This window comes from Shewanella litorisediminis, from assembly GCF_016834455.1.
GTDB classification, from domain to species: Bacteria; Pseudomonadota; Gammaproteobacteria; order Enterobacterales; family Shewanellaceae; genus Shewanella; species Shewanella litorisediminis.
Window position 1 is genome coordinate 486,918 of record NZ_CP069213.1, and the last position, 115,343, is coordinate 602,260.

A 115,343-nucleotide genomic window follows, 5' to 3' on the forward strand; every position below is an offset into this window, starting at 1 on the left:
AAAGAGGCGCTGGATGATATTTCTGTGCAGCTGACCGCGGGCAGGCCTCTGTCATCGGCGATGAATCATCATCCCGAGGTATTCGATGCCCTGTTTGTATCCATGGTCCATGTGGGGGAAAACACGGGTAAGCTGGAAGATGTTTTTTTGCAGCTGTCGGGCTATCTGGAGCGTGAACAGGAAACCCGCCGCCGCATCAAGTCAGCCGTCCGATACCCCACCTTTGTGCTGATTGCCATCTCCCTCGCCATGGTGATTTTAAACATCATGGTGATCCCCAAATTTGCCGACATGTTTTCCCGATTTGGTGCCGAGCTGCCATGGGCGACGCGGATACTGATTGCAACCTCCAATTTTTTCGTCAACTACTGGTGGTTGTTGGCGCTGTTGGTGGCAGGGCTTATTGGCGGCCTCGCCTATTGGCATAAAACTGAACAGGGTGAAAAAAAATGGGATCAGTGGAAGCTGCATATGCCAGCGGTGGGCTCCATCATTGAGCGCTCGACCCTGTCTCGCTACTGCCGCAGCTTCGCCATGATGATGGGTGCCGGCGTGCCCATGACCCAGGCGCTGAGTCTGGTGGCGGATGCGGTGGATAATGCCTACATGCACGACAAGATTGTTGCCATGCGCCGTGGGATTGAGTCCGGCGAGTCCATGCTGAGGGTCTCCAACCACAGCAAACTCTTTACGCCGCTGGTACTGCAGATGGTGGCGGTGGGGGAAGAGACCGGTCAGCTGGAACAGCTCCTCAACGACGCCGCCGATTTTTACGAGGGTGAAGTGGACTACGACCTGAAAAACCTCACCGCCAAGCTTGAGCCCATTCTCATCGGAATCGTGGCCGGCATAGTGCTCATTTTGGCGCTGGGTATTTACCTGCCCATGTGGGACATGCTCAACGTGGTTAAGGGAGGCTGAATCTTGTTGCCACAGCGGGAAGCCGAAGGAGAGTTGATTGGTATCTATCGCCGAATGCTGGCGGTGATAGTGATGCTGTTGCTGCTGGCTGTGGTGGGGTTCAGGTACTTTTCCGGTTTGGAGTCGGTCGCATCCCACAGCATGGTGATGGAGCAGGGGCGCTTGCAAAATTTGATATCCATGGCGCGCTCCAAATGGTTGGGGCAGGGGCGGGGTGAGATACTCAAGTTGGAGTGGGAGCTGTTGGATAGAGACAAACCTGCAGCCCCTGTGCTGATCCATATGAGTGCCGCCGGCTGGCCGCAGCCGCCTCAAACAGATGCCATTGGTTGCCGGGCATTGTGGCAGCAGCTCTTGGGATACGGCACCGACGATTTAATTGATGTGTCTTTTGATACTGGCAGCGGCAGTTGCCAGTATTTGGGCGAAGCAGACAGTCTTATCAGCTACCATTTGGACACCGGAAAAGTGACCTTGGTCAACCATACTAATTAGCTGTTATATATGAGACTTTTCAAGACGAATTTAGCTGCTACAATGGGAAAATGGACGATTGGGGGCACCTATGAAAGCTAAACAGCAGGGATTTTCACTTATTGAGCTGGTGATAGTCATAGTTATCCTTGGGCTACTGGCGGCCACCGCCATTCCCAGATTTCTGAATATTACCGACGAAGCAGAAGCGGCCAGTGTGGATGCGGTGAGTGGTGGCTTGGTTACGGCGGTGAGTTTCGTGCGTGCCCAGTGGGAAATCGACGGTCGCAACAACGACTATGTGTTGCTGGATGGCGCTCAAATCGGCCTCGATAAGCGCTTTGGTTATCCGACAGGCGACAATAATGTGTCAGCCACTGACATGACAGACGCCACCTGCCAGCAGGTATTTAACCTGATTTTACAAAGCACGCCCCGTAATGTGCTTTACACCCAGGATGCCCGTAAGCAACGTTATACCGTGAGGGCTCTTGGCGGCGCGGGTGGCAGCAGCAACGACCTCAATGGTCAAACGGTCAATGGTCTGGATTTATGTGTGTACCATCAGGTGTCATCACTGACACTTGATCCCAACAGCGGCATTGCCAACCCGGTACCGGATTTGACGACACCCGGTGCCTCCGGCATTACTTATAATCCGGGTACCGGCAAGGTGCTCAGCTTCACCAACCCCTGAACATCAGGCAAGTTAATTTCACAGAAAGGTAAGAAAGCATGAAAAAACAGCAAGGTTTTACCCTGATTGAGTTGGTGGTGGTGATCATCATCCTGGGCATTCTGGCAGTAACGGCAGCGCCTAAGTTTATCAATCTGCAGTCTGATGCGAGAGTTAGTGCTCTTAGTGGCGCAAAGGCCGCTATTCAGGGAGCAAACTCTTTGGTGTATTCGCGTGCAGCCTTGGCTGGTGTTGAAAGAAGTGCCAGCAATGCAACACCTGCACCGTCCGTGGATATTGGAACTGGTACTCCAGCGGTAACTCATTTCGGTTACCTTCAGGCTACTGAGGCTGAACTGGAAAACGCTCTGGAGTTTGACTTCGATGCTGGTACCAGCGCCACAGATCCTACAGTTGCCAATGAGACTGCAGCCGAGTGGGTGATCTTTTCTGCTGCTGGGGTGGCAACGATTTGGCAGAAAGGTTCGCCTGCAACATGTCGATTTACCTATACCCAAGCAACTAGCCAAACGGTGGGGCCGGTCTTCAGTGCCATGCCGGATGCCGACGACTGCTGATAAGAAAGGCCTGCTTCGCAGGCCTTTTAGTTTAAGGTAAATAGTCAAGGTCTGAAATTTGCCTTATGGCACAAGTTGTTGGAAACTTGGATGACCTAGTATTGCAGGTGAGCGCTGGATGCAGTCACGTCATTCTCTATCTCGGGGATTCACCCTGGTCGAGCTTGTTACCACCATCATCCTGATAGGGGTTCTGGCGGTAGTGGCTATTCCGCGTTTGTTATCTGCCTCTTCCTACAGTGCCTACTCCCTTCGTAATGAATTTATGGCTGAGCTGCGTAAGGCGCAGCTCTTTGCCATGAACAATACCGATCTTTGCATCCGCGTAGCCGTATCCCGTGACCAGGGGTATCGCATCGAGCGTTATCAAGGCCGCACCGCAAATCAATGTTCCGGAGCTCAGGATTCGGCGCACGAGCAGCCCTGGCAGAGTTTTCACGGGGGCAGTGAGCTTGCGCTGCTTGCCGGTGGAGCCCGCAGTTTCAATCTGGACTTCGACTCCCTCGGGCGACTGCCGGCAACGGGCTGCAGCGGCGATTGTATCCTGGCAGTTGCCGACGAAACTTTGGTGCTGGCGATAGAATCCGAGGGCTATATTCATGCCCGCTAACGTCAATAAGGGTCCTAAGGCTTTGAAGCGCACTGGCGGGTTTACCCTGGTGGAGCTGGTGGTTGGCATGTTGGTGCTGGCCATTGCACTGGTCCTGCTGTCAAGCATGCTCTTTCCCCAGGCCGACCGGGCCGCCATGACGTTGCAGCGGGTAAAAAGTGCCGAGCTGGCACAATCTGTACTCAATGAAATTTGGGGTAAAAGGTACGACGAGCACAGTAATATCAATGGTGGTGTGCCGGCCTGCGGCTCTCCCTCGGGCCAGACCTGCAGCACTCAGATGGGGCCGGAGGGGGAAGGTCGCAACGACTTTGATGATGTGGATGACTACCACGCACTGGATGAAACCCAGTTGATGCTGAACTCCAGCCAGCGCTATCTCGACCGCTACCCCGGCTTTAAACTGGCGGTGGAGGTCAGCAGCGCGGCGCCTGAGGTGAATAAACTTATCGCCATCCATGTCACCACACCTCAAGGAGAAGTGATCACTTACCATGCCGTAAGGAGCAACTACTGATGCGGCGCGCTGCGATTGGGTCAAGAGCCCGGGGGTTCACCCTGGTGGAATTGGTCACAGTGATCCTGGTGCTGGGGGTATTGGCCGTGGGTGTGAGCAGCTTCATCATCTTCGGCACCCGCATTTTTATCGAGTCGTCGGCCGTCGAGCAGGTCACAGGTGAGAGCCGATATGCCATAGAACGTCTCACCCGGGATATTCGCCGCGCACTGCCCGGTAGCCTGCGACTCGGCGCTGGCAATAACGGGAGCGATAGCTGGCAATGCCTCGAAATGGTGCCTATCGCGGCGAGCAGCAGCTACCTGACATTGGCCATATCGCCGGATGCCGCGGCGCAGCAGGCCAAAGTCATGGGCGATGGAGCCAGCACCGGCATTACCGCGGGGCAAATGGCCCATGTTTACCCTCTGATTGCGGCAGATGTTTACCCGCTGCCGGCCGGGGATACCGGCAAGCGCTTTGCCGTGCAGTCTGTGGTAGAAGGGGCCGATTCGCTGGAAGTCAGCTTTGATAAGCCGGTACGCTTCAGTCAGGGCTCGCCCAGCCGCCGTATCTACTTCAGTCAGGACGTGGTGAGTTATTGTTTCATCGAGCAGCTCACCAACCGCAACATCAGTTTGTGGCGCTTCAGTGGCTATGGACTCAGTGCTGTGCAGCCCGGTGTGCCGGCCATGAGAGCTGCAGGGCGCTCGGCGCTGATGGCCAACGCCGTGACTACACCTGCTCCCATAACGCTCTTGGCATCCACCCTGATAAACAATGCCATGGTACAACTGGACGTGGGCTTTGCCGTTAACGGTGAAACCTTTCACTATCAACATCAGGTGCATACAGCCAATGTTCCCTAATTTATCCAGGCGTTCCAGGCAACGCGGCAGTGTGCTCATCATAGGGATCTTTGTGATCACAGTGATGTTTTTGCTCGCGGCGGCGCTGATCCGGATGGTCAGTGATGCCGATGAAGCCCTGACGCTGGAAGTGTGGGGCACCCGCGCGCTGGCTTCGGCCAACAGTGGCGCCGATGCCGCCATGGCGAAGTTATTCCCCATAAATGGGGGCGCCCCTGTGTGCAACAATACCGACAGCTGGACACCGCCAGCCGTGGTGGGATTTCACAGCTGTGTGGTCAATCTGTCCTGTCGCAGTTTCAGTGCCGAGGGGGTGACCCAGTATCTCGTCGTCAGTCGTGCACACTGCGAAAGTGGTGATCTGAGAGTGAGCCGAAGTGTGGAGGTCAGTGCCCGTGCCATACCTTAGACTCCTGTTAATAGCACTGCTTTGTTGGTTACCCCAGGCAATGGCGGTGCCACTTTGCTCCGATATTTTTACCAAACCACCTACGGGTCCCAATAATCCCGGTATGCAGCCGCCGCCCAACTTGCCTTCCAAGGCAGGAAACTTTACCTGCTATACCCAGGGGAATAATCGCCATTGCTCAAGAAGCGACGCTTTTGGCCCCGGTGACTTCAACTTTGCCAATGGTGATTTTGAAAAAGGCTTTTACCTGGCAACCAATGGTGCCACGACCCGGCTTTACTTTGACAATCTCACCCTGAAAAATACGAGCATCCATCAGGGTTATAATCCTTCACATCTCATCGTCTATGTGCGGGGAAATCTACACATAGAGGGGCACAACTTTTTCAAAGGCATCCTGTACGTGGAAGGCAACATTATCATGTCGGGCAATGCCACTATCAGTGGCGCATTGGCCGTTCACGGGAATGTTCCCTCGGGAGGGAACTTCACACCGATTATCGACCTTGGTGTCATTGATGATGCCGACTTCGGCGGTATGTGTGACAAACAACAAGCGGTGCAGATTGACCATTTTTTGCTGAAATATTCCGAAAGCCCTCTGACCTGTAAAGCCGAGACTGTCACCGTCCTGGCCTGTAAAAATGGCAGTTGCAGTGAGTTGGTCACAGACCCGGTCAGCGCCACCTTAACCGCCGCCAACGCCGTAACGGGTTGGGAAGGCGGCAACAATATCAGCTTGGTGAATGGCAGCGGCCAAAAGCGGCTTTGGCATACTGTGGTGGCGCCGCCCGTCACCATAGGTGTGGGCAGCTCTTCACCGGTGGCAGTGAACCCGACTCTGTGTCAGCGGGGAAGCAGCACGCCCAGCGTGGCCGCCTGTACCTTAGCCTTTGCCGACAGCGGGCTCTTGTTTGATGTGCCGGATAAGCTGGCTGGCAAGGCCGCCAGCGTTACCCTGAGCGCAGTACGTAAAGACGAACAGTCACAGCGCTGTGTTCCTACCTTCCAAAACACTACCAGGCAGCTGGCATTCTGGAGCGACTACCTCAGTCCTGATGCAGTAGCCTTGGTGGGTAGTCCGAAAATGACAGTTGAGAGCAGCGCTATCGGCACCAGCGTCCAGAATGCGACTTCTATCCCCCTGAGTTTTAACAGCCAGGGTGAGGCCACCTTGAGTGTGAATTATCCGGACGCCGGCCAGCTTGCCCTCAATGCCAGATATCTGGGTGGCGGCAGTGAAGGGAATTTGCAGCTGGATGGCAGCGACAGCTTCGTAAGCTTTCCTGTGGGGTTGTGTGTCAAAGCCAAAGACCCGCTGGCGAGCTGCCCGGCAGGGGATGCCACTTGCGCCGCCTATCGCAAAACCGGCGACAGCTTTGATTTGCTCATCTCGGCCCATGCCTGGAGCTCAGATACTGACAGTGAATATTGCGATAATTCAACAACCCCCAATTTTGAGATACAGAACATCACCCTCGGCAGCACTCTGGTGGCGCCAGTGGGTGGCAGCGAGGGGGTGACAGGCACTGACAGCTATTCCCATAAGGCCCAGGCAAGCGCCAACGAAGTCAGCCAAAGTATTAATGAGGTGGGTGTATTCCGCTTCAGCGCCCAGGCGCCGAATACCTACCTTGGCAGCCTGTTTTATCGCATTCCGCTGGCTCTGTCCGGCAATATTGGCCGCTTTGTACCAGCGAGCTTTGCACTGAAGAATGTCAGCCTCATCCCAGCCTGCGGCCTGCTTAACTCGCCCAGTTTCAGTTATATGGGGCAACCCACCCCGCTGTCGATGCAGCTCGAAGCACATAATCATCAGAATCAGGTGACAATGAATTACCGGGATGATTTTGCCAAAGGCAATGCGGTATTGGCGGCGGAAAACAACAATGATGGCAGTGATTTGTCTGCCCGGTTGAGCGTTTTGGCAGGCTCTTGGTTAGCGGGTGTCATGGAGTTTGACAGCACGTCGACATTCGTTTTCGAACGCACCAGTGCCCCCGGCATGGATGGCCCCTTTGAGCAGTTGGATATTGGCCTCTGGGTAGATGATATGGACGGTGAGCTCTCCAGGCTGGCGCCGCTGGATATGAAGCCCGGCAGCATCGGTGACTGCAGTGTGATGCCCGGTGGCTGCAGCGCCCAGCGACTGGGCACTGTGCCCATGCGCCACGGCCGGGCAGTGCTGGAGAACACCTACGGCCCTGAAACCGATATATTGCGTATGCCTGCCTATGCCCAATACTGGAATGGCAGCGCCTGGACCCTGTCCACCGAGGACAGCTGCAGCATAGCCTCAGTACCTTTAAGTGTTCAGGTGGATAACCCAGCTCTGGGATATTTGTATCAGCCCGGATTGGTTGCAGGGCAAAGTATCGATCGCAGCGCCACATCGGCAAGCTTCAGCCAGGGGCAGTTGCCACTCTTTTGGCAGGCTCTGGGTAGCCCTGGCTACCGCGGGCAGGTGACAGCCCCGCTGGATGTGCCGGATTGGCTGCATTGGTACTGGAATTGGAGCGGCAGCGAGCCGCAAAATCTCAGCGATCCTCGGGCCAGCGCCTATTTTGGCCGTTACCGTGGCGACGATCGCATTATTTTCTGGCGCGAGATCAATTGACGATTGCGGGGAATTTGACGCTCGAACAGGGCTAAATCCAGTCCGCTTTGGCGTGAAAAACTGCCGCATTTTTCATCACCTTACTTTAGGTTCAAAAAAAATCACTTCATTAGCGATTGTTAACCTCCCCAGTCTTGTGGAATCAGGGTGGCATTGATAAAGTTAGCTGATTTTTCTTTTCTCTGGCTCCTCTCAGAAAAACAGGCTGGTTACATGTTCAAAAAGCTGCGTGGCATTTTTTCCAATGATCTTTCGATCGACCTGGGTACCGCCAACACCCTTATCTATGTGCGTGAAGAAGGCATTGTCCTCAATGAACCTTCGGTGGTGGCAATTCGTAACGAACGCAACAGCTCAGGGCAAAAGTCCGTGGCTGCTGTGGGTACCGAAGCCAAGCTGATGCTCGGACGTACCCCTGGCAACATTCAGGCGATCCGCCCGATGAAAGACGGTGTAATCGCCGACTTTTACGTGACTGAGAAGATGCTGCAGCACTTCATTAAGCAAGTTCACAACAACAGTTTCTTTCGCCCAAGTCCCCGGGTGCTGGTGTGTGTGCCAGTAGGAGCCACCCAGGTGGAGCGCCGGGCCATCCGTGAATCAGCCATGGGCGCCGGTGCCCGCGAAGTGTATCTGATTGAAGAGCCAATGGCGGCCGCCATCGGTGCCGGCTTGCCGGTATCTGAAGCCACAGGTTCCATGGTGGTGGACATTGGTGGTGGTACCACCGAAGTGGCCATCATCTCCCTGAACGGCGTGGTGTACTCTTCTTCTGTTCGTATTGGTGGTGACAAGTTTGACGATGCCATCATCAATTATGTGCGCCGCAACTACGGCAGCCTGATTGGCGAGGCCACCGCCGAGCGTATCAAGCACACCATAGGTACTGCTTACCCAGGCGATGAAGTACTGGAAATCGAAGTACGCGGCCGTAACCTGGCCGAAGGTGTGCCAAGAAGCTTTACCCTCAACAGCAACGAAATTCTCGAAGCCCTGCAAGAACCGCTGTCTGGTATCGTCAGTGCCGTGATGGTGGCGCTGGAACAGTCTCCACCGGAGCTGGCTTCCGATATCTCCGAGCGCGGCATGGTGCTGACCGGTGGTGGCGCGCTGTTGCGCGACCTCGATCGCCTGCTGATGCAGGAAACCGGCATCCCTGTGATGGTGGCCGAAGACCCGCTGACCTGCGTGGCACGAGGCGGTGGCAAGGCCCTTGAAATGATCGACATGCACGGTGGCGATCTCTTCTCTGAAGAAAATTAACACCACAGGTGAAAGAGGCGGTAAGGCTACCGCCTCCTTTGTTTTATGAAGCCTATTTTTGTTCGCGGCGTCTCCAATCAATTCCGGCTGACACTGGCAATTATTTTGTCGGTGTTGCTTATCGTGGCCAACGATCGCCTCACCCCAGTGCGTCACTCCATGGCAACCCTGCTCAGTCCACTGCAATATCTGGCCAATGTCCCCGGCGACATGCTGGATGGCTTTGCCGAAATGCTGGCCACCCGCACCATGCTGGAGCGCCAGAATGCCGAGATGCTGCGTCAGCAGCTGATGATGAGCGAGCGCTTGCAGCGCTTTGAGCATCTGCGCCAGGAAAACGAACGCCTGCGCACCCTTTTGGGTTCGCCGCTGCATATGGATGCCCGCAAGATGGTGGCCGAGGTGATGGAAGTGGCCAGCGATCCTTTTCATCAGCAAATCGTTATTAACCGCGGTACCCAGAATGGCGTCTATGTGGGCCAGCCTGTGCTCGATGCCCAGGGTATTGTGGGGCAGGTGGTTGAGGTCAGTGCCATTACGGCACGGGTGCTCTTGATGTCAGACACCAGCCACGCCATCCCCGTGCGTATTACCCGCAACGATGTGCGCATGATAGTGAATGGGACGGGCGAGCTGGACGAAGTTGAACTCAGGCACGTGGCCAAGAGCACCGATGTGAAAGTGGGTGATCTGCTGGTGACTTCGGGCCTTGGGCGCCGTTTCCCTGAAGGTTACCCCGTCGCCCGGGTTACCGTGGTCGAGCGTGACGATGCCCAGTCCTATGCCAAGGTGATGGCGCAGCCGCTGGCGGCACTGGACCGTATTCGTTATTTGCTGCTGATTTGGCCCGATGCCGGAAATAACCCTGTGAATACCGAAGCCGTTGAGGGTACAGCCGCCGACGCGGCCGACGCGCAAACGCAGGATGAGCCTGTCACAGAGGCCGCCCCAACCGCCGCTGAGGAGGCCCAATGAGACTGCAGGCCCCGAATCGCCGCATTGTGGTGTGGCTGACCCTGTTTGTGGGGGTATTGTTTCAAATCATGCCGCTGCCGGATCTGGTTGCCCCATGGCGCCCGGACTGGCTGCTGCTGGTGCTCATCTATTGGACCATGGCCTTGCCCCACAGATATAACATTCTGACCGCCTGGATTTTGGGGGTGGTATTGGATGTCTTGCTGGGCGCAACACTCGGGGTCAGGGCGCTCGCCTTTTCGCTGGTGATTTACGTGGTGGCGCTGCATTTCCAGCGGATGCGTAACTTCACCATCTGGCAGCAATCTTTGTTGGTTGCATCCCTGGTTGGGGTGTTTCATCTGGTGGTGTACTGGCTGCAGTACGTGCTGACCAAGGCCACTTACTCCCACGCCATCTTTTGGCCTGTGTTGTCCAGCCTCGTTATCTGGCCCTGGGTGTTCTGGTTCCTGCGTCGGGTGCGCCGCCGTTATAAAGTGAGATAAATTTCATGACTCTGGTGCTGGCTTCCCAGTCACCCCGTCGCCGTGAGCTACTGGCTCAGGCGGGCTTGGGTGTTGAGGGATTTTCCTTTGAGCGCGTTAATCCCGATATCGATGAAACGCCTTTGGCCGGTGAGCCGCCGGCGAACTATGTGGCGCGTCTTGCGGTCGAAAAAGCAAAGGCCGGGTTGGCACTTTGTGGGCACATCAATGGGCCCGTGGTGCTGGGTTCAGACACCATAGTGGTGCTCGATGGATTGCTCCTTGGCAAACCCGGCGACAAGGCCGAAGCCGTTGCCATGCTGAGCGCACTCTCCGGCCGTGAACATCAGGTCATGACTGCGGTGGCCCTCACTGACGGTGACCGTACGTTATGCGACACTGTGACAACCAAGGTGCGCTTTGCCACCTTGTCTTTGCAGGATATTCAGGCCTATGTGGACACGGGTGAGCCCATGGATAAAGCCGGTGCCTATGGTATTCAGGGGCTGGGTGGTGTCTTTGTGGAAGCCATCGACGGCAGTTACAGCGCCGTAGTTGGGCTACCTTTGGTGGAGAGTCGCCGTTTACTGGCTGCATTTTCGCTGATTTAAGCTACATCGGCCCCAATCGATTAACTGACTTTCCCTGAGGGGGAACCGTGAACACTGTGAGTAACTCCAGTCAGAAAAATCCGCGCAAGATTGGCTCTGAGCTTTTGATTAACGTCACCCCCAATGAGGCCAGGGTCGCGCTGGTGGAACACGGGGTGTTACAGGAAGTTCATATCGAGCGCCGGATGAAGCGCGGTCTGGTGGGCAACATCTACAAGGGCAAAATCAGCCGGGTCCTCCCGGGGATGCAAGCGGCCTTTGTGGACATAGGCCTGGATAAGGCCGCGTTTTTACATGCCTCCGACATCATGCCCCACACCGAATGCGTGGCCGATGTGGAAAAGGGCAACTTTGTGGTGCGTGACATTGCCGAGCTGGTGCGTCAGGGCCAGGATATCATGGTGCAGGTGGTGAAAGACCCCCTCGGCACCAAGGGTGCGCGCCTGACCACAGACATCACGCTGCCTTCCCGTTATCTGGTATTCATGCCCGGCTCTGCCCATGTGGGCGTGTCCCAGCGTATTGAATCTGAAGATGAACGAACCCGCCTGAAAGACGCCACGCTGCCCTTTGTTGACGAGGACGGCGGCTTTATCATCCGCACCGCGGCCGAAGGTGCCGGTGCCGAAGAGCTGGCACAGGATGCTGCTTTCCTGCGGCGGGTCTGGGCCAAGGTGACAGAGCGGCGCAAGCGTAAAGGCAGCTCACTGCTGTATCAGGATCTCGCCTTGCCGGTGCGTATCGTGCGCGACTTTGTCGGCACGGATCTGGACCGTATTCAGGTGGACTCCCGCAGCACCTTCGAAGAGCTCAAACATTTCGCGCAGGAATTTATGCCGGAGTTTGAAGAAAAAATTGAGCTCTACAGCGGCAGCGTGCCCATATTCGATCTCTACGATGTGGAAAATGAAATCCAGCGAGCCCTGGGGCGCAAGGTGGAACTCAAGTCCGGTGGCTACCTGATTATCGACCAGACCGAGGCCATGACCACTGTGGACATCAACACAGGTGCCTTTGTTGGTCATCGTAATCTCGAAGAAACCATCTTCAACACCAACCTCGAGGCAACCCAGGCCATTGCCCGGCAGCTGCGGCTGCGTAACCTCGGCGGCATCATTATCATCGACTTTATCGATATGCTCAGCGAAGACCACCGTCAGCGCGTGCTGTCGAGCCTGACGTCGGCCCTGGCCCACGACAGGGTAAAAACCAATGTCAGTGGATTCTCCGGACTGGGACTGGTGGAAATGACCCGCAAGCGTACCCGTGAGAGTCTCGAACATGTGCTCTGCGGCGAGTGCCCCGCCTGTAAGGGCAGCGGTTATATGAAAACGGTGGAAACCGTCACCTACGAAATTTTCAGGGAAATCATTCGCCTCAATAAGGCCTATGATGCCGATGAATTTTTGGTGTACTGCGCACCGGCGGTGCACACTTGCCTGAGCGGCGACGAGCACCACCATGTGGCCGAGTTGGAAGTCTACATTGGCAAACGGATCCGGGTGCAAATGGAACCCCTGTATGCCCAGAACAAGTACGATGTGGTAATGGTCTAGTGGCAGCATTCTGGCGTCCGGCCGCTCTGGGCCGGATTTGTGGATTAACGCTGGCAACCTTACTGGTGCTGTTTGCACTGGGGGTCAGTCTCATCCGCAGCCTGCTGCCGCAACTGGAACAAGCCCGTGACAAGGTCACAGACTACCTGTGGGAAAACTACCGCATCGAAGTCAAGGTCAGCCGTCTGGCGGCCGAGTGGCAGGCCTTTGGGCCTTCGCTGACCGTTGAAAACCTGATATTGCCTCCCCAGGAAGGGCTGCCGCTCACCCTGATTATCAAGCGCACCGACATCAAACTGGATTTTTGGCAAACCCTGCTGAGCCGTGAAGCCACGGTGGAGCATGTGGCCTTTGAAGGGGTTCAGATTGCATTGGATCTGGATGCCATGGGCAATGAGGGCGCCGCTGAAACCGCCCCGGCCAGCAAAGACAGCACCAGAGTAATAGATTGGCTGTCGCCTTTGCTGCTGGAACAGTTACAGCAATTCGCCCTGACCGACGCAACAGTGCAGCTCAAGAGCAAACATCATGATTTTCGGCCCATTTATGTGGGGGATTTGCGCTGGTTGAATCTCGATGGCCGCCACAGGGCAGAAGGTTATGTGTACCTGGACGACATCGCATCGGTATCCGAGCGTTTGTCGCTGCAAATCGATTTAAAATGGGACGGTGCAAAGCCCGAAAGCATTCATGGGCAGCTGTATCTGGCAGCACGGGCGCTGGACTTGGGTGAGTGGGCAGCCCGTCAGCCCAACCCGTTCAACGAAGCCGAACCCTTACCCTTGAGCGGTGTGGTTAATTTCGAAGCCTGGGCCGATGTGGCCAACCTCAGTTTGATGTCGGCACAGGTGCAATTTGCCCCTTCTTTCCTGCAGTGGCCAGGCCCTGAGCAGCAGCAGGTATTTGCCATCGACGGTGGCAGCCTGGTGTTGCAGCGCCATGGTCGTGGCTGGTTGTTTGGCAGCGACAAGCTGGCACTCGTGAGCAACGATAAGCCCTGGCCCGAGGCCAGCATAGAGGCTAGTTACGATGGCGCCCAATTGCGGGCGAAGTTGGACGCCTTGGATCTGGCGGCCTTGTCTCCCCTGTTCCCACTCGTTCCGGGTCTCACCAGCGATGGCTTGAAAACGATGCTTGCCATGGCCCCCCAAGGGCAATTGCAGGACATGCGCCTGCACTACACTTCACGGCAAGATGTAGCACACCCACTGGCTGTCAGTGCCCGGGTAAGCGGGCTCGGATGGCAGCAGACGGGGTCGATTCCCGGGCTTAAGCAACTCGATGCCCGGTTGTTTTTTGATGGTGAACTGCTGCGCGCTTCACTGCCGGCCCAAACGCTCGAAGCCGGCTTTGGCTCCGAGGCCTTTAAAGCGCCGCTGGCATTTCATACCCCGGGGATGGAGCTTGGGTTTGATGTGACCGAAAACGCGCTGCTTGCCCCCTCGGTGCAGCTTGAGAATCCTGATTTGGCAGTGGATGCCGCCATGAAAATGGTGTTCAGCCAACCGGCTCATCTGGCGCTCAGCGCCGGTGTTGAGGTGCGTGACGCTGCCCGTGCCGGTTACTATTTTCCCCGCGCCGCCATGGGCAACGACCTGGCCGACTATCTGGAAGGGGCGATTATCACTGGCCGCACCCGGGATGCAGCCGTGGTGTGGAATGGTGCCCTTCAGGATTTCCCCTATCGGGACAACAGCGGCATTTTTCAGGCGGGCTTTGTGATGGACCAGGCCAGTTACGCCTTCCAGCCCGACTGGCCAGCCGTGACGGATTTGTCGTTGCGTGCTCTGTTTGAAAACCTGCGCATGGATATCTGGGTGGATGAAGGCAAGCTCAAGGCTGTCGATGCCGCCGGGGCCCATGTGTATATTCCCGAAATGAGCGATAAAACCGTACTGCATGTGGAGGCGGCGCTTGCCACCTCGGGACCTGATGCTACCGCCGTGCTGAAGGCATCCCCGCTGAAGCATTCGGTGGGCGCCGTGTTGGATGTGGTTAAGGTGCAGGGCGCGGTGAAAGGGGATCTGGACCTTGTCATTCCTCTCTATGCAGGCGGTAAGGCTGATATTCAGGGGCTGGTGCTCTTTGATGATACCCCCGTTTACATCGACACCCCGGGCGTGCAGCTCAACCGGCTCAGGGGTGAGCTCAGGTTTGCCAATGACAGGATTGAGGCCGAGGGCCTCAGCGCTCGTCTTTTCGGTCAGCCATTGAGTCTGGATGTGTTTGGCGCAGATGGCGCCAATGGTTACAGGGTCGATACCAAACTCAAGAGCGGCTGGGATCTTGCCTCCCTGCCGTCGTCACTGGACAACCCCCTCAGTGATTTTTATGCCGGCGTTCTGGCATGGCAGGGCACCCTGGGGCTGACTCTGCCCAGGAACGGTGGTTTTGATATAAAGGCCCAGGCCGAATCGAGCCTGCGCAACGCCGAGCTTACATTGCCGCCACCCTTTGCCAAAAGCGCTGGCGTGCCCATGCCGCTGAAACTGGACCTGCAGGGGAACGGTGACGGCCTGACGCTGGATGTGTATCTGGACAACAAGGGGCATTTTTCCGGCCATATTCTGCCATCGAGCGGTACCATGGATAGCTTCCTGCTGACACTGGCCGATAGCCTCGGCGCTCCCGAAAGCGTCGGCGTGTCCGAAAAAGCCCGCGATTCTGAAAACTCCACGGCTCCTGAAAACACAAGTGCTTCAGAAGGCGCGGGCGACGGCACCATCACCGCGGCAAACGCCAACCTGATTCAGACGGCTGCTGAGGCCACTCCGGCCGGGAAGGCGACACAGGACACGGAGCCCGATGCCGCACAGTCAGCCTCAGAATCGCCAGTGACCGCCCTTGCACAGAGTGCCCGTTCTGCTGCCGGCGGTCGCCTCGATGTTACACTGCGCGAGGCGAGCTTTAATGACTGGCTGCCAATCATCATCGGATTTGTGGACTCAGGCACAGAGGCGGTGCCAGCTACCACTCCCGCTAATCAAGGCCCGGCGTCAGACTCAAGATCACCCCTCGATGCCGATGTGCAGGCCGAGGGCTTCTTTCCAAGGCTCCGGGGCATTTATGCCGACATTGGCGAGCTGACTCTCTTTGGCCAACCTCTGGCCAATGCACGGATTTTTGCCAGACCGGAAGACGGCCTCTGGCGCATCAGTACCGACGCCAATGAGTTCAGCGGCGATATCGACCTTTTCCCCGATTGGCACAGCGGCGGCATTAAACTCAGGGCCAGCAAGTTGTATTTATCGCCCGAGTTTGCCGAGGCCGAAGCCAATGCCCTCGGGGATGAGCAGCTCAGCAGTAACTTGCCACCCATCGCGGTGGATGTGGATGACTTTCGTCTCTACGACAGGGCCCTGGGGCACCTGGTGCTGCAGGGGCAGCCGGAATCTGGTCGCTACAATTTTCAGACCCTGTCGCTCTCATCCGGCGCTGCGACCCTGAAGGGGCAGGGCGACTGGTTGATGGACGTCAATCAAACCCGCATGGAGTTCAGCCTTAAGGCAGATAAGTTTGATGCTTTGGCACAGCAGCTGGGCATTACCCCGGGTATCAAGGATTCGCCTCTGGATATCAGCGCCGAGCTATACTGGCTGGGAGCCCCCCACGAGTTTGATCTTGGCACTCTCAGCGGTGGGGTTAAGTTTGCGCTCGGGAAAGGCAGCCTGACCGAGATCAGTGACAAGGGCGCGCGTATCTTCTCCCTTTTCAGCCTTAACTCGCTGCTACGTAAGTTGTCTTTGGACTTCACGGACGTATTTGGCAAGGGCATGTTCTACAACAGCTTTGCCGGAACACTGGAGCTGGACAATGGTGTGGTTAAAACCCGTGACACCGAGATGGATGCCATCGCAGGCAACATGAAGGTACGCGGTTTTACCGACCTGACCACCCAGAGCCTGAATTACGACATTCGCTTTGTGCCCCAGCTGGCGTCCAGTGTGCCAACCGTGGTGCTGCTAAGCACCAGTGCCTGGACCATGGGGCTTGGTGCCTTTGCCCTCACCAAGGTATTGGAGCCCGTGATTGAAGTTATTTCGGAGATTCGTTTCCGCCTCTCAGGCACCATGACGGACCCTGTGCTCGAAGAGTTGGAGCGTAAGAGCAAGGAAATCGAAATTCCCGAGTCGGTACTGCCAAGACCAAAAGAAGGTGCTGCAACACCGTCTTCAGCTGACAGTGCTGCGCCTGTGGAGCAAGCCGGGCCAGAGCAGGCAGTGCCTGAACAGGCAACCTCCGAATCCTCACCTGAGCCAGCGCCGGAGCAAAAGCCTGAGCCCGAGCCCGAGCCAAAGCCGGTACCAGAGCAGAGCGAAGAGAAAGAGACTCAAACCTCGGCCGTGCCTGTAACCGCCGAGCCAGAACCCTCGTTGCAGTTGTCCGGCGCGTCCAAGCCGTTACAATTTAGCCAATACCTACGCAGTGGAGAAAAGCATGCAGGTCAGTTTGCTGCAATGCCAAAGCAGTCGGGATGTTCAGGCCAATCTGGCCTTTATCGAATCGCAGCTTGAGCGACTGCCAAGAGTGGCCGGCGAGCCCCAATTGGTGGTGCTGCCCGAGTGCTGCTTGCTGTTTGGCGGCCATGAGAGTGAGCAGCTCGCCTGGTCCGGTGAAGATGAGCCGCTGAAACAGGCACTGGCGGCATTGGCGGCCCACTTTGGGGTGTATCTGGTGGCGGGCACCGTTCCCGCCCGCAGTGGCGATGGTCGGGTTTATAGCCGATGCTATGTATTTGATGACGCAGGCACTGTGCTGGGGCACTACGAAAAAATCCATCTGTTCGATGTGGATGTGGCCGATGGCACCAAAACCTATCGCGAGAGCGACACCTTCTGCCCCGGTGATAATCTGGTGGTGGTAGACACCCCCTTCGGTAAACTGGGTCTCGCTATTTGCTACGATGTGCGCTTCCCCGACATGTTCCGCGCATTGAGACTGGCGGGCGCCGAGATAATCGCACTGCCTGCGGCCTTTACCAGGGTGACAGGTGAAGCGCACTGGGAAATACTGCTCAAGGCACGTGCCATCGAGAGCCAGTGCTTTGTGCTTGGCGCCGCCCAGTGGGGCGCCCACAACACCGGCAGCCGTGAAACCTGGGGCCAGAGCATGATAATTGACCCCTGGGGGCGCACTGTGGCCGAGCTTGCCCAAGGCACAGGTTGGGTGCAGGCGAGGCTCGACAGGGATGAACTGGCCAGGGTACGTACCGCCATGCCGGTGGCCAGCCATGACCGTTTTAAGGCCCCCGAGCTGCTGCCTGCGAAAGCCGGTAAATAACTACAGAATTTTATTAGGGAAAAGAGAAACCAGATGCCGTTTTTAACCCAAGTTGAACAGAGCCTGCTCGCCAACAACCTGAGCCTGGATAACCTGGCTGAGTACCTTAAACTCATCCACAGCCATAAGGTGGACTTTTCTGATCTCTATTTTCAGGGTAGCAGGCACGAAACCTGGGTATTGGAAGATGGCATCATCAAGGAAGGCTCCTTCCATATCGAGCGTGGTGTGGGCGTGCGCGCCATCAGTGGCGAGAAAACCGGATTCGCCTATGCCGACGAAATCACCCCGGCCGCCCTCGAAGCGGCAGCGCTGGCGGCACGCGGCATAGCGCAGGTGGGCAGCGATTATCAGGTTAAAGCCTGGAAGCGCCAGGGTGCCAACACCCTGTACGACAGTGCCGACCCTATAGCGGCCATGGAAGAAGCCACCAAAATCGCCATGCTGCGTCAGGCAGATGCCTATATCCGCAGCCTCGATTCCCGCATCATTCAGGTGGTGGTGAGTCTCTCTGCCGTGCATGAAGAAATTCTGGTGGCGGCAAGTGATGGCACCCTTGCCGCCGATATTCGTCCGCTGGTGCGCTTCAACTGCTCGGTCATTATGGAAGAAAACGGCAAGCGCGAGCGCGGCGGCGCCGGTGGCGGTGGTCGCCACGATTTTGCCCCGCTCTTTGCCAATGACGACAGCGGCATGCCGGTGTGCTTTGCCTTCGCCCGTGAAGCCGTGCGTCAGGCCCAGGTGAATCTCACCGCCGTGGATGCTCCCGCAGGTGAAATGTCTGTGGTGCTCGGCCCGGGTTGGCCGGGTGTGCTGCTGCACGAAGCTGTGGGTCATGGTCTGGAAGGCGACTTTAACCGCAAAGGCTCCAGTGCCTTCAGTGGCAAGGTGGGTCAGCAGGTGGCATCCAAGCTGGTGACCGTGGTGGACGATGGCACCCTGCCCGGCCGCCGAGGCTCTCTCACCATAGATGATGAAGGTGTGCCAAGCCACCGTACCGTGCTCATTGAAAACGGTATCCTGAAAGGCTACATGCAGGACAAGCTGAACGCCCGCCTGATGGGCGTCGCGCCCACAGGGAACGGTCGCCGAGAGTCCTACGCCCATCTGCCCATGCCACGCATGACCAACACCTACATGACAGCCGGTCAGGACAACCCCGCCGATATCATCAAGTCGGTGGAAAAGGGCATTTACGCACCCAACTTCGGCGGCGGACAGGTGGACATCACCTCGGGCAAATTCGTGTTCTCGGCCTCCGAAGCCTACCTGATTGAAAAGGGCGAAATTACCCGTGCCATCAAGGGGGCGACCCTGATTGGCAACGGCCCCGAGGCCATGAGCCAAATTTCCATGGTGGGTAGCGATCTCGAGCTCGACAAGGGCGTGGGTGTGTGCGGCAAAGACGGCCAGAGCGTGCCCGTGGGTGTGGGCCAGCCGACACTGCGTCTCGACCGCCTGACCGTGGGTGGCACCGCCTGAGGCCTTGCCACTCGTTCAGGCTATATTGATTTAGCAGGGCGGTACTGATTTCTAAAGGCGATCTGGGGATCGCCTTTTTTATTGGCCGCATCCTGTCAATCAGTCTCGCGGCAGATATGCTGTGCGCACCATGTGACTTCAGGGCATCATTTTGGCACTCGCATGCTCATTCTCGGATCCCGGTAACTGACCCAGGTCAATTACCTCAGGGGAAAACTGCTCTAAGGTTGGCTCGCATCTCCAATCGGAGAAACCTGAGCTTGCAGGAAATCCGGGCCAGGAAAACCAAAGCGAGGACATCAAAATGAGTTGTTGTGGTGCATGTGGCGGACAGGCTGAGCAGAGTAAACCGGCAAATAAACCGGATGCCAAGGCAAATAGCGGTGAGACAGCCAAGGGCGAGCCTGTGGATGCAGGGCAGGTGGCCCTGAGTGAGATGCCGGAAGCTCAAAGCCCAGTGCAGGCCTATCGCCCCTGAACGAATGCGGGCATCAGCCATATATAAAAAAGCCTGTCCATTGGACAGGCTTTTTCATCGATGATTGTTCCTGAATACTCAGCTCTTAAAGCTTGTCGCTGGACTCCTTCGCTGCGGTCTTGGGGCTGAGCTCTCGAGTCAGGCAAGCATTTAGAGAGGCTGATTTACCTGGATAACCAGCTTGCCAAAGTTTTTGCCCTCCAGGAGGCCAATCAGTTGCTCGGGGGCGTTTTCCAGACCCTGCTCAATTTGCTCGCGGTACTGGATTTTACCCTCGGCCAGCCACTGGCTCATATCCTGCTCAAACTCTCCGTAGCGGTGACCATAATCATCAAAAATGATAAAGCCCTGCACCTTGATGCGCTTGGTTAAAATCAGCCCCATCAGCAGCGACAGTCTGTCTGGTCCGGCGGGCAGCTCGGTGGCGTTATACTGGGAAATCAGGCCGCACACCGGAATGCGGGCGCTGGTGTTCAAAAGGGGGATTACGGTATCGAACACGGCGCCGCCGACGTTTTCGAAGTACACGTCGATGCCATCGGGGCAGGCGGCGGCCAGCTCGGCGGCAAAGTCGGCTGACTTGTGGTCGATACAGGCATCAAAGCCAAGTACTTCAACGGCATGGCGACACTTGTCGGCGCCGCCGGCAATACCCACTACCCGCGCGCCCTTGAGCTTGCCAATCTGGCCCACGGTAGCGCCAACAGGCCCAGTGGCAGCGGCCACCACTATGGTTTCACCGGCTTTGGGCGCGCCAATGTCGAGCAGGCCCATGTAGGCGGTAAAGCCCGGCATGCCCATTACACCGAGGGCGTAAGAAGGGTGGCTTGGATTGGCCCCCAGCTTAAGCAGGCCTTCGGCGCCGGACACGGCATAGCTTTGCCAGCCAACGTTGTAGGCGAGTACCCACTCACCCACGGCAAAGTCAGGATGGTTGGACACTTCTACCTGGCAGACGGTGCCGCCAATCATCACTTCGCCCAGGGCAACGGGCTCGGCGTACGACTTGGCATCGCTCATACGGCCGCGCATATAGGGGTCGAGTGACAGGTAGATGGTGCGCAGCAGCACTTCACCCTGCTTGGGTTCGGGTTTGGCCAGGGTTTCCAGGCGGAAGTTGTCGCTGGTGGGGGCGCCTACGGGGCGTGAGGCCAACACGATGCGGCGGTTAATGGAATCAGTCATAACTCTGTCCTCTGTTTAAATTAGACCAGTCGTCTAGTGTTCGTTTCAAAAAATCCGCTATCGAAATAGCGGCTTGGATTTGGGGCTATTCCTGTGTTTGACTGCCGGCTCAGGCCGTGGGCTGCAACACCTGTCTGGTGGTCAGCAGCGCCTGCTGCAGGCTGGCATCGTCCAAACGTATCTTGTTCAGCAAGCTGGCGCCGATCCACAGGTTATAAAGCTGCTCGGCAATTTGGTGGCTGTCGCCGATGTTAAGCTCGCCCGCCACTCGCCCCTGTTCGATGCAATCGGCAATTCGCCCTATGATGCGATTGGTGCCATAAAGGAGTGCCAAACGCATGGGTTCCGACAGGTCCGACACCTCACCGGCAAGCTTTACCACCAGGCATTTTCCGGCCTGACCCTGACAGCTGTTCTGCTCGCTCCAGCGCTGCCAGTAGTGCATCAGCTTGTCAAAGTGATTACCCGGGGCATCTTCAAGCAGCTGGTTCAGCTGGCTTAAGTAGTCGCTGAAGTAGGCCTGGATCAGGGCTTCGCCAAACTGCTCCTTGGACTTGAAGTAGTGATAGAAAGAGCCCTTGGGCACCTCGGCGTTTTTCAGCAGTTCCGACAGGCCCACACCGGCAAAGCCTTTGTTGACAACCAGTTGGTAGCCAATGTCGAGTATGTGTTGTCGGGTGTCTTGGGTTTTGGTGTTCATGGCGGCGATAATATCGACAATTAGACCAGTCGTCTAGTTTTTTTGTGCCTGATGATCGTACGGTCACGTTGAAAGTGTACTTTTCAGTTGGTTCTTTGGGAGTCGGTTGGGTGGTCTGCTTGGGCAAGTGGTGCTTGCTTTGCTTGTGCACCCCGAGCTGTGCTGTGCTGCGTTCATCAGCCTGCCGTGACTGAAAGTTGATTGCGGCTTTGCAGATTAGTCGCTCTGCAAGCGACAGAAGGTTGTGGGTTAAATGCTTCCTTAAGCAATCGCCAGTTCGCTATCAGTTAGTTTTTGCGGAGCTATACTGATGCAAGCATTTGTCATCACTGGTATTGGTTCCAGCATGGAGTCATACACCAAGGTTTAAAAATTCACCAAAAAAGATTAGGATCCGGGGACTTACCAGGGCTGATTGGCGGCGTATTCCGCCTCGCGACTGAGTCATTGCGTCGCAGGGTATTGGGCGTCAAAGCACGGATGCTGATCTGAGATGGCAAACGTGATGCAGATGTCACGGTGCTCAAGTGCCCGTTGGTGAGTCAGAGAATGGAATGCTATCATCCACCACTGGAATTAGAGTTAATGCTCTAGAGGTGTCAATGAAACCTATCACCACACTGGTTTATCTGTCAAAAATGGTGTGTTCGTCCCATCAGCTGGCAAAGCGTGCCCCCGGTGCGCAAAAGGGCCGCGTCGTTAAATCGGCTTTGTTTGCGGCCGTGCTGGCGTCTTGCGCCGGCATGTCTTTGACAGCCACAGGTGCCCAAGCCCAGAGTTTCGATGAGGCCTGGCAGCAGTTGCAACAGGTAAGCGATAAGCTGGCGGCCTCCAGTGCCAAGGTCGACCGGGCCCGCGCCGAGCGTGATGCCGGTGAAGACATGAGCCTGCCGGAGCTGTCGCTCAATGGCAGCTATACCCGCCTCGAAAAACCGCTGGAGCTGGACCTTCGGGATCTCAATCCCTTGGCGTCACTCGATCCCGCGAGTCTGCCGCCAGCACTGGGGGCGGCCCTTGGCAGCATTCCTGGCGAACTCTTTATAACCCCTTTCACCGAGCAGGATGTTTTCCGTGCCAGCCTGTCTGCCATGTGGCCCATCTATACGGGTGGGCGAATCAGTGCGGCCCAGGGCATACACGAGGCCCTGCTTGCCGAAGAAGAGCAGCAGCGTGAGTTGACCCGTCGTGAGCTGTTTACCACCCTGGTGGACAGGTACTACGGGGTGATGGTGGCGGCAGAGCTGGCCCGTACCCAGGACAAGTTGGTAGCATCCCTTGAGAAGCACGTCGACCATGCCCGCAAGCTCGAGGCCCAGGGGCAAATCGCCAAAGTTGAGCGCCTCAACGCCGAAGTGGCACTGGACAACGCCAGGGTGCAGGCATCCAGCAGTCGCCGCCAGTACGAGATGACCAATATCGCCCTGAAAAGCCTGCTGAAAAAAGCCGACACCCCCTCATCAGGGCTTTTTATTGCGCCAAGCGAACCTTCGCTGCCGCGACTTGCCGAGCTGACCCAAAAGTCGCATCCGGCGCTTAAGTTATTGGATGCCAAGGAAACCCAGGCAAATGGCCTGATTGAGGTTGAGCGCGGCGCCTACAAGCCCACGGTATTCCTCTACGGCAACTACACCCTGTACGAGGACGACAGCTTGTTCTCGAAAATGGAGCCGGACTGGATGCTGGGGGTAGGCTTTAAGATGCCACTGCTCTCCCGCGATGGCCGCAGTGGCAAGGTCGAAGCCGCCCACAGCGCACTCCTGCAGGCCCGTCACACCAAGGCGCAAACCCGGGAAGACTTGAGTCTGTTGCTGGAGCAAAGCTTTCGACAGCTTGAGCAGGCCGAAGAAGAATATCGTGCCCTCGACAGCTCGCGGGCGCTGGCGATGGAAAACCTGCGGCTTCGCGAGCTTGCCTTTAATCAGGGCATGTCCACCTCCATCGAGCGGGTGGACGCTGAGCTTAAGCTCACCGCCGTGGATACCCAGCAGCTGGGTGCCAAGTATCGTTATGTGCAGGCCTATGCGCGCCTGATGGCCATCTCGGGCCAGTTGGATGAATTTATCGGTCAGGCCCAGCGAGTGTCTGCCACCATGGGAGAACAACAATGACAGTCAACCGTTTGCTGGCAACGTCTGCACTGGTAGCGCTGGTGATTGCCCTCGGCTGGGGGCTGATGCTGGCCCACACACCTACCAAGGCGCCCTTGCAGGGCCAGATTGAAGCCCGTGAATACCATGTCTCTTCCAAGGTGCCCGGCCGCATCGAGCAGGTGATGGTACGCACCGGCGATACCGTTGCCGCAGGGGATTTGCTCTATGTGATTGACAGCCCAGAGCTTAATGCCAAGCTGATGCAGGCAGAAGGGGGCCGTGATGCCGCCCTTGCCATGCAGCTTGAAGCCGACACAGGTGCCCGCAAGCAGCAGATTGCCGCCCAGAAAGAACAGTGGCTCAAGGCGAAAGCCGGGCTGGAACTTGCCAAAACCACTTTCGACCGGGTGGATAACCTCTTTAAGGAAGGCGTGGTCCCAAGGCAAAAACGCGACGAAGCCTATACCCAGTGGCAGGCGGCCAGATACACAGAGCAGGCGGCACTGGCGGTGTACCAGATGACCGAAGAAGGTGCCCGGGAAGAAACCAAGGCGGCGGCCGCCGGCAATGCCCGCATGGCCGAGGGCGCGGTAAAAGAAGTGAGTGCCATTCTGGCCGACAGCCAGATGCGGGCGCCCCGGGGCGGTGAGGTGTCGGAGGTGTTGCTGCAATCCGGCGAATTGGCACCGTCCGGCTTCCCTGTGGTGAGTCTGGTGGACATGAACGACGCCTGGGCCGTGTTCCAACTGCGGGAAGACATGCTCAAGGATGTGAAAAAAGGCGAGCTGAAACAGCTCTATATCCCGGCGCTGGATACCCGCGCCGAGTTCAAGGTGAGCCACATTGCGGTAATGGGTGACTTTGCCACCTGGCGCTCCACCGAGAGTGGCCATGACTTTGACCTGCGTACCTTTAAGGTGGAGCTGGTGCCCCAGCACCCCATCGAAGGGCTGCGGGTTGGCATGTCTGCCATCTGGGAATAGGTCATGAAAACCCTGCTGCGCCGTGAGCTTGGCGCGCTGTGGCAAAACCCCTGGCAACTGGCGCTGGTCAGCTATCTGCCCATTCTTGCCATGCTGGCACTCTGGTGGCTATTCAGTGCCGCTTTGCCGAGGCAATTGCCGGTGGCTATGGTGGATCTGGATAACAGCAGCCTGAGCCGTGAGCTGGGCCGCCATATGGCCGCAAGCCCTGTCGTCAGTCCCATATCTTTTGCGTCTTTGCCACAGGCCCAGGACGCCATGAACCGCGCCGAGGTCTATGCTCTGGTGGTGGTGCCCCATGGATTTTCCCGCGAATTGAAAACTGCCGCTCAGCCAACTGTGGACGTGCGTTACAACGGTCAGTTTTTATTGGTGGGCAAGCTGCTTGCCGCCAATTTGCAGCAAGCCATTGCCGACGCCATGAAGCCGCTGGCCTACAGCAAGCAGCTGGCACAGGGCGCCAATCCCCATCAGGCGCACATCAATATCGCCCCCATCGCCACCCAAACCACGGCGCTCTTTAACCGTAACAATAACTATGTGGGCTTTTTGGTGCCGCCGGTGCTGATTGCCCTGTGGCAACTCACGGCCATGTTGGTGTTTGCCAACGCCCTCAACCGCGAGTTGGAATCCCCGGCGCGGCAAGAAGCCATTGGCTTGCTGCCAGTGCTGGGCGCCAAGTTACTCTGCTATGCACCGCTTTTGATGCTGCAGGGGCTCTTCATCCATGGCCTGCTGTTTGGCTATTTGAAACTGCCGGTGGCGGCCTCGCCGCTGTGGCTCATCCCCGCCATGCTGGCCCTGTTGCTGGCGGTATTTTTGATAGTGGCGGTGATATTTTTGTTGATGCAGGAGTCTGCCCGTGTGGTGAGTTTCTGCACCGCGCTGTTTGCCCCGGCCTTTGCCTTTATGGGGGTGACCTTTCCGGTACACGATATGCCGGCAGCGGCGCAGTACTGGCGGCTGCTGATGCCATCGAGCCACTATATCGACTCCCATATCGCCCTGGTGAGTTATGGCGTAAGCGGCATGGAACTGCTGAGCAAGAGTTTGTCTTTTATGCCGTTTCTACTGCTTCTGTTGCCGATTGGGCTGTTGGCACGCCAGGGGCTTAAGGAGGTGCAGTCATGACCCTGCTGCGGCTTATCCTTGAGGAGCTCAAAGCCATAGTCGCCGACAAGGCCATTGCCGTGACCCTGTTTGGCGGGGTGTTGTTTTATGCCTTGCTTTACCCCTTGCCCTATTTGAACCAGGTGCCCACCGAGCAGGCGCTGGTGGTGGTTGACCTGGATAACACCAGTCTGAGCCGGGAGCTTATTCGCCATGCCGATGCCAGCCCGAAAATCCGGGTGGCACGGGGGGCAGGCAGTGTGACCGAGGCACAGCACTATATTGCCAGCGGCGACTTCCATGGCTTGTTGGTTATCCCTGCGGGCTTTAAACGCGATCTCCTGCTGGGCAAGGGGGCAACCCTTAGCTATGGCGGCGACGCCAGTTACTTTTTGGTGTATTCGGCGCTGGTGGAGGGGCTGGTGACCGCCGGTATGGATGCCGCAAAGTCGGTACAGCTGCTTGGCATGTTAAGCCGGGGCGAGTCTTTTGCCGGTGCCAGCCTCAGTCTGGCACCCATGCACCTGAATGCGGTGCCTGCCTATAACCCGGGTTTGGGTTACACCCCCTATGTGGTGCCCGGCCTGTTCCTGCTGATTTTGCATCAGACGTTGCTGATTGGCACCGGTATTTTGGGGGCTGGGCAATGGCGTAAATCCGGCTATTGGCAGCAGGTGTCGGCCCTTGAACTCTTAATGGGACGCATTGCGGCCTTCGGCCTTATCTATGCCGCCCTTGGCGCTTTTTACCTTGGCTGGTGCTATCACTGGTATGGGGTCAGTGTGCAGGCGGGGCTTGGGGATATCGCAGCCTTTATCGTGCCTTTTTATGTGGCTACGGCGGCGGCCGGGGTGGCGACGAGTTGCCTGTTCATTCGCCGCGACATGCCCACTCAGGTGATGCTGCTTGCCTCCATGCCGATTCTGTTTGTCAGTGGTTTTGTGTGGCCGCTTTCCCTCATTCCTGAGCCTCTGGTGATGGCAGCCCAGGCCATTCCGGCGGTGCCTGCCATCTTTGGTATGCTCAAACTCAATCAGCTGGGGGCGGGATTCGACGCCGTCTTCTCTGAATGGTTAATGCTTTGGGTGTTGGCACTGGTGTATCTGGCGCTGGCGTGGTGGGGCCTGGTGGTCAGACGGCGGGAAGTGAATAGCCCGATTACCCCCAAACAGGCATAAAAAAACGCCCCGCATTGCGGGGCGTTAATCTATCTGGAGGCGTGGCAGTGATCAAGACTCGGGGGTATTGTCCCTAAGGTACTTGAGCAGCTCTTTAGCCGCCTTGGACTCCAGACCTTTTTCTGCATCCTTGCTCACTTCCTTGGCGGTCGCACGCACCATCTGACGCAGCTTCTGGCGGTCAAATGCGGGATGTTCCTCTACCAGGGCCTGGATCTCGCTGTCGCCTTCGGCAAGCAAACGATCGCGGATTTTTTCAAGCACATGCTGACGGGCAGCCTGGTTGTTGTTTTTGTTGGCCAGTTTGTCCAGCGAAGCGACTATGGCCTCGGTGTCCAGGTTACGCATCAGTTTGCCAATAAACTGGATCTGACGGCGCAGGGCCTCACTGTTGGGTTTAATTTTTTTGGCTGCAGCCAGGGCATCCAGCAAGTCTTCTTCCAGATCCAGCTTTTCCAACTGGCTCTTGCTCAGACCAAGCAGACGCTTACCCAGGTCCTGGGCAGCATGGGATTCCCGCTTGATAGATGACTTACTGACATAGTTTTCGTCATCATCATAGGGCTGTTTGAAATTCTCTGGATCGCCAACGACGTTCATTCGCTAAAAACCTCTCTACACGCAATCCGGCAATATTACCATTAAGCAGGGGAAACTGCTGCCTCGGGCGCAGATTTTGTCTGCAAAGGGAGCACATTTGTGGATGTGATTTGCCACAGGGCTTTGTTATGCTTAGCCCCATCAGGCAGTGAACAAGAGCAAGACAGTGTCATCTAACAAAATTGAATTGGAATTGAACGCCCTCAAGGATGCCGTGGCCATGGCGCTGGACTACGCCAAAACCCTGGGAACAGGCGCCGCCGAAGTGGCCATCAGCAAGCAACAGGGATTGTCGGTTTCTACCCGGCTCAAGGAAGTGGAAACCGTTGAATTCAATAAAGACGGTGCACTGGGGATCACGGTATTCCGGGATGGCTGCAAAGGCAGTTCGTCCACCTCTGATTTAAGCCCCGAGGCAATCCGTCAGGCGGTAAAGGCCGCCGATGATATTGCCCGCTATACCTCTGCCGACCCCTGTAATGGATTGGCAGAGGCCAGTTTAATGGCCAAAACCGTGGCAGATCTCGATCTCTATCATCCCGAAAGCCTGACTCCGGAAGAGCTCACCGAACTCGCCATTCGCGCCGAGGCTGCTGCCCTCGACGCCGATCCGCGCATTAAAAATTCTGATGGGGCCAGCGCCAACGCCCATACCGGCATCAAGGTGTACGGCAACAGCCATGGTTTCCTCAATGGCTACTGCTCTTCCCGTTACTCCCTAAGCTGCGTGGTGATAGGCGAAGAAGACGACGGCAATATGCAGCGGGACTACGATTACAGCATTTCCCGCAAGTATGCCGAGCTGCTGTCTCCCGAGCTGGTGGGGCAAAAGGCTGCTGCCAAGACATTAAGCCGCCTCGGTGGCCGCAAAATTGCCACAGGTACCATGCCGGTGCTCTTTGCCCATGACGTGGCCACGGGGCTCATTGGTCATCTTATCAGCGCCATCAGTGGCTCCAGCCTGTACCGCAAATCAAGCTTCCTGTTGGATGCGCTGAACACCCAGGTGTTCCCCGAGTGGCTGAATATCCGTGAAGAACCGCATTTGCTGGCGGGTCTTGCCAGCGCCCCCTACGACAGTGAAGGGGTGGCGACTGTAAACAGAGATATCATTAAGGATGGGCTGCTCGCCACCTACCTGCTGACCTCGTATTCTGCCCGTAAATTGGGCATGACCAATACAGGCCATGCCGGTGGTATCTACAACTGGACCCTGAATGACTCCGGAGTGGATTTCGATGCCCTGGTGCGTCAGATGGACAAGGGGCTTATCGTGACCGAAGTCATGGGGCAGGGCGTGAACATGGTGACGGGTGACTATTCCCGCGGCGCCGCCGGTTTCTATGTGGAGAACGGTGAAATTCAGTTCCCGGTGGAAGAAATCACCATCGCCGGTAATCTCAAAGACATGTATCGCAGCATTCAGGCGGTGAGTCAGGACAGAGACCTGCGCTCTTCCATTCGCACCGGTGGTATTTTGCTCGATAGCATGAAGGTTGCAGGTAACTGACAAGCCCAATGGCGTTAGATAACCAGCCATAAAAAGCCCCGCATCGATGGGGCTTTTTTGTACCTGATATCAGCCAGAACCCGCTGGTGTCATCAATCGATAAGAAGACAGGCTAAGGCTTCGGCTGGTCTTGTTTGGACGCCGCTTCTGCAGCGGCTGCCGAGGCTTCTGGGGCAGGTGTTTTGGTGGCGAGAGCTTTTGTGGCTGGGACCACTGTAGACGGAATGTCTGTTGACAGGCTTTCCGGCGTGAACACAACAGGAGTCTGCAATTCCGGGTGTAACTCGGCCTCCCGGTAGGCCGTTATGGTGCCATCGTGCATCATCTCCGTGAGCGCCTGTACCAGCCGCGCGGCAACGCTGTCCGGTGCCGGTTTAACGGGCTGATTGGCCGCGGATACCGGCTTGTCCGCTATAAAATCGGGGTTGGCTATCTCTTGAAAATGTGGGCTTTTACGGGAAAAACCAAAGAACATTGTGCGGGGTTTTTCACAGCAGCCGGGATGCCGCTTCAACCCATTGCCGCCATCCTGATGGAGGTAGTACTCCAGGGTAAACTCATCATAGATAAAGAAGTCGCCCTTATTGGCTCTGAGCATGGCGAAGGCCTTGGGAATATCCATGTCCTGTGGGCGGCGCTGAGCGAGTCCCTTGGGCAGACCGCCCAGGTCATAGCTGCCGGGTGCCATCAAAAGCACCATGTTATGGGTGACAAGCTCATTGAGCTGTTTGATATCCGGTGCTTTTTCACGGCTTATCCCGGTGTAACGCTCGGGCAGGCCGTTTGGAAAAAACCAGGCGCGTTTTGCCCGCGCCGGGGTAAAGCTCAGGCTGGGATAGAAATCGATATTGCCCTGTTCCAATTCGCGGATGATGCGTTGTTTGGGGGCGCGGATAACGGTTAAGCGGCAGCCGATACGCTTGGCAGCCTCGTCAAAGAGGGTCACAAAAAGCCCATTGTCTGAGGGCTCGGCGTGAATATAGGGCAGGCGTTCACTGGTGCGGTAACCCATGGTCAGCTCGCACCCGATACCGGGCACACTCACGAGCAAGAGTAGCAGTAACGGCGACAGTATAGACGGCCTCACTTAATACATCTCCTTGATTGTTCTGCCCTTTAGCTTCGTGCCTGCTTAAAAGTTACACAAAAAAACTGTGGGGTAAAACAGAACTTCTTCCTTATTCACGTAAATTTGATCTGGATCCCGGCGGACATTGGTCTTATGCTTGGCCGGTTTTTAACCAAAGGAGCACCAAGGTGAGCAATCATCACGATCACGGCCGCGGCGACATCCGCGACAATGCCATTAAGGCACTGGTGACCTCAGATCTGTTCAGATCGAAGGTCGAAAAACCGAAAAAAGGCAAAGGGTCTTATCAACGTAAGGCACGCAACCAGAAGGGGCATCAGCACAAGGGCGATGCCCCTTTTGATTTATCGCGGCACAAACAAAAAACGGGCACAAGGCCCGTTTTTTAATACGCCGAATCTCAGTCTTCCAGTGCCACTAATTCGGCCCAGAGATCGTGCTCATCTGAGGCAACGATGCGGGCACGCACCATATCACCGGGAGTCAGTTCAGTTTCGCCGTTGATAAACACCATGCCATCGATTTCAGGGGCATCGGCGTAAGAGCGGCCGATGGCACCTTCTTCGTCCACATCGTCAATCAGAATATCCAGCTCACGGCCAACCAGACGGGCCAGACGCTCGGCGCTGATCTCGGCCTGTACCGCCATAAAGCGCTCGTATCTGTCTTCCTTCACTTCTTCGCTGATAAGCTCGGCCAGGGTATTGGCCACGGCGCCATCCACCTCGGAATACTTGAAACAGCCAACGCGATCGAGGCGTGCTTCACGCAGGAAGTCCAGCAGCATTTCGAAGTCTTCTTCGGTCTCACCGGGGAAGCCAACGATAAAGGTGGAGCGGATCACCAGGTCAGGACAGATCTCACGCCATTTTTTGATGGCATCCAGCTGGCGATCAACACGGCCGGGGCGCTTCATCATCTTGAGGACGCGTGGGCTGGCGTGCTGCAGTGGCAGGTCCAGGTAAGGCAGAATGAGACCTTCGGCCATCAGCGGGATCAAGTCGTCGACCCAGGGGTAAGGGTAAACGTAGTGCAGGCGCACCCATGCGCCCATCTTGCCCAGCTGGCGTGCCAGACTGGTGATGTCCTGCTTGACCGGCATACCGTTCCAGAAGTCGGTGCGGCCATCTTTGTCTTTGCCGTAGGCGGACGTGTCCTGGCTCACCACCAGAATTTCCTGCACGCCGCTTTCAACCAGACGCTTGGCTTCGTCGAGCACACTGCCTACGCCGCGGCTGTCCAGATCGCCACGCAGGGCAGGGATGATGCAGAAGGTGCAGCGGTTGTCACAGCCTTCAGAAATCTTCAGGTAGGCGTAGTGCTTGGGTGTCAGCTTTACACCTGTCTGAGGGATCAGCGAGGTGAAAGGATTGTGCTCTGGCTTTGGCACATACTTGTGTACGTGATTCAGCACAGCCTCATAACTGTGGGGGCCGGTAATTTCCAGCACGTCCGGATGCACTTCGCGAATTTGGTTTTCTTTGGCACCCAAACAGCCGGTCACAATCACCTTGCCATTTTCTTCCAGGGCTTCACGCACGGCGTCCAGCGACTCTTCCACGGCGGCATCGATAAAGCCACAGGTGTTTACAATCACCAGATCGGCATTGTCATAGCTGTTGGTTACTTCGTAACCGTCGATACGCAGCTGGGTCAGAATACGCTCTGAGTCCACCAGATTCTTGGGGCAACCCAGGCTGACAAAGCCGATGCGGTTGCCCTGAATGGTGCCATCGCTGGCCTTGGCTTCTGCCGCCAGTGTCTTGGCTGGGGTCTCGAGCGTGGTAGTCTGCTTGGGATCAAAAGTTTCGACTGTCTTGTTCAAAGTGCGCGTTCCGAAATTGCGTGACGGGTTTGATTTACTGCGCAGGCCCGGCTTTAACGCTGCATTGGCGGTGGGCAGTAAAAAAGTGCGCGCGATTATACCGCAAGTGCCCGAAAGGTACAGGGTGTGTGGTGAAATTTTGTTCAGCAAGTTGGCGGAAAATTTTTTTGAAAAATTTAACCCCTTTTGAATTTTATGCCGTTTGTAACGTCAGACAGATTTGAAAACCAAGGAGAATCCCATGAAAAAAACTCTGACAGCCCTCGGTGTGAGCGCCCTGTTTGCCGTGTCTGCCCTGACTTCATTTGCTCAGGCAAACGAGTTCCCCACGCTGGATACCACCGGAGTCGCCGAGCTGAAAGTGGCGCCCGACACCGCCGTTATCTCGGTGGAAGTGGTGTCAAAAGGTAAGGATCCCCGTTATGTGAAGGGGGCTTCTGACAAGGCCGTGGCCGGTTTTATCAAGCGTTTGGAGGCCGCCGGTGTGAAGCGCGAGCAGATTGAGAGTGCCAATCTCATCATCAACCCCGAGTACAAGTACCACAAGGATGCCGAGCCTCAGCTTGTAGGTTATGGCGCAAATCGCCGGGTTACTGTGCGCATCACAGATGTGTCCCGAGTGAACGAGATAGTGGACTCGGCGCTGACCGAAGGCATTAACCGGGTGGGCAATATCAGCTTTGAGCTCAGTGACGACAGGGCGGCCCGCGAAAGGGTTCGGGAGCTTGCCATTGCCGACGCCAAGTCCAAGGCCGAGTCGCTGGCCAAAGGTTTTGGCGCCAAAATTCAGGGCGTGTGGCATATACGCTATTACGATCAGGGGCCGATTCGCCCTGTGATGTATAAAGCGGCCATGATGGAGGCCGACAATGGGGTAGGGCAAAGCTATGAGTCCGGCGACATTACCCTGTCGGACAGAGTCGAAGTGACCTATCGACTGAAAGACTGAACTGAATTTCGTTTGGCCTGACTGGCTGGCGAACAACAAAGAGAGCCGATACAGGCTCTCTTTATTTTTTGAAGCAGAGGATTATTTGCTGAGCTTCAGCTGATAAAAGGCCAGATCCAGCCAGCGATCAAACTTGTAGCCCACTTCTTTCAAGGTGCCGGCATGTTCAAAACCGAGCTTGCGGTGCAATGCTATGCTGGCATTGTTGCTGGCATCTATGCCGCCCACCATCATGTGCAATCCGGCATCCTTCGCCGCTTGAATAAGCGCCTCCATCAGCTGCAGGGCGACCCCTTTTCCCCTGTGATCCGGGTGAACATACACAGAGTGCTCCACCGAGTAGAGGTTTGCCGGAAAGCCCCGGAATGGTCCATAGCTGGCAAAGCCCATCAAGTCACCCTTCTCATCAAAGGCACCCAGCACAGGGTATAAACCTTCCTTTTGTGCAAACCAGGCAGCAATTCTCGCCATATCCCTGGGCTCATATTCATAGAGCGCTGTGGTGTTGGCGATGGCGTGGTTAAAGATGTGCTGAATGATGGCGCCATGTCGTTCGAATTGGCAGGAAGCTATGTACATAGTGGTAAGGAGTCAGTAAGAAGACGACCAGTATGCCAAGGGTGCAGCGCCCTTGCCAGCGTCTCGCCGGGTTGCTGTTGTGCTGATGACTGCCCTGATGTTGGGAGCACTGGTCTTATCATTGTGTTTAACAATGCTGGATCATTTGATTAACACGGAGTGATTCGCTAGCTTTAGGGTTACATCATGTAGTTTGTGCCGTTTCAGGCTGCGTCGTTGGTGTCTGTGTCGCACGGTTCGCCGTGATTTGACTAACAAGATAAAAACAAGGAGCCCATTGTGAGCTTTATTGCAAAGACCTCTACCCTGATAATGGCACTGGGTTTGGCTACAGTGCCTGCGATTGGCAATGCCAAAAACGACAATGCCTTCGACAATGCCAATCCCAATGCATCCTTCCTGCGCTGTGGTACCAAGCAGCCCAGCATCCAGGAAGCCGAATTACGTGAGAAACATTTTCAAACCCTGAAGGCCGCTAAAGGTAAGCCCGGTGGCGGAGGCGGTGGCGGCGGCAGCACTTACCAGCCTCGTGCCAATGGCAGCGTGGTGGTGGATGTGTATATGCACGTAATCACTGATAACGGCGGCAATGGTGATTTGTCTGCAGGTGCAATAAATTCCCAAATCAACGTGCTGAACGATGCTTATGCCAATACGCCCTTTACCTTTAAAGTGGCAGGTATCACCCGTACCGCCAACAACAGCTGGTACACGGCTACCCATGGTTCAACCGCTGAGAAGGAAATGAAGGCGGCGCTGCGCCAGGGCGATGCCTCAGACCTCAACTTCTACACCAACAACATGGGCGGCGGCCTCCTTGGCTGGGCAACCTTCCCAAGCAGCTATGCATCCGATCCGGTGAATGACGGTGTGGTTGTGCTCTACTCAAGCCTGCCCGGCGGCAGTGCCGCACCCTATAACGAAGGCGATACAGGCACCCATGAAGTGGGCCACTGGCTGGGGCTATATCACACCTTCCAGGGTGGCTGCAGTGGCAACGGTGACTATGTGGCTGATACCCCAGCCGAGCGCAGCCCGGCTTATGGTTGTCCGGTGAACCGCGATTCCTGCGCCGGTAGCCGTTATCCCGGTCTGGACCCCATCACCAACTTCATGGATTACACCGACGACTCCTGCATGTATGAGTTCTCGGAAGGTCAGGCCCATCGCGCCGATGAACTGAGCTTCACCTACCGTAATCTCTAATCTTTGGAATGGTCAAAAGGCACCCTCGGGTGCCTTTTTTGTTGGAGAAGTCGCCTTACCTGACCACCAATACGGGACAGTGGGCTTTGTTCACCACCTGCGCTGCTACATTGGGATGTAGCCAGTGGGTGAAAGGGGCATGATGGTGGCAGCCAATGACGACCATGGCAACATCCTCCCTTGCCGCCTCGGCGAGGATCTGGCTGGTGGCATTTCCCTTGTCTATTTGGATTTCAACTTCCTGATCTGGAGGCAAGTCTGCCAGCAAGGCGCGGATCCTTTCTGTTGCATAGGCGGCTAAATGGGCCTGCTGCTCTTTGGCGTTGGCTACCACTATGCCGAAGTTGTCTTCGTGGTGCGGCGCTGTGGTGATGTCATCGCCGTAAGGACGGCTTATCACATGCAAGAGGCGCAGTTTTTGATGGCTCATTTTGGCGAGATCAAGTGCCTGCTGCAAGGCGTGGGTTGAGCTTTCTGAGAAGTCTGTTGGATAGAGAATATATTGCTTGTCCATACTTCCCTCCTTTGGCTGAATGTAGGGGAAGGGCACTTTAAATTATAGTGTTTTTTCCCTCGGCCAAAGGTTTGCCGGAGTGGCTGATACAAGGGATAACGCAATTTTAAGGTAACAAAAACCCCGGCAGTGGCCGGGGTTTCTTGTATGGGCTTACACTCGACGTTTTAACGCTCTTTTTACCTTAATCCAGCAAGGCGTAGCGCGCATTCGCTACCCTAATCTTTAATAGCAGGCGTGTACGAGGCAGTAGAAAAGGCACCCATGGGGTGCCTTTTGTTGGTATATCGAAAATAAGCGCTTGTGGAGGTTGGTTTTAAATAATCTGAGAGCCTTTGGTTTGCACCTTTTTAAACAGCGCCGAGTCCATATCCTTGGTCACGATAAAACTGGTCCAATCGGCGGGGAATTGCCCAAAGCATTGCTCCAGTACCTCGTCTTTACCGGTCCAGCCGCCCACCTTGATGGCAAGCACCACCACAGGGCTGTCACGGAAGTACTGGACCGATTTTTGGCACAGCCACACATCCTCGACCCTGCCTATCGCAATCAGCCGCGCGGCGAGTGCATCTATGGCTTCTTTAGGCAGGGTTGGTGCCATCAAGGGGTCTTTCGCGCCTACCGTGATGCGCTCCTGTCTGGCGCGCTCGGCTATCTCACCGTGGGCCACCAGCTTATCCAGCCACTCGTTGGCCTGATTGCCATCGCCCAGATGCAGGTAGTAGCCATAGGCGCCCATGCAGGCGTCGTTAACCAGCTCATCCTTGGCAAGACAGGCCCGGAATAGCGGCAGACAACGCGGATTACCTGCTTTGGCATAGAGCTGCGCCAAACGCAGACCCGTGTCGAGATCATGGGGTTTGGATGCCATGATGCCATCGTAGAGTGCCACGACCCGTTCCGGGTCTCGCTGGAACTTATCCAAAAGGAACGCCAGTTCCTCCTTTTGATCCAGCGATAGCTGATTGGGATCCATTTGATCAAGCAGCTTGAGTCTAGCCAATTGTTCCAGCGCAAGCTGGTACTGGAATTGCCACTCCTGGCCGTTATACATCAGCCAATTATCGTTGAATTCTTTAATGATTTTATGGGCCGACTTGCCGAGCAATTGCCAGGCATTGTTTTCCCTGAGCTTAAGCACTTCGGCGTTGAATGTACCGAGAGCTTCTACCCTGTCTTTGGTACAGGGGTGGGTATTGTGGGGTGAGGTTCGTTCGGCCATGACCTTTGCAAGACGCAGTGGCAGGTCACCAAATTCACCGGCATCCATAAACTGCTTGAAGGCAGTGTAGGGCAGGATATCGGGGGCGGGTTGCTCATAGGCGCGGCGGTAATATTGCGGCCAGAAATCCTCGTCTGTGATTTCGGCCAGCAGTGAAGTTTTTACCAATGCTGATTGAAAAGTGGCTGCCGAGGTGTGCTTGGCGGCAGACAAATCGGCTTCATACTCGTTGAGTCTCGCCAGTGCGAATGAGTAGGCCGAAAAGCGCGGCGCATACCAGCTGAAAAACTTGCGCATGGGATAGGTAACCATGGAGCCGGAGCTTTCGAAGCTGTGCATCATCTGCTCCCACATGGCGCGGGCCCGGTAAATCTTGCCGTTGAATTTGGCGTGGTCGCCGCTCAGGTGCCCAAGTTCGTGGGCCAATACCGCCTTGAGCTCTTCTTTGGACAGCGACATGAGCAGCTCAAGCCCTATGATAAGCGTGTTCTCCGTGGGGCCGCCCACAAACCAGCGGGGCGTTTGCGCCATGGCGGCGTTAAATTCCGGTGTGATAATGATGTTGTGCACTCTGGGGGTATTGAGGCTTTTGGTCAGCTCATTCACCAAACCAAACAGCAGAGGAGCCTCGGTGCGTCTGAGGCGATATCCCTCGGGTTTACTTGTCCCGAGAAAGAGCACTTTTCCCAGCATCCAGCCGATAATCAGCAGCGGAATAATCAGCTTTTTCTTGAGTAATAACACCAGGAATACCGAGCTTGTGAACGCCAGTCCCACAGTGCCTGCCACCAGGCCGACAAAGAGCAGCAGCAATAACAGGATGACGCCGTATGCCATCAACACATAGAGGTTGAGTTTACGTTTGTAGCTTTGCTGGTCGCTGGTGAGGTCCTGTTGGGCCTTTAACATCAGCTCGTCGAGTGTTCCCTGATTGAATTCCATGGCTATGCCTTCATCTTGATCTTCCTCTTCCTAATGCCACTATGATTATAAGTGGCTGCTTTGGCAATACTTTTATGCGGTAAGCTTGGAAGTGATACCGCTTGTACAGTGGAGGATGGCTCGGCTTTAGTCTCGGTGGCTTGGGCAGGCTGAAGGTCGTCAGCTAAACAAAAACCCCGGCATTGGCCGGGGTTTCTTGTAAGGCATAAAGCGCTTTGTTTCAGAGCGCGTAAGCCTTAATCCACCAAAGCGTACTGCGCTTTGAGGATGGCGATGATTTCTGCCTTGGGATTGTCGGAGAGTTCAATCTTGCGGCCTGTTACCTTCTCTGCGATGCCTGTGTAGGTGCGGGATACATTCATCATGGCATCCAGTGGCAGGGCGTTGTCGCGGGCCAGGGCTTCACGTTCGCTCATCCGGTCTTTGTTGAGCAGGATGTCCGGGTCAGGGAAGTGATTGAGCAGGAACTGGCGGAAACCTTCTTTTGAGTTTTCCACAATCTTGCCATCGCGGTAGGCGGCGCCGTCCCAAATACGGGAAGAATCCGGTGTGCCCACTTCATCCATATAAATCAGCTTGGAATTGCCGTTGCGGTCGGTGACGTAACCAAATTCAAACTTGGTATCCACAAACACCTGATCGAGTTTGGCCAGCGCCTCGGAGATTACGCCAAAACCTTCTTTGAGCAGCTTTTCGTACAGGTCGATATCTTCTTTCTTTTCAAAACCAAAGGCTTCGAAGTTGGCTTCGATATCGGCGCGGCTGATGTTCACATCGTCCTGTTCAGGCACGCCGGGGATACCGGTGAGAATGCCCTTGGTAGACGGGGTGATCAAAAGCTCTGGCAACTTTTGATCTTTTTCCAGACCCTCTGGCAGCGTGATGCCACAAAATACCCGTTCGCCCTTTTGGTAAGCGCGCCACATGGAGCCTGTGATGTACTGGCGGATGATGGCCTCTACCTTGATGGGCCGGGCCTTTTGCACTATCCACACGAAGGGGTGTGGGATCTCAAGGATATGGCTGTCGGCGAGGCCGTTTTCTTTGAACAAGCCAAACCAGTGATTGGAGATGGCGTTGAGGGCCGCGCCCTTGCCGGGAATACCACGCAAATCGCCTTCACCGTGGAAGATGCAATCGAAGGCGGAGATACGGTCAGAGATCACCATGATAGCCAAGGGCGTGTCGGCGGGCACATCGTAGCCGCGCTCCCGGATAAGGCGGGCGCTGTCGGCTTCGGTCAGCCAGTAAACGCTGCGAACCTTGCCGCTGTGCACAGGTTTGTCGGTACGGATGGGCAGGTCGTTGTTCACGGCCAGTACGGAATCAGCAAGACTCATGACGAGTATTCCTCTGAATGTGTGGGGTAAGTGTTAAGTCGGGCAGGCTTATTATGTTTTGTACCTGTTTCCCGGGATATCGGGGATTGCAGCGCATGATACAAGAGCGCATTAAGAGAAATGCGTTTGGTATCCAGACTGTGATTGGGATGGCTCACTGACTATCTGCCCACTGCAAAAGATGGGGTATTTTACAACGATTGGGAAAATTTGCCATGGCGGCGGTAGCCCATACAGCTAAAAGACTGTTCGCTGGGTTAGATTCAAAAAGGCCCGCCAAAGGGGCGGGCTGGGATGGTTCAGGTGGCTTGTTTGAGCTTTTCCCGGGTAACCTCAAAGGCTTCCTGGGTAGTCTTACAGGGTTCCCGCCCCACATAGCTCACAAGCACTATGGTGGTGGCGCTGACAATAAATCCGGGCACAATTTCATAAATGAGGCTGGACAGGGGCTGACCATTTTCAAGCAGTGGCAACTGACTCCAGACAAGTACCGTGCCCGCACCACTGATGATGCCTGCTACTGCGCCGCCGTGGGTCATTCTGGGCCAGAACAAACTCAGCAGCACAAGGGGGCCGAAGGCGGCGCCAAAGCCTGCCCAGGCATTGCCGACCAGAGACAGAATGCTGGCGTTATTGTCCAGTGCCAGCAGGGTTGCCACAGCCGCCACCGCAAGCACGCCGATGCGACCTGCGGTCACAGTGGCTTTCTGATCCATCTCTTTGTGAAACAGGGCGCGATATACATCCTCAGACAGCGAACTGGATGACACCAAAAGCTGTGAGGAAATGGTGCTCATGATGGCGGCCAAGATCGCCGCCAGCAGGAAGCCACTGATGAGCGGATGAAACAGGATCTCGGAAAACAGGATGAAGATAGTCTCGCCGTCATCCAATCCCGGCTTGAATTTATTCACATAGGCCACACCGATAAGTCCGGTTGCCAGCGCGCCTATGATGGTGACCAACATCCAGCTCATACCGATATTCCTGGCTGCTGCAATGTCCTTTACCGAACGAATTGCCATAAAGCGCACAATGATATGGGGCTGACCAAAGTAACCCAGACCCCAGGCGAGGCTTGAGATGATGGCCAATAATCCCATCTGCTCAAAAGAGTCGGCCAATGGCGTAATGCTGCGCCCGGCCTGATCAAGCATTTCGCTGCTGCTGTTGAATTCCTGCAACGCGACCAGCGGCACCAACACCAATGCGATAAACATGATACAACCTTGCACAAAGTCAGTCAGACTGACCGCGAGGAAGCCGCCAAGCAGGGTGTAGGCTACCACCACAGACACAGTGATCAGTAAGCCGGCTTGATAATCCAATCCAAATGCGGATTCAAAAAACTTACCGCCGGCGACCAATCCCGCCGACGTGTACAGGGTGAAGAACAGGATGATGACTGCCGCCGAAATCATCCGTACCGAGCCGTTCTGCTTATTGAAACGCTTGCTGAAAAAGTCTGGCAGTGTGAGGGCGTCATCGGCTTCTTCGGTAAACACTCTGAGCCTGGGCGCGACCAGCAGATAATTCATCAGTGCGCCCAACAGCAAGCCAGCCGCAATCCACAGGGCGTCGTAGCCCATGGTAAACATGGCGCCGGGCAGGCCCATCAGCATCCAGCCGCTCATGTCGGATGCACCGGCGGAAAGCGCCGTGACTTGGGGGCTGACCTGACGTCCTCCGAGCATATAGCCAGCGAGGTCATCGGTAGAATTACGATAGGCAAACAGCCCTATTGCCAACATGGCAATAAAGTAGAGTGTCAGCGAAATATAGCTGGTGTGTTCCATTAAAAAATTACCTGTTTCTCGATGGGATAATATTTTTGATGTTGGCTGATAGCCACGGAAATATATAGCTTGAGAGAATTAGCCAAAAGCAGGCTAATTGAACTGAGTAAGTGAGCTTATTTTTAATAGCAGTAGTATCCAGTAACGTTTTCGTGTCTGGATCCTGTGAGTTAGAGGATGGCATGATGATTTCCTTGTCTGTTAACTGATTGATGTTAATTGAGGAAAAAATCATTTGAAAGCCAACTAAGCCAACGATTTTTATGTTGTCTTTTTTAGCATTCGAATGAATTTGACCCGGCTATTATGTGAATTTTTGTCTGAATTTTCAAGGCTGGAATAGGTTCTTGTCTATTTTCGCTTTAATTTTATCGTTGCCGGATCTTTAATATTTTCCCATAGGGCAGTAACTTACGGCCGAATAATTTTTCTGAATTTTTTATGTGAGATTTAAATAACTACTACTGATATTTGGCAGTCTGTATGAGTTATTTAACACATCTGATGTATGAATGTTGGTCAGTGCCAATACAGGTGCACCTGCTCGCTGTAGATGGGCCGGGCATGACATAAAAGTGTAATTTACACATATGAAATTTCATATATGATGGTGGCCATATGTAATCCTGGAGGCGGCGATGGATGTCGTGAACTTTTTTAAGGCACTGGCCGATGACACCCGGCTCAGAATCCTTATGCTGATTGTGGTGGAAACCGAGCTTTGCGTCTGTGAGCTGACGGAGGCGCTTAATCTGAGTCAGCCCAAAATTTCCCGCCATTTACGGCTGTTAAAAGACGCAGGTTTACTGATGGACAGGCGTCAGGGCCAGTGGGTGTACTACCGCCAGGCAGACGACTTGCCATTGTGGTGTGCCGGTCAGCTGGCCCATTTGGCGCAGAAAGGACCAGACTGGCTGGTGGATGAAAAACAACGTTTGGCGACCATGGGGTGCAGACCCGGGCGCTGCTGTTAATGCGTGTCTCATTGGGAGAAGAGGGCAAGATGAGCAAGATTAAAGTAGGTATCAACGGTTTTGGCCGCATGGGGCGCCTCACGCTGCGCTCTGCATGGAACAGTGACGCGTTTGAGTTTGTACATATCAATGACCCGGCGGGGGATGCCACTGCGCTGGCACACCTGCTGGAATTTGATTCTGTCCATGGCCGTTGGCAGCATCCGGTGGCGAGCGATGGCTGTAATATCCTGATTGGCGATAAGCGCATTGGCACCAGTATGAACAAGACCATCGAAGAAACCGACTGGTCGGGCTGCGATCTGGTGATTGAGGCCTCAGGCAAGATGAAAACCAAGGCCGTGCTCGACGCCTATCTTGCTCAGGGCGTTAAGCGGGTCGTGGTGACGGCACCCGTGAAAGAGGAAGGGATTCTTAACGTGGTGATGGGGATAAACCACGAGTTGTACAACCCGGATGTGCACCCGATAGTGACTGCGGCGTCCTGCACCACCAACTGTCTGGCGCCCGTGGTTAAGGTAATCCACGAGGGGCTGGGTATCAAACACGGCTCCATGACCACTATTCACGACATCACCAACACCCAGACCATTCTGGATGCGCCACACAAGGACCTGCGCCGTGCCCGCGCCTGTGGTATGAGCCTTATCCCCACCACCACAGGCAGCGCCACTGCCATTACCCATATTTTCCCCGAGCTCAAGGGGCGTCTTAACGGCCATGCGGTGCGGGTGCCGCTGGCCAATGCCTCGCTGACTGATTGCGTATTCGAAGTGGAGCGACCCACCACTGAGGTGGAGGTGAACGCCCTGCTCAAGGCCGCCGCAGAAGGAGAACTCAAGGGCATTTTGGGATTTGAAGAAAGACCGCTGGTGTCCATCGACTATCGCACCGATCCCCGCTCCAGCGTGGTGGATGCCCTGTCGACCATGGTGGTTAACGGCACCCAGGTGAAGCTCTATTGCTGGTACGACAACGAGTGGGGTTATGCCAACCGGGTGGCCGAACTGGCGTTGATGGTCGGACAACGGGATAAGGCGTAAATCCTATGTTTGCCAGCCGCAATAAACTGACCCCGGATCAGCGTCAATACCTGTTGGTCACTGCCAATTATTGGGCCTTTACCCTTACCGATGGGGCCCTGCGGATGTTGGTGGTGCTCTACTTCCACCAGCTGGGGTATGGGCCGCTGGCGATCGCCATGTTGTTCCTGTTCTACGAGTTTTTTGGCGTGGTGACCAACCTCGTAGGGGGGTGGCTGGGTGCCCGTATTGGTCTTAATCGCACCATGAATATAGGTATGGGGCTGCAGATTCTGGCTCTGGGCATGCTGTTGGCGCCGTCGGCCTGGCTCACTGTGGCCTGGGTGATGGCGGCTCAGGCGCTGTCAGGTATCGCCAAAGATCTCAATAAGATGAGTGCCAAGAGCGCCATCAAGATGCTGGTGCCCAAGGATGGTGCAGATGACAGGCTGTTCAAGTACGTGGCCCTGCTTACCGGCTCGAAAAACGCCCTCAAGGGCGTGGGTTTCTTTGTCGGCGGCGCGCTGTTGTCGCTGGTTGGCTTTACAGGTGCCGTTGCAATCCTCCTGATACTGCTGGGTCTGGTTTGGTTCGATAGCTTGAGTGGCCTCAGGCATGAGCTTGGCAAGGCCAAAAACAAGCCAAAATTCAAAGAGATTTTTTCAAAAAGTGCCAGAGTCAATACCCTGTCGGCAGCGCGATTTTTTTTGTTTGCGGCCAGAGATGTCTGGTTCGTGGTGGCGCTGCCGGTGTCACTCGCCAGTCTCTTTGGCTGGAGCCATTGGCAGGTCGGGAGTTTTCTGGCGGCCTGGATTATTGGCTATGGCATGGTACAGGCTTCTGCTCCGGGGCTTATTCGCCGAAAGGGACGCCTGCCCGGTGGTGGTGAGGCCACCTTTTGGGTGGCTTTGCTGGCCCTGTCACCGGCGGCTATCGCCATGGGGTTGTATGCCATGGGGGATGCCGGGCAGGGGGGCAGTTTAAGCCTCTACTGGTTGCTCGCAGGGCTGCTCATTTTTGGTGTGCTCTTTGCCATCAACTCGGCATTGCACAGTTTTTTGATAGTGCATTATGCCGATGAAGATGGGGTGTCGCTGGACGTGGGATTCTATTACATGGCCAATGCCGCCGGCCGCCTGATGGGAACATTGTTATCGGGAGCCATCTTCCAGTTTTATGGTCTGGAAGCCTGTTTATGGGCCAGTGCGCTGATGTTGGGTGTTACCGCTTTCATCAGTTTCAGACTACCCGACAATAGCGTCGGCTGACATTATCGGGTATTAATTGCTGCTACACTTGAACCATGTCTTGAATCCAGGAGCCTGAATGGAACAGTCAGTGCGAGTTGCTGCGAATTGCGGGGGGGCAGAACGTGGGTAAACTGTTTGCCAGCGCCCGTAAACTTGAGGAACAGCCGCTTCAGCCTGAGGCTCCTGTTGCCCCCTGGATCATCGGCATTGTTGACGATGAGCCAGCCATTCACGATGTCACCCGTTTGGCATTGAAGCACGTGCGTGTATTTGGACGCCCGCTGGAGTTTGTATCGGCATTCAGTGCCAAAGAAGGTTTCGAACTGGTAAAAAAACATCCCGATATGGCATTGGTGCTACTGGATGTGGTGATGGAAACCGATGAAGCCGGCTTGATGCTGGTGGACCGTATTCGTAACGAGCTTGGCAATCACCTTCTGCAAATAGTGCTCAGAACCGGTCAGCCCGGATACACCCCCGAAGAAGAAGTTATCCTCAAGTACGAAATCAACTCCTACAAGACCAAGAGCGAGCTGACACGCAATAAGCTGTTTACCGTGGTGGCGACCGGGCTGAGGTGCTTCAGCCAGATGGATGCATTGGAGCGCAGTCGGCAGGGGTTGAGATCTGTGATTAATGCCGCCGCAAACCTGTTTCAGGAACGATCGCTCCATGAATTTGCCGGTGGTGTGCTCGAGCAAATCGATGCCCTGTTCAATATTAAAGCCGACAGCCTTTTCTGTGTGTCTAAACGGCCAATGAACGGCCCCTTTTCCATCGATTCCGGTAATCATGAGTTCTTTGTGGTCGCCGCCAGTGACAAGTTCCGTCCCTTCTATGGCAAGAGCCTGGATGAGCTGAACCCTGATCTTGAGCAGTGCAAACTGGTGCAGGAAACCCTCAACGCCCATCAGCATGTGTTCCACCCCCACTGCAGCTGTTTGTATCTGTCGACACCGTCTGGCTGGCAGGGGGTCATAGTGGCAGAAAACGCCACCGGCTTGACCAAGGTGGATCAGGAGTTGTTACAGGTATTTTGTTTGAACGTGGCACTGGGGCTGGAAAATGCCAAGTTCTTTGCCCACCTCAACAAGGCTGCCTTTTTTGATGAGCTCACAGGCCTGCATAACCGTGCCGGTTTGGTGGAGTATGGCGCCAGTTTCCTTAAGCAATTTGACCTTGGAACCGCGGGTTTGTTTATGGTGGATATCGATTATTTCCATCAGATAATAGAGTCCCTGGGATACGAGTTTGGCAACAATATCCTGGAAAAAATGTCGCGGGTGTTGCGCAAAGAGTTTTCCACCCGCGCCCTCATCGCCCGCTTGCATGCGGATGTGTTTGCCGTGCTCTTGCCTGAGGCAAGGCTGACGGCCCACGAATTGGCGGTGCGCTGCGCCAAACCCCTGATGATAGGCGAGCAATCGATTCGATTGGGGCTTACCGTTGGCTGTGCCATGTTGGATGCCGGGCAGGAGCCAGATATGGAGCAGCTCCTCAGGCATGCAGAGTCTGCACTGAAGGTGGCAAAAGAACACAGGCGTGGCTCCGGTGAAACCTTCAACAAGCGTTACGAGCAGGCATCGAGAGACAGCATGACTGTGCTCAGTGACTTGCGTATTGCGCTGGACAACCGTGAGCTGTATCTGGTGCTGCAACCCAAGGTGAATATTCACAGCGGAGCGGTGGTGGGTTATGAGGCGCTCATCCGCTGGCAGCATCCCGAAAAGGGCAATATTCCGCCGGGAGCCTTTATTCCGGCGGTGGAAAAATCGGGGCTGTATTACGGTCTTGATCTCTATGTGGCGCGGGCTACCTGTGAGCTGATTACGCAGCATCCTGAGTTGAATGTTCCTGTGTCTTTGAACATCTCTGCTAATTCACTGCACCACGAGACCTTTGTCGACGATCTCAAGGCCGAATTTCTCCGTGCAGGCGTGCCCTTTGACCGGGTAGAGCTGGAAATTACTGAGAATGCACTGGTGCACTCAGACAGGGCCATCAGCGAGTTACATCGGCTGCATCAGAGTGGCTTTATCATCTGTCTGGATGACTTTGGTGCAGGTTTCTCATCACTGGGTTACCTGCTCAGGCTGCCCATTCAGGTCATTAAGATAGACAGGGCCTTTATCTCTCACCTGACCGACAGCGATGAAGCAATCGCCGTACTGCAGGGCATTTTGCGTATTGGGCGCGACCTCAATAAACAGCTGATTATTGAAGGGGTTGAAACCGAGGCGCAGTTGACACTGTTAAAATCCATGCAGGTGGATTTTGTGCAGGGATTCTATTTCCACAAACCCTTGCCTGTCGCTGAGGCTTTGGCGCTGTTGGGTGCAAAGCAGTAAGCCAGTTCAGGCCATTGATTGGAAAACTCTTTGAGTTTCAACGGCTTTTTCGGCAATCGGTTGGCGTACTGACCGCTTGATTGCAGGAGGCAATACCATGAGTATGACCCTGACTTTTTGGGGAGCTACAGAGGAAGTTACAGGCTCCTGTCACTTACTGGAACTCAACGGTAAACGCCTGTTGCTGGATTGTGGCCTCATTCAGGGGGGCAAGCAGCAGGAAGCGCGCAATCGTGAACCCTTCCCCTTCGATCCGGCAAGCCTGGACGCTGTGGTACTGTCCCATGCCCATATCGACCATTCCGGTCGGCTGCCACTGTTGGTTAAGCAAGGCTACAGCGGCCCCATTTATACCCACAGTGCCACACTCGATCTCTGCGGTATCATGCTCAAAGATGCCGCCATGCTGCAGGGCAGGGACGCAGAGCGGCAAAACAAAAAGCGGCTGAAACAAGGGCTGGAACCACTGGAAGCACTCTTCGATGAGCAGGATGTGGATGTTGCCATGACCCGCTTTATACCGCTGGAATATGGCATGCGGCTTGACCCCATTCCGGGGGTGACCCTGACTCTCAGAGATGCCGGGCATATCCTGGGTTCGGCGCTGCTGGAGTTGGAGCTGGATGATGGTCAGCGGCAAAAGCGTGTGGTGTTTTCCGGCGATCTGGGCCGGGCTGGTATGCCCATACTGCGGGACCCTGACCTGGTGGACGCTGCCGATCTGGTACTGATGGAGTCAACTTACGGCAATCGCCTGCACCGCACGTGGGAATCCACACTGGAAGAACTCAAAGGGATTTTTGCCAAGGCCATCAGTGACAGTCGCGGCAATATTCTGATCCCGGCTTTTTCCGTCGGCCGGGCACAAGAGCTGCTGTATCTGTTTCATTTGTATGCCAAAGATTGGGATTTGTCGCGCTGGACCATTTGTCTGGATAGCCCCATGGCCATAGAGGCCACCAAGGTCTACATACGCCACTTTCCCTTGATGGACGAAGATTTCAAACGCTTTGTGCGTCAACATCCGGGAAATCATCCCCTGCTCTCCAACGTGGAGTTTATCCAGAGCACCGAAGAGTCCATTGCACTGAATGACGTACATCAGGGACTTATCATCATTGCTGGCAGCGGCATGTGTAACGGCGGGCGCATTCGTTGCCATCTGGAACACAATCTCTACCGACCCGAATGCGACATCATTATCTGTGGCTATCAGGCCGAAGGGACACCGGGCAGGGCACTGGTGGACGGGGTAGACAAGCTGACCATCAGTGGACAATCCATTGATGTGCGTGCCCGTATTCATACCGTGGGGGGGCTGTCGGCCCATGCGGACCAGGCCGAACTCCTGCGTTGGTATCATCACTTTAATGGTCGGCCACCCCTGGTGCTTGTGCATGGCGAAAAAGAAGCCCAGGAGATTTTAATGGCCACTCTCGAAAATGAGCCCGAACCGCCCAATGCGGTCAGTGCGGCTGGCTATGGCGATCAGTTGGATTTGGCTGCTTTGCCCAGGCTCAGCTGGTTGTATCAGGGAAAAAATCCCGGCTGATAGTGCTGGAGTTGTCTCTGGGCTTGCTGCATCATTGGCGCTTTCCTTGGTGGAGAGCATGAAGTGGATGCAGCCTCGTTCCGGGCCGGTTTTATCTATGTCGCCATTGCCGTATTTTTTTGGGGCATGCTACCTATTGCACTCAAGCTGTCGGCGGACTTTATCGACCCTGTCACTCTGACCTGGTTTCGATTTTTGGTGGCCCTGATTGTCAGTGTGGCGGTGCAATGGATCGGTGGCCGGTTAAGGCAGTTTGCATCGCTGGCAAAGCAGGATTGGCTGCTTCTCCTTGGCGCGGCAATGCTGCTGATGGCCAATTATGTTTCTTTCGTGTATTCCCTCGACTATCTGGCGCCCGGTGTGGCGCAGCTTAGCTTCCAGACGGCGCCTTTCTTCCTGGCGTTTGGTGGGGTGTTGTTTTTCGCAGAGAGACTCAAGGCAGTGCAGCTGGGCTGTTTTGCCTTGCTTGCCGTGGGAATGTATCTGTTTTTTGCCCCCAGATTGAGTTTTGACGGGGACGCGGGCCAATTGCTGCTCGGGCTTGCCATAGTGCAATTTTCGGCGCTGGCCTGGACCAGCTATGCCCTGATCCAAAAGGCCCTGATCCCCAAGCTCTCCCCGGCCAATGTGCTGCTGTTCATCTACGGTGTGGGTGTGTTATTCATGGCACCCTTTTGCGAGTTCGGCGCCTTTGGCATCATGGATATCGATGCCTGGCTGGTGGCTGGCTTCTGCGCCATCAATACCCTGGTCGCTTACGGTTGTTTTGGTCAGTCGATGAAGTACTGGCCCACAGCGCAGGTGAGCGCCATGCTCGCCCTGACCCCCATCGTCAGCTTCAGTTTAACCGCTGCAGTAGTGGCCTTTGGCTGGTGGCCAGAGAGCTTCCAGTCTGATGCCTTAAGCCCTGTGAGCATGATGGGTATCTTGCTGATTGTATTGGCGGTAGCCACGCTGCAATTGTTGCCAAGATACCTGGCTTCGTTCAGTAAACCCGGGAGCGTGCAGCCATGAGCCGTCAGGCACAGCAGCCTGTTTGGCTTACGGATATTCGTGCTGTGGCGTTTGACCTCGATGGCACCCTGGCCCATTCCAACCCTGACTTTCCGGCTATCCGTGAGGCTCTTGGTCTCACTGCTGGGCAGGATATTCTGGCCCATATTGCAGGTTTGCCTGCGGCGGAGCAGGCCGATGCCATGGCGACTGTGCATCATTATGAAATGGCCGCTTCCCGGCAAGCCCAATGGGTAAGGGGCGCGGCCGAATTACTTGAGTTTGTGCAGCAAAAGCCGCTGCCTACGGCCATTTTAACCCGCAATATGCGCCAGGCCGCTGAGTTGACGCTGTCCCGTCTGGGATTATCGGTTGAATTGCTGCTGACCCGGGAGGATGCCCCCGCCAAGCCTGATCCTGCCGGACTTATCCATATCATGGAGAGCTGGCAGCTGGAGCCTGCTCAGGTGCTCTATGTGGGCGACTATCTATTTGATTTGCAGACGGCCCGCAGCGCTGGCTGCCGCTCTGCGCTTTACTGCCCAGAGGGGACGCCGGACTATGGCGACATGGCCGATTTGCTGGTTCCCTGTTATTTTGAGTTCATTGCCTTGTGGCGCGGCGCCGAATAAGCCATCTCAGGCTATCCAAGACTCCGAACAGCCACACGCCGATGAGCAGATAAAGCGCTCCTGAGCCGATGGCTGCGCTGCGACTGTGGATCTGTGCGAGAATTTGCGGCATGTCCAGCGGCAGCATGCCCGACATTATCTCGTTGGCAATGTCGTTGGCGACCTGATAAATGTCACCCAGCAACAGAGAAAGACTGATTGCCGTCAGTAGCAGTATCAGCCATCCCAGCCACTTTTTACCCAGCAGCAGATGGCCGCTCCCCGGGCATACAAGGGCATTGCACAGCAGTGCTTTGAGTTCGTTTGACATGGGTTCTCCTGTAAACCATGGCAGCATAACAGCTTGAGGCCCGCTGACAAGGCGGCAAGCACACAGACGCAAAGGAGATTAATGGATGAAACTCAGCATAATAACCGGTGTTTTTGCATTGGCACTTCAGGGCGTGGCGGCCGCGCAGGCTCCCTCTTTTGACTGCAGTAAACTGGCCGATAATGCGCCCTCGGCCGAAAAGCTGGTGTGTAGCTACCCGGCGCTGGCTGCGCTGGACAGACAGTTGGCTGATACCTATAAAGCGGCCCAGATGAAGGCAGTCAATGAACATCCGCCGACCCTCAAGGCGGAGCAGCGGGGCTGGATTAAAGGCCGTAATGAGTGCTGGAAATCAGGCGATCTGGCCGCTTGTGTGGCCCAGAGCTATCGTTCGCGAAACGCAGAGTTACAGGCCCGCTATCGTTTGGTGGCCATGAAAGGTCCCTTCAGCTGGCGCTGCAGCGATAACAGTGAAGTCATCATCAGCTATTTTGACACCGATCCGGCCACCGCCATCGCCGAGCGGGGCGATTCTGTGTCCCTGATGTTTGTTGCCCCCAGCGGCAGCGGTGCCCGCTATCAGGGGCCAAACGAAAGCGTTTGGGAACATCAGGGCGAAGCCGAAGTGGTTTGGGGTTATGGGGCACCTCTGCTCAAGTGTACATTGGTACCTTGATAGGGATCTTGATAGGGATAGAACCGCCGGCACCCAGAGCTTGCCCCCGAACGGGGTTCACCCAATAAAAAAGCCGCCTATGGGCGGCTTTTTTGCGGGTGCGTTTTAATCACAGAGCGTTTATCACCGAGCTTGGTTATTCACCCAGCAGCGCTGCCATCATTTTCTGGCCTACTTCGGTGTGGTGTTGCATGGTGGAGAATTGCTTGGTTACACCATAAGGACCAAAGGCGTACACGGGCACTGGCGCGGCCGTGTGGGTACCTGTGCCCCAAACCACGTTTTGATCTGCAGCCAGGGCACGGCCAATCAGGTTGGCGTGTACTTCGTCGGCGTAAACGTAGAATTCCTTGAAGTCATTGACCTTGGGGAACACGGAGGCAGACAGGTAGCTGTGGCCATCGACCCAGTATTCGTTGGCTTCACGCAGGGCAGCCGGCGCGGCCTGCTCTGGTGTTACCTTGAAATCGCTGTAGTGGTTAATGGCACCGGCCCATTCGCTACCTGTAGTACCATCAAAGGCCCAGTCGGCGCTGACCATGTCCATCATGTTGTAGAAGGTGCCGCTTTGGGCGTAGAGGCGATCCAGCTTGTCCAGACTGCCGAAGTTGAAGTTGGGCTGATAGTCGGCGCCCCGCATGCCATCACCGGGCAGGCTCTGGGCATCGGGCAGATCTTTGCGGCTGTAGCTTAATCCAAAGCTGCCGGTTTCGTGGTCGGCGGTGACAATCACCAGGGTGTCGTCGCGGTCTTTAACCCATTCATAAACCGCATCCACTGCTTCGTCGAAACGCAGCAGCTCGTGCAGCATCCAGCCTGCGTCGTTGATGTGGCCGGCCCAGTCAATCTGACCGCCTTCAATCATCAGGAAGAAGCCATCTTCGTCCCTGGAAAGAATATCTAGGGCTTTGAGGGTCATTTCACGCAGCGAAGGCTCTTTACAATCACCGGCTTCCTGGCAGGCCTTATAGGCAATGGCATCCATCATGCCTGAGTTGGCAAACAGACCCAGCAACTTGTCGCCATCGGCGGCATTGAGCTGGGCCTTGTCGAATGCCAGCTGGTAGCCCTTGGTGTCCCTGGCTTCTTTGACCAGATTGCGATCGTCCTTACGCCTGGACTTCTTTACCACTGACGACACGGCGCCCAGGGCGGCCAGCTCGGCTTTGACGGCATCATTGCTGCCGGCATCCTGAGGAATAAATTCACGGGCGCCACCGGAGAGCATGACGTCTACCACGGCCTTGTCGATAAGCTCTGCGGCGATGGCGGACTCATAGCTGCGGTGGGGCTGGTGGGCGGCAAAGGCTGCGGGTGTGGCGTGGGTCAGGCGGGTATCGGATATCAAACCCGTGGCCTTGCCTTTGGCTTTGGCTTTTTCAAGGATGGTTTCAACCACATAGCCCTGGGCATCCAGGCCAATCATCTCTGAACCGGCGGCCTTGCCGGTGGCCAGTTGGCTGGCAGAGCAGGCGGAGTCTACTACCAGGCTGCCATCGGGGCCGTTGAGCGACAGGCCCATCTGGCCGGCATCACCCAAACGCTTGAGCGCAGTTTGGTTACCTTTGCTGTTGTAGGTGGAGTTGGGGGCGCGGCGGGCGTATTCTTCGAGCAGACCAACCTGCTGGGCACCCATACCATCGCCGATCATCAGGATGACGTTTTTCACCGAGGTGATTTCCTCGGGAGCCACTTCCTTGATGACTTCCACTTCCTTGATCACTTCAACCGTTTTATCGTCGTTGCAACCGCTCATCAGTGCGGCTGCGATGGCTACTGCCAGCAGGCTTTTGTGTTTCATGCTTGATCTCGTTTGACTTTCTCATGTGTAGGGCGTGATTTAAACGCCCGAAAGTCTGACGAGACCAGATGACAAAATGACGAAAGTTTTGTGTCAGTTTGAGTATTTACTTATTTATTTTTATTGGAATATCATGCTGTTAATTGTTAGAGCAGCACTTTGCACACCACCTTGCGCACCCGTACTGGAGTAATGCCGGTACCCGGCATATGCATGTCTTCCGGCATGAAAATGGCAAACATCCCGGCCTTCAAAGGCACAAAGCAGGCCGCCTCACGATTCTGTTCGTAGTCATATTCGATAAAGTCATGGGCTTCATGATAGGGGGCCAGTGGCGCTTGATCTTCGAGGGGCAGATAACCAAAGGCTTCTTCGCCACTCACAACAAACTGCACATCGGCGTAGCGTCTGTGGGTTTCAAAGGGCTCTGTGCCCGGGGGCTGGGTATCGTAGTCGTTGACTATGGCAAAGAGCGCATCGCCATCTATGGTGTGGCGCCCCTTGGGCAACGCGGCCAAATCCGTGTTGGCCAAAAACTCGAGTGCGGCCTGGATGCCTGAATGGAGGTGGCTGTATCTGTGTCTGTTTTCGAGTTTGTCGACAATCATAAAAGCTCCGGGCTGATACGCGGGCCTCACTGGCCACGCTGGCGTGCTGGAGTATAGCGAAAGCCGCCTGCTTTGGCATCGTTAAGAATTGAGGTAACCTCTAGCCTTATTGCTGTAGACGACCCAAGGGTAAAAGATTGAACGCACTCAGATTACTGGCCGGCAAAACCGCCATGAAACGGATCCGCGAGGAGGGGCTTAAGCCTGAGCTTTTCAGTCGTCTGCTGGCGGCGTCCGGTGGCCCTAAATGGCTTGGGATTACCGGGCTCGATAAGTATCTGTTCAGTGAGTTTTTTAAAGACCGTAAAACGCCGCTCTACACCCTGGGTGCCTCGTCCGGTGCCTGGCGTCTTGCCTGTTTGGCGCAGCAGGACGTGCTGGCAGCCTATGGCCGCCTGGAAGACTTTTATATCGGCCAACGTTATGACACCAAACCCAGCCGCGAAGAGGTCAGCCGCCAGGTCACAGGCATTGTGGCCGGTATTCTGGGCGATACAGGCGCCGCCGAGATCCTGGCCAACCCGGTATTTCGGTCGCATTTTGTGGTGTGCCGTGGCCGACATTTAAATCGCGTTAATGGCAAGCTGCCCTTGGCACTTGGGCTTTCGGTCACGGCGGCCACCAATCTCGTCAGTCGTCGCAGTCTGGGTTGGCACTTTGAACGTCTGGTGTTTTCTCAGGCAGACAATGACTCCCACTTTCGTTTGCTCACCGATCTGCCCAGCCGTGACTGCAAGCTGAGCCAGGGTAATCTGGCGGATGTGCTGCAGGCCACCGGCTCCATTCCCTTGGTACTTGCGCCAGTTGGCCATATTGAGGGGGCGGGGCAGGGGCATTTCTATGATGGGGGTATTACCGACTACCATTTTGATTTTCCACTGGCGCAGCATCAGGGGCTCACCCTGTATCCCCATTTCTTCCCAACCATAAAGCCCGGCTGGTTTGATAAGTCGTTGCCTTGGCGCCGCGCCGTAGCTAATTATGATAACGCGCTGCTGCTGGTACCCAGTGCCGGGTTTGTTGCCTCCCTGCCCAATGGAAAAATTCCCGACCGGGATGATTTCAAAACACTGGATACGGCAAGCCGTCAGCGCAGCTGGCGAGAGGCGACGCAGGCCAGCGAGCGATTGGCTGAGGAGTTTGCCCGGGTGCTCCAGGGGGATCTCTCCCGTATTGAATCGTTTCCAGAATGAAACAAATCACTGTGATTGCAGGTCTAATGCCTGAGACTGATTAATTTTTGTTCATTGAGGCTTGGTGCCTCTCAACTGCTAAAATTTGATCAGTTGAGTAGTGTTACTCCGCAGACCGTTGCAGGAGGTTACCATGCAATCACAGGAAATGGCGTTACTGATCCACGACGCCTTACTGTTGCCAGATGGACGGCTTGAGTTGAGGATTGTTGAGCCGCGCTATTCGCGCATGGTGGCAGAAGTGTTCAAAGGGGTTTACCCTCTGGCCTTCGCGATGCACAAGGCCAACGGTCATCCGCCTTGCTATCCGGAAGCAACACAATGCGAGATCATCGACTTTAACCAGTTGGAAGACGACACCCTGAGTATCATCATCGAGGGGCGTCAGCGGGTGGAAATTCTCGCTGCCAGGCAGGAAAAAGATCTGCTCTGGAAGGTGAAGGCAGCCCCCTGCCACAACTGGGAAAAAGAACCCATAGACGGTGAGTTTGAAATCATCAGTGCGGCGCTGGAGCAGTTTTATCAGGTCAATCCGGATCTGTTTGGTCTGTACACTGATGTGCACCTTGAAGATGCGGCCTGGGTAAGCCAACGTTGGCTCGAGGTTTTGCCCATGTACAGCCAGGACAAATTCAAGCTGATTAATCAGCCGGATTGTCACAAGGCCATGGACTTTGTGCTCAAACTCATTAAGTCCCACGCCGGATAGTGCGCGCGGGGTGTTTGCCCCGCTTTCCCTTTGCCTTTACACTGGGCGCCCTCTTGCCAGGGAGCCTTTTTGTGTCTGAATTAACCGCTACGGCCCGTGCGGCCCAACCCTCTTATGTGGTCTTGCCAAGGGATAATCCCAGCACCACAGTATTCGGATTTTTGTGCAGCCATTTCGCCCGTATCGGCGAAGCGGTATGGCGCACCCGAATTCTCGATGGCAAGGTGCATTGGCAGGACGGCAGCCTGATTGATTTGGATACGCCCTACCGCGCCACAGCCCGGGTTTACTATTACCGTGAGGTGGTGGCAGAGACCAAAATCCCCTTCAGTGAAAAAATACTCTGTCGCAACGAGCATATGATGCTGGTGTTCAAACCGCATTTTTTGCCGGTCACGCCGTCGGGCAATTATGTCAATGAATGTCTGGTGCATCGGCTGCGGCTTGCCACCGGCATTGATACTATCAGCCCTGCCCACAGGCTCGACAGGGAAACTGCCGGGGTTATTCTGATGAGCCTGAATCCGGAAACCCGGCATCAGTACCATCAACTTTTCTTAAATGGCGGGATACGCAAAGATTACGAAGCCATTGCCCGGCTAACGCCGGAACTCCTGGCACTGCATGGCGATGGGCAGGGTTTGCCGCAGCGCTGGACGGTGAAAAATCGCATGCAGCCGGCAGACCCATCGTTTTTGATGCAGGTTGTGCCGGGAGAGGCCAACAGTCACTCTGAAATCGCCTTGCTCAAGGTGAAGGATGGCCGCGGTTTATTTGAGCTCAGCCCCATCACCGGGCGCACTCATCAGCTGAGGGTGCACATGCAGAGCCTGGGTATGCCGCTGGAAAACGACCGTTTCTACCCCAGCCTGCAACCCCAATCGGCCGATAACTTCGATACTCCCTTAAAGCTGGTGGCCAGGCGACTCAGGTTTACCGATCCCATCACCGGGGAAAAATTAGATGTGGGTTGTGATGGGTTTGCAGGTGAATTCAGTTAGTTAGTCCATTATCATGGTTAGCGTCCAAGCAGGTAAGGTGTTCCTTGGTTCAGGCTTTGGCATCTTGACCTTAAGCATCACCACAGCGGTTTTAATTGCCTGTATACCCTTTTTATGCCCTGTTTATGGGGCGGTATATGCATTTTTGCTTCTCAATCAAAGAGTGTGCCGCTCTCATAGCGAGAGCTCATTGGCGACCTGATGGAAAATGAAGCGCGGGAGACGATGTTAAGTGAAGGAAAGTTACGGTCCGTCGGACAAATCTCAGGCACCCACTGTGGATGCCGGCCCAATGGTTAACAACGATAGCCCAAAGCGGGGCGGTTATCGAGGCCGCTTGTACTGGCTGCTGGCCCTGGTCTTAGCGCCCTTGGTGTTGCTGTTGTGGCTTGTCGTCAAGCCATGGCTGTTTATTCTGGCGCCCGGCATAGTCACCAGTGAGCCTTTGGAGATGCGCTCGCCCGGTTCGGGCGTAGTCAGTGCTGTGTATCATGCCAGCGGTGATCTGGTGAGCACTGGAGAACCGCTGCTGGTGCTGAAAGACCCCGCCCTTGACGCGCAAATTCAGGGGCTCGAGCGCCAACTTACCCAGATGCAGCAATTCCGTGACCTGGGCGCCGAGATCAGTGCGCAAATCGGGGAGAAAATCCGCGTCGCCGAAGAGGGGATGATTCGACAGGATGAACTCCTTTCCCAGTTTGAGAAATTCCGCGCCAAAGGCGTGGTGCCCACCGCAGATATGGCGGCAGTGCTGCAGGCGCATACCTCCGCCAAAATGGCGCTGGAGCAGGCAAGGGCAGAGCTTATCAGCGAACTTCAGCGCCAGCAGGAGTCACGTCAGGCCGGTGTGGTAACCCAGAGCCGCCAAAGAATGGAACTTGAGCTATCCCGCCTAAAGGCGCTGCGTGAGCAGCTCACAATACGTGCCCCTTACGATGCGCGGATTGCCGATATTCAGGTGCAGGTGGGTGAACAACTGGCCGTAGAGCGCCCACTGCTGTGGCTCTCGGGTCGTGACAGCCCTGTGGTGGTGGCCTACCTTGAACCCAAGTACCTTGACTATGTGGGCCAGGGTCAGCAGGCGAGCATCAGGCTGCCCAATGGTGAAAGCTTCAATGGACGTATTGAAGAGCCGACCGAGCTGGTGAGCAAGTTGCCCAAGCAGCTGTCAGGCTCCTTAGACGGTGGAAAACCGGTGCTCAAAGTCACACTGACTCCGGCTGAACCCCTGTCGCTGGCGGTAGAAGGTGTGCCGGTGGAAGTCACCTTCGACCGCTTTTAGTGGTTGAGCATAATCTCGACCAATAGAGCATCAGTGAGCCCCGCATTGCGGGGCTATTTGTTGGCGATGTTCCAGGGTGTCATCTCAAACCGGGGCAAAGCGTGTCAGTGTTCCCGTGGCGGCAGAAACTCGGTCTGGCTCATGTCGGCATGCAGCACCGCAATGCGGCTGGGGGCGCCGGAGTCAGACAGGTGAACCAGGCCAATACCACTTTGATTAACCAAGCGTTTGCTGGGTTCACCATTGGGTCTTCGGCCACGAATAAGCATGCGTTTGCGCTTGGTAAACAGGTTCAGCGGCGAGAAATAACCATAGAGCCAGCCATTCAATTTATCGAACCAGGGCAACAGCTTTTCAGGGAACTGATTTTTAATGCCGCTGGAGGTAATTTGATAAATATTGGGGCTGGCGTGGCGAAAACGAATACGCACATCGTAAGCGAAGGAGTAGTGCACGTCCCCTGAGAGAATAATGAACTCCTGGGGGGTTTTTCGGTGCATAAACATAGCCAGCAGGGCACCCGCGGCGCCGGGGTGCGCCATCCAGTTTTCGGCATCCACGAGCAGTGAACCACCGAGCAGGGTCGCGGTGCGCTGCACGGCTTCAATCAGCTTGACCCCGAACATGGGCGCCGGCGAGACAATAATCACTTTCTCCTGCCCAATCAGTTGTTGCTGAAAGTCCATCAGGGCTTCCCAGTCCATTAGCCCTGACGGTTTGGCGAGGTTGGACTCACTGCGCCAGCGGCGGGTTCGCGTATCCAGCACCACCAGTCTGGGCGAGGTTTCCAGGTGAAAATGCCAGTCTTCAAACCTAAGTAGCTTATCTATGACGGCGTCCTGCGCCGATGCCACCAATCTTGGCGCTGCCAGCATGCCCTTGAGTTCGGCCATCAATGACTCAAACTTTTGCGGTGCATTGCCAATGGCCTGAAACAGGCAATAGCTCAGCAGGGCATTCCCGATGATTCGCTTGGAAAAGCCGTGGCCGTAGGCCGCTTCTTCCCATTTGGCGGTGAGGTTCCAATCATCTGTAATGTCATGATCGTCAAAAATCATGTAAGTGGGCAGGTGGGCCATCAGCCGCCTTACCTGAGTGAGCCCGGCCCGAAAGGCCAGCAGATGATCCCACTCGTTTTGCCACTGAACCAGACGTTTCCCAGTCAGTCCCTCGGGCGACTTGGGAATGTCAATCAGATGCCAGAGCTCCGGTGACCACACCAGTAAATACAGTGCCGTCATTTCGGCAAAGCTCACCAGGTGGTTGTCGGCAATGGAGGAGGTAAAAATCGGGTGATTGATATACCAGCGCCACAGCGCCGTCTTGGCTGGATATTGGGTATGGGGCAAGAGCCGCTTGTATCTCTGGTACATGTGCACTGGCGCGTAATCGATATTGTCGCTGCCAGCCACGGGCGCGCCGACAAAGTCTTCCTGCCTGAGCTTAAGTAAATCAATTACCTGCCTTATGGCCCACAGCATGGGGCCGGCGACATCGTCGATATAGACCTGATCGCCACTCAGCATCAGCAGTGCAGGCCGCTCCGATGTTCCCTCGGCCAATAAGGTGTCGGCTGCCACCAGAGCATCACTGCTGTGATGGTGAGGATTGCGACAACTGCCATGCAGCAGCGAATGAATATTGCGGCTGTAAATAAGATGGGGCAGGGTTTGTCCGGGGTAACAAAGGCCATCCAGCTCGCCAAGCAGGCTCTTTTCGCCCTCGGTAAGATTGTACGAGATAGGTTTTCCTTCAGGCAGCAGCGCGTCGCCAGAGACTGTCAGCAGGTACATCCATGCTGCCTCCCCCAAAGGGATTTCGTCGATATGTGGCTGATGTACTTCGCCATTCAGGGTAAGCGCAGGTGTATGCAAGGGGCGAGAACTGACCAGCCACAGCGTCAGGGTGCTTGGGTCGCAGTGACGAACAATGGGGCCGGCTATCAGGGTGGAAAGTGAGTTCTGTGCTTGGCTGCTGTCCATAGATGCGGTTTTTGGAGACCTCAATGCGGCGCGCCTGACTGACGGCGGACAAATAGTGCCCCAAGGGTAAAAAAAGCGCGCTGCGGCCACAAGATCTGAGGCGTATTTAATCGTAAGCTGATGTAAAGCCAAGTCTTGCCGTGCTAGGCTTTGACCATTCTTTGCCTGGCTAACATGTGGCAGGCGCGACTCAGGGGCGATTCAGGAGGTTGTTAATGGCAAACATCATGGTAACGGGTGCAACTGGGCTTCTGGGCCGCGCTGTGGTCAGGGCATTAGCCGTCAGCCACACAGTCACAGGCACAGGTTTCAGCCGCGCCACCGATGGCATTATCCGACTGGATTTAACCGATGCCAACGCAGTAAGTACCGCAGTGGCCGATATCGCGCCTCAGGTGATAGTGCACTGCGCCGCCGAGCGCAGGCCCGATGTGTCGGCACAAAACCCGGACGCCGCCAAGGCACTTAATTTGTCGGCCACCGAGGCTCTGTGTCAGGCCGCCAAGGCCTGTGGTGCCTGGCTCATTTATATCTCCACCGACTATGTGTTCGATGGCACCGAGCCGCCCTACAGTGAAGATGCCGCCCAAAATCCGGTGAACTTTTATGGCGAAACCAAATTGATGGGCGAGCAGGCGGTTAAGCGCCTGATGCCCGATGCCGCCATACTGCGACTGCCAATTTTGTACGGAGAAGTCGAGCGCCTTAATGAGTCGGCGGTGTTGGTGCTGATTGAGCAACTTTTGGATTATCAAAAACAAGGGGTGGATGACTGGGCCATTCGCAGGCCAACTTCCACTGCGGATATTGCCGATGCCATCAATGGCATGATTGGTAAGCATCTCGGGGGCGAGACAATCAGCGGCATCTACCATTTCAGTGCTGCCGAGACCATGACCAAGCACGGCATGATAGTCGCGCTGGCAGAAGTGTTGGGTAAGGACAGCGGCCATTTGATAGCCCAGTCGAGCCCTGTGGATACCGCCAGGCGGCCAAGGGATTGCACCTTAAGCTGCCAGCGGATGGAGGCCTTGGGACTCCTGAAGACCCGGCCTTTCAAAGAAGCGGCGGCCGAGGCGCTTGCAGCCTCACAGGCAGCGCTGGCCAAGGCTGGCAGTTGAACTGTCCCTCGACCCCAAGGGCGTTAACGCGCCAATGAAAAAGGGGCCATTCGGCCCCTTTTTTTGTTAACTCGCCGCTATCCAGAAGCGGGCAGTGTCTTATTCAAACCTGGCGGGTTTATCGCGGTTCACCCACAGGCTCAGCAGCATGGAGCCCACCAGAATGGTGCCCACCACACCCAGTGCCACGGTAATCGGCAGGTGGAACACATCAATCAGCATCAGTTTAAAGCCGATAAACACCAGGATGATGGCAAGACCGTACTTGAGCAGGCTGAACTTCTCGGCCGCGCCCTGCAGCAGAAAGTACATGGCCCGCAGACCCATGATGGCGAAGATGTTGGAGGTGAGCACGATAAAGGGGTCTGTGGTCACGGCGAAGATGGCCGGGATACTGTCCACCGCAAAGATAAGGTCGCTTATCTCTACCAAAATCAGCACCAAAAACAGTGGCGTGGCGTACTTCACCCCTTCGCGCAGCACAAAGAAGCGCTCGCCCTCGAGATGTTCGGTCAGCTTCATTTTGCTGCGAAGCCAGAGCAGCCCGCGATTGGTGGAGAGGTCAGTTTCCTTGTCGGCGGTCAGCAGCATTTTCACGCCGGTGAACACCAGGAAGGCGCCAAACACATACAAAAGCCAGTGGAACTGATTAATCAGCCAGATGCCGCCAAACACCATACCGGCGCGCATCACAATGGCGCCCAGCACGCCGTACAGCAGCACCCGACGTTGCAGCTCGGGTGGAATGGCAAAGTAAGAGAAAATCATCAACCAAACGAAGACGTTGTCCACGGCCAGTGCTTTTTCAATTACATAGGCAGTCAAAAATTCCAGCGCCTTGGCATTGGCAATCTCACGGCCAACCGAGTAATCAAGCCAGGCCCAGACGCCGGCGTTGAACCCCATGGCCACCACAAACCACACCAGCGACCAGGTCAGCGCCTCTTTCATCGAGACTTTATGACTCTTGCCACCTACAAACTTGATATCGACCCACAAGAGAGTCAGCACTATGGCCGCAAATGCAGCCCACAACCACCAGGTTTCCACGAGTAATACTCCCAAAACAAAAACAGCCTGTACCTGACGGTACAAGCTGCTCTGAATTGGAGATACACCTTGCCCGTCGGCAAGGTCTCACTTACAGCCTGTTGGCTGCCCGGTTGCCGGGTGCAAAGCACCGTCATGACGACAAACCGGCGAGAAGTTACTCCCCTTGTTGGCGCTTACTCTATCAGTGCCGAAGCGGCTGCGCCAGTGGCTGATACAAAAATAGTCGCCAATAAAAAAGCCACCTCAAGGGTGGCTTTTCTTAACAGGAATTAGTCTTCCTTTGGACGACGTGGCTTGCTGGCCGGCTTTTTGTCGAAGCTCTTGCGCTCGCCGAATTTACGATCACCACCGCGGTCGCCACGGTCACCGCCGCGATCGTTGAACTTGCGCTCACCGCGCTCAGGGCGATCGCCGGATGGCTTGCGTGGACGCTTGGGGACAGGCCCGTTGCTTACCGGGATTTCGTCGCTGCCATCGTTGCTCACTTCGCGGATGTTCAGTGGTTTGCCACATACGCGCACTTTTTTCAGGTGCTGCAGCACTTCTTTTGGCATGCCGTCTGGCAGGTCAACTGTGGTCACTGCATCGTACAGTTGGATCTGGCCGATGTAGCGGCTGTCGATGTTGGCTTCGTTGGCGATGGCGCCGACGATGTTGCCCACACCCACGTTATGGTCGCGACCCACATCGATGAGATAACGCTTCATGCTGATGTCAGGGTTGTCCTTGAGGGTATCGGCACTGCCGAAGTTGCCCGGCAAAGGACGTGAGTCACGGCGACGCTCGTTACGGTCGCTGCGATCACCGCGATCACCGCGCTCGGCGCGATCATTCTGGCCACGGCCGGTGCGCTCGTCGAAGTTATCACGCTGACGCTCGTGCATAGGATTCAGTTGCAGTGGACGCTCCAGCTGCACCTGATGCAGCAGGGCGGCGGCCAGTTGCTCGGTATCTACTTCCAGCTGCTGACACAAAGAGGCAACGGCGCCCTTCATAAAGTCCAGGTGCTCGTTGGCGAGGATGCCGGCAACCTGCTCACCCAGGCGAGACAGACGACGTTCGGCCACTGACTCAGGGCTTGGGACCTTCATCGGAGAGATGCGGCTGTTGGTGGCGCGCTCGATGGTGCGCAGCATGCGCATTTCACGGCTGGTCACAAACAGGATTGCCATACCGGTACGACCCGCGCGGCCGGTACGACCAATACGGTGTACGTAAGCTTCGGTATCGTAAGGAATATCGTAGTTAACTACGTGGCCGATACGCTCAACGTCCAGACCACGGGCGGCCACGTCGGTGGCGATCAGAATATCCAGCTTGCCGGATTTGAGCTGATCAACCGCACGCTCACGGGCCTGCTGGTTCATATCACCATGCAGCGGTGATGCGGCGTAACCACGGGCTTCCAGCTTTTCAGCCAGTTCCATACAAGAGTTACGGGTACGTACGAAGATGATGATACCTTCAGTGTTTTCCACTTCCAGTACCCGCACCAACGCCTCGAGTTTGTTGTGCTGGGAAACCTGCACAAAACGCTGCTCGATGGAGTCCACTGTGGTGTGGCTCGCGGCGATGCTGATGTTGACCGGATTGCTCAGGTGCTTATTGGCAACGCGCTTGATTTGCTCTGGCATGGTGGCAGAGAACAGCGCCAGCTGACGGCTCTCAGGAGTGTGCTCGAGGATCCACTCGATATCGTCGATAAAGCCCATTTTCAGCATTTCATCGGCTTCATCCAGCACCAGGGCTTTCAGAGAGTCGAGCTTCAGGGTGCCACGACGCATATGGTCCATCACACGGCCTGGGGTACCCACAACCACCTGTGGACCACGGCGCAGTGCCTGGAGCTGCTGATACATGCTCTGGCCACCGTAAATAGGCAGTACGTGGAAACCTTTCATGTGCTTGGCATAGCTGGTGAAAGCTTCGGCAACCTGTACCGCCAGTTCGCGGGTAGGGGCCAGCACCAGAATTTGTGGAGCATTCAGATCGGCATCGACACTGCACAAGAGTGGCAGGGCGAAGGCACCGGTTTTACCGGTACCTGTTTGTGCCTGACCCAGAATGTCCTGGCCGGACATCAGAGGTTGAATACTGGCGGCTTGGATGGGCGTAGGGGTTTCATAACCCAGCTCGTCGAGGGCACGCAAAACAGACTCGGTCAGACCGAGTTCGCGGAAAGTCTTTTCATTGGATGACATGGATAACGCCTTAGGGTGCGCGTGATTGCGCGTGTTGATTCACTGGACAGACCAGAAAACCAACCCCGTGTCGATTTCCCGTTCCGAATCCGAAAACGCCAGAGTATAGCAGCCTTTACTGATTTTGACCAAGAAAATATCCATTTTGACGATTTTGACCCTTTTTCGGCGCCAAATGGGCAAAATAACAAAAGATTAACTTTTAGCCCTGAGGGGGCTTGGGTTCCAGGCGTGTCCAGAGTAAGGGGTACACGGCTTCTATGGTGGCTGCCAGGAAGTTGAAGTCCAGTTTATCCGGGGTATCGTCCACTGTGTGGTACTGAGGGTGGGGAGGCACACCAAAATACAACCAGGGCACGCCGCTTTTATGGAAAGGGTAATGATCTGAGGCTTTGAGATAATTCACTCTCATGGCACTGCCATCCCGCTCTAAGCGGGAATGACTGAGGCGGGCGCAGAGGCCGTTACTCTCCACCAGCGCCCTGAGTTCATCGGCATTGGCAAAGTTTCGGCTGCCTTCCATATAGATGGCATATGGGCGGCCGGGATGGCCGACCATGTCCAGATTCAGTGCCAGTTCGGGCACTATGCCAAGCTCGCCAAGCCGGGTCGCCAGCGCCTGACTACCATAAAGCCCGGGCTCTTCGGCATCTGTGGCCACAAAAAGCAGGTTAAGGTCTGCCGGGCGCTCCGGGTCACTTGCTGCCTGTTTTGCCAGTGCCAGCAGTGCGGCCACGCCGGAGGCATTGTCGTCGGCGCCGGCAAAGTGTCTTGAGCCACTTTTACCCAGATGATCGTAATGGGCCAGCACCAGGCGCCAGCGTGTGCTGGCACGGGTTGCCGGCAGCAGGCCTATTACATTGGTTCCCCGCTGCTGGCTGAAGAGTTTTTCTACGCTGAAAGGGTGAAAGAAGGGATGGCTATTCTGTGCTGACTGCTCAAGGCTGTCCTGCGCAGGTTGCTCAAGGATGCCCGGTGCCATGGGCGAAAAGTCTGCCGTTACAGGCTGCAGGCCAGATGCTGCAAAACGCGCTGCCAGATACTGACGGGTGAGCAAGGCCCCTTCGGTGCCGGTCTTGCGCCCGGCGAGGGGCGCAGATGCCAGATAGGTTACATCTTCCTGCACTGCAGCAAGAGTCACCCAGTCAACACTCAGATCGCGCCTGCATTGGGGCGTGGTAGCGCAGCCTGACAGCCAGCTTGCCAACAGGGCTGCTCCCAATGCCTGATACCCAAGACGTCCCTGTCCCATGGTGAATGCCTCTAGCGTTGCAGCAGCGGCTTTAAGAAGCGCGCGGTATGGGATGTGGGATGCTCGGCCACCTCTTCTGGTGTGCCGGCCACCAAAATGGTACCGCCGCCCGAGCCGCCTTCGGGACCCAAATCCACAATCCAGTCGGCAGTCTTGATGACATCCAGATTGTGCTCAATCACCACTATGGTGTTGCCATGGGACTTGAGGCGGTGCAGTACGTCCAGCAGCAGCTGAATATCGGCAAAGTGCAGCCCCGTTGTCGGCTCATCGAGAATATACAGGGTTTTGCCCGTGTCGCGTTTCGACAGCTCCTTGGCCAGTTTCACCCGCTGGGCTTCACCGCCCGACAGGGTGGTGGCGCTTTGGCCGAGACGAATATAGGACAGGCCCACGTCCATCAGGGTTTGCAGCTTGCGGGCAATGGCGGGCACGGCATCGAAAAATTCCCGTGCGTCTTCCACCGTCATCTGCAGCACTTCGTGGATATTCTTGCCCTTGTATTTCACTTCCAGGGTTTCGCGGTTATAGCGCTTGCCCTTACAGGAATCACATGGCACATACACGTCCGGCAGGAAGTGCATCTCTACCTTGATAAGCCCATCGCCCTGACAGGCCTCGCAGCGGCCGCCCTTCACGTTAAAGGAGAAGCGCCCCACCTGATAACCCCGCGAACGGGACTCCTGGGTGCCGGCAAAGAGCTCCCGGATAGGGGTGAAGATGCCTGTATAGGTGGCGGGGTTGGAACGCGGCGTACGACCGATGGGGCTCTGGTCGATATCCACCACCTTGTCGCACTGCTCAAGCCCAGTGATGCTGGTGTAAGGCGCGGGTTCATCCACCGTGGCACCATTGAGTGCCTTGTGGGCAATCTTGAAGAAGGTGTCGTTAATCAGCGTGGATTTACCCGAGCCGGACACACCCGTGATACAGGTAAAGAGGCCAACTGGAATGCTGAGGTCAACATTCTTGAGATTGTTGCCTCGCGCGCCCTTAAGCTCGATAAGCTGTTCTGGGTTGATGGGGGTGCGGCCACCCTCCACCTGGATTTTGCGCTTGCCGGAAATGTACTGGCCCGTGACCGAGTGCTCGCAGGCGGTAATGGCAGCCAAATCGCCGTCGCAAATCACCTCGCCGCCGTGGACACCGGCACCCGGGCCAATGTCGATAATATGGTCGGCCATGCGAATCGCGTCTTCATCGTGCTCTACCACAATCACGGTATTGCCGAGATCCCGCAGGTGAGTCAGGGTATTGAGCAGCCGTTCGTTGTCACGCTGGTGCAGGCCAATACTGGGCTCGTCCAGTACGTACATCACCCCAACGAGACCGGCACCTATCTGGCTTGCAAGGCGAATACGCTGGGCTTCGCCACCGGAGAGTGTCTCAGCGGAGCGAGCCAGGCTGAGGTAGTTCAGGCCCACGTTGACCAAAAAGCCGAGGCGATCGCGCACTTCTTTCAGGATTTTCTCGGCGATTTGCGCCTTTTGACCTTCAAACTCCAGCTTGTTGAAGTAATCCATGGCCTCGCCGATGGACCAGTGAGTCAGGGTCGGCAGGTTAAGATCTTCAATAAACACATGGCGGGCTTCTTCACGCAGGCGCGAGCCGCCACAGCTGCTACAGGCCTGATTGCTGATGTACTTGGCCAGTTCCTCTCGCACCGTGTTGGACTCGGTCTCGCGGTAGCGTCTGTCCATGTTGTTGAGAATACCTTCGAAGGGGTGCTTGCGTACCACCACATCGCCACGATCGTTCACATAGCGGAAGGCCACTTCTTCCTTGCCAGAGCCGAAGAGCACAATCTTTTGCACCTTGGCATTGAGTTCGCTGAAGGGGGCTTCCACATCGAACTCATAATGCTCCGCCAGTGACTTGAGCATTTGGAAGTAATAGAAGTTACGTCTGTCCCAGCCACGAATGGCGCCGCCCGCCAGTGACAGCTCGCCGGAGACGATGACCCGCTCAGGGTCGAAAAACTGCTGTACCCCCAGGCCATCACAGGTTTGGCAGGCGCCGGCAGGGTTGTTAAAGGAGAAAATCCGTGGCTCAAGCTCGGCCATGGAATAGCCGCAGTGGGGGCAGGCGAAGTTGGCCGAGAATATCAGCTCCTCACTTGAGCCTTCTTCCATGCTGGCCACCACGGCGATGCCGCCGGACAGCTCCAGCGTGGTTTCAAAGGATTCTGCCAGGCGCTGCTGCATGTCGTCTTTGACCTTGAAGCGATCCACCACCACTTCGATGGTGTGCTTCACATGCAGGTCCAGGGTTGGTGGATCGGACAGATCGCATACCTCGCCATCGATACGGGCGCGGATATAGCCCTGGGCCGAGAGGCTGTCGAGGAGCTTAACGTGCTCACCCTTACGGGCCTTGACCACGGGCGCCAGCAGCATCAGCTTTTCACCCTCGGGGCGTTCCAGCACCTTGTCCACCATCTGGCTCACGGTTTGGGCCGCCAGCGGCTGGCCGTGGGTTGGGCAGCGCGGCTCGCCCACCCGGGCAAACAGCAGACGCAAATAATCGTACACCTCGGTAATGGTCCCCACGGTGGATCGTGGGTTATGGGAGGTGGACTTCTGCTCGATGGAAATCGCCGGGCTGAGGCCCTCGATATGGTCCACATCGGGCTTTTCCATCAGGCTCAAAAATTGGCGGGCATAGGCAGATAGGGACTCCACATAGCGGCGCTGACCTTCGGCGTAAAGGGTATCAAAGGCCAGTGAAGACTTGCCTGAACCCGAGAGACCTGTGATAACAATCAGCTTGTCTCTGGGGATTGTCAGGTTGATATTCTTGAGGTTGTGGGTGCGGGCCCCGCGGATTTCAATCTTGTCCATCTGCCACTTCTAACGCCGGAAAAAAGACCATCAGTATCGCATAATTTGCGCCTGAAACTACAGCCACACCAAACTCTGCTGCCAGAGGATTTGGGTGTGAGCAGCAATACCCCTTTGCCAGCGGCGTGGATCAAATTTACAATCGTGACAATTTTCATCTCCGGTATCCCAATCGCCGGATCGCCAACTTGGGGGAGTGTGGCCGCTGTGCTACCATTCGCGCCCCCGGTGCATTCTTGAATCAAGGTTTTCAGTCATGGCTAACAGCGGTCTTTCGGCCACCGAGAAAAAAGTCGCCTTTTCACTGGCCAGCGTATTCGGCCTGCGGATGATGGGTCTGTTTATGATCATGCCGGTGTTTGCCCTTTACGGCCAACACTTGGACGGTTTTTCGCCCCTGTGGGTGGGTATTGCCATTGGCGCCTATGGTTTGACCCAGGCGCTGCTGCAAATCCCCATGGGCATTTTGTCGGATAAATTTGGCCGTAAGCCAATCATCCTTATCGGTTTGCTGGTGTTTGCCCTCGGCAGTTTGGTGGCCGCCACGGCCGACAGCATCTATGGGGTGGTATTTGGCCGTGCGCTGCAGGGCATGGGCGCCATTGCCGCCGCCGTGCTGGCGCTGGCCGCCGATCTGACCCGTGACGAACAGCGCACCAAGGTCATGGCCATTATTGGCATGTGTATTGGGTTTTCTTTTGCGCTGTCCTTGTTGGTGGGCCCTGTGGTGGCGCAGCATATGGGGCTGTCGGGCCTGTTTTTTATGACCGCAGGCCTGGCGCTTTTGGGAATGGCGATAGTGCAGCTGCTGGTACCAAACCCGGTGCATCAGGCACCCAAGGGCGATACCCTGGCGGCGCCTGCCAAGCTGATGCGGATGCTGAAAGATCCGCAGCTGTTTCGTCTCGATGCGGGCATCTTTATATTGCATCTGGTGCTGACGGCGGTGTTTGTGGCGCTGCCGCTGGATTTGGTGGACGCAGGTCTTGCCAAAGAACAGCACTGGATGCTGTACTTCCCGGCCTTTATCGGTGCCTTCTTTTTGATGGTGCCGCTGATTATCATCGGCGTGAAACGTAAGAACACCAAGGGCATGTTCCAGGTGGCTCTGGTCATCATGATGCTGTCACTCGCCGTGATGGCACTCTTTGCCGACAACCTCTGGTTGTTGGCTTTCGCCGTGCTGCTGTTTTTTACCGGTTTTAACTACCTTGAAGCCTCGTTGCCCAGCCTGATTGCCAAGTTTTGCCCCGTGGGCGAAAAGGGCTCGGCCATGGGGGTTTACTCCACCAGTCAGTTCCTCGGAGCCTTCTGCGGTGGGCTGCTGGGTGGCGGCGCCTTCCAGTTGCTGGGTGCGGCGGGCGTGTTCGTGGTGGCGCTGGGTTTGATGGCGCTGTGGCTGATGCTGACCCTGGGCATGAAGAACCCTGTGCTGCTCAAGAGCTACACCCTTGAGGCGCAGGTGGAAGGCCGTGAACAGGCCCGTGAGATGGCCAGCAGGCTGTCGCAATTGGCCGGTGTGGCCGAAGCCATTGTGGTGCTTGAAGAAAAAGTTGCTTACCTCAAAGTGGATGAGCAATTCGATTTAAGAGAAGCCAGAGCTGTGTTAGGCTCTGCAAATTAACTCTGTTATATACGCAAAATTTCGGGAGAGATTGAATGGCCAGTCGTGGTGTGAATAAAGTGATCCTGGTAGGTAACCTGGGGCAAGACCCTGAGGTGCGCTACATGCCCAACGGCAATGCGGTAGCCAATATCACGGTCGCCACCAGCGAGTCCTGGAAGGACAACCAAGGTCAACAGCAGGAGCGTACCGAATGGCACCGTGTGGTGATGTTTGGCAAGCTGGCTGAAATCGCCGGTGAGTACCTGCGCAAGGGCTCTCAGGTTTACCTGGAAGGCAAGCTGCAAACCCGTAAGTGGAAAGATCAGAGTGGTCAGGACAGATACACCACTGAAATCGTAGTGGATCAGAGCGGCAGCATGCAGATGCTCGGCGGTCGCAGTCAGGGTCAGGGCCAGGGCGCGCCTGCGGCTGGTCAGGGTGGTCAGCCTCAGGGGGGGTACAGTGCACCTGCCCAAAACCAATATGCCCCAGCCCCTCAGGCCGCTCAGCCAAGCTACAGCGCGCCAGCTCAGCAGCCTCAGCAAGCAGCGTATCAGCCGCCACAACAGGCTCAGGGTGGTTATGGCCAGCAGGCGCCACAGCAGCAGGGCGGTTATCAGAGCAAACCTCAGCCGGCTGCTCCCGCTTACCAGCCACAACAGGCACCACAGCAGCGTCCAGCGCCTCAGCCACAGCAGCAGAACTACACGCCTGATCTCGATGACGGCTGGGACGACGATATCCCGTTCTAGGATTTACCTTAGAGACGTTTTGGTAACGTATGATCTTAAAGCCCGCATTTTGCGGGCTTTTTGCTATCTGGCTGCTTGTGACCTCCTCCCTGCACAACCCACTGCGCGAAGAATGGGCGCCTGATGTCTCTTGGCGCAAATCTGCAGAGTTGAAGTGCTCCTTTGCTCAGTGCGAGAAGGCTCTGTCTGGCGGGATGTCGCTCCCTTTGATGGTCCTGCCGCTGTCTTTATGACTGTCAGGGCGGTAACATGCCGGGCAAAGACGATAGGGGACAAGTTGATGAACACAAGAACCAACGCAGATAAGCGTGGCTTCAGCGGTGCGCAGGTATTACTCATTATTTTGGCGGTGATTCTGCTGACCGCAGTGGCGAGTTTTTTGATTATCCGTACCTATATTTTCCCAAGCCCATTTACCCCGGTGACCCTGAGCGCCAAAGAGGAAAAGCAGCTTGATGCCAAGCTGGACACCCTTGGTTGGGATATTCAACGCTCATCAAACAGCGCGCGGCAAGGTGCAGACAACCGGGGAAGCTCGGACTTGACTCCCGAACCCTACCGGGAACGGGATGGCGATCGGCAGGTGACCTTCAGCGAAAAAGAGGTCAATGCCATGATTGGTCGCAGCCCGGAGTTTGCCGAGCGATTGGCGATAGATTTTTCAGACAATCTGGCCAGTGCCAAGCTGTTGGTTCCGATCCCCAGAGACTTTCCCATCATGGCCGGCGAAACCCTGAGAGTGAATGCCGGGCTGGATATTCATCTGGATCAGCGTCGCCGCCCTGTGGTGGCACTGGTCGGGGTGAGCCTGATGGGCGTACCCCTTCCTAATGCCTGGCTTGGCAATATGAAACAGGTGAATCTGGTGAGTGAGTTTGGCGACAGTGGTTTTTGGAATGCCTTTGCCGATGGGGTTGAAGACGTACAAATCCGTGAGGGTGAGCTGTATATCAGGCTCAGGCCTTGAACCTGAGTCGCTGGCGCTGCTGCGTTGGCAACTACAGGGCTGAGCGTACGAGTAGCCACGGCTTACTTAAACCTGGCTACCAGGATAACTATTGTTTCAATCACCCTCAGTGAACCGTGCTCGGCGTCACACAGCATGTTTGTGTCCAAGGTATTGGCACGCATTGATAAACTTTATTTCCATGTCCGATTTACCCTCCCAAATGAGACTGGCACACTGGGGAAAATACCCAACCGGTTATGCCCATGACTCCAGCGATTAAACAGGCCGAAAAGGCCGGGATCCCCTTTGAAGTGCTTGAATATGAGCATGATAGCCGCGCTCCGTCCTACGGTATGGAAGCCGCCGATAAACTGGGGCTTGCGCCCGAATTGGTCTTTAAAACCCTGATGGTGGCGCTGGACGAAAAGTCTGCCCCTATAGCGGTGGCACTGGTTCCGGTGGCGCAGCAACTGAACCTCAAACTGGCTGCCAAAGCCTTGGGACAAAAGAAGTTGGTGATGGCAAACCCTGCTGCGGCCGAGCGCTCCAGTGGTTACCTGGTAGGGGGGATAAGCCCTTTGGGGCAGAAAAAGCCCCTGCCAACACTCATAGATGCCAGTGCCGAGTCTTTGAAGCAGATGCATGTGAGCGCTGGTCGAAGGGGGCTTGAGATCGCCATCGCGCCCCCCAGTTTGGCCGGGCTTTGCCGGGGGGTTTTTGTCGCAATAGCTGGCTAATAATGTGCTGAATTTGTTTTAAATATCTGTATTTAAATGAATATTTATATATGGTTTGACTGGTGCTTTTTGTTTGTTGCAAATGTGCAGCAGATCAATAAACAGGCACTCGATAGCGACTTTCTTTGCACTGAATCAAATTAATACAGTCGTTAAAAGGTCAAAATCATGCGCATCAATTGGCCAACAAGAATGAAAAATGCGCAACAACCAACCCGTCACCCTCAGGGAAGTGGAGCTCGACAACGAGGCCATCATTCTTTCCACCACCGATCTGAAGGGGCGTATCAAGTACGTCAATCAGGACTTCTGTCAGATTGCCGGTTTCCGGGAAGAGGAACTGGTGAACGAACCCCACAATCTCATTCGTCACCCTGAGATGCCGCCTGCGGCGTTCAAGATGCTCTGGAGCCGAATTCGCGAAGGGCGTCCCTGGATGGGGTTGGTGAAAAACCGCTGCAAGAACGGGGATTATTACTGGGTCGATGCCTATGTCACCCCTGTGTATGAAGATGGCGAAGTCCATGAATATCAGTCGGTACGCCGCAAGGTTAACGCCAAACACAGGGAGCGCGCCGAGTCCTTATATGCTGAGTTGGTCAAAGGTGAAGAGCCCACGGCACTGAAAGATAGCCGCTTGGGCGTGAGTGCCAAACTCATGCTGTGGACAGCTTTGATGCTCGGATTGTCGGCCCTTGCCGCCCAATGGTCTTTCTGGTTGATGTTACCGCTGTTGCCCATCGCTCTGTTGGGGTGTCGTGGCTTATTGGCGCCGCTACGAGAACTTGCCAGTGAGGCTCGCGGTATTATTCAGGATCCCGTGGCCAGAGCGGTTTACACAGGTCGGCGCGACGAAATTGGCGACCTTATGCTCGCTATGCGCTTTATGACCAATGAAACCGGTGGCGTAATGGGGCGGATGGCTGACTCCACGGCAACCATGGCAAACCAGAGCAATGAGCTGCTCGATGCCATTGCCCGCAGTGCAGAGCGGGCCGATGGTCAGCGTCAGCAAACCCAGCAGGCCGCCGCTGCGGTGGAAGAATTGCACGTAAGTTTTGCCGAAGTGAAAGAGCATACACTGGCGGTGGCAAACGATGTGGAACAGTGCCAGAGTGCCATGGGCCTTGGACAGCAACAGCTGGCCGAAGTTGAGGTGGCCATGCAGCAGTTGCAGCAGCAGATGAGCCTTTGCGATGAGGTTGTGCGTGAAATTGCCAGCGACAGTCAGGCCATCAATCAGGTACTGGAAGTGATAGGCACCATTGCCGAGCAAACCAATCTGCTTGCCCTCAACGCGGCCATTGAAGCGGCCCGTGCCGGAGAGTCTGGCCGAGGCTTTGCGGTGGTGGCCGATGAAGTGCGGCAGCTCTCGGGTCGCACTGGCGAGTCGACCGGCCAGATAGAAGGCATAGTGCGTAAATTCCAGTCCAGTACAGCGAGGGCTGAAGCCAATCTGGATAACAGTCAGCAGCAGCTCAAGAATCTGGCCGCAAGACTTGAGCAGGTGCAACAGGCTTTTGGGGCGCTGGATAGTGCCATCAACACCATTAAATCCCTTTCAGACCACAGTGCCCATGCCATGACAGAGCAGTCCAGTGCGGCAGGCAGTATCAGCGACTCGCTGCAAACCATCAATGAGCTGGCTGAAGCCGTGCTCAGTCAATCCCGGGAGGCCGAGCAACTGGGTGCCCGCATGTCACGACTTTCAAGTAAAACCAGTGGCCTATCCAAGCAGTTTTGGCAAAAAAGCGTAAGCGGCCGAAGCTAGGCCTCACCCATGTTAAGCGCATTATTGTCATAAAAAGGCCCGCAATCGCGGGCCTTTTTATGCTTTGGACAGGGCTCCCAAAGACCTGAATCCTTGAAGCGACTGACGTTTCCCTGTGGGACCGGTCAAGGCCGTGTTGTGTTTGTATGGCGCAAGTCCCTGTTAAGTTTGGTCTTGGCGCCTTGATGGAAACTGCTATGCTTGGGGCAACTTTCCCAGTCTCCGGAATTTGCCCTTATGACCTTGTTCCATACCCACGTTATGTTTGATGCCCCCGGAAGCCCCGAAGTCATGAAACTGGTGCAAGGCACGGCCCCCTCTCCCAAGGCTGGTGAGGTGCTGATTCGGGTCGCTGCCGCCGGCGTTAACGGGCCGGATTTGGCGCAGCGTAAAGGGCTTTATCCCCCACCACCCGGTGCCTCACCGATTTTGGGGTTGGAAGTATCCGGCGAGGTGGTTGGGGTCGCCCCCGATGTCAGCTGGCCAAAAGTGGGGGACAAGGTGTGCGCCCTGGTGCCCGGTGGTGGCTATGCAGAGCTGGTGGTGACCCCGGCGCAGCACTGTTTGCCCATACCGTTAACTATGTCCCTTGAAGAGGCCGCAGGCCTGCCAGAAACCTTCTTTACTGTATGGGGTAATCTTTTCATGCGCGGTGGCCTTAAGGCCGGAGAGACCTTTCTGGTTCAGGGCGGCAGCGGAGGCATAGGCTCCACGGCAATTCTGCTGGCCAAGGCCTTTGGAGCGCGGGTACTGGTGACCTCTGGCAGTGCGGAAAAGCGGGATTATTGTTTGAATCTCGGAGCCGATATGGCCTTTGACTACCGCGATGAGGCGCTGGTGGACAAGGTGCTTGCCGCCACCGACGGGCGCGGGGTGGACGTGGTGCTGGACATGGCCGGCGGCCCCATGGTCAATAACAACCTTAAAATGCTGGCCGATGATGGCCGCATGGTTTCTGTGGCCATGCAGGCCGGCGCCAAGGCCGAGGTGGATGTGTTTCGCATCATGAGCAAACGTATCCTGTGGACGGGGTCGACCTTAAGACCCCAGAGTATCGAGGCCAAAGCGGCCATCGCCCAGCAGCTTAAAGAGGAGGTGTGGCCTTTGCTCGACTCCGGCCAATGCCGGTTACCCCTTTTTGGTATATATCCGCTCAATGAGGTGGTAAAGGCACACAGTATCATGGAGGCAAAATCCCACCAGGGAAAGCTGGTGCTCAGCCTTAACGGAATTGCTTGATATGGCGAAATTTTCGACTAAAGTCGAGATTAAACGGAAAAATGAAAAAAACAGGTTGAAATTAATCTAAATATCACAAAAAAATCGCTTAATTTGGCATTGATTCTCGGAAAGATTCTGTAAGAATACCCAACTTGAAGCGTCCGAGTTATTCGGTCGATTTTTTTGCTGGGATGGTGTGCTTCCCCGCGAATTCAAACAACCGTAAATTCCTAGTGTATGTGTTGATTAAAAGGTATTGGCATATATGTATAACACGGCGAAGAAACAGGTTTGGTGGGGAGTGTTGAAAACTGCTCGCGGAACTTCCATCGTCATTCACGACAATCAGTTGCCTGAAGCTTCTGCAGGACGTGTTTATCTCTATAACACCGAGCGCAAAGCCATTATTGAGTACGTTGAAGACATCGTTAAGCCCAACTTGCATGAGCTTGATGAGGCAGGGCTCAAGGCTGCTGAGAGCAATTTCAGCGGTGAATGGAAAGCCGCTCGTGCGTCCTTTATGGAAAAGCACCACGCACGTATCAACTTGAGCAATATCAAGGATGCACCAGCCTCTTCCCGCAAGGCGAAAGCCGATGCTGAGCCTGAGTATGAAGACTTGAGTGCCGGTGGCAGCAGTAGCAGCGACGATTTCGGCGACGACTGGGCAGACGATTTCGACGACTAACCCCATCGGGGCAGCAATCAGGTCGGCCCATTGGCCGACCTGGCGCTGTTGCCGCTTTAGCGGTATGCCCCACGCAGCAGTATCCCGCGTTTTTTACTCATTTCAGTACGTTTGCATTGTTGGCCAGACCTTGCTGCGCTGTGCATATGGCGCTTGGTAACCAGGTTCAGTCTGTCACATCGAACTGGTAACGGCTGATATGATGATAAATCTCCCCCGGCATTAACCAGGCTTTGCCCAAATCGGGTTGATTCGGCGCATCCGGTAACAGTTGAGGCTCAAGGCAAACGCCCTGATAGGATTGATAAATTTTGCCCTGACGGCCCCGTTCGCCACCGAGAAAATTAGCCCCATAGAGCTGTACGCCCGGTTGATTGGTATAGAGCTTGAGCAGTCTGCCAGAATGCGGACTGTGAAGTTCGGCTGCCAACACCACTTCATCCACCGCCTTGTCGACAACAAAACAATGGTCAAAACCGCGGGTGGCGGCTAAGTCCGGGTGTTCTACCCGGTCACCAAGACGGGTAGCCTGCAGCGCCAGTGGGGTACCGGCAGCAGACTCACGGCCCGTAGGTATCCCTGCCTCATTGCATCGCAGAAACGTGTTGGCGTGCATGGTCACTGTGTGATCGAGGCAATCGGCGCGGCCATCGAGGTTAAAGTAGCTGTGCTGGGTCAGGTTGACCGGACAGGGCTTGTCGGTCATCGCCATGATTTCCACATAGAGGTTGTTGCCCGCAAGCCGGTAATCCAGCTGCACCGAACAATTGCCCGGAAAACCCATGTCACCATCGGGACTGCGAAGGCTCAGGCGCACCCCGTCTGGCAGTAATCCCAGGGTCCATTGCTTGCGATTGAAGCCTTCACGGCCGCCATGCAGACAATTCGTTGCCTGATTCACATCCAGTTGGAAGTCTTCATCCTCAAAGCGCAATTTGCCATGGGCAATACGGTTGGCATAGCGGCCGGCAATGGCGCCAAGATGGGCATTCTGGGTGAGATAGTCTTCGACACTGTCGCAGCCAAGTACCAGATTGGCGCGCTCTCCGTGCCGGTCGGGAGCCCAGAGTGAGCGAATAATACCGCCCAGACTCAGTACTTCTATGGCCAGCAGGCCGTTATCCAATCGGACCCGTTCAACTTCTCCGCCCCTGGGATCCTTCCAGGAGTCCAGCACTGAGTGACGCACCATGAATAGATTGCCTTATCTGTATAAAAGTCAATGCACTATAAACGATAGCCCAGGCATGAAACAGCGACTGCATTCGTATGTTTAGGCTGAACAGCTCAGCCGTCGATACGCCCTGCGCCTGCGCTGGGTGCGCACATGTACAGCACAGGCTCAAGTCCCGTCCTGGCAGGATATTCCGATTCCACCGCGTGTATCACGGCGTCGGTTAAATCATGCTCGACCAGCGCAACGATGCTGCAGCCATCGGTCATGCGTACCCCGCCGCGGTCACCAATGGCCTGAGCCATGATTTGTACCAGGGTCTCTATTTCCGGAACCATGAGTTCAAAGTCATCCCGCAGCGAGGCGTGGGAAAGTGCCATCAGTTCTGACAGCCTGGCGACATCGCCGCGTTTCAGTGCCCGGCCGGCACTCTGGGTGCGCAGGTTTTCGCTTATCACATGGCGGGCGCGCTTATAGAGGGTTTCATCCAGCACGTCGCTGGCAGCCTTGAGTTCATCCAGCTCCAGATCCCGCAGGGAGTCGAGTCCGAAAAATTCGGCGGCATCACGGCACTCATCTGCCCGGGCCTTATAGGCCTCTTCCAGCAGCTTGGGATCCAGTGGCGAATGCACGATGATAAGGCTTAAGTTATCGGGAATAAGCACGGCTTCCACATCCAGATCCAGACAGTCAATCAGTAGAGCGGAGTCTGCCTCGGCCAGGGCGCTGGTCATATGGTCCATCACGCCGCAGGTACTGCCGTGGAAACGGCTCTCGCCGCGCTGTGCCAGTTGGGCGATGGCCATGGGGGAAAGATGGAGCTGACAGGTGTCATTCAGGGCTGTACCAAAGGCAATTTCCAGGGCGCCGGAAGACGAGAACCCTGCCCCCATGGGAATGCTGCTGACCACCGCCAGGTCAAGCCCTTTGGCTTTAAGTCCCGCATGGCCCACGGCCTGTGTGAAGCTTTTGAGGTAATTGACCCAGTCACCGCCAGCGGTGACTTCGCCTTCTTCGCCGAAACGCCATTCCCTGAGTTCTCCGGGAAAGGCCTCAGTGATCACCCGAAAGCGGTCATCATCGCGCTTTTTGACCGCGATAACCGTATGAAAATTAATGGCTGCCGGCAGAACAAACCCATCGTTATAGTCTGTGTGTTCTCCAATGATATTCACACGACCCGGAGCCTGATAATAGGCATCGGCCTTGGTCCCGAAAGTTTGGACAAACAGCTTGGTGGCGCGCTGCGCAGGGTTCGACATGCTCACTGATCCCATTGATAACCGGGTTATTCTGTAGTGCCGCACTGCAAGGCGGCTTCCCTGAGTTATACCACGTCTTAAAAAGCCGGAAAACCGAGATTTTTGCGGGAAGCGAACAAACAAAAACGCCGCGAATTCGCGGCGTTTAAAATCAGCTTCTGGCCTGCGCCAATTCACCGTCTGCGGGCATCAGCTCTGTGGCGACGTGTTCCACAAAACCGGCACCTGCAGATTCGTACAGGTTATAGACACTATCCACGCCGCTTTCTTTGAGGGAGTCAGTGTGTTCGGCATACTGGACAATCGCGCTGATCTTGCCTTGATAATTTTGTTTCTTCAGCTGCTCTATCGCAAACAGGTTACCCGCGTGGTGGGGCATGGCCAGCAATACCAGCTCCAGGTTGGGGGCTCTGTCGAGCTTTTCCCAGAAATCGGTATCCGATGCATCGCCCTGTACCACGTTACGTCCCTGGACACGGTGGAAGTCGACCAGTTCCTGTTTGTGCTCAATGCCAAGGATCTCCCCGTCGAATCGGAGTTTCAGTTCATCGTAGGCACCTGAACCAATACGGCCCATACCTAAAATCAAAAAGCGGGGGTTACCGATGGGAATGGGTCTGTCTTCCGGATGTAAGGGGGGGCGCTCCATACGCCTGAGTGGCTGCTGATATCGCTGGTAAATTTTGCCCACCATATTGTTGAGGGGCGCGGCCAGCAGAAAGCTGAAACTCAGCGCCACGGCGATAATGATGAGCCACTGGGAAGGCAGCCAGCCCTTTGAAGCCGCCACGGCCGCAACAATCAGACCAAACTCGCTGTAGTTGCCCAGGTTGAACGAGGCCAGCATAGAGGTGCGGGAGCGCAGTTTAAAGCGGGTCAGCAGCACCACAAAGAGTGCGACCTTGAAGGGGACGAGTGCCACCAAAATCCCGGCCAGCGCCACATCTTCCAGGCTTGGCAGCCCATTGAGACCAATGGTAAGGAAGAAGGCAACGAGGAAGAGTTCTTTAAAATAAAACAGGGATTTGGCAAGTTCCGATGCCTTGGGGTGGCCTGCCAGCAACACGCCGATAATCAGGGCGCCCAAATCGGGCTTGAGCCCCACGGCTTCAAAGAGCCAGGCTCCCAGCACCAGCGCCATCACCAGGCCGAAGAGGACCAACAGCTCGCCGTGGCCAACACGGTCAAAGGCGCGGTAAATCAGCGGTCTGGCAATTGGCAGTAGCAGCAATGCCAATGCCCAGATAGAGGGCCATTCCCCTTTGGACACCGTCAGGAAGCCTACGGCAAAGATGTCCTGCATGATGAGGATACCGATGGCGACACGGCCGTAGAGGGTTTGCATATCCCCTTTGTCTTCAAGCACCTTCACCGCAAATACCGTGGATGAAAAGCTCAGGGCAAAGGCAAGCAGCGACAGTTGATTGAGGCCCAAATCGGTGAGTTGGCTCAGGCCCATAATGCCGAGCAGCTTTAGCACGGGCACCAAAAACAGCATAGTACCCACCAGATGCAGGCTGGCTCCGGCCCAGACTTCGGCCTTGAACAGGCTGCGAATATCCAGTTTCAGGCCAATGGCAAACAGCAGCAGGGTTACACCGAGATCGGCAAACTGCTGCAGCATGGGCAAACTGGACTCTTCAATGCCAAACATAAAGAGCACAAAGCCAGCGGCCAGATATCCTATCAATGGCGGCAAACCGACGCGGTTGACCAAGAGGCCGCAAGCGAGGGTGATGACGAGAATGGCCGGCTCCATGAAACTCCTTAAAAGATAATTCAGCTATAAATCAGGTATCTTAGCGGACTTTATTTAATATGAGATGAAAAAGGCAAAGATTTCAGAGAAATCTTTGCCTTTAGTTATAAGGGAAAGCGGGGATTAATGCACTTGCAACAGGTCCAGGTGCGCCGCAAAGTCTTTCGGCCCCATAAAGCCGGTTACCCTCAGGTCATCGCGCAGGCCACTCTGGGGATCGAACAAAAGCAGGGTAGGCAAGCCCAGCACATCATAGGTTTCCAGCAAGGTCACGTCGATGGCGTCTGACTTGGTCACATCGGCCTGAAGCAGCACCATGTTATCCAGGCGCTTTTTCACTTCCGGGTCGGGGAAGGTAATGTGCTCAAATTCCTTACAGGCCACACACCAATCGGCATAGAGATCCAGCATCACAAACTTGCCTTCAAAGCGGGCGATGGCAAGCTCAGCATTGAGATCTTCCACTGACTTGATGCGTTTGAACTCAACCCCTTTCACGGCTTGCTGTGCCTTGTTGGTGGGCATCTGGTAGCCCAAACCACCCATCACAGCCTGGAAGCCATAGGAGAACGCCGCCAGCAGCCCCAACATCAGCAGCACCGTGCGCACGGTTTGTTTCCAGTTGAATTCGGTTTTCTTGTTTTGATGCAGCAGGTAGCCCGCCAGCGCCACACCCCACAGCGCCCACAGCAAGTCAGACACCATGCCAGGCCAGATCCGGCCAATCATCATCACAGACACGGCAATCAGCAGGAAGCCGAAGATAGTCTTGATGATTTCCATCCAGGCACCTGCGCGGGGCAGCAATTTACCGCCGGAAGTCCCCATCAGCAGCAGTGGCAGACCCATGCCCATACTGAGTACGTACAGGGCGGCAAAGCCCATCAGCAGGTCGCCACTTTGCGCCACATAAACCAGTGCACCCGACAAGGGGGCTGTGGTGCAGGGAGAGGCCACCAGACCGGAAATCACCCCCATGATAAAGACGCCGGTAAGGTTGCCGCCTTTCTGGCTGTTGGACAGGCCATTCATCTTTTCCTGCCAGGAGGACGGCAGTTTGAGGTCATACAGACCAAACATGGACAAACTGAGGACGAAGAACAGTATCGCCAGGCCAATCAATACGGCGGGGTGCTGCAACGCGGCCTGATACTTCATCCCGGCAGATGCCACCACCAGACCCAGCAGCGAGTAGGTAATGGCCATACCCTGCACATAGGCCATGGACAGGGTAAAGGCGCGTCCGGTAGACAGCTTTTCACCCTGGCCGACGATAATGCCCGACAGAATAGGGTACATGGGGAATACACAGGGCGTGAGCGCCAGACCAATGCCCAAACCGAAGAAAATCAGCAAGGTCCAACCGAGGCTCCCGTCGGTCAGCATCTTTGCCAGGCTATCTTGTTGGGTCAGCGGTGCTGATGTCGAAGGAGAGGAGGTTGACACTGAACCTGTGGCTACCGAGCCTGCGGTTTCGTCCGACAGTTTGCCATCGTTTGGCGCTACGGCATTGAGTTGCTTACTGACCTTGGTGGGTGGGAAGCAGAGTTTGCCTTCGGCGCAGCCCATGAAGGTGACTGTCAGCGTGCCCTGTTCCAGGGCTTCCTTCAGGGCAACGGTGAACTCCACATAGCTGTAAAACACCTGCTGCTCGCCAAAATATTCGTCGTTGTGCAGCTTGCCCGGGGGAAGCGCAACTTCGCCCAGAGAGGCATTGTCGGCCTCAAACTTGAGTTTGTCCCGGTACAGGTAATAGCCGTCGGCAATCACAAAGGACAACCGCAGGCGGTTTCCGTCCTGCACCGCATCAAACACAAAGGCCTCATGCACGGGCATCAGCTCGGGCTCGCCCTTAAGGAAATCAAACTTGTTGCCAAAAATATCATTGGCATGGGTCGATGGCGCCAATAAAAGCAGACAGCTAAACAGCAGGGTGATGATTTTTTTCATGATTGTGTATTGTCGTTTATCCAGTTCAAATAGCCGGGCAGGGCCTCGGTTACGGGCGTCGCGATAATCTCCGGCAACTCATAGGGATGCAGCTCAGAAATCGCCCGTTCCACCTTGGCATACAGTGCCCGCCGGGTTTTGATGAATAAGGGATATTCCCTGTCTTCACAGAGTTTTCCCTGCCAATGGTAAACCGAGGTCACGGGGCCGCCCTGCTGCACACAGGCAGCAAGGCCGTCACTCACCAGACGTTTGGCGATGGCAAGGCAGACATCCTCTGAGGGGCAGGTGGTCATAACCAGGATGTAGTCATCCATGGACTGTGCCATGATCTCTCCCAAGGTTTAAAACTCCCTTAAGGCTGCTAAGTTAGCCTTAAGCTCAGGTTGGCAAACACTTTACGTGTTTTGTCTTACTCTTGCATTAAGAGAAAGCTGAAATAGTGATACGGGTTGTTTCTGCCCTCAACTCCAGCCATTACTCTTGAAATTTGACCGGACAGCCCCCATTTATCTTGCAACCCACTGCACGCGAGGCCGCCATGTTTTTTGCTTTTATCCTGATTTTTATTCTGATCCCCGTGGTCGAGCTTTCGGTGCTTATCCGTGTTGGCGAAGTGCTCGGTAGCCTGACTACAGTGGCACTGGTGCTCTTTACCGCAGTGGTGGGAGTCTCTCTGGTTCGCAGTCAGGGATTATCTACCCTGATGCAGGCACAGCAAAAAATGGCCCGGGGCGAGGCGCCCACCTCCGAGTTACTGGAAGGCATGATGTTGGCGATGGCCGGACTCTTGTTGCTTATTCCGGGCTTTGTGACCGACTTTATTGGTTTGCTGCTGCTGACGCCTGTCACCCGTAAACCGCTGGCAGCCTTGCTGCTGAAGCGCTTGCAACTGAGAGTTGTCGGCAAGGGCGGTTTTGGTGCCAATTTTGGTCAAGGCCCTTTTAACCAAGGCCCTTTTGGCCAGGGGCCTTTTGGCAATGATCCCTTCAATCGCGAGGGGAGAAATACCTTTGATGGCGACTTCGAACGCAAAGACGACCCCAGTGCGAAAAACCATCAGTTGGAGCAGCCCAAAGAACCGGCGAGTGAGGATGAGGCGTCCAAATCAGACCCTAATAAGCCCAGGAGCTGACCTGCAAGACCGCCACCCTGCCGCTTGTGGCGGCAGGATCAGTTTTCTGATTGGCGTTGTCTTGGATCTTTCGGGTAAAAGGCCTCGGGTTTGGTGCTGATTTTGGCAAACCTGCGGGTGTTCTTGTATGGCAACTTCATAAAACCCGATACCCCGTTGCCGTGTATTTTATCTACGTGGTGCAAGATCCGGTCGAGGCTGGCGCGAAAAGCCGCCTGTTTGCGAGGGTTAAGCAGTTTTAAATAACTGTGGATCTTTAGATGATCGCCAAGGGCTTCAAAGATGATGCAGCCAGTGTGGTGGATCTGATTTAGCCAGCCAAGCTCAGTCATGATTTCGGCAGGCAGCTCCAGATTTTCATCCGGGTCTTTGCCATCCTCAAAGTACGAGTGGAGACGAGACTTGTCTTCCAACATGGGCACATCGCCCACTTCAAAGGGCAGCTGCTGAGCGGGGCTTGCCACAAAGGTGCCGCTGGCAGTATCCCGGCTGATGTGCAGTGTGTCCCTCGCATTGAAAAAGCAGGCCTTGAAGGTGCCGAGGCGACCAATGCCACGGGCCAGGGTGACCATGTTATTGACCGCCTGCACCAATGCCTGCTTGAGAGCGGCGTCGTGCAGTGCCAGGTTGGAGTCGATAAAGACGCCGTCCTGTTGCCAATGGATAGCGAGTCCGCCCACGATGGGGTACTGTCCCAATCTGCCCACTGCGGCGATAAAGCCCTTCTCTGTATCCCCCATGCCGGCGAGAAAATTGCGGTAATACTTGTCCAGTTGCACGTCATCGACCCTGGCAATGGGGTCATCTGCATTGTGCTCCCGTAAGAAGGATTTACGCGAGCTGTAGCTCACGGTATCCACCTCTTTACCGCGGTTTTGTACCCATACCGGGATCTCGGCCATGGCTTCGGGGCGGGGGATATCGGGTAACAGTAACCGATGGCTGTGGCGCATGCTGCGAAGGAAATAGTCGCCGCCCCGGTTACGGGTGCCGGCATCGTCACTGAGCATGGCTTCCAGGGTGCGGGCAAGCTCCATCGGCAGGCCAATGCTGGTGGGCGGGATCACCTTCGAACCAAAGCGGCTGGCTTGTCCCGACGCCAGGGCATACAGGGTTGCGGCCACACCTTGCTCGTCGAATCGGGGGCTGGAGAGGGCGCCACTGAGCTGCTCGTCCCCAATAAAGTACACATCCCCCATGCGGGCATTGGTATGCTGCTGGTCGCTGGAGAGCAGGTTCATCACATGTTCTTCCACCGGCCGCCCCTGCTCATCCCGCTGGGCAAATACCGCCGAACCCCAGTCAATCAGCGACAAATGGCCAGTGGCTTCATCGTAAACCAGGTTGGAAGGCTTGATATCGCCGTGAACCAGCGGCCTACCGGTGCGAAGATACACAAGCAAATCTGCCAGCTGGCGTGCAATGCTCATGATTGTGGGGATGGGCAGCGCGCCGCGGCGGCGACACAGTTGTTCGAGCTCTTCTCCCGGCGCCCTAGCCATCACCAAGATACCCTGTTTGCCGACCCGCTCAAATTTGACCAGCGGCGGCACATTGGGGTGGCGACAGTGGGACAGCATAAAGGCTTCTTCTTCGAGCCTGTCCTGAATTTGCTGGGGCAGGGTGATGCGTGAAAATTTAAATACATGGGCTTCGCCGGCCTCGTTGACGCCTGCAAACACAAAGCCATAAGCGCCCTTGCCAATAAACTCTATATCCCTGTAACCCAGTTTGGACAGCTGCTGTTTACATAAACGCACCCACGCCTTGTGTTTGCGGGCGTCGTCGGCCTTGAGCAGGTAGATGGATTGTTCTTCAGAAATATAGAAGTGTTGCAGCTGTGGCGTTTGGGCGGACAAAAACGGGATCCCCGGCACTGATATCAATCCACCATTAAAGCCATATCCGCCGCGTGCAGGCAAGGTATTTAGCGGCTGCCTACCCAAGTTTTTTGCCCTCCATTTTGATGCAAATCAACTCCGGCGCAGACAGCACAGGCTAAGGTGTTTTTATCAATTTATACTTTGCTTAACCGCAGGCTGGCGGCGATTGAGGAGGGCAGGATGAACGCCCATAAGAAACAACAACTAATTGAACTGTATGACTTTGCTCGCAAGCGTATCATTCAGTCGATGGAACTCAGACACTGCCCACATGCAGGGTTTTATAACAGTGTCGACGAGCGCTGTATCTATTGCCATCAGGGGATGGAATGCGTGTGGATGAATCACAACGACGAATTGGTATCCCTGGAACAGAAGAGTGAAGAAGATCTGAGGCAGCAGCTGCTGGTGGCAGTGGACTTTGTTGACTCCAATTTGTCGCCCTATCACCTGACCCGGCGTAAGTGCCAGTGTGAGAACTGCGTCTGGTTACGTCAGGTGAATGAGGCCCTGAATACGCCCTGAAACCGGCTTTGCATCCCCCCGACTTTGCCGCTAGAGTAAGGCGTCTTTTTTCGTCAAAGGGGATGGCCATGGAGCCCGGATTCTGGCACGACAAGTGGCAGTCACAACAGATTGGATTTCATCAATCGGATATCAACCCATTCTTGGTCAAACACTGGGAAAGCCTGAAGCTTGATGGCAAAGGCAAGGTGTTTGTCCCCCTGTGCGGCAAATCCCTCGACATGGAATTTATCGCCGCCCAGGGACACGAGGTCATTGGCAGCGAACTGTCGGCCCTGGCCGTCAGCCAGTTTTTTGAAGCCGCAGGTGCAAAGGCGCAAAGCAGCACCCTGGGTGAGCACGTACTTCACAGTGCACAGGGGATAACCCTGGTCGAGGGGGATTTCTTTACGCTGGACAGTGCTCTGCTTGCCGGATGCAGTGGTTTTTACGATCGCGCAGCCCTTATCGCCTGGCCAGCCGAGATGCGTATCGATTATGTGCGTAAGCTCGCCGCCTTAATCCCAGCAGGTACTCCGGGATTGCTCATTACCCTCGACTACCCCCAGGAAGCCCTGATGGGCCCACCCTTTGCGGTGTCTCCCGATTGGGTGCAAGAGTTCATCGGGGCATATTTTGAGGTCACGGCGCTTGAGAGTCAGGACGTGCTTGCGGATAACCCCCGCTTTGTAAAGAAGGACGTGCCCTGGCTCAGTGAAGCGGCTTACCTGTTGGTGCGTAAGTAGTCCGGCGGGTCGGTAGACCTGATTAATACAGCCATAAAAAAAGCGACCCAAGGGGTCGCTTTTTTGTGCCTTCCCGGTGGCCGGGAGTTTTAAACCTGGCCTGCCGGTTTGACTAAGCCTTGGCTTAGAAGTCGTAACGTACACCCACGGTGAACACGTTGTCATCTTGCAGGTCAACACGCTGGCCAGCAACTACGTGGCTGCCTTCATACATGGCGTAGTGAGCGAGCAACAGGGTGGACTTGGCTACGCGGTAGTCGGCACCCAAGATGATGTTGGTTACTTCGATGTCAGAACCAGACAGTTTCTTGTTTACAACTTTACCATCAACTAGTTCGGTGTACTTAACAGCGTTACCATAGTACTTGCCCTCGCCGCTTTCATCGTAGCCATATTCGGCTTTGAGGTTTACGCCGCCCAGGTTGTACGCCACGTTCACGAAGTAAGTGTTGTTGTCGTTACCGCTGTCCACTTTCTCGGTGTTCTGGAACAGACCGCCCACTTTGAAATCACCCAGTTTTACCTGAGCAACGGCGCGGTATGCATCTACGTTGCTGATACCCTTGTTGTAGGCACCGGCAAGGTAGAAGTTGTGCTTCTTCAGGCCCTTGTCACCCACGGTGACAGACAGCGCATACTGAGAGTCGTCGCCGCCGTTGTTGTCTTCCATCAGGTAGGTGGCGTTCAGGGTAACCAGATCAGCGATGACTGGAGAGTAGTACCAGATACCATCGGCGCTGCGGGTTTGTGCTGCAACCAGACGGTCGATATCCGCGTTGGTGTTACCAAACAGGTCTACACCGCCTTCAGATTGCTTGAATACTGTGTCGTTACGACCTACCAGTACAGTACCGGCACTGGTTTTGATACCCAGGTATGAGTTACGTGGCTTGAAGGTATCACCTGAACCGGAGGTGTTCTCTACCTGAAACTCCATTTGGTAAACGATATCGATACCAGAAGTGATGTTCTCGGTACCTTTTACGCCCAACCAGGAGAAGTTGTTTTCAATGTAGGTGCCAGAGTTGTTCTCATTGGCATAGTCGTTGGTGTTAACGCCTTTGGTACCAGACTGCAGTGTGGTACCCACGTCGGTGTTGGTGACTGACAAATCAAGACGGCCATAGAACTGAGGACCTTCGGCCAGCGCGCCGAATGATGCCAGGGCCATTACCGATACGACAGATGCAGAGATAAGGGTCTTCTTCATGTTTACATGCTCCCTAGAACCGAAGTTCTGTTCCATTTTTATGGTTATTGAGTTGTTTTTTCTCTGGTTTGTTACAGACATCCAGCCTGATAACAAAGTTGCCGATGATTTTTACAGGTTTACCGATTGCAAGTTGTGGAGTGGATCAAACTTTCAGGCCGCACAGGAGGGATTTAAGACATTTTTGTGACTGAATCCGTTCTTGATGGCTTTTTTACGGTAAATCGAGCAAAAACACAGCGATTTTCACCTCTAAATAGGTAAATATCTTCGGCAAATTTGGACTAACTTTAGCAGTGATGCATATAACTGCAATAAAAGTGACAAATTTTTTGCATTAAAAAGCGGCCCGCAGGCCGCTTTTTATGGGTAGTTTTATCAACTGCTTAGAAATCCACCCGCAGACCCAGGGTGATGACATCGTCGTCCAGGGATACCCTGGTGCCGCCGAGCAGCATATCCCCATCAAATCGGGTGAAATGGCCATAAACCAGGGTATTTTTGCTCAGACGGTGATCGGCACCCAGGGTGTATTGCTTCAAGTCGACATTCTCGACCTGTTCCAGGTTACTTTCCGAATCACCCACAATTCGGCCTACATACTTGCCCAGGCCCGAATCATCCTGACCATACATTGCTTTAATCGTAGTGTTGCCTAATGTGTAACCGGCGTTGATAAACCAGGTGTCACCTTCGAGATTGCGGTATTTGTCTGCCACATGTTCTGAGTTTTGATAAAGTGCACCCAGTCTCAGGTCACCGAATTTTACCTGCGCCACACCGCGGTAGGCTTGGATACCATCCAGGCCATCGTTATAGGCGGCTGCCACATAGTAGTTTTGAGCCTTCAGCGATTTGTCACCCAAGGTGGCTGACAGGGCATAGTTGTTACCGCTCCATTCGTCGCCCTCGCCGGGGTTGAACCAGCTGCCTTTTTCATAGTTGTCTTCCATCACGTAGGTGGCATTCAGGGTGATGAGGTCAGCGAATTTGGGAGAATAGTAGGTAATGCTGTCACCCAGACGGCTTTGCCCCGCCGCCAGCAGGTCGATATCGGCATTGGTATTGCCAAAGAGGTCAAAGCCCCCTTCAGACTGCTTGAAGACGGTGTCATTACGGCCAATCAGGGCGGTACCCGCCTGAGTTTGTAAACCCACGAAGGTGTTACGGGCAGTGAAAGTGTCACCTGAGTTGTCGAAGTTGTTTACCCCAAACTCCATTTGATAGATCAGGGCGATGTTTTGGCTGAGCTGTTCGCTGCCTTTTACCCCCAGCCAGGAGAAATTGTTTTCAAATACGGTGCCGTCTTTTTGATTTTGGGTGGCGTAACCTGTGTTGGAATTGGTGGCTGCAAGATCAACACGGCCATAAAACATCGGGCCGTCGGCCAGGGTGGCGAAAGAAGACAGGGCGGCACCCGTGGCTACGGCCGATGCGATAAGGGATTTTTTCATAGCGGATTCCTCAGGACTGACGAAACAAGGGGGCGCAGGGGGTTCGCCCCGGATTTGAATGCGCCAGCAGTGTGGCAGCCACCTCAAATATGAAGTGTGATGGGCATCACGTTCCGCTAAAAGGCTGCGTTATCTATCCTTTTGTTTTACTTTGATAAAACAGGTTTTTGCCTTGGTTGTAACCCTGGGGTTTATCTTCTGGAACCTGAAACTGACAGTGCTAACATGTCAGGCACACAAGGCCTGATTTGTATCAGACTGGCCAAAAGCTTCCCATGCTTTCGGGAGGCGGTACTTTAGGCTAGAATGCGGCGTTTTTTACGGCATGGGGATCCACAGGTGGAACAGCAGCTGACACAGTCCTATCTGGACCGATTTAGTGGTATTGGCAGACTCTATGGTCAGAAGGCGCTGGTGCGTTTTCAGCAGGCCCATGTGCTGGTAATAGGCATAGGTGGCGTTGGCACCTGGGTGGCAGAATCCCTCGCTCGCAGCGGTATTGGGCATATTAGCCTGATGGATTTGGATGATGTGTGTGTAACCAACACCAACCGCCAAATTCACGCCATGGCCGATACCATAGGTCAGTCCAAGGTGGCGGTGATGGCAGAGCGTATTCGCGCCATTAACCCTGAATGCCAAATTCAGGAGTTGGAAGACTTTATCACCCCCGACAACCTTGCCCTATACCTGGGCCCTGGGGCTGGCATTGACTATGTGGTTGACTGTATCGATGCGGTGAAGCCCAAGGCGGCACTTATTGCCTGGTGTAAACGCAATAAGATTCGCATCATCACTGTCGGCGGCGCCGGCGGACAAGTAGACCCCACTAAAATTCAGGTGGCTGATCTTTCCCGCACCATTCAGGACCCCCTGCTTGCCAAGGTGCGTAATATTTTGCGCCGTGAGTACAATTTCTCCCGTAATCTCGAACGAAAATTTGCCATCGAAGCGGTGTTTTCCACAGAAGCGCTGACTTATCCGGGGCAGGATGGTGAGGTCTGTGCCACCAAGCCTGCCGAGGGTGGCAGTATGCGGATGGACTGTGCTTCAGGCTTTGGTGCAGTAACTGTGGTCACAGGTACCTTTGGTTTTATGGCTGTGAGCCGGGTATTGATGTGGCTTAAGCAAAAAGCCTAGATATGGAATTGATAGCCATCTCTCACTGAATCGCTGGCCTGTGGATTGTCATCCCGTTTTACCGGAATGCTGAGGACAAAGCAGGCGCCTCCCAGGGTGGATTTTCCTTCGTAACGCACGCTGCCTTTAAGCAGGGTAGCCGCGTTGAATGCCGCCGACAAACCCAGTCCAGTGCCGCCCCTGGCACGGGTGGTGGTATAAAAGGGCTCAAACATGTGCTCGGCAACCTGAGGCGAGATCCCGGGCCCGTTATCCTCAAGACGCATCACAAGGCGACGGTTTTCCAGGTACGCCTCGACCCTGAACTGGTTTTCACGTCCCTGTGCAAAGGCATGGGCATAGATGTTGGACATCAGGTTACTCAGTATCTGGTTAAGCAGACTGTAGTTTGTCTCCACTTGCAGTTCATCGGCAATATCCAGTTCCATGTTGGCCACTGTGGGCGCATAGATGAGTTGCGTCGAGTCATGAATGTCCCGGCAGAGCTGAGCAACGGGAATTTGCTCATGTGCCTCATGGCTGTTCTCCGCCGCAATGGTTTTGAACTTCTGGATGAGGTTGCTTGCGCGGGTGATGTTGCTGACGATGAGTTCACAGCTTTGTTGATATTCTTCGAGGATAGCGTTGATTTCCTCCAGGGTGGCCTCTTCACTGTGGATGAGGTTAATGAGCTCATCAATGTGGGCCAGCTGGGTGCTGGCGGCTGTGAGACAAATCCCGATTGGGGTATTGATTTCATGGGCTACACCAGACACCAAACCGCCGAGGGCAGCCATTTTTTCCTGCTCCACCAGCGCCTCTTGAGCTCGCTTGAGGATCAGCAGCGACTGTTCCAGTTCCATGGTGCGCTCTTTGACCTGCTTGGCGAGTTCTTCCTTGTACGATCGCTCCAGTTCCAGCAGTCGTTCCCTGTCTTCCAGCGCGTGTTGTAAGTCTGACTTGGACTTTTTCAAGGCACCGAATGAGCGATGCAGCTGCTCCTGCATTTCGTTTATCGCCAGTGCGACCTGATCGAATTCGTTCTGGGCTCCCCGCTTTTGAAACGTCAGCGGCTGATACTCATGCTCGACGCTGATGTCCTGACAGTAGGCTGCCAGGGTATTGAGATGGCGGGTAATGTTGAGCCACACCAGGATAAGAATCATACCCGCCACCAAAAAGGTTTTAATGGCGTTGGAGAGCAGTATGATTATTGCCTTGTCATAAATGCGTTCGTACACGGCATTCAAGTCGGCCTGAATGGTGAGTTTACCCACAGAGATGCTTTCGCTGCCGGAACTGTAGTTCAGGGAAAACACCTTTTCGATAAAGTTCTTGTCGATGGGGGCGCCGCGGCTCCAGTGTTGGCCGCTGTCGTCGTCGATGGAGATATAGGTAATATCGGGCAGCTGAATAAGCCCTTCCAACTGAGTATTGATAAGCCGCTCATCTATCACCCAGATACTCGCCGCCAGTACATCGAGATTGACTTTCTCGATGTTGGAGAAGGCGCGATCGATACGGTTAAGATCGCCGTTATAGTCATTAAACAGCTGATAGCCGGTGGTGATGAGGGTGATCAGCGAGCTGAACAGCACGATCGAAATCATCAGCCTGCGACCGATTTTGCTGCTCACCGCCTGACGAGAAAAACCCAGCATGCTTTCTATTTAATCCTGACCTGCTTTTGATTATGTATAAGCATAGTTTGACTAATAAAAAAGCGCTGAAATTCTGCAACCTGAGTACAAATTGACATATCTGTTAAGTCTGGCATTCAACTTGCTTGATATGGGCAGAAGTTCAATTTTCTGACGGAAGAGGTGTGCGATGAAGGTGCCTGAATGGAGTTTCCCGGGTGTGGAATCACTGAAAGCCTTGGGGTTTAAAAGCATGCTCTGGTTGCTGATTGCGACCCTGGCGATGAAGTTTGCGCCGCAATCCTGGCTGGCCGCTTTGCATCTTGACCAATGGGCAACACAAGAGTCGGCCTTGATTGGCCTTGGACTGATCATTGCCTGTGCTTTTTTTGCTTCTCTGTTGGCTAATTTTTTATTGGACGAAGCCATCAGTTACCTTGGGACAAAACGGAAAAAAGAAGTGATTGAGCACAAAGTTAAATTGCTCGATCCAGCGGAGCGTGCGTTGCTCAGAGAGTTCTTTTTACAGGGAAAAACCATTTTGACGCTGCCAGTGGAAGAGTTGGCGGTTCGCAGCCTGGTGGACACCAATATTCTCGAGTGCCTCGGGAATGTGAAGCACTATGCCATCCAGGGTTCAACGGCCGATTACAAGATAAGCATGCTGGCGAGAGAGCACCTGAACCGAAATGTGCTGAGGTTGCCCAATGGGGAGTTGAGTCAGGAAGATATGCAAAACCTGATAAAGGCACGCCCTGGCTTTGTGGGGAATGTGGTATCGCACCGCAAACCGCCTCAGCGTGCAGCCTGAAGCCAGACTAAAATACAGACATAAAAAAGGGGGGCCATTCGGCCCCCTAATTCACTCTTGAAACATGCACAGTTAAGAACATTGAAAGCAAAAACTAAGGCTTCGCAGACTTCACAAACAGCATCCACATGATGTAGGAAATGATCCCTAAAGTGGTGAAGATTACTATCATTGACATTAACCCTATCGGGTTACCAAACATCAAATCCAGCCAAAACGCCATGATTGAAATCCTCTTTTCCGTGAAGTCGGATTTAAGGTAACTCTCAGTTCACCCGGCTTTCCTGATCTTGATCAATAAAGCTCCCTATTGATTAGCGCCATGAAAAACAAGTGTTAATAATTTGATGTGAATCAACTTTTGCTCAATTTTGAGAGGCTGAGCCATACTTGCTTTTGGGATGAACAGATAAACCACCTGAGTGCCCCTCTTTTGGGGTATTTGAGTGGGTAATTTGAGGGATGCCGATGCTGTTTGAAAACAAGATGTTCCAACGACTGGGCTGGCTGTTGCTGTTGGTTGTACTGGTGCTGCTGGGAGCCGAATCCCGCTGGCTTGAAGCCATGATATTACTCCTTGCTGCCGTTATGATTGGCGCAGGCCTTGTGGGGCAGGCCAAAGCCCTGGCGGGTTTGGAAGCCAAGGTAGCAAACCTTGCCGACGGCGATTTAACACAAAGGTTTGATGAACTCGTCGGTGATAATTATGCGCAGGTCTCCAAAGGGTTGCAGCGCATGAGTGAAGATGTCACCAGAACTGTCGCGGCGCTTTCGGATACCAGTGAGTCGATGAATCAGGTTGCCAGAGAGCTAAAGTCTGTCAGTGAACTTGCAGCCTTGGGTGTGGCCTCTCAGGAACAGCGTACCGAGGAGGCGGCAGCCTCAATGGCGCAAATGGTTCACACGGTGCAGGATATTTCGGCCAGTGCTGCACGTGTGGCGGCATCGGTCGATGACACCATGGGCCGTGCCGAGCATGGTGGTCGCCTGGTGACTCAGGCCGTTGGTCGCATCAACTCCATGGCCGAGCAAATCAGTCAGAGCGAAATCGTGATAGAGCAACTGGCGCAGGATGCCGCCAGCATCAGCAGCATTATCGACACCATCTCGCAGGTTGCAGAGCAAACCAACCTGCTGGCCCTGAATGCGGCTATTGAGAGTGCCAGGGCCGGTGAGCATGGCCGGGGCTTTGCTGTGGTGGCGGATGAAGTGCGCAATCTGGCAAAGCGTACCTCAGAGGCGACAGTGGAAATCCAGCAGCAAATACAGGCACTGCAGGCGGGCAGTCGCAATGGGGTGGCCGTGATGCATGCCTCGGTGGCGCTGGCGGAGGAGACCCGTGGGCTGGTGAGTGAGGCCAGCGAAGCGCTGACTGTGATAGTGGCGCAGGTCAGCGACATCACCCAGATGAGCCATCAAATCGCAGCCGCGTCCGAGCATCAGCAGCAGGTGGCCGAGCAAATCAACGAGTCTATTGCCTCTATCTCCCATCAGGCCGCTGAAAATGCCGCCAACACCAATCGCAACAATTTGGCCAGCCTTAAACTCTTCAACATGTCCCAGGAAATTGGTTCACTGCTGCACCGGTTCCATGTGGACAAGAGCCGGATAAGCCATGAGAAAGCATTTGTCAGCTGGGGACCTTCCCTTGACATCGGCATGGCTGAAGTTAATCGCCAACACCAAAGGCTCATTTCCCTGATTAATGAGCTGCATCGTGCCATCAACGACGGATATGGTTTGGCGGCTATCAAACGTATTGTGCAGGGGCTGGTGGATTACACGGCCAATCATTTCAGTTACGAAGAGGAGCTGTTTGCCCGCTTCGGCTATCCACAGACTCAGGCCCACGAAACTGAGCATAAGCAGTTGGTCAGTCAGGTACTCGACTTCCAGCGCCGTGTTGGACGGGGTGAAAACGTCTCCGATGAGCTGATGGCGTTTCTCAAGGCCTGGCTTATTAACCATATCCAGGGCAGCGATAAGGAATACGCTGGTTTCTTGCTGTCAAAAGGAGCGGATTAACACCGCCTGTCGTATTTTTGTGCAATCGAAACATCCTTCTTTCAGGAAGCGCGGGAAAGGGCTTGCCAAGAGAATGGGGCCGCGTATAATCCAACGTCATTGTCGGGTTACAAGCCTGATAATGAGAAAATTTGTGCCAGAGTGGTGAAATTGGTAGACACAGGGGATTCAAAATCCCCCGCCCTTAAAAGCGTGTCGGTTCGAGTCCGACCTCTGGTACCAACTTAAAAGTCAGCGAAAGCTGGCTTTTTTGTTTTTGGGGTTTGGGCTTCGGAAAGGCAAACTGACCCGCAGCGTGTCGGCTGGATGGCCAGCCCCGTCACTCCGACCTCTGGTACCATACTTAAAGCCGACATGAAGTCGGTTTTTTTGTACCTAAAATAAGGTGTTACACGCTTACGCCTTGGTCAGGAAACGGTTCCGGTTTCTGCTTTTTCTACCCTTCAGTCCTTCCAAATTTAACATTCTTTGCAAGACACTCCTGCACCTCTTTGCCCTCGATTTTGACCCTAAATTGGCTATCTCAGCTTTGCATATCACTCCGGCGAAATGGTCACGGTAAATACGTCTGCAGATGCTTCTGATTTATTCGATGAGCAAGATGGCCAGTTAGATCTGGGTCATTATTTAGCTGAAAACGCTTACGGTTTTCTGCCGATCCCCATGTTAATCACCGAACCCGCTGTCGGCGTGGGTGGTGGCTTGGTGGGCATGTTTCCGCATGAAACCGAAGAGGAAAAAGTTCGTCGTATGCAAAAGGCCCGTGAATCTATCGACGGTGGTGCCCAGCTTATGCCTGCGGCCATGACTTTAGTGGGTGCTGCGGGTACCGAAAATGGTACCTGGCTTGCGTTTGCCGGTCATCGTCATTCCTGGCTGCAAGATACTATTCGGTATACGGGTATTGCCGGTGTCGCCAATGCGAACCTGGATATCTACTCTCGCCTGGGTGGCCTGTTGCCCCCCGAGCATGCGATTCAATTTGATACTGAGACCCAAGCCGTGTTTGCCTTGCAAAAGGCGCAATTTAGGGTAGCCAAAACACCCTTGATGTTAGGGGTTAAACAGATCTGGAGCCAGTCGAGCGTCTCCTCTTCTGATGCCTTAGTGGATTGGATTCTAAAAAATCGCTTAGGTGATAGCAGTACAACTTCGGGTCTGGGACTTGTAGCCGAGTATGATACTCGCGACAACATGTTCTTCCCCAAGAAGGGTTTCACCGTATCGAGTGAATATATGGTGTTCGATGAGGCTATCGGCTCTGACATTAATTACCAAACCTTGAATGTCAGTGGTGAGGTTTACGTGCAGATCACTGAGCATTGGACCTTCGCCGCCGCGGCCAGCTATGACGCCATCTATGGTGATGACAACGAGCTGACACCAACGGCGAAACCCTTTGTGAACCTACGTGGTGTGTCGGCGTTTCGTTACCAAGGCGATCAGGTCGCCACTGTGCAGTCTCAGTTGATGTATCACTTTGACCACAGATGGACGGTCTCTGGCTTCTACGGTTATGGCCAAACGGCTAATGACAGCAATTATGAAAACCAAGACTCGGTAAATGCCTATGGCGTGGGTTTCCGTTATCAGATTGCCCGTCGTTATGGTATCCACATGGGTGTCGATTTGGCGAGAAGCGGCGACGACAACGCTATCTACTTCCAAGTGGGATCAGGCTTCTAAGCTTTCCCAACAAAGTGGCCAGGGTAAGCAGCAGGGCGGTGATCACTAACGAACCGCCCAATTGCCCGGTTAGGCTCACTAATGCGAGTCCCAAGGCGATTAGCAGATAGTAGAGCAGGCCAAACAGGGCTCCTGCGGTGCCAGCCTGGTCGCGATAGTCGACTAAGGCTTGGCTAAGCAGGTTAGGAATTGCGATGCCAAAGGCGGCCACGATGATGGCCATGGGCAACAAAAAGCCTAGGTGCGTCTCGGTGAAATACACCCCAATGGCACCAGTAAGGGCCAGCAGGCAAGCCAGTTGCAGCAAGCGCTGTGGCATCATGCCTCGCTGCAATAGGCCTTTGTTGACAGCACTGCCAATCAGCGTACCTAGCGCCAACACCACGCCGCTATAACCAAATGCCTGCATACTCAGCCCTAAGCGCTGAAACAGGAAGGGCCCCTGCAGGTAGTAGCTAAACAGCAACACATTAAAACCCGCCACCAATGTCACATAGTGCCAAATATGGCCATCTTTAACCATACGCTTGCTCAGTGACCAGATTGACCCGGGCAGCTGCCCATCCAGGCGTGTCTCAGGCAGGCGTTGCAGGCAGATACCAAAAAGCAGCACGGCCAAGAGGCACAGGGTGAGAAATACCGCCCGGTATCCGCTCAAGTCAGCCAGCAAGCCACCAACGGACATGCCGATGACCGGACCAATGGCAATCCCTATCCCCATGTAAGCGAACACCTTAGCCAGGGCGATGCCGTCGAAACTGTCTCTGAGCATGGTCTGAGTGACCACAGAACCCACGGCCGCGCCGAAGGCGCTGAGGGCTCGCATTGTCAGTAGCCAGTCAAAGCTGGGCACCCAAAGGGCGGCAAACGCCGCGATACCATTGAGCAACAGGCCGAGTAACAGAGCGGTACGCCTGCCCAGATGGTCACACAATATGCCCCAACACACCACGCCTAGGGCGAAGGCCAGGAAATAGATAGACAGCGTCTGGCCCGCCATGGCCTGTGGCACTTCAAAACCTGCGGCAATGTGAGGCAGCGCCGGACTGTAGAGGGTTTCCACTATCTGGGGAAACATCATCAGGATCACCATCAAGGGGATCGAAGGAGTCGCTTTCATGGTTAATGATTCGCCGTTATCAAAAGAGTGTGCAGTCTAACGGCCTTTGCTATAGTCCAAATAATATGATTGAGACAAAAAATATCGAAATAAGGACTTATGGCATTTATCGATGAGTCGAGCCTAATAAACCTTGAAGCGCTGGAAGCCGAGGTGGTGGGTATCGCCGCCCGTCTCGGTCAGCACGATTCAGGCATGCATAGCCACACCAAGGCACAGCTGCTCTATGCTCCTCAGGGGTGTATGACCATCACGCTGGAGGGCCTTCATTGTGTATTGCCGCCCACCCGTGCCGCCTGGATCCCGCCTGAGTGCCGCCACAGTGTGGTGATGGAACGGGTGGTCGATTACCGCTCTGTCTACTTTGCCCCGCATCTGACCCAGACTATTGCTAATCGTATTCAAATTCTTGAGGTGACCCCCTTGTTAAAGGCGCTGGTGGAGCGCATGGCCTTTTGGCCCTGGGACAAACCGGCGGCAGCTATGGTGAACACCTATCAGCTATTCTTCGAGGAGTTGGCACAGGCCAAGGAGAGTTACCAGGCGTTACCTTTGCCAAGCGACAGACGCCTGCAAGCCTGGTTGGCAGATTTGCACCGTGCCCCTTGTGATGTGCCGACCCTCAAGGAGCTGGGGCAGCAGTTAGGCGCCAGTAGCAAGACCATTAGCCGTATCTTTACCCGGCAGACGGGCATGGCGTATCAGAGCTGGCGCCAGCAGTGGCGGCTACAACAGGCGATCGCCTTGCTGGCCACCGACCATCAGGTCAATGATGTCGCCTATCGTCTGGGCTTCTCCAGTGACAGCGCCTTTATCGCCTTCTTCAAGCAGCATACCGGGGCCACGCCGCTGCAGTATTTGCAGCCAAAATACTGATAAATGGTGGGGGGGATGTGATGGACTATAGCCTTTGAGCTTCTGGCTTATATGGTTGTTTAGCTGACTTATTTAACACAATGGCCGCATGGTTAATCTATCGCATGCCCGGCGAGGGATGTGCTCTTTCATGCCAGGTGGTAGCACTTTGCTTAAATACATCCCGAACAACATCAGCGCCGAGCCGCTTACGCGCTTGTGTAATGGCACTGCGAGCAACGTAATCGACGTCTTGGGGTAAGACTATATCAAGCTTATTGATAAGTGACCGAACGGACTTACCTCGGAATAATGCCATGCCAATCACAGCCCAAATCATGGCATCCATAGGTAACTTACGCCGTCTAAAACTGGCAACCCCATGTGACTCAAGGCAAGACTGGATTAAATCAGGCTCAAGCACATCAGCCAGACAAGTGAACTCTGTGAGTCGGTTGATATGAGTACGATCTAATGCTTCTGAAAGTTGCATAAAAAAATCCGATGACATGTGGTCATCGGATTTTGATCTTCTCAGTTTAGATCGTAAAGCGATCTGGCTTAACTGATCGGCATTACGCCGTTGGCGCCCTTTTTGATAGCGTGTTGGTCAGCTTTGCAGGATTTGCAGCGGCAGACCCAGCAAGCCATCACCCATACCGGCGAAATACCAGATGATGCCGACAAAGGCGGCGAGGGTGAGCAGATACCAGACCGTTGAGAAAATTTGACCGTATCTGTCCAGCGGGAGCAAATGGCTGTGGTGGCGGGCGCGCCACTCAAACAGGATTTCTGCGCTGCCAATCAACAGTAAAAAGCCCAGCAGCGCCAGCCCCAGACTGTAGCTCAGCCATACCCCAAATGCCGCGCCGAGCACGCAGAGCAAGAGGCCTGTCTTGCTGTTCATGGAAAAACTGATGCTCTTAATCACATGGCCACCATCCAGTGGCAAAATCGGCAGCAGGTTAAAGAGGTTCAAGAGTGAGTTAAAGGCTGCCAGGCCGGCGAAAAACGGATTTTCGGTTATCCACCAGCCCACGAGGCAGGCCAATGACATAAAGAGGCCAAAGGTGGGACCCATGATGGAAATGACCACATCCTGCCAGCGGGTGTTGATCTTATCTTCCGACAAGGCCAGACCGCCCATAAAGGGAATAAGGTAAAAGCCCTTGGTTTTCATACCGAAGTACTTCATCGCCCGCACGTGGCCGTACTCGTGCACTACCAGACAAGCGATAAGTGCCAGTGCAAACTGGAATGAAAACAGCCAGCTGTAAGCAGCCAGGCTGGCACCCGCCAGCACGGCTTTGATGACCTTGGCGCTTTTAAGCAGCTTAAAGCCCAGCGAGGCCAAGCCAATCAGACTCAGCTTTTGGGTATTTTGCCGTGGCAGTTCGGGTTCCTGCCGCTCCATGTCTTTTTCGGTGCGGGTCCCTTCAGCCAATACCTGATCTTCGACAAGGAGGCGGTAGTCCAGCTTAAAGGGTTGCCAAATCAGATCGGTCTCGAGCCGTACCGCGATTTGCTCGGGGTCCTCCTGATTGGACCGTTGGGATTGAAGATTGAATTCATGCACCCGCAGACCTTCGTTCTCTACGCCGGCCACCTTTTGCGACACCAACTGGTTATCCCAATAGAGTTCCTGCCAGCCGGCAAGTGAGCCTTCCAACCTCAAGGTTTTTCCAAGACACTGAACTCTGAGCAATTCCAAAATGCACCTCATTTCCCTGCGGTAAACACGCATCTGACCGGCAATTGGTCGTGCGCAACAATTTGGCGAGCATCATAGCGGGAAATACGGGCTTTTTCAGCCCTCCAGTGCATTGAGAAAATCGATGGCATCCATCAGAGAATGCAGATGCATTTTGCTCAGGCAACAGTGGCCGAGGGTGGCACAGTGGGCGCGAATGAGGCTATTCAAGCCATCGGCGGGGAGGGGGAATGAGGAGTGCCAATGGGCGTCCTCGCCAAGTTCAAAGCGCTGAAAGCGCGAATCTATCAGACTGTCACCATATTGAAGCAGATGATTGGAATCAGCGCAGAACTTATGCCAGTCGGCGAGGGATTGCAGCGGTATGAGCTCGTCACAGCCCTGGTGTTTGAGCAGGGCTGGCCAAACCAAATGAATATGGGGCGATTGGCGGTCGGTCATTTCTCAGGGCTTGGCACTGTAATCAAAATTCACTTCCTGCCCCTGATTGGTCACTATGCAGGTGCCATGTTCCCTTTGGGTGCGGTTAAATGCCTGACCTATGTGAAGCTCGACGTTGGCAAAAATGTGTTTAAGCACTTCTACCCGATAATTGGCATAGTAATTATCAACTTCCTGTTTGACGGCTTCGAAGCGCTGCTCTTCTTGGGTGCGCTCTTCTGACATGCGCTTCTTCTGCTCCATCATCATCCGAACCTGCTCCAGCATCACGGGATCGTCCTGCCATTCTTCCTTGGGGGGCAGTTTGCGAATGCGGGCGTCGATGTCCAGGCAGGCAACGACCATGGACTTGACGCTCTCATCCAGAGACTTGAGTTCGCTTTTCAAGTCGCTTAAATCCATGGCGCAGAAAATTTCGGTCTTGGTGCCGGCGGTCGCGCCTATAACGACGGCCCGCACCCCTTTGGCAGCATGGGCCTGACCGCCCACCAAATCGCCCCGGCGGCCATTGTTATCACTGACCAGCAGCTTACTCAGGGTTCTGGTGTTGCTGTGCAGCAACTGCTTGGTCACCTGAATATCGCCTTCGGCGACGAGCTCTGAATATTGCACAAACTGCGCGGCAATCTGGCCCTTGGCCTTGAGCACCGTGGAGTGTTTGTTATCTGCCAGTTGTCGGCCAATGACGCCTTTACTGACGATGATGTCGCCATCGGCCTCCAGGTGCGCCGAGTCGACAAAGCCCATCACGGTAATGTCACCACTGGCTTTAACCTGCATACCTTCGTGCACATCGCCCGTGATGAGCACTGAGCCCTTGAAGTTGACGTGGCCGTACTTCACATCCACTTCTTTGATTTGCAACATGTCATCCACTTGCATACCGGTGCGGGTTTCAACTGGCTGACCTGCCACTGTGGCAATTAATTTATGGGGGTCTTTGGGAGACAGGGCCGTGCCCTCGCCGGGGACCAATGGCAGATCTTTTCCGGGGATTGGTGGCAGTGGGGTTCCTTTTACGGTAAAGCCAGGTGTACCGTCGGTAGCGGGAATTTTTACCATCAAGACATCGTTGGGTTTTACCGTAATAACCGAGCCCAGATTTCGCATGTCCACGGTGCCGTCTTCCCGCTCCTGGGGTTGCAGCAAACGCTCCCGCGCGAGGGGAACTTTACGGTCAAGGATGGCATTTTCACCGTTGAGTGCAGGCTTGCCAATGGCAATGACCTGTTTGCAACTGGCGCCGGGTGCCAAGGCGGGGACCTGTTTGAGCAGCTGCTCAATACGCACCTTGCTAAGCCCCATGGATACACCTTCGGCTTTCAGTGCTACCAGCACATCCTGCAGGGTAATCTGTTTACCCCCGTAGGCGGCGACGATTTCCATCTCAGCCTGCATCTGATCAGGGCTGACCTCGATGACGACTTTGCCGTTGCGACGCTCGGCAATGGCAAAAAACTGCTCAAACTTGCCATCATCCTGACCACAGAGCTTGTTGATGTTGATGACGGCTTTTTGGATAACGGGTTCAAGTGGGTAAAGGTCGGCAAAACCCGGCAGAGCCAGCAGGTCCCTCAAATCACTTTCGCTGACAGGCCCATGTTTTGCGGGGATCAGCCTGAGTTCCGCTTTAGTACCATCTTCGCTCAGTTCGAGCAGTTCTGGAGCCAACATATTTATTACCCGTTTATCTGTTGTTATTTTTCTTCGAGCCGCCGGATGACGACCATAAACCGCAAGTACGGCATAGGCTTAGTCAGGGATATAGCTTTCGGAGTATAACAAGATAAACTTTCACCAAAAAAGACTTCAGCGGCTAATTTGTGCACTGATTTTCAGTTTAGTGTTTTTTTGAGTGGCTGGCGAACAACGAACGTGGCTGCCGACGCCCCATATCAGGGCGTCAAAGACAGTGTTTTCAATGCTTTTTATTGGTATAGACCTTGTATTTGTTGTTTTCTGCCAGTGTATTGACCTCGCCAAATACCCTGGCAATGGTGTCTGAATAGGGGAGGTGCCGATTGGCTACGATTTGCCAGTGGCCGCCCTTCACCAATTGCTGGTAGCTGTCGACCACAAAACGGGTGGCGATATCAGTGGTGCTGCTTAGACCATCGTGAAAGGGCGGGTTGGATACGATGGCATCAAACAGGCCTTGTGTTTGCGACAAGCCATCGGAGGCATAGACTTTCGCCTTCATGCCATTGGCCTTGAGTGACAGCTCACAGGACAGGAGTGCCATGGCGTTGATATCAACACACTCCAGCTGAAGTTCAGGATTTTTCTGCATCAGAGCCATGGCTATCACCCCGGCGCCACAGCCAAAGTCGAGTACCCGGCCTTCAAGCTGGGGCAGATTCTCCAGCAGCAAGGCTGTGCCCTGGTCGAGCTGCTTGTCTGAAAAGACCCCCACCATGTTGCAGATTTGAATATCGCCCCCGGGCAGCGACAGCTGATACCGGCTCACCCAATCTTCGGGGTTGGGCTTGTTGGTTTCCTGCAGCAGGGTTGCGCTGTACAGCAAACAATGTCGGGCATTATCGATTTTGCTGGTTCCAGAAAAGGCATTGCCCAGCAGTTTGTCCACCGACTTGATGCCCCCTTTGTTTTCACCGGTGATAAGCAGAGTGCCGCCCTCGCGCAAGTGCCAGGCTGCCATGGCGAATAAATAGGGTGCCAGCGCCTTGGCTTTGGGGAAATACACCACCACCACATCGAACTTTTCATCCTTGCTCCACTGGTAGCCAAACTCACAGCGAAACCCGCTTTGATTCGAGGGTTGAGCCTGAAAATGATTAAAGTCGAGTGCCAGTGCCGCGACCTTGGCACAGCTTTGGGTCAAGCTTTGCCCCAGCCCGTCTGCTTCGATATTGAGTAGCATAACGCTTTGATTTTCTACTTGTTCGAGGTTTCTGACCAGTAGCGCGGAAGGGTTGGTAAGCAATGTGATGTTCTGCGTCGTGAAATTTGAGCCGATTATAGCCCATAGGCCTGTGACTCTTCAGCCAATTTTGACAGGCAAACGGCGGATTCGTCACCTACGCTATAAAAGAAGGCAACAGACTGCTTCGGGCCAAATTATTGGGTGGCAGCCGGGCGTTGGAGACCAAAAAAGGGAGTGTCAATGTACCGTTTAACGACATGGATGTGGTTATTGGTGCTTAGTTTTGGAGCAAATGCCGAAATCATCGCCCATGACAAGACCCAGGCCTCCGGCCTGACGGTGTCACAGCTGAGACTGATTTTTTCACGGCAACGATTGTTTTGGTCAGATGGAAGCCCCATCCGGGTATTTATTTTGCCGCCGGATTCGGAGCAGCACAGGCAATTTTGCACAGAGTCGTTGGAAGTGCTTCCCTATGTGCTGCAGCGTCAATGGGACCGCTTGGTGTATTCGGGCACCGCAGACCGCCCCGAAATCGTGGCCAATCCTGACCAGATGCGGCGTAGAGTAAAGGAAACCCCAGGCGCTATTGGCTACGTGCCGGATGACACAACTGCAAAGGACACTGCCCATGAAAGTCACTGAATGTCTTCTGCTTTCTTTTCTCTGTGGCGGTGTGGCCTGTGCCGGTGAATGGCAATTTAACGGCTACCTCAGTCAGGGGCTGGTAGGCGTAAATGGCAGTGACTTTTTTACCGATGGCGATGATGTGAGCTTTGCGCTTTCGGAAGCATCGCTGATGACATCCTGGCGGCCCTCAGAGAGTATTCGCCTGGCGGGTGCCCTGGTTTACCGCCAGCGGGGTAACCTCAGTGATGAACATTTCCACCTGGATTACTTGTTCGCCGAGTATCTTTATCCCCTCGACAATGGTTTTACCGGTGTTCGCCTTGGCCGGGTGAAAAATGAAATAGGGTTTTATTCCAGCACCCGTGACGTCCCCTTTACCCGTCCTGCCATTCTCTTGCCCCAATCCATTTACGCCGACTACTACCGCGATGCCCAATCACATGTCGACGGGGGCGAACTGCTCGGCAGCCACAGGTTGAACGGTGGCATCCTTGAGTGGAACCTCAGCGGCGGCGTGCTCCATGTCACCGATGATTTGAGCCGTAATATTCTCGGTACCCTGGATTATGGTCATTTTCAGTCTGACTACTTCTATGCGCTGGACCTTGATTACAGCACCGATAGCTGGCGGCTGGGGGGGAATCTGTATCAAACCCGGCTGAATGTAGAGACAGACCTTGCCAACATGCATGGTGACGTCAAGCAGCTGGCCTTTGTGCTGTCTGCCCAGTATCGCTGGTCTGACTGGGAGTTCACCACCGAGTTTTCTAAAGGCTGGCGCACGCTGAGTGACAATATGCTGTTGGGGGAATGGGGGGCTGAGCAGCCTTATCACGGCTACTATCTGGATGCCCGCTATCTGATGGGGGAATCCCTGGAGTGGTTTGTTCGTTATGACTATTCGGTGGAAAACCTCGACGATCCCCATGGCAATCGCCTCGCATTGCAGGGATTGCCTGAGTATTTCGGTTACAGCAGAGACTGGAGTCTTGGGCTCAAATGGCGCTTTGCAGACAGTTGGCAACTGGGGGCGGAATATCACTGGATAGAAGGTGCTTCCTGGGTGCCACCCATTCTTAATAAAAACCCCGCAACTCAGGACAAAAATTGGTCCATCGTTGCGCTGCAACTCTCGTATCGATTGCAATGGTGAGCCTATGAATGAGATAGCACAAAGCCGTTGGTATCTGAGCCTGAGATGGAAGTTACTGGGGGCCGTGTTTGCGCTGATGAGCATTCTGACTCTGGTTTTGGGTACCTTTGCCTATCAGGAGCTTGGACAGCAGCAGGCCTTTTTACTGGAGTCTCAGCAGCACGCGTTGCAGCAGCACTTGCGCCATGCCGTAAATCAGGCGGTGGAAGATGCCGTGAGCAGCGCGCATCAGGTACTCCTTTATGCCGGTCCACGTGTTTACGCCCCGCAAACAAGCCATAAGGATCTCATTGACCAATGGCCAGACATGCAGCTTGCCTGGGGTATGGATGCGTTCGGACGCATAGGCTCCAGCAACCACAGTGGCTTTTACCTCGGGCGCTTGCCTGGGGATCGCGAGCACAAGTGGTTTCAGCGCTGGAGCAAAGCCAGTGTGCCCATCTGGCGTATTGACTGTGTGCAGCGGTGTTTATTGCAAATCCAGGTCCCCGTGCTGCACAACAAAGAGCCTTTCCGTTACTACCTTGAATTTGAGCTGACCAACCTGCTCAGCAGTTTCCGGGCCCAGGAGGAATTTGAGCTGGCGGTGCTGGGGCCGCGAGAAAACGTGGCTCAGGAATCCCTTTTTTGGGGACGGCGCCTGTTCAGTATCAGCAATCGACAGCTCAGCCTGCCTCTATTGGAGGAGGCCAGGAACCAATGGAACTGGCAGGAGATCTCCAATAAGCAGAGTCTTTACCATATTCTTGGCCACCCTTATGCCATGTGGTTCTACTCTCTGGATGCCACAGAAGACGGCCCGGGGATCATAGTGCTGTGGCAGTTGGATGAGTGGCATTTCCTGCTGAAGGAGTTTGAGCAAAACATGCTGGGGTTGTTGCTGATAGCCCTGTTGCTTACCGGCGCTACACTCGGGCTGCTGGCCTGGTCACCCATTCGCCGTCTTGAGTTATACACCCGCATGCTGCCGCTCCTTGCCGAGCAAAAGTTTGATGAGATCCGAACCAGACTCGGGTCGGGACGGGTGCTGGTATCCGATGAGGTGGATGTGATGGGCAGGGCCATGATGGCCCTCACTGAACGTCAGCAAATCCTGGAATCCGATGTCGACTCTTACACCCGTGAACTTGAGCGCCTGGCGATGCTCGATATCCTCACCGGGCTGCCCAATAAGTCGATGTTAATTCACGAGCTCAACAAGGCGATTGCCTGTGTGGGGAGGGTGCACGACAAACTGGCGTTGTTGTTTCTGGATCTGGACGCTTTTAAACGTATTAACGATGCACTGGGACACAATGAAGGCGATGAGCTGCTGAAGATAATCGCCTCGCGGCTCAGTAACAGTGTTCGCAGCATGGATACGGTATTCCGTCAGGGCGGGGATGAGTTTTTGATCCTGCTTCGGGGTATCCGCGACGAACAGGACGTGAGGCGGGTCATCCACAAGATTTTTGCCTCTTTGCAGCAGCCCGTGGTACTGGGGGATCACAAGTTGATTGTTACCACCAGTATAGGGGTTGCCCTGTGCGAATCGCCAAGCACCAGTGCCGAGGAGCTGATTAAATATGCTGACCTCGCCATGTATCAGGCCAAGGATGCCGGTCGTTCCAATTTTCGTGTGTTTACCGAAGACATGCTGCACAAGGCCAATAATCGCCTGATGGTTGAACAGGACATCGGCAGTGCCATCAGCGAGCGGCAGCTGACGCTGTTTTTACAGCCGATAGTCTCTCTGGAAGGTGGGTGCATTAAGGGGTTTGAGGCACTGATACGTTGGTTTCATCCCAGTCGTGGCCTTATTATGCCCGGTAGTTTCATCCCCCATATCGAAGAGAGCGATGCCATTATCAAGGTGGGTAACTATGTGCTGTGCGAAGCCGTGGAAATGCTCAAGCGGCTCAGACTTCAGGGGTGGGATGATCTCTATATCGCGGTAAACCTGTCGGCACGCCATTATCTTGCACCGGGCTTGAGTGATTATATTCGTAAACTTCTGACTGCTTCGGGTGTTCCGCCAAAGTGCTTGCTGCTGGAGGTAACAGAAGAGAGTGTGATTGAGCAGGTTGACAAGGCCATGGAGGTGATGCGCGAGCTGAAAATGCTGGGTGTGCGTATTGCCATTGATGATTTCGGCACCGGCTATTCGTCACTGAGTTACTTGAAGCAGCTGCCCTTCGATGTGCTCAAAATCGACAGGTGTTTTACCGCTGGCGTGCTGGAGAACGGTGCTGACACTCACATAGTGACGACGGTGATAGACCTGGCACACCATCTGGGCAGAACCGTGGTGGCCGAGGGCATTGAAACCGAGTTGCAGCGAGAATTTTTGGAAACCGCTGGCTGTGAGCTGGCCCAGGGCTATTTGTTCTCCAAGCCCATCAGCGAAGACAAGGCGATGGAAATCCTGTCCGGCATTGCCGAAGGGGGGGAGTGGCCCAGGCGCGGTGATGGCGAACTCCTGGGCAAAATGGCGGGTTAGTTGGCGGAAGCGCTGGCTTCTATCTCCTGGCTGGCTTCCGTTTCTGGATTGAGACTCGCCTCTTGGCTGGTTTCCTGTGCCTGTACTGGCGGCTTGGCAGCATCTGTGCCGGCCGCTTCACTGACAGCCGCTTCCGGTGACAAGGTGACAGTGGGGGCTGTGGGTTCAACCACAACTGCCGCCTTCTTGGGTTTAGGCAGCAGGCTCATCATCTTCTGGGCGATTTCAGTATTGTCCTGATGGCCGATAAAAAGTCCCGACGCAGGGCCTTGGGCAAATACCTGTACATCGAGCGCAGTATGGCCGCCGCTGGTCCAGCCGGTATAGCTGCGTTTATCAATGATGGTTTTTATCGCGCTGCCTAAAACGTCCTGCCCTTGCATTCTCGCCCGTGAAAGCGCCTGATGCTCGTCAGATTCCAGAGTAAATCCCAGTTGTGTTTCAAGAGGCGTCTGCCAGGCTTCGTTGGCAATGATTCCTGCGGCCATGGTATCGGGACTTGCCTTAACACCACGCAGCAGTGCCGCATTCCACAGGTACTCGTCATCTGCCCCTATGCTCAGGCCACCGGTGTTGTGATCGGCGGTCACCACCATCAGGGTGTCACCCCGGGTGCGGACAAACTCTTCCACGACTTCGATGGCGCGGGCAAATTCATCCATTTCGGCCATGGCGGTGACAATATCGTTGTTGTGGCCTGCCCAATCAATCAGGCTGCCCTCCACCAACAGCACAAAGCCTTTGTCGTTTTGAGACAAAATCTCAAGCGCCTTGGCTGTGAGGCGAGAAAGCTGGTGAGCTTCCGGATTATCTATCACCCAGGGCAACTGCACCTCGGCAAACAGGCCCAGCACCTTGCCACTGCTGACGGTGTCCAGCGCGGCGATGTCGGTGAAGTGTTGGTAGCCCCTGGCGCGGTAGTCGGCAAGCAGCGACTCATCAAAGTATTTCTGGCCACCCCCAAGCAGCACTTCGGCATTGCTGTCCAATATGGCTTTTGCCAGCTCATCGTAGTTTTTACGGCTTTCATTGTGGGCCAAAAATGCCGCAGGCGTGGCATGGTTTATCTGGCTCGACACGGCAATCCCGGTCGCTAAACCGGCTTCCCGGGCTTTTTCGAACAGGGTTGGCAGGGGGGCTTTATTCACATCGACTGAGATGGCGCCGTTATAACTCTTGTGACCGGTTGCCAGTGCCGTTGCAGCCGCGGCCGAGTCAGTCACGTAGCCCGATACAGGCGCCGGATAGGTGCTTGCCATCCCCGCCAGCAATCGGTCGAACACGGTTTGCTCGATTTCTTCCGTGTCCGGGTTGTCTTTAAAGTAACGATAGGCGGAGGTATAGGCCGGCCCCATGCCATCGCCAATCATGATGACCATGTTCTTGGGTTTGGACGGGGTTTTGAGCGGATCGGCCGCGGCGGCTGTCAGGGGCAGGACCAGCAGCAACAGGGCCAATAATTTCGATGACATAGGGTTCCCCAGGCAGAAGGGCGCGAGGCGCCCACGGTTATTTTTTGTTGATACGGGCTTCGATGGCATTCATCAGCATGCCTGTAATGTCCACGTCGAAGGCGGCTTCGATTTCGCGGATACAGGTCGGGCTGGTCACGTTAATTTCGGTGAGCTTATCGCCAATGACGTCCAGGCCCACAAAAATCAGCCCGCGGCGCTTGAGTTCAGGCCCCAATGCCTTGGCGATGCGCCAGTCTGATTCAGACAATGGCTGGGCCACTCCCCGGCCGCCGGCAGCGAGGTTGCCACGGGTTTCTCCCTGCTTGGGAATACGCGCCAGGCAATAAGGTACAGGCTCACCATCCACCACCAGGATGCGTTTGTCACCAGCGGTGATTTCAGGAATAAACACCTGGGCCATGGCGTAGCAATTGCCGTGGTTGGTTAGGGTTTCAATGATGACGCCAAGGTTCGGGTCGTCCTGTTTGACGCGGAATATTGAGGCGCCGCCCATGCCATCCAGGGGCTTTAAAATGATGTCGCCATGCTCGGCATGGAAATCGCGGATACGGCCGGCATCGCGGGTGACCATGGTCAGTGGAGTAAACTCACTGAACCAAGCGGTAAACAGCTTTTCGTTGGCATCCCTGAGGCTCTGGGGCTTGTTTACAATCAACACGCCAGCCTCTTCAGCACGCTCCAGCATGTAAGTGGCGTAGATGTATTCGGTATCGAACGGCGGGTCTTTTCGCATCAGGATGACATCAAGCTCGGCCAGTGGCTGCTCAACGGCTTCGCCCAGCTCAAACCAGCAGTCGGCGTGTTGCATTACCTTGAGTGGATGCATACGGGCACGGGCCTCGCCCCTGACCATGGCCAGGTCCTGCATTTCCATATAGAAGAGCTCATAGCCGCGGCTTTGGGCGGCCATCAGCATGGCAAAGCTGGAGTCTTTCTTGATGTTGATGTCGCTGATGGGGTCCATCACTATGCCGAGTTTGATCATCTTGCGTCCTCTCATGGGGGGGAGCCGGGGTTAACCCAGGTCGCCAAATTTCATTTGCAGTGCAGTAATGGCCGTCAGCGCGGCCGTTTCGGTACGAAGCACTCGGGGACCGAGCAATACTTCGGTAAATTTGTGGGTCTCTGTCATGGCAATTTCCTCTGCCGACAGCCCGCCCTCGGGGCCTATGAGCAACCTGACCCGGGGATGCTCCAGCACCAGGCCATTGATACCATGGCTGGCGCGGGGGTGAAGATTCAATTTGAGCGCACTGGTTTGTTCTGCGCACCAATCGGCCAGCTCCATCACAGGGCGAACCTCTGGCACTGTGGCTCGGCCGCATTGCTCGCAGGCACTGATCACAATCTTCTGCCACTGGGCCACTTTTTTATCGAGTCGCTCACCGCTGAGCTTGACGCCACAGCGCTCTGAAAAGAGTGGGGTAATGGTATTAACCCCGAGTTCCACTGACTTTTGCAGGGTGAAATCCATACGGTCGCCACGGGAGATCACCTGGCCGAGGTGCAAATGCAGCGGCGATTCACTCTGGTTGTCTTGAGCCGCAACCACCTTTACCGTCAGCGACTTTTTACCCGCTGAGATGATGTCGGCAAGATAGTCTTTGCCATCGCCGTTGAATATCCTGATTTGCTCGCCTTCGCCCATACGCAGCACTCTGCCCACGTGGGCAAAGCCATCCTCGTCGAGGGCAAACTGTGCTGAAGGAGACAGGTCAAGTGGCTGGAAAATTCTTGGAATTCGCATTCGGGATCCTGAAACTGTTAATCTGCCGTTTGAACATCGAGAGCGCCCGCCTTACAGCCGCGTGCGACAAAGGGATTGTGATTCCCCTGGGCGCCGGCAATAAGCTGGTCTCTCTGGCACTCAATAGTATCAACTGGATAGCTTTTATCCCATGCCTCAAACAACTTTAATTGGGCGGGCGCAATCTTAAGCCCATATTGTGCCTGCATATAAAGGTAGCTGCGGGCAATGGCGCCGCGGCTTCGGCGCGGCGGCTGTACCTGGCGGGCCTTGAAGTCCACCACCATCTCGCATTGACCATATTGGGTTGGGCTGGCATTCCATTCCCGAAAGCGGTAGTTGCTTCGGTCGCCGTTGATTTCCCCTATGGCCGGCACCAGATTGTGCAAGTCGGCTTCCATACGCACGAAGGTCGCATCATTTTGGGTGCATTCCTTTCGTCCACCCTGTTGCCAGCATTGGCGCTGGTGGCCGAACTCCCAGGCCGGAACCAGATGTTCCCACTCTATCCGCTCCGCGCGTCCGGCATTTTTACGGACCTGATAACCGCAGCTGTTGTGGTCAACTTCCCAGCGTTTACCCTTGGTTTGAATGTTACAGCCGCAGTAAAAGCTCTGCATCGGCAGTGCGGCATAGATTTTCTGGGCGGTTCGTTTGGCTTCTGCAAAGTTGAACGGCGGCGTATTTTGGGCAAAACACAGGGACAATGGGGCAACAAGTGTTGCCAAAGCAAATAGATAGCGCAAGGTGTTTCCTGATACTGCTGGCCGCTTTCATCGCGACTTTTTTGATTGGCAGGGATGTTAATCCAACGGGGTAGGGCTGACAACCTCGGGTATCCCGTTGGGCGTGTCATGGGGGCATTCGCCTGAAACTGCGACGCGTCAGCGTGTTTCGGGTTGTTTCAGGTAGTCACCGCAGCGACGGCACAGGTAGCGTGCATCTCCCCTCAGTATTTTGTTGTGGCGCCTTATCGACAGCGGGACCGGGCCGCATTGGCAGCGGTATTCGACACTCTTGCTGACACTGGTGGTGTCCAGGGTATGGGTGGTGCGCGGTGACAATCCAAACAGGCCACGCATCAGTGCTTGCCATTCTTTGCCGTGGGGTTTGACCTTGCCGTGGAGGGTATGGGCCAGCAAATGGCAAAGCTCGTGGGGAATGACTTCGGTAAAGAAGATGTCGGGATTTTCTTCCAGCAGTTTGGGGTTCAGGCGGATAAGGTTCTGGCTGCTGTAGGCCATACCTGCTGTCTTGCCCCGGATATCGAACCTCAACGTGGGTCTTGGGATGTCCCTGCCAAGTCCGGCTTCAGCCCTGAGGCAAGCGCGTTCAAGGTGCAGGCTAGCATCCTCCTGGATGGCGGTTTGCGGTGGCATGGCATTGCTGACGAGTTGTGATGTCGCAGGCCGTTTGGATGGGCGAAAAAACGAAAACATACGGGTTCCGGGAAGACAGGCGTATGCATGATACCCCTGTCTTCTTCACCCGAACAAGCCCTGAGGATGCTGGCCCTGAATCCAAGGTTTCTATATCAGGGCCGTGCGTATTTACAGCGTCGCAGCGGCAAGCTCCACCATGGCACGCACCTGCTCGGCGATGGCTCTGCCGGTTTGAGCATCATAACCGGCGACCTTGGGGGTATGGATATGGCCGACGGGTAACTTGAGCCCAAACTGGTCCCTCAGAAGCACGGCACGGTAAGAAATTTCATTGGATAGATAGCCGCCGCCTGAGCCCTCCACCGAGATGGCTTCCTGCAGCTCTGCCAGAGAAGTGGCCTCAAATGTGCCTCTGCCCAGGGTGGTGACCCTGTGATTGTCATTGACCTTGTAGTTACCCGGCGCCGCTTGCATGGCCGTTACGGGTAAAGAAAATTCCACGAACTCATCGCCGTTGAGTGACTTCCCGTTCAGCATGGGGGCTATGGGTTGGGTTTTGGTTGCGCCTGTGAGCACATTCAGGTTATCCGGGGCCTCGGCGCTGCGGTTGCGGCCCGGGAAACGTTCGAGGTCAAAATCGTCCCGTCCCATGCTCACGGTAAATACCGCATCAATAGAGCGTTTGCGATAGAAGGGAGTCAGCAGTGATTCAATCATGCCCTGATCGAAATCGGCAAAGCGCACCGGGATCATGACGGTTTCAATCTGTGCCTGTTTGCCGCCAACTTTGAATTTATAGCCATCCAGCATCAGCGCCGTTATACCCGACGGGTTGCTCTGGCCTATGTTGCGATCAAGGAAGAAGGGGTCAAAACCGGTGAGTAGAATGCGAATTTGCACGTCCTCACCAAAATGGATATCCGAAAAACCCCGGGAGGCTGTTTCAACGGCGCGCACCAGAATATCTCTTTGCCAGGGGACTATGGCGTATCCGGCCTTATCCTGTTTGAGGCTTGCACGCATCGCCAGTCTTGCCCAATACAGGCTGCGGTCATCCATGTGGCCGGACTGCACGTCCCGCACTGCCTGCTGCCACAGCCGAATGCCCTGGTATGCCATGGCCTGGGTCACGGCCTTTTCTTCGTTGCCGGCTGCCAGCTTGTCTTTGAGGCCGTCAATCAGACCCTGATACCTGTTTGCCACGCCGCCGAGGTCGCTGTTTGCCTTGGGGAGTCGCAGTTCTTCCACGTCGAGATTGGCCTGGGCCAAAAGGGGCAGGGTGCCTACGCCGGCAATGAACAGAGCAGGGAGCATACGCTTTAACATGGGGCATCCTTAACGACAAAATTAATCTTTCACGCTATGGGGTTAGCTTTAGTTTAGTCAAACTTTAGGGGTACCACAGGACGGGAAAAAAGGCGAGCTTTTCGGCCTTGTTGTTACCCATACACTGTGAACATCTGTGTCTTAGCCCATCATGCCAAGCAGGGATTCCTGACTGCCGAAGCGCTTGATAAAGAAGTCGAGAAACACACTGATGTTGGTAGCCAGCTGTTTGCGACTGGAATAGACTCCATACACCTTGAAGGGCTCCATGGGCCACTCGGGCAGTATGGGCAACAGGGCGCCGCTGGCGAGATCTTTCTTGCACTGGGCATGGGACAACATGGCAATACCAAAATCATCCAATGCCAATTGGCGCACCATCACGGCGCTGTTCACCCGCACCTTGCGATTGAAACTGACCATGGTTTTACGGCCGCCTTTACCCAGTGGCCAGATGGGGGCCGAGCGGGTGGTGCCAAGGAGAATGCCGGCATGTTGCCCAAGCTCTTTGGGGGTGGCGGGGGTGCCATGCTTTTTCAGATATCCGGGGCTTGCCACCAAAATGGGCTGACGCTCAAACAGCAATCTGGCCACATTGTCAGAGGGCTGCAGTGGGCCGTACTTGATGGCGATATCGTAGCCTTCACCCACCAGGCCCACATCCGAGTCAGTAAACTGCACGTCCAGTTCCACACTGGGATAGAGGCGCAAAAAACCGCTGCACAGATTGGCAATTAACTCCTGGCTGAATGAGACGGGGATGGCGATGCGCAGCGAGCCGGACACATCCGCGTGGGTGTGTTCAATCACCGCCTTGGCGGCCTCAAGCTCATTCACTATGGTTTCGCAGTGTTGATAGAAAAGGGTACCGACCTGGGTGAGGCTTAGATTGCGGCTGTCTCGCTGCAGCAGTCGTACGCCAAGTTCTTCTTCCAATTGAGCAACTTTACGACTAATGGTGGATTTTGGCATGCCAATATCGCGGGCCGCCTGGCTGAAACCCTGAGATCTGACCACTGCGGCAAATAGCGCCATCCCATTCAAATCTGGCATGTTTTTTCTATCGTCTCAAAAATGGAACAAAGCGTCCAAGGCAGTTTAATGGTATTTGCAAACCGAAGGAAGGTATATTTGATGGCTAAAAATTTTCAGAGGCTTAGCAGAGGATCTCTTAATGACCACCAACAAGCAGCCCAAAAACATGACTCAAGCACAAAAGCCTGATCCGCTGTTTCTGCAAGCGGAACATCTGGCAAAGGATTTTTCGCTGTTCCCTGAGCACAGCAAACAAAGTTTATCCGAGGAAATCAAAGGTCTGTTGGACGATGCTGCCATCCAGACTAACCTCAAATCACTGACAAAGCTGGATGTGGATGGCTATGTTGCCAAGGTCATTCAGCCAACCCAGGACAAAAACCGCCCCGGTGCCAAGCGTATTATTGCCGACTTAAAGGGTAAGGTCATTACAGAGACCCATATGGGCTCTTTCTACAGCGCTGAAGTGGACCTGAACTTTGGCAGCCGTACCCGTCGTATCGGTTTTGTTGCCCAGGAGCGTACCACCGCCAATGGTGCCTGGATGCCTGAGCATCACCTGGCGGCCTGTAAAGCAATTCGTCACTTCGCCGAATTGTCCATGCCTATTGTTTACCTCATCGACACACCCGGTGCGGATGCCGGTGAGATTGCCAACAGCAATAATCAGGCACACTCCATTTCCAAGGCCATTGCCGAGAGTGCCAACGTTGACGTGCCAACCGTGGGTATCGTGATTGGTGCCGGTTATTCCGGTGGTGCGATTCCACTGGCGGCGGCCAACATTCTGCTGTCGCTGCGTGATGGTATTTTCAACACCATTCAGCCTCAGGGCCTGCAAAGTATTGCCCGTAAGTACAACCTGTCCTGGCAGGAATGCGCCAAGTCTGTAGGTGTGTCCCCTGAGGAACTGTACAACGCAGGTTGCATCGATGGCATCATCGATTTCTCGCCGTCCGACCGTGACGAGCGTCAGCACAACCTGCGCCGCGCCATCATCAGCTCCATCGAAGCCGTTGAGCGCGCAGCTGTTAATTTCGTTAAAGAGTCCAAAGACCTGCGCGAGCACTACGAGCGCAGTTTGACCCGCTTCCTTAACCCTTCAAGCAGCCTCAAGGCGCTGGAAAGCACGGCCGACATGGCGGTGGCGAGCAGCCCCACCATGCATCTGAACCTCTTCGGCAGCGCCTACCGTTATCTGCGTTACCTGACACTGCGCAGCCGTATCCACTCCATCTCCATGGAGCAATATGGTCGTCTGTCCAAGGTGAGCGTGCCTGAGGGTGACTTGCTGGAGCGTATCCAGAAGGAGCAGGAAAAGGTATTCCAGGCCTGGTTGTCTGCCCCGGATAAAGTAGTTTACGACGAAGAGCTGTCCAAACTGTGGAACAACTTTGTCAACAAGCGTGCCGAGATCAGCACAGAGCGTAACATGCTGACCCGTTTGATTTTGGGTGAACCAAAAGAGAACTACAAAAAGGCCAAAAAAGCGCTGCTGTTCAACATCGGCTGGTCTTTGTACCACCGCTGGAAGGCCAATGCTGCCAACAACTTCAAGGGGCTTATTCACTATCTGGAAACCCTGCCTGCCGAGGTGACCGAGGCCAATTGGCCTGAGCTGAACAACCTCACAGTGCTGGATGTG

General features: G+C 55.0%; 98 protein-coding genes, 1 tRNA gene and 1 pseudogene (2 of these 100 cut by a window edge). 59 read left to right on the plus strand and 41 right to left on the minus strand.

Going from position 1 to position 115,343, the window contains the following annotated elements; all coding sequences use genetic code 11:
* The 18 genes from JQC75_RS02185 to JQC75_RS02270 form a co-directional block, all read left to right on the plus strand.
* Window positions 1–921, plus strand: the 3' portion of a protein-coding gene (locus JQC75_RS02185) for a type II secretion system F family protein (RefSeq protein WP_203325875.1). It extends 300 nt beyond the left edge of the window; only the last 921 of its 1,221 coding nucleotides appear in the window; its start codon lies off the left edge, out of view; the stop codon is at window positions 919–921.
* A 3-nt stretch (window positions 922–924) separates the two neighbouring features.
* Window positions 925–1,416, plus strand: coding sequence for a hypothetical protein (locus JQC75_RS02190; RefSeq protein ID WP_203325876.1), 492 nt, complete (start codon window positions 925–927; stop codon window positions 1,414–1,416).
* Window positions 1,417–1,486: 70 nt separating this feature from the next.
* On the plus strand, window positions 1,487–2,092 hold the full coding sequence (locus JQC75_RS02195) for a pilin (RefSeq protein WP_203325877.1): 606 nt from the start codon (window positions 1,487–1,489) through the stop codon (window positions 2,090–2,092).
* A 38-nt stretch (window positions 2,093–2,130) separates the two neighbouring features.
* Window positions 2,131–2,649, plus strand: coding sequence for a prepilin-type N-terminal cleavage/methylation domain-containing protein (locus tag JQC75_RS02200; protein ID WP_203325878.1), 519 nt, complete (start codon window positions 2,131–2,133; stop codon window positions 2,647–2,649).
* Between the two features lie 118 nt (window positions 2,650–2,767).
* Window positions 2,768–3,259: a pilus assembly FimT family protein gene (locus tag JQC75_RS02205; RefSeq protein WP_203325879.1), complete on the plus strand. Its 492-nt coding sequence runs from the start codon at window positions 2,768–2,770 to the stop codon at window positions 3,257–3,259.
* Window positions 3,249–3,776 (plus strand): prepilin-type N-terminal cleavage/methylation domain-containing protein, encoded by a 528-nt coding sequence (locus tag JQC75_RS02210; protein ID WP_203325880.1) that lies wholly within the window; start codon window positions 3,249–3,251, stop codon window positions 3,774–3,776. Before JQC75_RS02205 ends, JQC75_RS02210 begins: the two co-directional genes overlap by 11 nt.
* Window positions 3,776–4,624, plus strand: a complete 849-nt coding sequence (locus tag JQC75_RS02215; protein ID WP_203325881.1) for a PilW family protein — start codon at window positions 3,776–3,778, stop codon at window positions 4,622–4,624. The genes JQC75_RS02210 and JQC75_RS02215 overlap by 1 nt, the downstream gene beginning before the upstream one ends.
* A complete protein-coding gene (locus JQC75_RS02220; protein ID WP_203325882.1) occupies window positions 4,614–5,033 on the plus strand; it encodes an MSHA biogenesis protein MshP in 420 nt (139 codons plus the stop codon). The genes JQC75_RS02215 and JQC75_RS02220 overlap by 11 nt, the downstream gene beginning before the upstream one ends.
* Before the next feature lie 103 nt (window positions 5,034–5,136).
* The gene (locus JQC75_RS02225) at window positions 5,137–7,650 is read left to right on the plus strand and encodes a DUF6701 domain-containing protein (protein WP_203325883.1); all 2,514 of its coding nucleotides are present in this window, start codon (window positions 5,137–5,139) and stop codon (window positions 7,648–7,650) included.
* A 213-nt stretch (window positions 7,651–7,863) separates the two neighbouring features.
* Window positions 7,864–8,913, plus strand: coding sequence for a rod shape-determining protein (locus tag JQC75_RS02230; protein ID WP_011758587.1), 1,050 nt, complete (start codon window positions 7,864–7,866; stop codon window positions 8,911–8,913).
* A 45-nt stretch (window positions 8,914–8,958) separates the two neighbouring features.
* The gene (gene mreC, locus JQC75_RS02235; RefSeq protein ID WP_203325884.1) at window positions 8,959–9,888 is read left to right on the plus strand and encodes a rod shape-determining protein MreC; all 930 of its coding nucleotides are present in this window, start codon (window positions 8,959–8,961) and stop codon (window positions 9,886–9,888) included.
* The gene (mreD, locus tag JQC75_RS02240; RefSeq protein ID WP_203325885.1) at window positions 9,885–10,373 is read left to right on the plus strand and encodes a rod shape-determining protein MreD; all 489 of its coding nucleotides are present in this window, start codon (window positions 9,885–9,887) and stop codon (window positions 10,371–10,373) included. Before mreC ends, mreD begins: the two co-directional genes overlap by 4 nt.
* A 5-nt stretch (window positions 10,374–10,378) precedes the next feature.
* Window positions 10,379–10,963, plus strand: coding sequence for a Maf family protein (locus tag JQC75_RS02245; RefSeq protein WP_203325886.1), 585 nt, complete (start codon window positions 10,379–10,381; stop codon window positions 10,961–10,963).
* An 89-nt stretch (window positions 10,964–11,052) separates the two neighbouring features.
* Entirely contained in the window at window positions 11,053–12,519 is a 1,467-nt protein-coding gene (gene rng, locus JQC75_RS02250) for a ribonuclease G (protein WP_203327095.1), read from the plus strand.
* Window positions 12,519–17,033 carry a YhdP family protein gene (locus tag JQC75_RS02255; protein WP_203325887.1) on the plus strand — a complete coding sequence of 1,505 codons (4,515 nt, stop codon included), beginning with the start codon at window positions 12,519–12,521 and terminating at the stop codon, window positions 17,031–17,033. Before rng ends, JQC75_RS02255 begins: the two co-directional genes overlap by 1 nt.
* Complete coding sequence (locus JQC75_RS02260) at window positions 16,957–17,799, plus strand: carbon-nitrogen hydrolase family protein (protein ID WP_203325888.1); 843 nt, start codon at window positions 16,957–16,959, stop codon at window positions 17,797–17,799. Before JQC75_RS02255 ends, JQC75_RS02260 begins: the two co-directional genes overlap by 77 nt.
* Before the next feature lie 33 nt (window positions 17,800–17,832).
* The gene (gene tldD / locus JQC75_RS02265) at window positions 17,833–19,281 is read left to right on the plus strand and encodes a metalloprotease TldD (protein ID WP_203325889.1); all 1,449 of its coding nucleotides are present in this window, start codon (window positions 17,833–17,835) and stop codon (window positions 19,279–19,281) included.
* A gap of 304 nt (window positions 19,282–19,585) precedes the next feature.
* Entirely contained in the window at window positions 19,586–19,759 is a 174-nt protein-coding gene (locus JQC75_RS02270) for a hypothetical protein (protein WP_203325890.1), read from the plus strand.
* Window positions 19,760–19,909: 150 nt separating this feature from the next.
* On the opposite strand, the gene JQC75_RS02275 is transcribed toward JQC75_RS02270, so the two are convergent.
* The gene (locus JQC75_RS02275) at window positions 19,910–20,944 is read right to left on the minus strand and encodes an NADP-dependent oxidoreductase (RefSeq protein ID WP_203325891.1); all 1,035 of its coding nucleotides are present in this window, start codon (window positions 20,942–20,944) and stop codon (window positions 19,910–19,912) included.
* Window positions 20,945–21,053: 109 nt separating this feature from the next.
* Entirely contained in the window at window positions 21,054–21,644 is a 591-nt protein-coding gene (locus JQC75_RS02280) for a TetR/AcrR family transcriptional regulator (RefSeq protein WP_203325892.1), read from the minus strand.
* 743 nt (window positions 21,645–22,387) lie between these two features.
* Here JQC75_RS02280 and JQC75_RS02285 point away from each other — a divergent pair.
* Genes JQC75_RS02285 through JQC75_RS02300 form a run of 4 tightly spaced genes read left to right on the plus strand, consistent with a single transcriptional unit; the run spans window position 22,388 to window position 27,005 of the window.
* On the plus strand, window positions 22,388–23,752 hold the full coding sequence (locus JQC75_RS02285; protein ID WP_203327096.1) for a TolC family protein: 1,365 nt from the start codon (window positions 22,388–22,390) through the stop codon (window positions 23,750–23,752).
* Window positions 23,749–24,717: an HlyD family secretion protein gene (locus tag JQC75_RS02290; RefSeq protein WP_203325893.1), complete on the plus strand. Its 969-nt coding sequence runs from the start codon at window positions 23,749–23,751 to the stop codon at window positions 24,715–24,717. The genes JQC75_RS02285 and JQC75_RS02290 overlap by 4 nt, the downstream gene beginning before the upstream one ends.
* Before the next feature lie 3 nt (window positions 24,718–24,720).
* Window positions 24,721–25,848 carry an ABC transporter permease gene (locus JQC75_RS02295; RefSeq protein WP_203325894.1) on the plus strand — a complete coding sequence of 376 codons (1,128 nt, stop codon included), beginning with the start codon at window positions 24,721–24,723 and terminating at the stop codon, window positions 25,846–25,848.
* The gene (locus JQC75_RS02300) at window positions 25,845–27,005 is read left to right on the plus strand and encodes an ABC transporter permease (protein ID WP_203325895.1); all 1,161 of its coding nucleotides are present in this window, start codon (window positions 25,845–25,847) and stop codon (window positions 27,003–27,005) included. Before JQC75_RS02295 ends, JQC75_RS02300 begins: the two co-directional genes overlap by 4 nt.
* Before the next feature lie 51 nt (window positions 27,006–27,056).
* Here the strand turns inward: JQC75_RS02300 and yjgA are convergent, their stop codons facing one another.
* Window positions 27,057–27,605, minus strand: coding sequence for a ribosome biogenesis factor YjgA (gene yjgA / locus JQC75_RS02305; RefSeq protein WP_203325896.1), 549 nt, complete (start codon window positions 27,603–27,605; stop codon window positions 27,057–27,059).
* A gap of 166 nt (window positions 27,606–27,771) precedes the next feature.
* Here yjgA and pmbA point away from each other — a divergent pair, with 166 nt between their 5' ends.
* Window positions 27,772–29,115: a metalloprotease PmbA gene (pmbA, locus tag JQC75_RS02310; protein ID WP_203325897.1), complete on the plus strand. Its 1,344-nt coding sequence runs from the start codon at window positions 27,772–27,774 to the stop codon at window positions 29,113–29,115.
* 112 nt (window positions 29,116–29,227) lie between these two features.
* On the opposite strand, the gene JQC75_RS02315 is transcribed toward pmbA, so the two are convergent.
* Window positions 29,228–30,202 carry a substrate-binding periplasmic protein gene (locus JQC75_RS02315; protein ID WP_239002067.1) on the minus strand — a complete coding sequence of 325 codons (975 nt, stop codon included), beginning with the start codon at window positions 30,200–30,202 and terminating at the stop codon, window positions 29,228–29,230.
* Window positions 30,203–30,372: 170 nt separating this feature from the next.
* On the opposite strand from JQC75_RS02315, the gene JQC75_RS02320 reads away from it, so the two are divergent.
* Entirely contained in the window at window positions 30,373–30,594 is a 222-nt protein-coding gene (locus JQC75_RS02320) for a ribosome alternative rescue factor ArfA (protein WP_203325898.1), read from the plus strand.
* A gap of 11 nt (window positions 30,595–30,605) precedes the next feature.
* On the opposite strand, the gene rimO is transcribed toward JQC75_RS02320, so the two are convergent.
* Window positions 30,606–32,030: a 30S ribosomal protein S12 methylthiotransferase RimO gene (rimO, locus tag JQC75_RS02325; protein WP_203325899.1), complete on the minus strand. Its 1,425-nt coding sequence runs from the start codon at window positions 32,028–32,030 to the stop codon at window positions 30,606–30,608.
* A 241-nt stretch (window positions 32,031–32,271) separates the two neighbouring features.
* Here rimO and JQC75_RS02330 point away from each other — a divergent pair, with 241 nt between their 5' ends.
* Entirely contained in the window at window positions 32,272–32,979 is a 708-nt protein-coding gene (locus tag JQC75_RS02330) for an SIMPL domain-containing protein (protein ID WP_203325900.1), read from the plus strand.
* A gap of 81 nt (window positions 32,980–33,060) precedes the next feature.
* Here the strand turns inward: JQC75_RS02330 and JQC75_RS02335 are convergent, their stop codons facing one another.
* Window positions 33,061–33,558 (minus strand): GNAT family N-acetyltransferase, encoded by a 498-nt coding sequence (locus tag JQC75_RS02335; protein ID WP_203325901.1) that lies wholly within the window; start codon window positions 33,556–33,558, stop codon window positions 33,061–33,063.
* 279 nt (window positions 33,559–33,837) lie between these two features.
* On the opposite strand from JQC75_RS02335, the gene JQC75_RS02340 reads away from it, so the two are divergent.
* Window positions 33,838–34,764, plus strand: coding sequence for a zinc metalloprotease (locus JQC75_RS02340; RefSeq protein ID WP_203325902.1), 927 nt, complete (start codon window positions 33,838–33,840; stop codon window positions 34,762–34,764).
* A 55-nt stretch (window positions 34,765–34,819) separates the two neighbouring features.
* On the opposite strand, the gene JQC75_RS02345 is transcribed toward JQC75_RS02340, so the two are convergent.
* From JQC75_RS02345 to putP, 4 genes are all read right to left on the minus strand, one after another.
* Window positions 34,820–35,278, minus strand: a complete 459-nt coding sequence (locus tag JQC75_RS02345; protein ID WP_203325903.1) for a universal stress protein — start codon at window positions 35,276–35,278, stop codon at window positions 34,820–34,822.
* Window positions 35,279–35,594: 316 nt separating this feature from the next.
* On the minus strand, window positions 35,595–37,442 hold the full coding sequence (locus JQC75_RS02350; RefSeq protein WP_203325904.1) for a M48 family metallopeptidase: 1,848 nt from the start codon (window positions 37,440–37,442) through the stop codon (window positions 35,595–35,597).
* A gap of 236 nt (window positions 37,443–37,678) precedes the next feature.
* The gene (locus JQC75_RS02355) at window positions 37,679–38,782 is read right to left on the minus strand and encodes a phosphoribosylaminoimidazolesuccinocarboxamide synthase (RefSeq protein WP_203325905.1); all 1,104 of its coding nucleotides are present in this window, start codon (window positions 38,780–38,782) and stop codon (window positions 37,679–37,681) included.
* A 299-nt stretch (window positions 38,783–39,081) separates the two neighbouring features.
* Window positions 39,082–40,578: a sodium/proline symporter PutP gene (putP, locus tag JQC75_RS02360; RefSeq protein ID WP_203325906.1), complete on the minus strand. Its 1,497-nt coding sequence runs from the start codon at window positions 40,576–40,578 to the stop codon at window positions 39,082–39,084.
* 638 nt (window positions 40,579–41,216) lie between these two features.
* On the opposite strand from putP, the gene JQC75_RS02365 reads away from it, so the two are divergent.
* From JQC75_RS02365 to JQC75_RS02395, 7 genes are all read left to right on the plus strand, one after another.
* Entirely contained in the window at window positions 41,217–41,552 is a 336-nt protein-coding gene (locus JQC75_RS02365; protein ID WP_203325907.1) for an ArsR/SmtB family transcription factor, read from the plus strand.
* Between the two features lie 29 nt (window positions 41,553–41,581).
* On the plus strand, window positions 41,582–42,595 hold the full coding sequence (locus tag JQC75_RS02370; protein WP_203325908.1) for an ArsJ-associated glyceraldehyde-3-phosphate dehydrogenase: 1,014 nt from the start codon (window positions 41,582–41,584) through the stop codon (window positions 42,593–42,595).
* Between the two features lie 5 nt (window positions 42,596–42,600).
* Window positions 42,601–43,842, plus strand: coding sequence for an organoarsenical effux MFS transporter ArsJ (gene arsJ, locus JQC75_RS02375; protein ID WP_203325909.1), 1,242 nt, complete (start codon window positions 42,601–42,603; stop codon window positions 43,840–43,842).
* A gap of 104 nt (window positions 43,843–43,946) precedes the next feature.
* The gene (locus JQC75_RS02380) at window positions 43,947–46,172 is read left to right on the plus strand and encodes a bifunctional diguanylate cyclase/phosphodiesterase (protein WP_239002068.1); all 2,226 of its coding nucleotides are present in this window, start codon (window positions 43,947–43,949) and stop codon (window positions 46,170–46,172) included.
* Window positions 46,173–46,269: 97 nt separating this feature from the next.
* Window positions 46,270–47,724, plus strand: a complete 1,455-nt coding sequence (locus JQC75_RS02385; protein WP_203325910.1) for an MBL fold metallo-hydrolase RNA specificity domain-containing protein — start codon at window positions 46,270–46,272, stop codon at window positions 47,722–47,724.
* A gap of 126 nt (window positions 47,725–47,850) precedes the next feature.
* Window positions 47,851–48,738: a DMT family transporter gene (locus tag JQC75_RS02390; protein ID WP_239002126.1), complete on the plus strand. Its 888-nt coding sequence runs from the start codon at window positions 47,851–47,853 to the stop codon at window positions 48,736–48,738.
* A complete protein-coding gene (locus tag JQC75_RS02395) occupies window positions 48,735–49,349 on the plus strand; it encodes an HAD family hydrolase (protein ID WP_203325912.1) in 615 nt (204 codons plus the stop codon). The genes JQC75_RS02390 and JQC75_RS02395 overlap by 4 nt, the downstream gene beginning before the upstream one ends.
* Here the strand turns inward: JQC75_RS02395 and JQC75_RS02400 are convergent.
* Window positions 49,321–49,659, minus strand: coding sequence for a hypothetical protein (locus JQC75_RS02400; RefSeq protein WP_203325913.1), 339 nt, complete (start codon window positions 49,657–49,659; stop codon window positions 49,321–49,323). The two genes, JQC75_RS02395 and JQC75_RS02400, sit on opposite strands and share 29 nt — an antisense overlap.
* 85 nt (window positions 49,660–49,744) lie before the next feature.
* On the opposite strand from JQC75_RS02400, the gene JQC75_RS02405 reads away from it, so the two are divergent.
* The gene (locus tag JQC75_RS02405; protein WP_203325914.1) at window positions 49,745–50,335 is read left to right on the plus strand and encodes an MliC family protein; all 591 of its coding nucleotides are present in this window, start codon (window positions 49,745–49,747) and stop codon (window positions 50,333–50,335) included.
* A gap of 136 nt (window positions 50,336–50,471) precedes the next feature.
* Here JQC75_RS02405 and JQC75_RS02410 read toward each other — a convergent pair whose 3' ends face one another.
* On the minus strand, window positions 50,472–52,136 hold the full coding sequence (locus JQC75_RS02410) for an alkaline phosphatase (protein WP_203325915.1): 1,665 nt from the start codon (window positions 52,134–52,136) through the stop codon (window positions 50,472–50,474).
* A gap of 146 nt (window positions 52,137–52,282) precedes the next feature.
* Window positions 52,283–52,744: a NanQ anomerase/TabA/YiaL family protein gene (locus JQC75_RS02415; RefSeq protein ID WP_203325916.1), complete on the minus strand. Its 462-nt coding sequence runs from the start codon at window positions 52,742–52,744 to the stop codon at window positions 52,283–52,285.
* Between the two features lie 137 nt (window positions 52,745–52,881).
* On the opposite strand from JQC75_RS02415, the gene JQC75_RS02420 reads away from it, so the two are divergent.
* The 4 genes from JQC75_RS02420 (at window position 52,882) to JQC75_RS02435 (ending at window position 56,929) form a co-directional block, all read left to right on the plus strand.
* Complete coding sequence (locus JQC75_RS02420; protein WP_203325917.1) at window positions 52,882–53,937, plus strand: alpha/beta hydrolase; 1,056 nt, start codon at window positions 52,882–52,884, stop codon at window positions 53,935–53,937.
* A gap of 133 nt (window positions 53,938–54,070) precedes the next feature.
* A complete protein-coding gene (locus tag JQC75_RS02425) occupies window positions 54,071–54,646 on the plus strand; it encodes an LON peptidase substrate-binding domain-containing protein (protein WP_203325918.1) in 576 nt (191 codons plus the stop codon).
* A gap of 71 nt (window positions 54,647–54,717) precedes the next feature.
* Window positions 54,718–55,647, plus strand: a complete 930-nt coding sequence (locus JQC75_RS02430; RefSeq protein WP_203325919.1) for a pseudouridine synthase — start codon at window positions 54,718–54,720, stop codon at window positions 55,645–55,647.
* 232 nt (window positions 55,648–55,879) lie between these two features.
* Complete coding sequence (locus tag JQC75_RS02435; RefSeq protein WP_203325920.1) at window positions 55,880–56,929, plus strand: HlyD family secretion protein; 1,050 nt, start codon at window positions 55,880–55,882, stop codon at window positions 56,927–56,929.
* Between the two features lie 104 nt (window positions 56,930–57,033).
* Here the strand turns inward: JQC75_RS02435 and JQC75_RS02440 are convergent, their stop codons facing one another.
* Window positions 57,034–58,911 carry an alkaline phosphatase D family protein gene (locus JQC75_RS02440; RefSeq protein ID WP_203325921.1) on the minus strand — a complete coding sequence of 626 codons (1,878 nt, stop codon included), beginning with the start codon at window positions 58,909–58,911 and terminating at the stop codon, window positions 57,034–57,036.
* 215 nt (window positions 58,912–59,126) lie between these two features.
* On the opposite strand from JQC75_RS02440, the gene JQC75_RS02445 reads away from it, so the two are divergent.
* Window positions 59,127–60,032 (plus strand): dTDP-4-dehydrorhamnose reductase family protein, encoded by a 906-nt coding sequence (locus JQC75_RS02445; protein WP_203325922.1) that lies wholly within the window; start codon window positions 59,127–59,129, stop codon window positions 60,030–60,032.
* Between the two features lie 99 nt (window positions 60,033–60,131).
* Here the strand turns inward: JQC75_RS02445 and JQC75_RS02450 are convergent, their stop codons facing one another.
* The 4 genes from JQC75_RS02450 to uvrA all read right to left on the minus strand — a co-directional run bounded on the left by JQC75_RS02450 (window position 60,132) and on the right by uvrA (window position 67,378).
* Window positions 60,132–61,097, minus strand: a complete 966-nt coding sequence (locus JQC75_RS02450; RefSeq protein WP_275403203.1) for a TerC family protein — start codon at window positions 61,095–61,097, stop codon at window positions 60,132–60,134.
* Window positions 61,098–61,354: 257 nt separating this feature from the next.
* Window positions 61,355–63,286 (minus strand): DEAD/DEAH box helicase, encoded by a 1,932-nt coding sequence (locus tag JQC75_RS02455; protein ID WP_203325923.1) that lies wholly within the window; start codon window positions 63,284–63,286, stop codon window positions 61,355–61,357.
* Between the two features lie 202 nt (window positions 63,287–63,488).
* Window positions 63,489–64,538, minus strand: a complete 1,050-nt coding sequence (locus JQC75_RS02460) for a M28 family peptidase (protein ID WP_203325924.1) — start codon at window positions 64,536–64,538, stop codon at window positions 63,489–63,491.
* Window positions 64,539–64,549: 11 nt separating this feature from the next.
* A complete protein-coding gene (uvrA, locus tag JQC75_RS02465) occupies window positions 64,550–67,378 on the minus strand; it encodes an excinuclease ABC subunit UvrA (protein ID WP_203325925.1) in 2,829 nt (942 codons plus the stop codon).
* Between the two features lie 256 nt (window positions 67,379–67,634).
* Between uvrA and JQC75_RS02470 the strand changes: the two genes are divergently transcribed.
* The 7 genes from JQC75_RS02470 to JQC75_RS02500 all read left to right on the plus strand — a co-directional run bounded on the left by JQC75_RS02470 (window position 67,635) and on the right by JQC75_RS02500 (window position 75,102).
* Window positions 67,635–69,002: an MFS transporter gene (locus tag JQC75_RS02470; RefSeq protein WP_203325926.1), complete on the plus strand. Its 1,368-nt coding sequence runs from the start codon at window positions 67,635–67,637 to the stop codon at window positions 69,000–69,002.
* A 35-nt stretch (window positions 69,003–69,037) separates the two neighbouring features.
* A complete protein-coding gene (gene ssb / locus JQC75_RS02475; RefSeq protein ID WP_203325927.1) occupies window positions 69,038–69,736 on the plus strand; it encodes a single-stranded DNA-binding protein in 699 nt (232 codons plus the stop codon).
* Window positions 69,737–70,016: 280 nt separating this feature from the next.
* Window positions 70,017–70,703, plus strand: a complete 687-nt coding sequence (locus JQC75_RS02480; protein WP_203325928.1) for an arginine N-succinyltransferase — start codon at window positions 70,017–70,019, stop codon at window positions 70,701–70,703.
* Between the two features lie 245 nt (window positions 70,704–70,948).
* Complete coding sequence (gene ybaK / locus JQC75_RS02485) at window positions 70,949–71,422, plus strand: Cys-tRNA(Pro) deacylase (RefSeq protein WP_203325929.1); 474 nt, start codon at window positions 70,949–70,951, stop codon at window positions 71,420–71,422.
* 199 nt (window positions 71,423–71,621) lie between these two features.
* The gene (locus tag JQC75_RS02490; RefSeq protein WP_203325930.1) at window positions 71,622–73,193 is read left to right on the plus strand and encodes a methyl-accepting chemotaxis protein; all 1,572 of its coding nucleotides are present in this window, start codon (window positions 71,622–71,624) and stop codon (window positions 73,191–73,193) included.
* A gap of 237 nt (window positions 73,194–73,430) precedes the next feature.
* A complete protein-coding gene (locus JQC75_RS02495; protein ID WP_203325931.1) occupies window positions 73,431–74,432 on the plus strand; it encodes an NAD(P)H-quinone oxidoreductase in 1,002 nt (333 codons plus the stop codon).
* Window positions 74,433–74,679: 247 nt separating this feature from the next.
* Entirely contained in the window at window positions 74,680–75,102 is a 423-nt protein-coding gene (locus JQC75_RS02500; protein WP_203325932.1) for a hypothetical protein, read from the plus strand.
* Window positions 75,103–75,268: 166 nt separating this feature from the next.
* Here the strand turns inward: JQC75_RS02500 and JQC75_RS02505 are convergent, their stop codons facing one another.
* The 5 genes from JQC75_RS02505 to cutA all read right to left on the minus strand — a co-directional run bounded on the left by JQC75_RS02505 (window position 75,269) and on the right by cutA (window position 81,576).
* Window positions 75,269–76,294 carry an aldose epimerase family protein gene (locus tag JQC75_RS02505; protein WP_203325933.1) on the minus strand — a complete coding sequence of 342 codons (1,026 nt, stop codon included), beginning with the start codon at window positions 76,292–76,294 and terminating at the stop codon, window positions 75,269–75,271.
* A gap of 95 nt (window positions 76,295–76,389) precedes the next feature.
* On the minus strand, window positions 76,390–77,538 hold the full coding sequence (gene galK, locus JQC75_RS02510) for a galactokinase (protein WP_203325934.1): 1,149 nt from the start codon (window positions 77,536–77,538) through the stop codon (window positions 76,390–76,392).
* 151 nt (window positions 77,539–77,689) lie between these two features.
* Window positions 77,690–79,297: a cation:proton antiporter family protein gene (locus JQC75_RS02515; RefSeq protein ID WP_203325935.1), complete on the minus strand. Its 1,608-nt coding sequence runs from the start codon at window positions 79,295–79,297 to the stop codon at window positions 77,690–77,692.
* 123 nt (window positions 79,298–79,420) lie between these two features.
* Window positions 79,421–81,247: a protein-disulfide reductase DsbD gene (locus JQC75_RS02520; RefSeq protein ID WP_203325936.1), complete on the minus strand. Its 1,827-nt coding sequence runs from the start codon at window positions 81,245–81,247 to the stop codon at window positions 79,421–79,423.
* Window positions 81,244–81,576, minus strand: coding sequence for a divalent-cation tolerance protein CutA (gene cutA / locus JQC75_RS02525; protein WP_203325937.1), 333 nt, complete (start codon window positions 81,574–81,576; stop codon window positions 81,244–81,246). Before cutA ends, JQC75_RS02520 begins: the two co-directional genes overlap by 4 nt.
* Window positions 81,577–81,788: 212 nt before the next feature.
* Between cutA and JQC75_RS02530 the strand changes: the two genes are divergently transcribed.
* The gene (locus tag JQC75_RS02530) at window positions 81,789–82,382 is read left to right on the plus strand and encodes an FxsA family protein (RefSeq protein WP_203325938.1); all 594 of its coding nucleotides are present in this window, start codon (window positions 81,789–81,791) and stop codon (window positions 82,380–82,382) included.
* A gap of 38 nt (window positions 82,383–82,420) precedes the next feature.
* Here JQC75_RS02530 and JQC75_RS02535 read toward each other — a convergent pair whose 3' ends face one another.
* Window positions 82,421–84,241 (minus strand): protein kinase domain-containing protein, encoded by a 1,821-nt coding sequence (locus tag JQC75_RS02535; RefSeq protein WP_203325939.1) that lies wholly within the window; start codon window positions 84,239–84,241, stop codon window positions 82,421–82,423.
* Between the two features lie 204 nt (window positions 84,242–84,445).
* On the opposite strand from JQC75_RS02535, the gene JQC75_RS02540 reads away from it, so the two are divergent.
* Window positions 84,446–84,790, plus strand: coding sequence for a hypothetical protein (locus JQC75_RS02540; RefSeq protein ID WP_203325940.1), 345 nt, complete (start codon window positions 84,446–84,448; stop codon window positions 84,788–84,790).
* 68 nt (window positions 84,791–84,858) lie between these two features.
* A complete protein-coding gene (locus JQC75_RS02545) occupies window positions 84,859–85,515 on the plus strand; it encodes a thiopurine S-methyltransferase (RefSeq protein ID WP_203325941.1) in 657 nt (218 codons plus the stop codon).
* Between the two features lie 124 nt (window positions 85,516–85,639).
* Here JQC75_RS02545 and JQC75_RS02550 read toward each other — a convergent pair whose 3' ends face one another.
* Window positions 85,640–86,725, minus strand: coding sequence for a porin (locus JQC75_RS02550; RefSeq protein ID WP_203325942.1), 1,086 nt, complete (start codon window positions 86,723–86,725; stop codon window positions 85,640–85,642).
* Window positions 86,726–87,111: 386 nt separating this feature from the next.
* Window positions 87,112–88,179, minus strand: a complete 1,068-nt coding sequence (locus tag JQC75_RS02555; RefSeq protein WP_203325943.1) for a porin — start codon at window positions 88,177–88,179, stop codon at window positions 87,112–87,114.
* A gap of 351 nt (window positions 88,180–88,530) precedes the next feature.
* Here JQC75_RS02555 and tcdA point away from each other — a divergent pair, with 351 nt between their 5' ends.
* The gene (gene tcdA / locus JQC75_RS02560; RefSeq protein WP_203327100.1) at window positions 88,531–89,319 is read left to right on the plus strand and encodes a tRNA cyclic N6-threonylcarbamoyladenosine(37) synthase TcdA; all 789 of its coding nucleotides are present in this window, start codon (window positions 88,531–88,533) and stop codon (window positions 89,317–89,319) included.
* Here the strand turns inward: tcdA and JQC75_RS02565 are convergent.
* Window positions 89,316–90,959 (minus strand): sensor histidine kinase, encoded by a 1,644-nt coding sequence (locus JQC75_RS02565; RefSeq protein WP_203325944.1) that lies wholly within the window; start codon window positions 90,957–90,959, stop codon window positions 89,316–89,318. The genes tcdA and JQC75_RS02565 overlap by 4 nt on opposite strands.
* A 169-nt stretch (window positions 90,960–91,128) precedes the next feature.
* Between JQC75_RS02565 and JQC75_RS02570 the strand changes: the two genes are divergently transcribed.
* Window positions 91,129–91,749: a superinfection exclusion B family protein gene (locus JQC75_RS02570; protein ID WP_203325945.1), complete on the plus strand. Its 621-nt coding sequence runs from the start codon at window positions 91,129–91,131 to the stop codon at window positions 91,747–91,749.
* Window positions 91,750–91,843: 94 nt separating this feature from the next.
* Here JQC75_RS02570 and JQC75_RS02575 read toward each other — a convergent pair whose 3' ends face one another.
* Complete coding sequence (locus tag JQC75_RS02575) at window positions 91,844–91,972, minus strand: DUF3149 domain-containing protein (RefSeq protein ID WP_011758669.1); 129 nt, start codon at window positions 91,970–91,972, stop codon at window positions 91,844–91,846.
* A gap of 245 nt (window positions 91,973–92,217) precedes the next feature.
* Between JQC75_RS02575 and JQC75_RS02580 the strand changes: the two genes are divergently transcribed.
* The 3 genes from JQC75_RS02580 to JQC75_RS02590 all read left to right on the plus strand — a co-directional run bounded on the left by JQC75_RS02580 (window position 92,218) and on the right by JQC75_RS02590 (window position 95,460).
* Window positions 92,218–93,774, plus strand: a complete 1,557-nt coding sequence (locus JQC75_RS02580) for a bacteriohemerythrin (RefSeq protein ID WP_203325946.1) — start codon at window positions 92,218–92,220, stop codon at window positions 93,772–93,774.
* Window positions 93,775–93,909: 135 nt separating this feature from the next.
* Window positions 93,910–93,996, plus strand: a tRNA-Leu gene (locus tag JQC75_RS02585).
* Window positions 93,997–94,323: 327 nt separating this feature from the next.
* A complete protein-coding gene (locus JQC75_RS02590) occupies window positions 94,324–95,460 on the plus strand; it encodes a BamA/TamA family outer membrane protein (protein ID WP_203325947.1) in 1,137 nt (378 codons plus the stop codon).
* Here JQC75_RS02590 and JQC75_RS02595 read toward each other — a convergent pair.
* Window positions 95,429–96,580, minus strand: a complete 1,152-nt coding sequence (locus tag JQC75_RS02595; protein ID WP_203325948.1) for an MFS transporter — start codon at window positions 96,578–96,580, stop codon at window positions 95,429–95,431. The two genes, JQC75_RS02590 and JQC75_RS02595, sit on opposite strands and share 32 nt — an antisense overlap.
* Before the next feature lie 99 nt (window positions 96,581–96,679).
* On the opposite strand from JQC75_RS02595, the gene JQC75_RS02600 reads away from it, so the two are divergent.
* Complete coding sequence (locus tag JQC75_RS02600) at window positions 96,680–97,456, plus strand: AraC family transcriptional regulator (RefSeq protein ID WP_203325949.1); 777 nt, start codon at window positions 96,680–96,682, stop codon at window positions 97,454–97,456.
* Between the two features lie 115 nt (window positions 97,457–97,571).
* On the opposite strand, the pseudogene JQC75_RS02605 reads toward JQC75_RS02600, so the two are convergent.
* The 5 genes and pseudogenes from JQC75_RS02605 to JQC75_RS02625 form a co-directional block, all read right to left on the minus strand.
* Window positions 97,572–97,946, minus strand: a pseudogene (locus tag JQC75_RS02605) (transposase domain-containing protein); the annotation flags it as partial.
* 99 nt (window positions 97,947–98,045) lie between these two features.
* Window positions 98,046–99,158, minus strand: coding sequence for a site-2 protease family protein (locus tag JQC75_RS02610; protein WP_203325950.1), 1,113 nt, complete (start codon window positions 99,156–99,158; stop codon window positions 98,046–98,048).
* Between the two features lie 84 nt (window positions 99,159–99,242).
* Window positions 99,243–99,587: a DUF4144 family protein gene (locus JQC75_RS02615; protein WP_203325951.1), complete on the minus strand. Its 345-nt coding sequence runs from the start codon at window positions 99,585–99,587 to the stop codon at window positions 99,243–99,245.
* A 3-nt stretch (window positions 99,588–99,590) separates the two neighbouring features.
* Window positions 99,591–101,261, minus strand: a complete 1,671-nt coding sequence (locus tag JQC75_RS02620) for a DUF342 domain-containing protein (protein ID WP_203325952.1) — start codon at window positions 101,259–101,261, stop codon at window positions 99,591–99,593.
* 244 nt (window positions 101,262–101,505) lie between these two features.
* Window positions 101,506–102,531, minus strand: a complete 1,026-nt coding sequence (locus tag JQC75_RS02625) for a class I SAM-dependent methyltransferase (protein WP_203325953.1) — start codon at window positions 102,529–102,531, stop codon at window positions 101,506–101,508.
* Window positions 102,532–102,711: 180 nt separating this feature from the next.
* Here JQC75_RS02625 and JQC75_RS02630 point away from each other — a divergent pair, with 180 nt between their 5' ends.
* From JQC75_RS02630 to JQC75_RS02640, 3 genes are read left to right on the plus strand one after another with little or no spacing between them, the layout of a single operon-like run.
* On the plus strand, window positions 102,712–103,116 hold the full coding sequence (locus JQC75_RS02630) for a type 2 periplasmic-binding domain-containing protein (protein WP_203325954.1): 405 nt from the start codon (window positions 102,712–102,714) through the stop codon (window positions 103,114–103,116).
* Entirely contained in the window at window positions 103,103–104,254 is a 1,152-nt protein-coding gene (locus tag JQC75_RS02635; RefSeq protein ID WP_203325955.1) for a TonB-dependent receptor, read from the plus strand. The genes JQC75_RS02630 and JQC75_RS02635 overlap by 14 nt, the downstream gene beginning before the upstream one ends.
* A 4-nt stretch (window positions 104,255–104,258) precedes the next feature.
* Window positions 104,259–106,733: a putative bifunctional diguanylate cyclase/phosphodiesterase gene (locus tag JQC75_RS02640; protein WP_203325956.1), complete on the plus strand. Its 2,475-nt coding sequence runs from the start codon at window positions 104,259–104,261 to the stop codon at window positions 106,731–106,733.
* Here the strand turns inward: JQC75_RS02640 and JQC75_RS02645 are convergent.
* The 7 genes from JQC75_RS02645 to JQC75_RS02675 form a co-directional block, all read right to left on the minus strand.
* On the minus strand, window positions 106,730–108,205 hold the full coding sequence (locus JQC75_RS02645; RefSeq protein ID WP_203325957.1) for an alkaline phosphatase: 1,476 nt from the start codon (window positions 108,203–108,205) through the stop codon (window positions 106,730–106,732). The genes JQC75_RS02640 and JQC75_RS02645 overlap by 4 nt on opposite strands.
* A 37-nt stretch (window positions 108,206–108,242) precedes the next feature.
* Complete coding sequence (gene gshB / locus JQC75_RS02650; protein WP_203325958.1) at window positions 108,243–109,193, minus strand: glutathione synthase; 951 nt, start codon at window positions 109,191–109,193, stop codon at window positions 108,243–108,245.
* Between the two features lie 30 nt (window positions 109,194–109,223).
* Window positions 109,224–109,955, minus strand: a complete 732-nt coding sequence (gene rsmE, locus JQC75_RS02655) for a 16S rRNA (uracil(1498)-N(3))-methyltransferase (protein WP_203325959.1) — start codon at window positions 109,953–109,955, stop codon at window positions 109,224–109,226.
* Window positions 109,956–109,972: 17 nt separating this feature from the next.
* The gene (locus JQC75_RS02660; protein ID WP_203325960.1) at window positions 109,973–110,701 is read right to left on the minus strand and encodes an endonuclease; all 729 of its coding nucleotides are present in this window, start codon (window positions 110,699–110,701) and stop codon (window positions 109,973–109,975) included.
* A gap of 138 nt (window positions 110,702–110,839) precedes the next feature.
* A complete protein-coding gene (locus JQC75_RS02665) occupies window positions 110,840–111,394 on the minus strand; it encodes a SprT family zinc-dependent metalloprotease (RefSeq protein ID WP_203325961.1) in 555 nt (184 codons plus the stop codon).
* 111 nt (window positions 111,395–111,505) lie between these two features.
* Window positions 111,506–112,663: a C15 family peptidase gene (locus tag JQC75_RS02670; protein ID WP_203325962.1), complete on the minus strand. Its 1,158-nt coding sequence runs from the start codon at window positions 112,661–112,663 to the stop codon at window positions 111,506–111,508.
* A gap of 141 nt (window positions 112,664–112,804) precedes the next feature.
* Window positions 112,805–113,716: a LysR family transcriptional regulator gene (locus tag JQC75_RS02675; RefSeq protein ID WP_203325963.1), complete on the minus strand. Its 912-nt coding sequence runs from the start codon at window positions 113,714–113,716 to the stop codon at window positions 112,805–112,807.
* Window positions 113,717–113,837: 121 nt separating this feature from the next.
* On the opposite strand from JQC75_RS02675, the gene JQC75_RS02680 reads away from it, so the two are divergent.
* Window positions 113,838–115,343: the 5' portion of an ATP-binding protein gene (locus JQC75_RS02680; protein WP_203325964.1), read on the plus strand. 3,048 nt of this gene lie beyond the right edge of the window; 1,506 of the gene's 4,554 nt are visible here — the first part of the coding sequence; the start codon lies at window positions 113,838–113,840; its stop codon lies beyond the right edge, outside the window.

Coding starts and splice junctions, on each gene's coding strand:
- cutA (WP_203325937.1), bottom strand. CDS start 81,576: ATGGCACAGTCCATGGATGACTACATCCTGGTTATGACCACCTGCCCC.
- JQC75_RS02365 (WP_203325907.1), top strand. CDS start 41,217: ATGGATGTCGTGAACTTTTTTAAGGCACTGGCCGATGACACCCGGCTC.
- JQC75_RS02460 (WP_203325924.1), bottom strand. CDS start 64,538: ATGGGACAGGGACGTCTTGGGTATCAGGCATTGGGAGCAGCCCTGTTG.
- JQC75_RS02570 (WP_203325945.1), top strand. CDS start 91,129: ATGAAGGTGCCTGAATGGAGTTTCCCGGGTGTGGAATCACTGAAAGCC.
- JQC75_RS02645 (WP_203325957.1), bottom strand. CDS start 108,205: ATGTCATCGAAATTATTGGCCCTGTTGCTGCTGGTCCTGCCCCTGACA.
- putP (WP_203325906.1), bottom strand. CDS start 40,578: ATGGAACACACCAGCTATATTTCGCTGACACTCTACTTTATTGCCATG.
- JQC75_RS02370 (WP_203325908.1), top strand. CDS start 41,582: ATGAGCAAGATTAAAGTAGGTATCAACGGTTTTGGCCGCATGGGGCGC.
- JQC75_RS02220 (WP_203325882.1), top strand. CDS start 4,614: ATGTTCCCTAATTTATCCAGGCGTTCCAGGCAACGCGGCAGTGTGCTC.
- JQC75_RS02350 (WP_203325904.1), bottom strand. CDS start 37,442: ATGGAATTCAATCAGGGAACACTCGACGAGCTGATGTTAAAGGCCCAA.
- mreC (WP_203325884.1), top strand. CDS start 8,959: ATGAAGCCTATTTTTGTTCGCGGCGTCTCCAATCAATTCCGGCTGACA.
- JQC75_RS02500 (WP_203325932.1), top strand. CDS start 74,680: ATGTATAACACGGCGAAGAAACAGGTTTGGTGGGGAGTGTTGAAAACT.
- JQC75_RS02620 (WP_203325952.1), bottom strand. CDS start 101,261: ATGTTGGCTCCAGAACTGCTCGAACTGAGCGAAGATGGTACTAAAGCG.
- JQC75_RS02195 (WP_203325877.1), top strand. CDS start 1,487: ATGAAAGCTAAACAGCAGGGATTTTCACTTATTGAGCTGGTGATAGTC.
- arsJ (WP_203325909.1), top strand. CDS start 42,601: ATGTTTGCCAGCCGCAATAAACTGACCCCGGATCAGCGTCAATACCTG.
- yjgA (WP_203325896.1), bottom strand. CDS start 27,605: ATGAACGTCGTTGGCGATCCAGAGAATTTCAAACAGCCCTATGATGAT.
- JQC75_RS02400 (WP_203325913.1), bottom strand. CDS start 49,659: ATGTCAAACGAACTCAAAGCACTGCTGTGCAATGCCCTTGTATGCCCG.
- JQC75_RS02640 (WP_203325956.1), top strand. CDS start 104,259: ATGAATGAGATAGCACAAAGCCGTTGGTATCTGAGCCTGAGATGGAAG.
- JQC75_RS02270 (WP_203325890.1), top strand. CDS start 19,586: ATGAGTTGTTGTGGTGCATGTGGCGGACAGGCTGAGCAGAGTAAACCG.
- JQC75_RS02675 (WP_203325963.1), bottom strand. CDS start 113,716: ATGCCAGATTTGAATGGGATGGCGCTATTTGCCGCAGTGGTCAGATCT.
- JQC75_RS02355 (WP_203325905.1), bottom strand. CDS start 38,782: ATGAGTCTTGCTGATTCCGTACTGGCCGTGAACAACGACCTGCCCATC.
- JQC75_RS02595 (WP_203325948.1), bottom strand. CDS start 96,580: ATGAAAGCGACTCCTTCGATCCCCTTGATGGTGATCCTGATGATGTTT.
- JQC75_RS02550 (WP_203325942.1), bottom strand. CDS start 86,725: ATGAAGAAGACCCTTATCTCTGCATCTGTCGTATCGGTAATGGCCCTG.
- JQC75_RS02490 (WP_203325930.1), top strand. CDS start 71,622: ATGCGCAACAACCAACCCGTCACCCTCAGGGAAGTGGAGCTCGACAAC.
- JQC75_RS02580 (WP_203325946.1), top strand. CDS start 92,218: ATGCTGTTTGAAAACAAGATGTTCCAACGACTGGGCTGGCTGTTGCTG.
- JQC75_RS02230 (WP_011758587.1), top strand. CDS start 7,864: ATGTTCAAAAAGCTGCGTGGCATTTTTTCCAATGATCTTTCGATCGAC.
- tldD (WP_203325889.1), top strand. CDS start 17,833: ATGCCGTTTTTAACCCAAGTTGAACAGAGCCTGCTCGCCAACAACCTG.
- JQC75_RS02545 (WP_203325941.1), top strand. CDS start 84,859: ATGGAGCCCGGATTCTGGCACGACAAGTGGCAGTCACAACAGATTGGA.
- mreD (WP_203325885.1), top strand. CDS start 9,885: ATGAGACTGCAGGCCCCGAATCGCCGCATTGTGGTGTGGCTGACCCTG.
- JQC75_RS02245 (WP_203325886.1), top strand. CDS start 10,379: ATGACTCTGGTGCTGGCTTCCCAGTCACCCCGTCGCCGTGAGCTACTG.
- JQC75_RS02425 (WP_203325918.1), top strand. CDS start 54,071: ATGCAATCACAGGAAATGGCGTTACTGATCCACGACGCCTTACTGTTG.
- JQC75_RS02390 (WP_239002126.1), top strand. CDS start 47,851: ATGCTACCTATTGCACTCAAGCTGTCGGCGGACTTTATCGACCCTGTC.
- JQC75_RS02505 (WP_203325933.1), bottom strand. CDS start 76,294: ATGGTGCGTCACTCAGTGCTGGACTCCTGGAAGGATCCCAGGGGCGGA.
- JQC75_RS02290 (WP_203325893.1), top strand. CDS start 23,749: ATGACAGTCAACCGTTTGCTGGCAACGTCTGCACTGGTAGCGCTGGTG.
- JQC75_RS02495 (WP_203325931.1), top strand. CDS start 73,431: ATGACCTTGTTCCATACCCACGTTATGTTTGATGCCCCCGGAAGCCCC.
- JQC75_RS02335 (WP_203325901.1), bottom strand. CDS start 33,558: ATGTACATAGCTTCCTGCCAATTCGAACGACATGGCGCCATCATTCAG.
- JQC75_RS02520 (WP_203325936.1), bottom strand. CDS start 81,247: ATGAAAAAAATCATCACCCTGCTGTTTAGCTGTCTGCTTTTATTGGCG.
- uvrA (WP_203325925.1), bottom strand. CDS start 67,378: ATGGACAAGATTGAAATCCGCGGGGCCCGCACCCACAACCTCAAGAAT.
- JQC75_RS02565 (WP_203325944.1), bottom strand. CDS start 90,959: ATGCTGGGTTTTTCTCGTCAGGCGGTGAGCAGCAAAATCGGTCGCAGG.
- JQC75_RS02440 (WP_203325921.1), bottom strand. CDS start 58,911: ATGGACAGCAGCCAAGCACAGAACTCACTTTCCACCCTGATAGCCGGC.
- JQC75_RS02215 (WP_203325881.1), top strand. CDS start 3,776: ATGCGGCGCGCTGCGATTGGGTCAAGAGCCCGGGGGTTCACCCTGGTG.
- JQC75_RS02470 (WP_203325926.1), top strand. CDS start 67,635: ATGGCTAACAGCGGTCTTTCGGCCACCGAGAAAAAAGTCGCCTTTTCA.
- JQC75_RS02410 (WP_203325915.1), bottom strand. CDS start 52,136: ATGAAACACAAAAGCCTGCTGGCAGTAGCCATCGCAGCCGCACTGATG.
- JQC75_RS02530 (WP_203325938.1), top strand. CDS start 81,789: ATGTTTTTTGCTTTTATCCTGATTTTTATTCTGATCCCCGTGGTCGAG.
- JQC75_RS02395 (WP_203325912.1), top strand. CDS start 48,735: ATGAGCCGTCAGGCACAGCAGCCTGTTTGGCTTACGGATATTCGTGCT.
- gshB (WP_203325958.1), bottom strand. CDS start 109,193: ATGATCAAACTCGGCATAGTGATGGACCCCATCAGCGACATCAACATC.
- JQC75_RS02275 (WP_203325891.1), bottom strand. CDS start 20,944: ATGACTGATTCCATTAACCGCCGCATCGTGTTGGCCTCACGCCCCGTA.
- JQC75_RS02600 (WP_203325949.1), top strand. CDS start 96,680: ATGGCATTTATCGATGAGTCGAGCCTAATAAACCTTGAAGCGCTGGAA.
- JQC75_RS02300 (WP_203325895.1), top strand. CDS start 25,845: ATGACCCTGCTGCGGCTTATCCTTGAGGAGCTCAAAGCCATAGTCGCC.
- JQC75_RS02630 (WP_203325954.1), top strand. CDS start 102,712: ATGTACCGTTTAACGACATGGATGTGGTTATTGGTGCTTAGTTTTGGA.
- JQC75_RS02665 (WP_203325961.1), bottom strand. CDS start 111,394: ATGTTTTCGTTTTTTCGCCCATCCAAACGGCCTGCGACATCACAACTC.
- JQC75_RS02280 (WP_203325892.1), bottom strand. CDS start 21,644: ATGAACACCAAAACCCAAGACACCCGACAACACATACTCGACATTGGC.
- JQC75_RS02415 (WP_203325916.1), bottom strand. CDS start 52,744: ATGATTGTCGACAAACTCGAAAACAGACACAGATACAGCCACCTCCAT.
- JQC75_RS02205 (WP_203325879.1), top strand. CDS start 2,768: ATGCAGTCACGTCATTCTCTATCTCGGGGATTCACCCTGGTCGAGCTT.
- JQC75_RS02385 (WP_203325910.1), top strand. CDS start 46,270: ATGAGTATGACCCTGACTTTTTGGGGAGCTACAGAGGAAGTTACAGGC.
- JQC75_RS02590 (WP_203325947.1), top strand. CDS start 94,324: ATGGTCACGGTAAATACGTCTGCAGATGCTTCTGATTTATTCGATGAG.
- JQC75_RS02455 (WP_203325923.1), bottom strand. CDS start 63,286: ATGTCATCCAATGAAAAGACTTTCCGCGAACTCGGTCTGACCGAGTCT.
- JQC75_RS02210 (WP_203325880.1), top strand. CDS start 3,249: ATGCCCGCTAACGTCAATAAGGGTCCTAAGGCTTTGAAGCGCACTGGC.
- JQC75_RS02635 (WP_203325955.1), top strand. CDS start 103,103: ATGAAAGTCACTGAATGTCTTCTGCTTTCTTTTCTCTGTGGCGGTGTG.
- ssb (WP_203325927.1), top strand. CDS start 69,038: ATGGCCAGTCGTGGTGTGAATAAAGTGATCCTGGTAGGTAACCTGGGG.
- JQC75_RS02445 (WP_203325922.1), top strand. CDS start 59,127: ATGGCAAACATCATGGTAACGGGTGCAACTGGGCTTCTGGGCCGCGCT.
- JQC75_RS02540 (WP_203325940.1), top strand. CDS start 84,446: ATGAACGCCCATAAGAAACAACAACTAATTGAACTGTATGACTTTGCT.
- JQC75_RS02670 (WP_203325962.1), bottom strand. CDS start 112,663: ATGTTAAAGCGTATGCTCCCTGCTCTGTTCATTGCCGGCGTAGGCACC.
- JQC75_RS02330 (WP_203325900.1), top strand. CDS start 32,272: ATGAAAAAAACTCTGACAGCCCTCGGTGTGAGCGCCCTGTTTGCCGTG.
- JQC75_RS02515 (WP_203325935.1), bottom strand. CDS start 79,297: ATGGAGCCGGCCATTCTCGTCATCACCCTCGCTTGCGGCCTCTTGGTC.
- JQC75_RS02610 (WP_203325950.1), bottom strand. CDS start 99,158: ATGAGGTGCATTTTGGAATTGCTCAGAGTTCAGTGTCTTGGAAAAACC.
- JQC75_RS02480 (WP_203325928.1), top strand. CDS start 70,017: ATGAACACAAGAACCAACGCAGATAAGCGTGGCTTCAGCGGTGCGCAG.
- JQC75_RS02200 (WP_203325878.1), top strand. CDS start 2,131: ATGAAAAAACAGCAAGGTTTTACCCTGATTGAGTTGGTGGTGGTGATC.
- ybaK (WP_203325929.1), top strand. CDS start 70,949: ATGACTCCAGCGATTAAACAGGCCGAAAAGGCCGGGATCCCCTTTGAA.
- JQC75_RS02285 (WP_203327096.1), top strand. CDS start 22,388: ATGTCTTTGACAGCCACAGGTGCCCAAGCCCAGAGTTTCGATGAGGCC.
- galK (WP_203325934.1), bottom strand. CDS start 77,538: ATGTCGAACCCTGCGCAGCGCGCCACCAAGCTGTTTGTCCAAACTTTC.
- JQC75_RS02555 (WP_203325943.1), bottom strand. CDS start 88,179: ATGAAAAAATCCCTTATCGCATCGGCCGTAGCCACGGGTGCCGCCCTG.
- rsmE (WP_203325959.1), bottom strand. CDS start 109,955: ATGCGAATTCCAAGAATTTTCCAGCCACTTGACCTGTCTCCTTCAGCA.
- JQC75_RS02615 (WP_203325951.1), bottom strand. CDS start 99,587: ATGACCGACCGCCAATCGCCCCATATTCATTTGGTTTGGCCAGCCCTG.
- JQC75_RS02260 (WP_203325888.1), top strand. CDS start 16,957: ATGCAGGTCAGTTTGCTGCAATGCCAAAGCAGTCGGGATGTTCAGGCC.
- JQC75_RS02345 (WP_203325903.1), bottom strand. CDS start 35,278: ATGGACAAGCAATATATTCTCTATCCAACAGACTTCTCAGAAAGCTCA.
- JQC75_RS02405 (WP_203325914.1), top strand. CDS start 49,745: ATGAAACTCAGCATAATAACCGGTGTTTTTGCATTGGCACTTCAGGGC.
- JQC75_RS02295 (WP_203325894.1), top strand. CDS start 24,721: ATGAAAACCCTGCTGCGCCGTGAGCTTGGCGCGCTGTGGCAAAACCCC.
- JQC75_RS02225 (WP_203325883.1), top strand. CDS start 5,137: ATGCAGCCGCCGCCCAACTTGCCTTCCAAGGCAGGAAACTTTACCTGC.
- JQC75_RS02575 (WP_011758669.1), bottom strand. CDS start 91,972: ATGGCGTTTTGGCTGGATTTGATGTTTGGTAACCCGATAGGGTTAATG.